The following is a 110,198-nucleotide window of genomic DNA, read 5'->3' on the forward strand; positions in this document are numbered from 1 at the left end:
ATTGCTATCACAATTATTATCCTTTTTATTTTAAATTGGGGCTACTTTTTTGTCCTCGAATACTTCTCAGGAGGGAAAACGCTTGGTAAAAGGATAATTGGCATAAGAGTAATCCAAGAAAATGGCCACAGCATAACAATTTTATCTAGTTTTATCCGTAATTTATTAAGGATTATCGATTCTTTACCCGCAAATTACCTGATTGGTATATTGATGATTTTTTTCCATGCTAAAAATAAAAGAGTTGGTGACCTTGTTGCAGGCACAATTGTTGTCCATGAAAGAAAAGCGAAGAAAAAACGGAAGGTTTCTGCATTAGAAAGGGAAATCGAAATAAGGGGACTTACTAAAAAAGACCTTGTGGTTGAAGAATGGGCGTTTCGAGCGTTAGGTCCAAAAGAATGGAACTTAGTTAAAACGTATTGTAATCGAATTTTACAACTCCCGTTAGCGGGGAGAGAGCAACTAACTAACGAAATGGCAGACATTCTGTTCCCGAAAATTGGAATTGAAAAAGATGGAAAGACAAATGAAGAAGTAGAAAACACATTATTTATTCTCTATTTGCTTTTGCAAGAAGAATGGGAGTTTGAACTATAAACGAAACTATTTATAAGGCTAAAGGGACTATTATCGAATTTTTCTGTATTTACTAATTTTATTTTGATTTTTATGAGTGAAAAAGTTAACATTTGTACCCTCATATCCGATGTAATAGGTAAAGACATAAAACTGTGGGGGTTACAAAATGAAAAAAGAGATGAAGTTTTATGAAAAGATTTCAGTGAAGTTTCAAATTTGTCTTGCTATTTTAGTAGTAGTACTTACGAGTACGATTGGACTTCTTAGCTATATTATTGTGAAAAATACTATTGGGCAAATTCAAGAATTGCAAGATTTATTGTGGAGTTTGTTAGGTATACCAGCTGTTATTACGATCGTTTGCTTGTCAGTGTTTTACTTTTTCGTCCATAGAAAGTTAAAAGTATTAAATCAGATCCTAATTGCTTCATCTGAAATTTCAGCAGGTCGTTTTTTTGTAAACCCTTTAAAAGAAGGAAAAGATGAATTCGGTTTACTTGCAATATCATTAAATAAGATAAATGATGACTTTAGAGCTTTAGTTCACGATTTAAAAGACACAAGTCATTCCATTTCCACTTCATCTTATGAGCTCTCAGCTTTAACTGAGCAAACAACAACTACTAGTGAAGAAATAGGAAATGCCCTAAATGAGATTTCAAAAGGATCAGTATCACAGGCTTCCGATATTGAATCCACAAGCCAAAAAGCAAGTGATTTACAAGCAAATATCACCAACATGACAGAAGGAAGCAATGCTATTATCCAATTAACAGAGGGTTGTGTAAATGCTGTTCAAGCAGGTAAGGATAGTATGAATGGCTTGCAAGTATCCAACAAAGAGAACGCAAACATTTTAGATCAAATTAGTTTAGGGATAACTACCCTTTATCAAAGTGTACATCAAATTTCCGGAATTGTGACAACGATTGATAATATTTCAAAACAGACAAATCTATTGGCTTTAAATGCTAGTATTGAAGCTGCAAGAGCTGGAGAACATGGAAAAGGATTTGCGGTAGTAGCAGAAGAGGTTCGAAAGCTTGCAGAAGAAACAAATAAGGCTACATCTCAAATCCAAACAATGATTCAAAATATTGAAAAGGAAACAGAATCAACCGTCCTTGTGATGTCTCAAACAACAGAGATTTCAAGTGGCTTAAATCAAAGTGTATTAGCAACAGAAAATGAATTTAATGAAATTTCTTCATCTATCTCAAAAATTATTGAAGGAATATCAAAACTAAATAAAGAAATTGAAACTGTTTCAGATCATAGTTATATCATTTTAGATTCGATCCAAAATATATCTGCAGTTGCAGAAGAAACTGCAGCATCAACTGAAGAGATAACAGCATCTGTTGATGAACAAGTGAATGCGGTAGTGACCATTAATCATTCATCAGAAAAATTAATTGCATTAAGTGAAAACTTAAATAATTCACTTAAAAAATATATGGTAGAATAAAAATCCTAATTAAGCAGTGGGTTTCTTAACTGAAATCACATTGCTTTTTTTATTGTCTAGGAAATTATAAAATGCTAGTACTGTGGCTAAGCGCTAGGCATCCAGCTCCAGCGCCTAGCCCCTCTTGGGTCTAAGCCACTCATGAATAGAAGGTAAAAAACACCTTCAATTCATGAGCTTCTTATTTGCCCGAGGCAGTTCAAGGCGCCCTGAGCTTTTGTTCTATAATCATGCTTGAATTATTGATAGTTCCGTTAGTATTCGAATCAACAAAATTAGTTCGATGTTTATTTTTTGTCAAAGAAAAATAAAAAAGGTTTAGCTACAACTATAGCAGTTAAACCTAATGGCTACTTACTTTATGCATATCGAATATGATTATTCTCAAGGAGTGATTCTTCATATTCCTTTAATAAACCATCAAATATTTGATCCCAAGTTTGTGATAATGCATATTTACGAGCAGTTTCCCCCATTTTTTGACGTAACGCATGATTTTCTAATAAATGAATAATTGCTTGGTTAAATTGCTCTACATTTTTTGGCTCACATAGATAGCCTGTTACTTCTTGGTTAATAATATTTTTAACTCCACCTGAATTTGCTCCAATGACAGGTGTACCAGTGGCTAAAGCCTCTAAAACAACATTTCCAAATGTTTCTGTAGGAGATGGGAAAATAAATAGGTCAGAGTTAGCATAAATTTCTGCAAGACTTTCGCCATTTAAGAAACCAGCAAAAGTCATATTTTTAGGAGCTTCCTTTACCATTTCTTCTTTAGAAGGCCCATCACCAACGATTATCCAATGAATTTGATTTCTTATTTTTTCTGGTAGCTGTAAAGAAATTTTCATAAGGGTTTCAATATCCTTTTCAGGAGCAAGACGCCCTACGTAAGAGAGAATGTATTTTTCTTTAATTCCATACTGCTCGCGTATTCGTTTATTTGAATAGTTCGGATGAAATAGGCTACAATCAACGCCCCTTCCCCAAATACGTATATTTGAAAATCCCTTTCGTTTTAATTGCTCCATCGTTTCATTAGAAGGAACAAATATTTTACGAAGTGGTTTGTGGAACCAATGCATATACTTCCATAAAAACTTAGAGAGAAATTGAAGATCATAATATTCTAAGTACTGATCAAAATCAGTGTGATAAGATCCTACAATTGGTATGTTCAATTTCTTGGCATAATGTAAGCCGCATAGTCCTATATTAAAAGGTGTTGCTACATGAATAAGGTCTGGCTTAAATCTTTGCAGCTCAGCCTTTACTTGAAGCATGTTTGGTAAAGCTAATCTGCATTCAGGGTATAAAAAAAATGGCAGACTTGCGAAACGATGTATATGACTGGAAAATCGATTTTCATTTGTACTAATAGGTGCAAATACTCTATATTCATACCCGTTTGCCTCAAGATGATCTGTGAATCGTTTTAATGTACGGGCAACCCCATTAACATCTGGTGCAAAAGTGTCTGTGAAAATAGCTATTCTCATCGAATCCCCCCAGTTGCAAATAAATGAAAGGTGCTAAATTTTTAAAATATACTTATCTTAGAGTAAAAATCTTCACTCAATAAGATATAGCTTAAAAATCCTGAAGAACTTCCAAGTAGGCATCCAGCTAAAACATCTGATGGGTAATGCAATCCTAAATACATTCTTGAAAATCCTACACTTATTGCTAGTGGTATTAGGATGAGTGCTAGCTGTGGCATAAATAAAATAAAAGGAATGATGACTGAAAAAATGGCTGTAGTATGACCTGATGGGAAAGAATGATCCTCTAAAGGATTAGCAGCTACCTTTGTTTCCAAAAGGGCAAGATACGGCCGCTTACGTGGATACAGCCTTTTTACAAGAGCAACTGGAAGATGACTAATGAGCAGTGAAAACGCACTTGCTATGCTAGTTGCTTGAATAAGACCTCTTGTGAAAATGACAAGAAAAAGACTTACAACAATTGTTGCAATTGCCCCTCCAAGATGTGTAATAGTACGGAAATAAAAATTAAGGATCTTTTGATCGAAGTGACGATTCACACTTCGAAACAACTTGCATTCAAAATCATACATGTTAGTTATAAGCTTTGTTTTCATTTTTTAGAACGCTCCTTTATTTACTCCTTTTATATTATTTTAAGTGAGAAATATTTAGTTAATAATAAGAAATTGTAAAAATTTCCTTCACAAAGTTTTCAATTTTTTAATGAATTCTAAACAAATTAAATAGAATAGTGTCATAGCGGTCTTTAACTAGGAAATATCGCTCGGACGGTTGGGGAAAGAGAGAATGTATGATATGATGCGAGACATATTTTACGGGAAGTTATTTTTACCTGTCTTCTTTGCTTCTCCCCGAATTTTAGGATGGGGTATTACTGCATGTTAAGAATTAGATAATTGTAAGACCGATAAGGTGAGTTTATTCGAGGAAATAGCTGTTCTAAATAAGTCCATATTTTTAATCAAATGAAGTGTAGGGCGATACCATATAAAATAAGTTCGTTTTGGAATCGACAGCATGCCGATTCCAAATCCTTTTTTTATAAATTATGATTCAATTGGCTTAATGTTCCATTTATGATCCCAGTTTTTTATCTTAGCCTAGGTTGTTTGTTGTAATGATTTATAATACTGCCCTTTTTCAACATATTCACGACGAATACGTTCCATGTCTTTTATATCGTCTGAATTTAAAGCTCTAACTACCTTTGCAGGTCTACCTAGGGCGAGTGAGTTGGGCGGGATTTTTTTTCCGGGTGGAACAAGACTACCTGCACCAATAAATGCTCCCTCACCAATTTCTGCTCGATCTAGAATAATTGATCCCATACCGATTAATGCCTTTTTACGAATAATTGAACTGTGTAGGACCACACTATGTCCAACAGTTACTTCATCCTCTAGTATTAGGGGGTTATTTGGACTTTGATGTAGGCAACAAAGATCTTGAATATTAACTTTGTTCCCGATAATTGTTGGCGCAACATCTCCGCGAATAACAGTTTGAAACCATATACTCGTCTCATCGCCAACTATCACATCTCCAGTAATGGTTACATAATCAGCAATAAAAGCTGATTCAGCTATTTTTGGTATTTTGTCTTTGTAAGGATAAATCATTTTTTTCATCCCTTTCTTCTGGAAAGAATATGCATTTTAGCATTATTATTATTATATCAAAGATTTATTAGACGTTATGATTTGAAGGGAGAGGCAGCAATCATGTGGAAATGGGAATCTGAGGTTGACCAGCCAAAGGGAGTAATTGTGATTGTTCATGGAGCTGCTGAACATCATGGTAGGTATAAATGGCTGGTAGAAATGTGGAAATTAGCTGGATACCATGTTGTCATGGGTGATTTACCGGGACAAGGAACAACAACAAGAAGAAGAGGACATATCCAGTCATTTGATGAATATATTATTGAGGTTAATTCCTGGATCAAAGAAGCTAAAAAATTTGGATTGCCTTTATTTTTACTAGGTCATAGCATGGGAGGGCTAATTGTTATTCGTGCGCTTCAGGAGAAACATCAGGAAGTAAAAGCTGTGATCCTGTCGTCTCCTTGCTTAGGTATTGTTTACAAACCAAATAAAGCGTTAGAACTTGCCTCAAGGGGTCTAAATATCATTGCTCCTTCATTTAAAGTTGAATCAAACTTAAGTGTTGCATTGGCCACGAGAAATAAAGCAGTTCAAGATACTGATGAAAATGATTCATTATATGTGACAAAGGTTTCGATTAGATGGTATCGTGAATTAATAAAGGCAATGGAAGAGGCACAAAAACAAGTGAAAAAATTTCAGGACATCCCTTTGTTGCTAATGCAAGGAGGAGAAGATAAAATCGTTGATAAGTCACTTGTTAAAGAATGGTTTAACAAAGTAGACCTAATGGAAAAATCATATAAAGAATGGAAAGGCTTTTACCACGAGATTTTTAGTGAGCCTGAACGTGATGAAGTATTTGAAACAGCGCAGCGCTTTTTTGATGCACATTGCTCTGGACCAAAGTGATATAGTTATATTAGAAGGAGGCGTAATTGAAGAGCCTCCCACTATACATATAAAATTTATGCAAGAGGTGACAACTCCTTTGACAGTTCCACAGCATCCAATAAGGTTAATGACAAAAGTATATAGAGAAGTTTTTCCAATCGTTCATTTTTATATAAAGTACTGGAGAGAGCAAGCAGAAAAAATTCCTAATAAAGAGCTGAGAAACCAAGCAGTTAGCAGCATTGATAAAAAGGAGTTTCATTGTGAAGGTGGCGGGATATTAGCAATAATTTCTGGACCACATAAACAACAATGTATCGAATTTATTGTTGCTTATCAAACAATAAGTGATTATTTGGATAATTTATGTGATCGAAGTACTTCTTTAGATCCAGTAGATTTTCGCATGTTACATCAATCAATGTTGGATGCTCTTACATGTGGGGCTCCATGTAAGGAATATTATCAATTTCGGGAAGATCACGATGATGGTGGTTATTTACATAAGCTTGTTCAAACATGTCAAAATGTGCTATCAGATTTAGAGAATTACCCAATTATTTCAAGCCATTTACTAGAGCTGTCTAGTTATTATTGTGATTTACAGGTTCATAAGCATGTGAAAAAGGAAGAACGTGTACCAAGACTCGAGGATTGGTTTGAACGACATAAGCCCAACCTACCTGACATGGAGTGGTATGAGTTTTCTGCATGTACTGGGTCAACTCTCGGGATTTTTTGTTTAGTAGCATATGCATTTCAAGAAAGTTTTGAAGAAAAACAAGCTCTTCAAATTAGGGATAGCTATTTTCCATATGTACAGGGCCTTCATATTTTACTTGATTATTTAATTGATCAAGAAGAAGACAAAATTGGTGGAGATCTGAATTTTTGTAGCTATTATGCTTCGGAGACAGTCATGATGAATAGGTTAGAGCATTTTGTTGAAAAGGCTGACCATCATTTAACAGGAATTCCACATGAAAACTTCCATAAGCTTATCAATCGAGGATTATTGGGTGTTTATTTATCTGATGATAAGGTAGCCTCACATAAAGAACTTAATAAAATAGCAAGACGGTTGATTAAATTAGGTGGAGTTACTTCCTTTTTCTTTTATTTTAATGGAAGAGCTTACCGTACGTTTCAAAAGCTTTCCTGGAAGAAAAGTTCATAAAGAGGTGAAAAACCCAATTATTAGGCACCAGAGAAATTAATCTCTGGTGCCAATTTATTTATTCAGTCAATAAGTTATATTTTTTTAAAATATTTAAAGTTATTGTTTTCGCTTCAGAACCAGTACCTTCTAGATTTGTGACAAATACATAGTCACGATCCTCAGTTTTAATAAACCCTACGAACCAGCCTAAGCCTAAGTCAGAAAGTCTTGTACCAGTCTTTCCGTATAAGGTATAAAAATCTCCTTCCTCCTGAATGATCATGCGCTTCACTGTTTTCATAACTGGTTTATCAAAAGGAAGTTCTTCCATGAATAAATTCTCCATAAAACTCATTTGTTCCATCGGCGTGATTTTCAAGGAGCTGTCTAACCAAAATTGATCAATTCCTCCCTTAATATTTTGATTGCCATATGGTATTTTTTGAAGCCACTCCTGCATTTGTTGATCGCCAATATCACGGGCCATTGCTTGGTAATACCAAATAACTGAATCCCTCATTGCAGAACCGAGGGTGTGGTCTTGATTCCAAGATTCGAACTCTCTTTCAATACCATCCCAGTGTTTAATATCATATTCATCCTTTACGGCGCCAGTTTGCAAACCAATTAATGCGTTAGCGACCTTAAATGTAGATTCAGGGGTTTGCCTCATGTTGGCTCGTTCTTTATTATATACAAAGGTTTTTCCATTCTGTACATCACGTAAAATAAAGGTACCATTGACATCCTGAAAATAATCATCGACGTCTAATTTCGTAACGTTAAATTTCTTTTCGGTTGCAATCTCTTTTGGTGAATTTGCCTCAACAGTTTGTCCAAATGTTCCGACTAACAGTAATAAAACGAATAGATTGTAGAACTTTTTCATTCTTATCACCTCTAGGGATATTTTTAACAGATTCAGTCTAGCAGGGATAGAAACCAATATAAAGTGGCTTAATACCTAAGAATCATGTTGAAATGTTCTCCCTTGTGTCAAAAGAAAAATAACTAGTTTCATGTATCTATTGCTCTAATTTCTTTTTGTTGGAATAAAAATAGCACTTTCGATTAGGAAGGTGCTTCATAAATGTTAGCATTTTTCAATTGCGACAATATACGGAGGATTATTTCGCTTGTTAATAAATTGATACTGTAAAACATGTGCAACACTTGGATCAATTGTTTTTACATAATTCATTAATTCATCCCGCTCAACTTGACCTGCTTCATGCCCGTGATATATTACAATGACAATGATGCCTTCAGGTTTCATAATCTCCAAAAGTTGATCAATTGCTGAAATAGTTGTTGTTGGTAAAGTTACGATTGTTTTATCTCCACCTGGAAGGTATCCAAGATTAAAGATTGCACCAGAGATCGATCCATGCCGCTCAACTGGTACAGTTGATTTAATATGCTGATGCCCTTGATGTACAAGGGTTACACATTTCTCTAATTGCTCTGATTTTAAGCGTTCTGTTGTATTTAATACTGCTTCCTCTTGGATATCAAAACCAAAAACATGTCCTTCATTCCCGACTAGTTTTGCTAAAAAAACAGTGTCATGCCCATTCCCAATTGTTGCATCTACGACTGTATCGCCTCTTTGTACAACTGTTTGGAGAAGCTGTTTAGCAAAGGGTAAAATTCTCTGAAGCTTCATGACAAAGTGACCTCTTCTTTATTGTGAAATTTTCCCTGAAAGCTATTACGTCTTTTTAATTCAGCATCGATTGAATTTAAAACATTCCACTTATTAACACTCCACATCGGTCCGATCATTAAATCAATTGGTCCATCACCGGTAATTCGATGGACGATCATTTCTGGTGGAATAATTTCTAATTGATCACAGACAAGATTTACGTAATCATCTTGGGACATAAAGTCTAACTTTCCTTTTTCATACTGTTTCACCATTGGTGTCCCTTTTAATAAATGTAAAAGGTGAATTTTTATACCTTGAACATTTAAATCAGCAACTGCTTTTGCTGTTTTCATCATCATTTCGTGATTTTCTAAAGGTAAACCATTAATAATATGAGAGCAAACTCTAATTCCATGCTTTCTTAATTTGTTTACTCCTTCAATATAGCAATTAAAATCATGTGCCCGATTGATGAGCATCGCAGTTCGTTCATGTACGGTTTGTAAGCCAAGCTCAACCCACAAATATGTCCGCTTATTTAATTCAGCTAAATACTCGACAACATCATCTGGAAGGCAATCAGGACGTGTGGCAATTGATAAACCCACAACACCGTCCAAACCTAGAACGGATTCATATTTCTCTCTTAATTCCTCAACTGGCGCATGAGTATTTGTATATGCTTGAAAGTAAGCCATATATTTTCCGTCTTTCCATTTTTCATGCATTTTCACTTTTATCGCATTAAATTGTGTAACAAGGTCGTCTGCTCTATCTCCAGCAAAATCTCCAGATCCTGCTGCACTACAAAACGTACAACCTCCATGTGCAACAGTGCCGTCACGATTTGGGCAATCAAATCCACCATCTAAGGCAACTTTAAATACTTTGTGCCCAAATGTATTCCTTAAATGATAATTCCATGTATGATAACGTTTATCGTCAGATGCAAACGAAAATAGATTGGTCTGATTCAAATCAGATACCTCCTATAGAAATTAATAAAATGTTAGAAAGTTTTTGGTGATTAGTGGGTCTAACACAAAACAGTAGTGCACTCCTTATACGCTAAGCCTACATCGGAGGCTCGTGCTATACATGTTTTTTTAACACATACAGAGTGTTCAAGTTCTTAAGTCGGAAAACGTTCGCTTACGCTTTTCTTTCATCAGAAAATTTTAACATGATCACCATGATAATGACAGTTCTCTTTATCACTTACCAATTATTTAAAGACAAGTTTTTGCTCATGCTTGTAAACAATAAAAACTGATGAAGCTTTAATTGACTTCATATCGTTTGGAGGAGAGATATAGATGGCAACAAGACAATCAGTTGACGAATATCTACAACGCTGTACGGAAGCAATTGAATATGCACGCGAACAATATAAAACTGGCTCACAGCAAGAGCATTATAATCAAACAGAATATACAAAAGCACTTCAAGGGCTTGAAAATGCTGTGAATGATATTAATCATTTATCACTAAGTGCAAATGATCAACAGCAGGATCAACTTTATCGAATGAGACTTCAGCTTCAACAGTTACAAAATGAGATGATTATCAGACATTAGGGGGATCAATATGAAAAAACGATCTAAACAAAACAATCCCGAGCAAAAAACGAAAAACGGTGTTAATAGCAATGACCTCGAACTGGGGCAAGACTTTGATCCCGTTATTGAAAGAAAAGCTAAAAATGCCAAAAAAGGGCAGCCAATTAAATCAAAACAAAGAGTCGAAAATGAATAACGTTGTTTAGTTAATAATATAAAAAGGACCTCAGTAGGTCCTTTTTTATCGTTTTGGAAATAATAAAATTCATGTATTGTGGATAACACTTTGACATTCAGCTCTAATGCCCAGTGAACATCACACGGCTTTTGTTTTTTTATTGACAAATAAAAGAATAAATAATATTGTATTAAGTGTATTAGTTAATATGGTACACTTAATACATATAGTATAGAGAATTCAAAGAAAGAGGGAGAAACGATGATCCAAATTGATCCGAGAAGTTCTACTCCCATTTATGAACAAATCATTCAGCAAATGAAGGAGCTTTGTTTTAAAGGGTTATTAAAGTCTGGTGACAAGCTTCCATCTGTCCGTGAATTATCAACAATGATTATTGCTAATCCAAACACGGTTAGTAAAGCTTATAAGGAACTTGAACGGCAAGGAATCATTGAAACACTTCGAGGACGAGGAACATTTGTGTCAGAAAATGCTAGAGAAACGCTAGACGAAGGGAAGATGGAAAAGATTAAAGAGCAACTTAAGCCTCTAATTATTGATGCATTTTATGCTGGAATTGACTTTAACCATATTCATGATTGGATAGATGAAATAAAGAAAGAAGTGGGAGGAGAAGCCCATGCTAGAAATAAAAAATCTGACGAAAACACTTGATGGTGTCGAGCTTCTAAAAGATATTAACCTAAAGTTAGAGCCAGGTGAAATCTTTGGATTACTAGGTCGTAATGGCTCGGGTAAAACAACCTTACTAAGGTGTATTCAGACGATTATTCAAGCTGATGAAGGCGATATTCTGTTTGAAAATGTTTCGATTGCGAAGCATCCGCTTGTAAAAAGAAAAGTTATCTATATGCCTGTGCAAACACTCTTTTATGACCGTTACACGTATAAGCAATTAGTTAGAATCCTGCGAAATATTTATCCCGATTTTGATGTAACGTATGCAAACGAGTTGGTTAACCGTTATCTATTACCCGAAACGAAGAAATACCGAGATTTATCAACAGGTTTAAAAAAACAAATGGCACTCATCCTAGCATTTGCAGTTCGCCCAGCAGTTATTATGCTCGATGAACCAACAGATGGAATTGATGCTGTAACACGTCATGACTTAATGCAATTAATGATTGATGAGGTGGCAAATCGTGATACAACGATTTTAATTACCTCTCACCGATTAGAAGATATTGAACGTATTTGTAATCGAATTGCCTTTTTGGAGGAGAAGAATTTATCAAATGTGTTAGATGTTGAAGGCCTTAAAGAAGACTATGCAAAAGTCCAATTAGCCTTTGAAGAAGATTTACATTTAAAAATTCGCGAAAAAGGAATCCCAATATTAGAGGTATCAGGTGTCTTTTACACGGTAATCGTGAAGCGAGATGATCAGAAGAGCCTGAAGTGGCTTAGAGCGCTTAAACCAAAAATCTGGAATGAACTTCCTGCAAATCTTGAGGAAGTATTTATTGCGAAGTTTGGAGGAAAGCGGAGATGGTAATTGGAGAATTAATCAGAAAAGAAATTAGACAGTATTGGGTACAGCTTTTATTATCCATTTTAGCAATAAGTTTCATGACTCCAATTAGAATATGGACTCAATACTTGGAGTTTCGGAACTTTGAAGAAGCATTTGAGTCTAACGTGTTTACAATTAATTTTGAATATAGTGATCCAACTTTTATATTTGTTGTTTTTGTTGTGACATTAGCGATTGTTCAAATCGGTGTTGAACGAAGCAACGGAACAATGGAATTTAATTTGGCCATGCCTTTTTCGAGGGCTAGTATCTATATATCTAAATGGATCGTTGGCTTTGGGAGTATTTTAATAAGCTGGTTTATTTCATTCGGTTTAACTGGATTGATCATTAAGATTACTGGGATGCCGACTGTTAATTTTGAAAACTATTTTTGGTTTTTAATTGGATCCCTGCTGTTGTTTTACACAATGACTTTTTCAGCTGGAGCAATTACAGGCTCTCCATTTGGCCAAGGACTCGTGACGATTACAGTTGGTATTTTACCACTTTTGTTTTTTGGTTTAATCGGAGTGCAACTGGAGGTTATAACAGACCCAGATTTTATATTCAGCAATGAACAATTTTTGATTGCTTACAATATAACCCCGTTTTCCTATGTGTTTTTTAAGTATGGTAGCTTTCCGATCAAAGAGATTTACCCTCCTTTTATAGAAGCTGGTTTCTTTTTTATCCTTGGGTTATACGCCTTTATCAAGCACCCCTTTGAGCGGAATGGGTCATTTTTCGTGTGGAAATGGATGGAAAGGCCAATCCAGGTCTTTGTTATTTTGTTGGGGATTCTTGGTTTTAGTTCATTTGGGTATTTATCAACTTTTGATCATAGTATGGTTGGCTACTTTGTAGGTGCAGCTGCCGGGGCTTTCATTGGATTTATCGTGAGCTATTTTGTGATTTATAAAAAGAAAAAATGAAATTGAAATAGAGTTTAGGAGGAGAAATCATGATAGAAGTAAAAAATTTAAGTCATTCTTTTAAAGTGGGGAAAAAAGGGGTTGAGAATGAAATACCAGTTTTAAAAAATATTTCCTTGAAAATTAACAAAGGGGAAATTGCTTCAATTGTCGGCCGAAGTGGTTCTGGAAAGTCTACTTTACTGAACTTAATTTCGGGATATATTTCACCAACTGCAGGTGAGATTATTATTAAAGATACAAATGTAACAGCCTACAATGAAAAAAATTGGGCTAAGTTTCGGTTAGATCATTTTGGATTTATTTTTCAGAGCTTTCAATTAATCCCAAGCCTAACGACATTTGAAAATGTAGAACTGCCCCTTACATTAAAAGGAATTGACCAAGCAGAACGAAAAAAACAAGTGATGGAGCTTTTAGAGAGTGTTGGTCTGCACAATCATGCGGAACATTATCCAAATGAGCTATCAGGTGGGCAGCAACAACGTGTAAGTATTGCCCGAGCACTAATTACAAAGCCAAGTATTATTTTAGCAGATGAACCAACAGGTAGTTTGGATTCTGAAACAGAAAAGGAAATTTTAGATTTGATTAAACAGTTAAATCGAGAACAAGGGATTACGTTTTTTATTATTACACATGATGATGAAGTAGCAAAAATCAGTAATCATCAGTTCCATTTACAAGATGGTGTGTTATCAAAAGGAGGTGCTTTCGTTGAAGTTTAAAGATCAATTGAAATTTATGAGGAAAAATATGAAGAAAAATCGTTTGCGCGTGTTTATGACGATTTTAGCTACTACGATGGCCTGTGCATTTTTAATTGTACTCGCATCTGTAGGATTCGGCATCCAAAAAAGTATTACGGAAGAAATCAAATCTCAGCAGGTTATAACAGAAGTAAGTGTACAGGGAAAAGAGACCGATGGAAACCTAGAACAAATTAACAAGGGTAACCTTGAAGAACTAGAAGAAACAGACAATGTAACAGCAGTAGTGAGAAGAAATTATATTGATATACCTGTAAAAGCAGCACTTGATGATCGTAAGGCTGATGTTCAACCAACGATCACTAATATGGATGCAGAGCTAAAAGCTAATCTTACTCTTGAAACTGGAGCGGTTCCAAAATCAGAAAATGAGGTTATTGTTGGCTATCACTTTGCACAAAGCTTATTGACTGAAGTAGAGAATGAAAAATACCAAAAAGAGTTGGAAACAGCAGATGGTCCAGTAGAAGCACCAACTGGATATGAAGGTGATCTTGTTGGAAAAGAAATTACGATGACAATTTTGAAGGATGTTGATGGCAAGGAGGAAACAAAGTCCTTTACCTTCAAAGTAGCCGGTGTTGTTGGTGAGCCTGCAAAGGATTGGGTAACAGACCAAAATATTTATATCGATGAAGCTTTAAAAGAAGAGATATTGTCATTTTCTAATATGGATGAGAAGGGTACAAGTTCTGATATACCTTATAATGAAGTATTAGTTTATGCATCAAGCCTTGAAAATGTAGCACAAGTAACAGATGATTTAAAAGATAAAGGCTATATGGTCTATTCAATAACAGAGGAATTAGACAGTGTAAACTTGTTTTTTAACGTTTTTAAAGCAGGTTTGATCTTTGTCGGTACAATCGCTATCATTATTTCATCAATAGGGATTTTTAATACTATGACCATGGCTGTAACAGAACGAACTCAAGAAATAGGAATTATGAAGGCATTAGGAGCGCAACCAGGGATTATTCGTCGGTTATTTTTAATGGAAAGTGCGTATATTGGTATTGTTGGATCTTTCATAGGTGTTGTTATTTCCTATGCAATAAGCTTTGCAGCAAACATGCTGTTACCAATCATTTTAAGTTCTGTCATGGGTGGAGAAGCAGAAATGGACTTTACTTTTTCTTATATACCGCTAAGTCTGGTTCTCATCTCAGCAGGAATTAGTATAGGAGTTGCAATGATTTCAGGCTTACGTCCAGCTGTAAAAGCAACTAATATTAATGTATTATCAGCTCTTAGAAGAGAACTATAGGGAATGAAAAAGGTTGGCTGCTATTTTGGTAGTCAACTTTTTAATGCTATGAGATCATTAAATAATAGTGAGGTGTATGATTAATGGAAATTAAGATTCGTTTATCAAAGGAACAAGATTTTAGGAAACTTATTGAGTTAGATCATCGTGTTTGGAGTACTGAGACAACACCAGCGACAATTGCTTGGGAATCGGTTCAGGAATTTGCAAAACGAAATCCTGAAGGTAGCCAAATCGTAGCGCTTGTTGAAGGTAATGTTGTGGGATATCTAGGATACCACCCTCCAACCCCTCTTAAAACAAATCAACATGTGCTAGAACTTGATATTGCTGTAGATGAAAAATTTCAAGGGATGGGAATAGGTAAACAACTTTTAGAAAAGGGAAAAATAGCAGCAAAGGAAAAAGGGATATATAAGCTATCTTTACGTGTATTAGCGACGAATGAAGGAGCAATCCAATTTTATAAAAAGTGTGGATTTATCGAGCAAGGTAGATTGATTCATGAATTTTATATAGGTGGTAAGTATGTAGACGATATACTCATGTATATGCTTTTGGATGAATAGAATTTTATCGATCAAAAAGTCGGTAAATTCCCATTATTACAACATTAGAAAACGACCACTTTCTTCATTGCAAATCAAAGAAAAAGCGGCTAAAATTCTCTGAGGAACAATAAAAATTTAATGCAGAAGCATATTCTCATAGATTGTGTTGTCTGTGATTTTTTTATTTACAATAATCTTTAAGGAGGATGAATATGCCACGTTCTCTTTGGTTGCTCGTCATCGGAATGATGATCAATGTGACAGGCTCATCATTTTTATGGCCGCTTAATACGATCTATATTCATGAACATTTAGGCAAATCATTAACTGTAGCAGGAGTAGTACTAATGCTCAATGCAGCAGCTAGTGTTATTGGTAATCTTGTTGGTGGTGTATTATTTGATAAAATCGGTGGATTCAAATCAATACTATTAGGAATTGTTATCACATTAGTGGCTGTCATTACACTGGTATTTTTTCACGGATGGCCGGTCTATATATATTTACTTATTCTAATTGGTTTAGGGTCTGGAATTGTTTTTCCTGCTACATATGCGCTTGCAGGTACTGTGTGGCCTGAAGGTGGTAGAAAGGCATTTAATGCGATTTACGTAGCACAAAATGTAGGTGTAGCAGCAGGGGCATCATTAGGAGGACTAGTTGCATCCATTTCATTTCATTATATATTTATTGCAAATGCAGCTCTATACGCTGTCTTTTTCTTAATTGCATACTTCGGATACCGAAATATTGATGCAAAACAAGCAAGCCAAACATCTATTTTAGATCAAAAACCTGCTGTGAAAAACTCTCGAAAATTTACAGCTTTAGTTATTCTATGTATAGGCTATTTATTATGCTGGGTTGGATATGTTCAATGGCCTTCAACTATTTCCTCACATACACAAAGCCTTAATATTCCTTTAAATCAGTATAGTTTATTATGGACAGTGAATGGAGCTCTAATCGTCTGCGCACAACCAATACTATCTCAATTTGTAAAGTATGTTGCTAAAACGTTAAAACAACAAATGATCATTGGCTTTTTTCTATTCATCGCTTCTTTTGTTGTTGCATCATATGCAGAGCAATTTACAGGCTTTTTAATAGCAATGGTTATTTTAACAATTGGTGAAATGCTCGTTTGGCCAGCAGTCCCAACGATCGCGGATGACTTAGCTCCAAAGGGAAGACAGGGTTTTTACCAAGGCTTTGTAAACAGTACAGCAACAGGTGGTAGAATGATCGGCCCCCTCTTAGGTGGCATGATTGCTGACTACTATAATATGAACTTACTATTCATGATTATTATTAGTCTGTTAATTTTTGGAATCTTTACAACTTTGATTTATGATAAAAGGCTTAAAGCGACTATTCAAAATGGTGTGGGGACAGTCCCCAATCAATAGTGAGGGACAGTCCCCCAAACGAGCGAAATGCGCTAATTTAATGGAGAAGTGATAGCGTGGGGACAGTCCCCACACTATAAAGAGGGACAGTCCCCAGTATTAGACTGTCCCCCTACTTTAGTGGGTAATTTTATGATACGATTAAAGAAAAAACGATTGCTAGGGGAAGGTAAAATGTTAAATCAACGTTTTCCGTATGCTAAGGAGATTTTTGAAACAGTAATTGAAAACGCTTACGTTTGGATTGTTATTGTTGATGCAAATGGAAAAATCATTTATATGAATGATAACTATTGTCGTTTTTGCGAGGTTACTAGAGAAGATGTGATTGGTAGACATGTTACTGAAGTAATTGAAAACACGAGAATGCATATTGTTGTGCAGAGTGGGGAGGAGGAAATCGCAGATCTTCAATACATTAAAGGGAATTATATGATCGCAAATCGAATTCCAATTTTTGCTGACAATAAGGTGGTTGGGGCTTTTGGGACAGTTATGTTTCGCGATACAAAGGAATGGCATGAGATGAATTCCCATGTACGCCATCATTTATCATCGATTCAATCCTTCCTTGAAAAGCAAGAAATCACAGGTGCGAAATATACATTAAATGATATTCAATCAAATTCCCGTGTCATGACGGAATTAAAGGACAGAGTCAAAACAATCGCTGCAACCGATAGTTCAGTGTTAATTAGAGGGGAAAGTGGAACAGGTAAAGAGTTGTTTGCACATAGCATTCATCTTCTCAGTCATCGGAGTGAAAAGCCATTTATTAAGGTGAACTGTGGTGCCATTCCAGAGCAGCTTCTTGAATCAGAATTGTTTGGTTATGAAGATGGTGCATTTACTGGTGCGAAAAAGGGTGGAAAGAAAGGTAAATTTCAGCAGGCAGATGGTGGAACGATTTTTCTCGATGAAATCGGTGACATGAGCCTACAAATGCAAGTAAAGCTACTTCGAGTGCTTCAGGAAAAAGAAGTAGAACCAGTAGGATCAACAAAATCTTTTTCATTAGACGTAAGAGTGATTACCGCTACAAATCGACCACTTGAAGCACTTATGGAAAATAATGAATTCCGCAATGATCTTTATTACCGAATTAGTGTCATTCCATTGTTCATTCCTCCTTTACGTGAACGGATGGAGGATCTAGAAACACTTGTTAGGTACTTTTTAAAAAAAGTTTCATCAAGAACGGGAAAAAGAATTTCAATCATTCAGGAGGGAGTAATGGAAACATTACATCACTATCATTGGCAAGGGAATATTCGTGAACTAGAAAATATTATAGAAGCTGCAATTCATCTTGCAAAGACAGATGTGATTACGTTGGATGCCATTCCGGATTATATTAAAAAGCCTGCTGTATTTCACCCTAAACAAGCTTCCCTAAAAGAAATGGTAAATGAAGCAGAAAAAAATATTCTCATAACAACGATAAACAAATATGACGGAGATAAGAGAAAAGCAGCAAAAGCATTAGGGATCAGTAAATCGAGTATGTATGAAAAGGTCCAGAAATATGAGCTTGGCTAATGATGTCCGAAAAATCGGAATGCAGTCCATAATGATGGACTGTTCTTTTTTTGTTGATCTTTACGACATTTATTCGAATGGACAAGTTAGGAGTCTCTGAAAATTCCAATAAACCGGAATAAGTAATTCAAGATTTGAACATTATAGTAACTTTCTGTAGGCTCTCCTTTGTTGGCATAAGACTTGCTTAATATAGTTGTGAAGAGAAAAGGAGGAGCATCATGAAACAGAATTTTAATTCCTTTAATAACCTCTTCAAGACATAAAAGATTAGGTAATTATTATGGTAGGTGGGGTTGGGCTTTGTGGAGATTCTGATTAATTATTAAAATCGTACCGACATTGATGTAACAAACAGAGGGTTATTTTTAAAGGAGGTACTAAAAGGTTTTACGATTGATGAGGTTTTAATCTTATTAGAAGCTAGTTTTCGAGTATATGAGAATGTAAAAGTACCAGCTTCTTCGTAAGATAATCAGTCAAACAAAGGGGGATAAAGGATGTTTAGTATGATCGGATTAGTTGGTGGATTAGCACTTTTAATTTATTTAACAATGAAAGGTATGAACTTATTAGTAGCTGGTCCGCTTTGTGCACTATTTGTTGCTGTTTTTAGTGGTTTGCCACTTTTTCCACAGCTAGTTGGAGAGGGTGAAGCAAACCTTGTAGGTAACTATATGACTGGCTTTTCAGGCTTTATTGCTTCTTGGTACTTAATGTTCTTATTAGGTGCGATTTTTGGAAAAGTTATGGAAGATAGTGGTGCTGCTGATAGTGTATCAAAATGGATTGTTGAAAAGCTTGGAATGAAAAGAGCAGTCCTTGCTATCGTAATTGCCTGTGCTGTATTAACCTATGGTGGTGTTAGTTTATTTGTCGTAGCGTTCTCTGTTTATCCAATGGCTGTTAGCTTGTTTAGGCAAGCTAATCTACCGCGACGGTTTATTCCTGCAGCATTAGCGTTTGGATCAGTAACATTTACAATGACATCTGCTGGTTCTCCAGAGATTCAAAACTGGATTCCGATTGAATATTTAAGTACGTCTCCATATGCTGGTTGGGAAGTTAGCTTAATTGTCGCTATATTTATGATGGTTTTCGGATATTGGTGGTTAAGAAGAATGATCACAAAAGCTGTTGCAAGTGGAGAAAAATTTGTTTCTCGTGACAATGATCCAGTTAATGAGGATAAGGCGCTTCCACACCCGTTAACAGGGCTAATCCCGCTTTTGGTTGTCTTAATCATTTCGTTTATATTCCATGATTCGCTACAGCAATCTGCCTTAATCATTGCTTTACTTGGAGGAGTCATTACAGCTTATTTATTAAACCGTACCTATTTTAAATCATTTTGGGATGCTGTATCTGAAGGAACGCTTGGTGCACTAATAGCACTTGGGAATACAGCAGCTGTTGTTGGGTTTGGTGGAGTTGCAAAAGCTGTTCCAGCATTTGAAATAGCTGTTAATGCGATGACAAGTATTCCAGGTAGTCCGCTTATTGGAGGAGCAATTGCTGTTAGTGTCATTGCAGGGATGACAGGGTCAGCATCAGGAGGTCAAGCAATAGCTCTCCCACTAATTGCACCACATTATATGGATATGGGTGTAAACCCTGAGGCATTGCATCGTGTTGTAGCAATTTCTTCTGGTGCATTGGATTCCTTACCTCATAATGGTTATGTCGTAACAACGATACGTGGAATCTGTGGAGAATCCCATAAGGAAGCCTATAACCCTGTTGCTGCTTTAACTGTTATCGTTCCATTAATCGGAGTGGCTATCGCAATAATACTATTCTCATTCGGACTAGGGATTTAAGAACGGAGGTTGATGAATTTGGCTCAAGTACAAGTTGTACTGATAACAGGTGCTGCAGGAGGAATTGGTTTTGAACTTGCAAAAGCCTTTGCGATGGAAGGTGCAAAAGTTGTTTTAACAGACTTACATGAAGATCAGGTGTTACAGAGTTCAAAAAGATTAAAAGATGATGGTTTTGATGCAATAGGATTAAAATGTGATGTTTCCAAGGAACAAGACATCATTGATGCGGTAAAAAAAACTGAGGCTGAATATGGAAGAATTGACACTTTAATAAATAACGCAGGTATACAATATGTGGCACATATCGAGGATTTTCCAACTGAAAAATTTGAATTACTCATGAAAGTAATGCTCGTTGCACCTTTTCTCGCAACTAAGCATGTATTTCCAATTATGAAAAAACAGCAATATGGAAGGATTCTAAACATTGCATCGATCAACGGATTAATTGGTTTTGCAGGAAAAGCAGCTTATAATAGCGCAAAACATGGGGTAATTGGATTAACAAAGGTAGCGGCATTAGAAGGAGCTGAGCACGGAATTACAGTAAATGCGCTATGCCCTGGCTATGTTGATACACCTCTCGTTCGAAATCAACTAGAAGATATCGCTAAGACAAGGAATGTCTCACTAGAAAGCGTATTAGAAAAAGTATTGTATCCACTTATTCCACAAAAAAGATTACTAGAAGTACAAGAAATCGCAGACTATGCAATCTTCTTAGCAAGCAAAAAAGCAAAAGGTGTCACAGGTCAAGCTGTTGTGTTGGATGGAGGGTATACGGTTCAGTGAAGTTTATATTGGGGACATATATTGGGGACAGTCCCCAATATTGCAAAGAATTAGGCTTGCAATCGTTTGCGAGTCTTTTTTTCATTCTTTTTGGGGACTGTCCCCAAAATAGAATAAACAACTAAAATCAAAGGTTTTTAGCGGTAAATTGTATATTAAGTAATCATATTGGGGACTGTCCCCCAAACTTGGACTCCAAAATTATAAAGGCAAACTTGCATATCCCGACAAATTTATATAAAATAAGCTTAATATGTATATATAATGAACGGAGATAAGGAGTAGTAATTTGCGAAATATCGTTCAGAGAGTTGACGGCTGGTGTGAGTCAACCGATTTTTGCTGATGAACTCGCCTTTGAGTTACAAATGTGAAAGCCTTGTTTGGGAAAGTAATATTTGTCGTCTATCCACGTTACGGATGTCAAAGTGGGCATATCGCTATGCCAAAGTTGGGTGGTACCACGGGAATTAAACCTCTCGTCCCTGTTTGGGATGTGGGGTTTTTTTCATTTTTATCTAACAGAATAACACTTTTCAAAATGGTAAGTATGAGATAAGTGGAACTTACTTTGATCCGTTCAACCGGTTAATTGTATAAACAAACATAGATCTAGCTTTTAAGGAGGAAAACATATGAGCTTCAATCATCAACAGATTGAAAAAAAATGGCAAGATTTTTGGTTACATAATAAAACATTTAAAACTACAGAGGATACGGACAAGCCAAAGTTTTATGCACTTGACATGTTCCCATATCCTTCAGGTGCAGGTTTACACGTAGGGCATCCAGAAGGATATACTGCAACAGATATTTTATCTCGAATGAAACGCATGCAAGGCTTTAATGTTCTTCATCCAATGGGATGGGATGCATTTGGATTACCAGCTGAGCAATATGCCCTTGATACTGGTAACGACCCAGCGGAATTCACGAAACAAAATATTGATAACTTCAGAAGACAAATTCAAGCACTTGGATTTTCGTATGATTGGGATCGCGAGGTAAACACTACAGATCCTGAGTACTACAAATGGACACAATGGATCTTTTTACAATTATACAAAAAAGATTTAGCATATGTAGATGAAGTGCCAGTAAACTGGTGTCCTGCATTAGGAACCGTTTTGGCAAATGAAGAAGTAATAGATGGAAAAAGTGAGCGTGGAGGACATCCTGTTGAACGTCGTCCGATGAAGCAGTGGATGCTTAAAATTACGGCATATGCTGATCGTCTTCTTGAAGACCTTGAAGATGTTGATTGGCCTGAGAGTATTAAAGATATGCAACGTAATTGGATTGGACGCTCTGAAGGGGCACATGTAACATTTGATATTGATGGTTATGATGAAAACTTCACAGTATTCACTACTCGACCAGATACATTATTTGGTGCGACTTATGCTGTATTAGCACCAGAGCATTCCTTTATTGAAAAAATCACAACGGCTGAACAAAAAGACGCAGTCGAAGCATATATCAATGAAATTAAACATAAGAGCGATCTTGAACGAACTGAACTTTCAAAAGAAAAAACAGGTGTATTCACAGGAGCTTATGCGATTAATCCTGTTAATGGTGAAAAAATACCGATTTGGATTGCTGACTATGTTCTTGTCACATATGGAACTGGTGCAATCATGGCGGTACCTGCTCATGATGAACGTGACTATGAATTTGCACAAAAATTTGAGCTTCCAATTAAAGAAGTTGTTAGCGGTGGAGATGTTAAGAAAGAAGTATACACTGGTGACGGAGAGCATGTTAACTCTGACTTCTTAAATGGACTTGGTAAGCAAGAAGCGATTGAAAAAATGATTGCTTGGCTTGAAGAAAATAAAAAAGGTGAAAAGAAGGTTACGTACCGTTTGCGTGACTGGTTATTTAGCCGTCAACGTTACTGGGGAGAGCCAATTCCAATTATCCATTGGGAAGATGGGACGATGTCTGCAGTGCCTGAAGAAGAGCTTCCACTTGTACTTCCTAAAACGACAGAAATCAAACCATCAGGAACAGGTGAATCACCACTTGCAATCATTGAAGATTTCGTTCATGTAGTGGACCCTGAAACAGGGAAAAAAGGTCGTCGTGAAACAAATACTATGCCACAATGGGCAGGAAGCTGCTGGTACTACTTACGTTACATCGATCCGAAAAACAGTGAATCACTTGCAGATGACGCAAAATTAAATCAATGGCTACCTGTTGATATTTATATCGGTGGAGCTGAGCACGCAGTCCTTCACTTACTATATGCTCGTTTCTGGCATAAGTTTTTATATGATATTGGTGTTGTGCCAACGAAGGAACCATTCCAAAAACTATTTAATCAAGGTATGATTCTTGGTGAAAATAATGAAAAAATGAGTAAATCAAAAGGAAATGTTGTAAACCCAGATGAAATTGTTGAATCACATGGTGCAGATACTCTTCGTCTATATGAAATGTTCATGGGTCCTTTAGAAGCATCAATCGCATGGTCTACAACAGGACTTGATGGAGCAAGACGCTTCTTAGATCGTATTTGGCGTCTATTCATCGAAGACAATGGTGAATTAAGTCCTAAGGTTGTTGATGAAACAAGTGATACACTTGAGCGTGTTTACCACCAAACAGTTAAAAAGGTAACCGAGGATCTTGAGGGCTTACGCTTTAACACAGCAATCTCACAACTAATGGTCTTCATCAATGAAGCCTATAAAGCGACAGTTCTTCCTAAAGAATATGTTGAAGGCTTTGTGAAATTAGTATCACCAATTGCCCCTCACTTAGCTGAGGAGCTATGGAGCAAGCTTGGTCACAGCACAACTATAACTTACGAAGAATGGCCTGCTTTTGATGAAGCAAAGCTTGTGGAAAACGAAGTTGAAATTGTCGTTCAAGTTAACGGTAAAGTTCGTGCAAAACTGCTTGTTGCAAAAGATGTTACAAAAGATCAGCTCGAACAAATAGCACTTGAAGATGATCGAGTAAAAGAGCATGTTGAAGGGAAAACGATTCGCAAGGTAATTGCTGTCCCTGGCAAGCTTGTTAATATAGTTGCAAATTAATAAATTGATGAAGGCCGACTCGTAAGTATCTTTGATACTTGCGGGTCTTTTTTTGTCTAGGAAATTATAAAATTCTAGTAATGTGGCTAAGCGCTAAGCATCCAGCTCCAGCGCCTATCCCCTCTTGGGTCTACAGCAACTCATGAATTGAAGGTAAAAAACATCTTCTATTCATGAGCGTCTTATTTTCCCGCGGCTGTTCAAGGCGCTTGCGCTTTTGTTCTGTAGTTTGGGATTTTTAGAAAAACGGTGGAAAACGTCCGATCAATGGAAGAATTAGTCCTTCCCGCAACTAATTCACAATGAAAGAAAAACAATACGTTTCTCCCAACCTCATCCTAAAACTGGAACCTTACACATTTTATTTGATATAATGCAGTTATCAAATCTGAAAGGGTGTACGAGATGTACGAAATGAAAGAAATTTCACCTGAAGAAATTCAGAAAAAACTAGAAAACGGTGAGAAGCTAGAATTAATAGATGTTCGTGAAGATGATGAAGTAGAAGCAGGAATGATCCCACAAGCGCGACATATTCGTATGAATGATATTCCTAATCAACTAGATGCAATTGATAAAGAAAAAGAGACATTCTTTATTTGTCGTTCAGGCGGTCGTAGTGGTAATGTATGTGCCTATTTACAAGAGAGAGGCTATAACGTAGTTAATATGGCTGGTGGTATGCTTGAATATAAAGGTGAGACTAAGCCTAAAAGTGAATTAGCTTAACCTACATAAAAAGAGTATGCCTGTCCAATAAGGCATACTCTTTAATTTAAACCTTCAAGTGTTATTCTTATATTTTCATCTAAACATGATACATAATGAGGGCAGAATAACAATAAAGCTGTTCTCCTTCCTCATCGATTGTAATTGACACACTATATTTAATATCTCTAACATGGTTTTCGTTATGCTTAGCTAAAAAATCATTTATTTCTTCCTCTAAATCCTTTTCGTGCTCTTCATCAAATACAGCAACTTTTAACATGCGCTCACACCCTTTAACTAAGTTAGTAAACTGTATTAAAAAGTTGCTAGAATTAGAACTAGTTTTTATAAATATCTTTCAAAAAAATAAGTGATTTAAGTAAAGTTGAGAGTTTAAAAATAAAAAAAGCACCAAGTAAAACTTAGCGCTGATGTAAGTAAGTATCTGTTTTTAGTGCACACCTATAGAATACATTGCAGCATTCTTCCCAGCAAGTCGACCGGTAACGAGAGCTGAAGTGATATTATAGCCACCTGTATACCCATGTATATCTAAAATTTCACCACAGAAATAAAGTCCATTTTTAAATTTCGAAGACATCTCACGAGGATGTATTTCCTTTACAGAAACTCCTCCGCCTGTTACAAATGCCTTCTCAATTGATAGAGTACCATGTACGTTAAATTGAAACTGCTTGCAATCTCGTACGAATGAACGTAGCTTTTCGTTTGAGAGATTATCATATGTCAGAAGCGGATCAATATCATTTTTCTCCAATAAAAATAATAAATATCTTTCAGGTAAAAGTCCCTTTAAGACATTTTTGATTGCTTTTTTGGCATCATGCTTTAAATCTTTAACGATTGATTGAAATAGCTGTTCTTCATTAGTCTCTGGGAGTGCATCAATGCTAACAGTAATTGCATTTGTTTTAAACTTTTTCATTGCCTTTACAACATATTGACTACATCTTAAAACAGCTGGTCCAGAAATACCAAAATGAGTGAAGAGCATGTCCATTTTGTGGGTGATAATTTGTTTTCCTTTCGGATTCAATACGCTTAAGGCAACATCTCGTAAAGAAAGTCCTTGAAGTGTTTTTTCCTGAATAAATGGTTCATTGGATGTAATAGGTACTTCTGTTGGAAATAGTTCTGTAATTGTATGACCCGCTTTTTCAGCCCAGGCATAGCCATCTCCGGTACTTCCTGTGTGGGGCACGCTTTTTCCGCCTACAGCGAGAACAACTGCATTAGTCGAAATCATTTCACCGTTTGCAAGCTGTACACTATGTACCTTTTTATCATCATAAAAAACATCTTTAACAGGTTCATTTGTCCGAATTTCAACGTTCAAACGGTTTAATTCACTAAGGAGGGCATCGACAACTGATTGTGCTTTATCAGTAACTGGGAACATGCGTCCGTGATCTTCTTCCTTAAGCTTAATTCCGAGGTTTTCAAAAAAAGAAATAATATCTTCATTATTAAATTCTGAGAACGCGCTATATAAAAACCTTCCATTACCTGGAATATGCTTAATAATTTCATCAATAGGCAAGCGGTTCGTTACATTACAACGTCCTCCACCTGAGATAGCAAGCTTTCTTCCTAATTTATTCCCTTTGTCTACTAGGAGAACGCGAGCTCCTTGCTGGCCAGCTGCAATAGCTGCCATTAAACCTGAGGGACCCCCACCTATTACTAACACATCATATTTCATTATGTTTTTCACAACCTTCATTTATATCTTGGTCTGCTCCTCATATTATAGCTGAAGATGATAAAAAGCAAAAAAATTATTTTGGTTCTAATATACTTTTGGGATTAGTTTTTGAATAGCTTCAGTGTCTATCCTAACATGAAAGCTACCGCATTTCTGAATACAAACATGTGGTATAAGCGTAGGATTGTGGTAAAATAGAAAAGTTGAATCTTCATAGAGAAGAATGGTGAGTCAGAAATATGTCAAATAATTTGTTAAGAGGTACGTTTGTTTTAACGTTAGGTACATATCTTTCGAGAATATTAGGTATGATATATCTCATTCCTTTTGCAGCTATGGTTGGAACTGATGGAGGAGCATTGTTCCAAACTGGTTATGCTCAATATACAATATTTTTAAGTATTGCAACCGCTGGATTTCCAGCTGCAGTTTCTAAATTTGTTTCGAAATATAATGCAATTGGCGATTATGAAACGAGTAGGCGGATGTTTAAAGCTGGATTGGCTGTTATGCTCGTGACAGGGTTACTAGCATTCTCCCTTCTCTACATGCTTGCACCAATGCTAGCCAAAAGTGCACTTGCTGGAAAGAATTATAGTAGTTTTACTGTTGAAGACGCTATATTAGTCATCAGAATGGTCAGTTTAGCGCTTATTGTTGTGCCGTTAATGAGTTTAATCCGTGGCTTTTTTCAAGGACATCAATCAATGGGGCCAACAGCTGTTTCTCAAGTCATTGAACAGCTTGTCAGAATTGTATTTTTACTAGCAGCTACTTATCTCATTATGAATGTATTTAATGGTGGATTAGTGTTAGCAGTTGGTTATGCAACATTTGCAGCATTTGTTGGGGCAATAGGCGGTTTGCTTGTTTTGTTGGTCTATTGGATTAGACGTAAGCATACGCTTCAAGCTCTGCAAGAAAATAAAGTGGAAACAAAGTCCATACCTCTAGGTTTAATGTTTAAAGAAGTTTTTCGCTATGCAGGACCGTTTGTATTTGTTGGCTTAGCGATTCCTATATATAACTATATTGATACAAACACGTTTAATGGAGCGATGATTGAAGCGGGATACGATAAAGATATTGCAATTGCTATGTATGGAATTCTGTTACTTTACGTACCAAAGCTCGTGATGATTCCAGTTTCATTAGCAACTGCTTTTGGTTTAACGCTTATTCCTTCAGTCACAGAATCCTTTACAAGTAACAATCGAGTACTGCTCCATAAGCAAATCGATCAAACATTACAAATAATTATGTTATTAACATTGCCAGCTGTTGTAGGGATGTCAGTACTAGCTGGACCAGCGTATAACATTTTTTATTTTGGTGAATATGAGGAAATCGGGAAAAACATACTAATGTGGTATGCACCGGTTGCATTATTGTTTTCCCTATTTACGGTCAATGCAGCGATACTTCAAGGGATTAATAAACAAAAGCTTGCAGTAATTAGTCTAGTCATTGGTATTATTGTAAAGCTAGTATTAAATACTCCATTGATTCAATTATATCAAGGTGTTGGATCAATACTTGCTACTGCAGCAGGTTATACAATTTCATTAATTTATGGCTTTGCAATGATTAAACGTCATTCTGGTTATTCGTTTAAATTATTAATTAAACGAACAGTTCTAATGACTATGCTTTGTACATTTATGGGATTAGCTGTTTCTGTTATTCAATCAATCTTAGGTATTTTTATTAATTATGAGGATGGAAGAATGCAGTCAGTTATTGTAGCTGCCATTGCAGTTGCGGTCGGAGGAGTCGTTTATTTATATTTAGCCTATCGATCTCGCCTCTTGGAAAAAGTTTTAGGAGATCGATTAAAGCGATTTTTACCGCGAAGCCGTGCGAATGGCTAAAAACAGGTGAAAATAAGAAAAGCTCGGTGAAATTGCCGAGTTTTTTTAATAAAAGTAAGAAAGTATTTGTTTCTGTACTTGTTTAGGGAATTATAAAATTATAGTACTGTGGATAAGCGCTTTGACATCCAGCTCCAGCGTCTAGACCCTCGGTGTCATAAGCCACTCAGGAATTGAAGACAAAGAACGTCTTCTGAGCGTCTTATACCAGTCGGGTCTGATTAAGGCGCTTGCACTTTTTTATAAAAATTAAACATGATCGTGTGGTGCTCTTATAAATGAGAATTGATAAATTATTAGCGAATGTAGGTTATGGAAGTCGTAAAGATGTAAAGAAGATGCTGAAAACAGGTGTTGTAAAAGCAGATGGGGAAGTAATCAAAGATCCAAAAGTCCATGTGAACCCAGATGAACAGCATGTAACTGTTAACGGAGAAAAAATCGAATATAAGGAATTTGTTTATTTAATTATGAACAAACCTGCAGGGTATTTATCAGCAACTGAGGATGAATTACAAGAAACAGTTATTGATTTATTAGAAATGGAGGATGCTGTTTGTCAGCCTTTTCCTGTTGGTCGACTTGATAAGGATACAGAGGGATTGTTGCTGTTAACGAATGATGGTCAGCTTTCACATCAGTTGTTATCTCCGAAAAAACACGTACCAAAAACGTATTTTGCCACGATATTAGGTAGTGTTACAGAAAAGGATGCAGAAGCGTTTAAAAAAGGTGTTGAGTTAGACGACGGATATGTGACTAAGCCTGCAAATCTTGAAATTCTTACATCAGGAAATCAATCAACAATTCATATCACCATTACTGAAGGTAAATATCATCAAGTAAAACGTATGTTTGAGTCGGTTGGGAAAAAGGTTACCTACCTGAAAAGGATATCAATGGGACCAATAAAATTAGATGAAGATGAATTAAAGGTTGGAGAATATCGTGAACTAACTGAAGATGAGATTGAATTGTTAAGACAAGCACAACCTATTGAATTATAAAATAAAAAGGCTTTAGCTACTTGATAGTCTTGAGAAATAAGGCATTTAAATAGAAATAAAAGGCAGTTTTCGCAAACTTTGTTGCTATTTACCAAGTAATGTGGTGTGGTTGATTGCAGCGAGAGATGCTCGCTTTCCTCGGGGCAGGCGGTGATCCTCCTCGGCGTAAACGCATGTGGGGTCTCACCTGTCCGCTGCTCCCGCAGGAGTTTCGCAATCCGTTCCAATCAACCTGAAATAATTTTTGTTTTAAAAGCAACAATCTCTTAGAAAAGAGCCAAATAAAAAAAAGAGGAACCTTTCATGATGAAGGTTCCTTTTATGTATATTCATATTAATTTTTGATTATTTTTTCTTAAGAAGACATCTTAACTTTTTTCTTTGTAGTTGCCCATTTACCTCTTGTTGGGCTGTGAACCAAATCGTTATATGCTAACACATTTAAATCACGTTGTATGGTTCTTGGTGTAATACCAAATTCGTCAACAAGTTGCTGTGTGGTCACAGTTCCCCTCTCATTAATAAACATGTAGACTGATTTGATTCTGGTTAGCATACGGTTTGTTGAAGGTTTCAAAAAACCACTCCTTATCGTTTGATCGCACTGGCAATGCCTACTACAACCTTTCGATGACTGCAACTTCAGATGTCACTTCATACATATATTTAATGATGTGGTAAAACGTTACAACAATATTTTACACGATTTCGACACATAACATCCAGAGAAAAGATTAAATTTACACAATATTAACATTTTAACCTAGCTTACAGTAAAAAATAATAAGCTTTTGACTTAATTTCTGTTTCTAGTTCCAGCAGACCAAGGCAATTTTACTTTTCTGTGAGTGCTTTACACAATAAAACTATATGATGTTTGTTCTGAATAGTATGACAATAATTTGAATCTTTTTCAAGCAAAACGAATCTTTTTCCTGTATTTCTCGTATTAAAGGAAAGAGAGGATTTCAAAATGGCTATATTAACCGTATCAATTGATGAAGCAGGCTATGAAGAAAAGCAACCTGTTATTCATAGAATTGAGTTTACATTACATAAAGGTGAATGGATTGGAATAATTGGTCCAAATGGGGCAGGGAAAAGCACTACAATAAAGGCTTTATTGGGCGTTTTGGAATATGTAAAAGGTGTGATTAACAAGCAAGAGCAGTGCCGTTATGCATACATTCCTGAAAAACCTATATTCTATGAACATTTAACATTATGGGAGCATTTAGACTTATTAGCGTCAATAAATAATATGGATGATGAAATTCTTATCAACAGAGCTAACACTTATCTTGAGGCTTTTAAGATGAACAAGGTAAAACATGAGATGCCAGTTACATTCTCGAAAGGGATGCAGCAGAAGGTAATGATCATTCAAGCGTTATTGTTGCAACCGGATTTTTATATTGTTGACGAGCCATTTATTGGCTTAGACCCAAGTGCGATTAAAATGTTTTTAACAGTAATGGAGCAAGAAAGGAAACGAGATGCAGGCATCTTAATGTCCACACATGTTCTAGATACAGCAGAAAAAATTTGTGATCGCTTTTTACTTATTTCAGAGGGTACAAAAGTAGCTGAGGGGACTTTGCAACAATTACAATCTACAATTAGGATAGGAAATGCCTCTCTTCTCGAATGCTTTCATGCAATGGCAGAAGGGAGATAGTAAGAATGAGTGGTCTTCAGCTGTGGTATAAAAGAGTAAAACAAGATTGGCAATACCAATCTAAAAACATTCTATCAATTTTAGATTGGACCATCATCCTTTATCTCCTCATTCCGTTCCTTGCTTTTGTGGGGATAGCCTATCATTCATGGTGGTTTACAGTACCAAATTGGTTGATAGGATTGCCACCTTCTCTTTACTTCCTAGGGTGTTATTTTATTTGCTGGCAAGGGAGACTTAGGACATTTATGGAGGAAGCAGACCAACTATATCTCCTCCAATATCCTAAAAAAACAGTGTCAATGAGATATATGGGTGCACTATATTCTTCTGTTGTCATATTAATAAAATGGGTGGCAATGTTTTTATTGTTATTTCCAATTACTAATCATTTCAGCGAGTTAGAAATAGGACAATTTACAGCAGCAATCATATATTTCTTCAGTTTAAATCTTTTGCTTTCTACATATGAGCAGAAAGTCTATCATTACCGTTTCCTTAAGAAGTTTTTTTTGCATGTTTTTGTTTTCATTTCATTTGCTTTTTTGTCATATTTATTGATAAATCAACTGATTTTCATCGTTTTAATTATGGTTTCAATTATATTTATTGGCTTAGCAATTTGGCAAATAAAACTCTATCAGTCTCAATTTAAAAGCTTTTATACAGATGTTGAGAAGGGACAAAGGAATAAAGTAAAGCTTATTTCTTTTATGTTTGCGATTAACCCCGAAATCAATCTATCAAAGGTTAAGAAACCAAAGAAGCATTCTTTGGTGTTATGGAGAAATTCAACGAGAATATTTATAAATCGTGCACCTGAAAACGGTGTAACAGAACTATTTATTAAAGCTTTCCTACGTGAAAAGGCAAATGTTTTCAACTATATACAGATACTTTCTGTAACAATTACGCTTATTTTTGTCACACCAATATGGTTAAAATGGTGTGTTTTTATAGCATTTTGGTTCTTTTTTAAAGAGTGGGTCATTTTACTATTTAAAGAGATAATAAAACAAAACCCTTATTTAGCCATTGATTACTCTCAGAAAGAATATATCTTTCAAGCACAAAAGATGTGTGAAAAACGATTTGTATATCCTGGTGTTTCTCTTGTTTTTCTTTTTGCGAGTTTATCAACTGTAATAGCGATTTTCATCTGATGTTGAATAGTTTATTTAGTTAAGCTTCTCATGTTATGCTAAGCTAATAAATATAGTTTTCAGCCACATACGTGTAATCGGAGGTAATTGAGTTTGATTATTTTAAAAAGTAAACGTGAAATAGAGTTAATGCATAAAGCTGGTCAATTATTGGCTAATTGTCATAAAGAGATCGCAAAAAGAATCAAACCAGGTGTTACGACATTAGAAATAGATACGTTTGTTGATGCATATTTAAAAAGGCATAGTGCAACACCAGAGCAAAAGGGGTATAAGGGCTATAAATATGCCACTTGTGCGTCTATAAACGATGAAATCTGCCATGGATTTCCAAGAAATAATCCGTTGAAAAATGGAGATATCGTGACGATTGATATGGTTGTGAATTTAAACGGTGCACTTGCTGATTCAGCATGGTCATACGCTGTTGGGGATGTGTCACCTGAAGCAGCCCGTTTATTGCAGGTTACTGAAGAATCCTTAAACAAAGCTATTGAACAATCAGTCGTTGGTAATCGACTTGGGGATATTGGTAATGCAATTCAGAGCTATGTTGAAGGTGAAGGATTTTCAGTTGTACGAGAGTTTACGGGTCATGGTATTGGCAAAACAATACATGAAGCACCAACTGTTTTACACTACGGTGAACCAAATAAAGGTCAACGTTTAAAGGAAGGTATGGTCTTTACGATTGAACCGATGGTTAATTTAGGCGCATGGGAATCTAAAATGGATGATAATGGTTGGACTGCTAGAACAATAGATGGAAAGCTTTCAGCACAATATGAGCATACGATTGCGATTACAAAAGAAGGACCAATCATCTTAACAAAACAATGATACTTAATAAGAATAAATGAAGTGAAGCACAAGCCATCTAATTACTATAATTAGAGGCCATGTGCTATTTGTACGAATTTCTTGAATGAAATAATTATCGTAATTTGGTTCAATTTTGTGCTATTAAAATTCAAAAATAATAAAAAAAGTGGGAAATTGTGTTAAGTTCTGGCTTGTCCAAATATTATCACAGGTGTATCATAAGAAATAAATTCATTACCATCGGAGGCGCTTATGGATCTAGATATATCAAAGCATTCCTTGCCAGTTTTCGAAGCTCTTGCAAGCAATGTAAGAATTAACATCATTCAACTTTTAGCAGAGCGTCCAAGGAATATGAAAGAATTGGCGGAGGCATTAGGTCTAAGTAGTGCAATAATGAGCATGCATATTAAAAAATTAGAAAAAGCAGGAATCATTCGTACTGATCGAGTGCCTGGTAAAGGCGGAGTGCAAAAGTTATGTGTCCTGTATGTAGAAAATATGGAAATTACCTTCCCTAAAAAGCAAGAAGAACATAAGGAGTTTCATCAAACTGAAATTTCAGTAGGACATTATACTGATTTACATGTTGAACCAACTTGCGGATTAGCAACAACGGAAAAGATCATTGGAGAGTTCGATGACCTTCGTTATTTCTTTGATGCTGATCGTGTAAATGCTAAAATACTATGGTTTTATAAAGGGTATATTGAATATAAAATTCCCAATTATTTGCTAGCAAGTCAACACCCAAATGAGCTCGAAATTTCCCTTGAACTTTCATCTGAAGCACCATTTACGAATAGTAATTGGCCCTCTGATATTGATTTTTATCTAAATAATATTCATTTAGGTACATGGACAAGTCCAGGGGATTTTGGTGACAATCGTGGTAAGTATACTCCTTCCTGGTGGCCAAGTGTTGTGAATCAATATGGGCTATTAAAGAAACTTAGAATTGCTAATGATGGTACATATATGGATGGGAATAGATTATCTGATATTAAATTAGAAGATGTTGGAATTAGGGAGAAACAATGGACATTCCGTATTGCCGTCCAAGAAGATAGTGAGCATGTAGGTGGTGTTACATTATTCGGAAGAGGGTTTGGCAATTACAATCAAGATATTCTTTTTCACCTTTATTATGAAAAGGAAAATCAAAAAAAAGAAAAGTTAGTAGAGAATGTTACTTAATCAAATAAGGAAGCTGACTATCTTAAGTCAGCTTCCTATAGTTGGGATTTTTTAACTTACTTTTGTTGTCCAGCACCAGTTCCAACGAGCTAAATGGGCACTTGTGCTTTACTTAATGTCCACCAATAAATGCTAGTTGAATGAAAAATAGTACGGCAAAAATGTAAACAAAAGGATGAACCTCTTTCCACTTACCTTTCGCGATCTTCATTAAAGGATAAGAAATAAATCCAAGTGCGATACCAGTAGCGATGCTAGATGTTAAGGGCATACTAATCACGACTAGAAAAGCAGGAAATGCTTCATCAAGTTCTTTCCAGTTAATATCCGAAATTGCACCCATCATCAAGCTTCCAACAATAATTAGTGCTGGTGCTGTAATTGCTGAAATACCAGAAACTGCACCAATCAATGGGCTGAAGAGAAGCGTGAATCCGAATAAAATCGATACTGTTAATGTTGTTAATCCAGTTCTTCCTCCTGCTGCTACTCCTGCTGAAGACTCTATATAAGCACTTGTTGGACTTGTTCCAAACATTGCCCCAACTGTTGTTGCAGCTGAATCAGCCAATAAAGCAGTACGAGCTTTTGGTAGCTCATTCCCTCTCATTAAACCAGCTTGTTGGGCAACACCAATCATTGTTCCAGTTGTATCAAAAATTGTTACCAATAAGAAGGAAAAGACAACTGTATATAAACCGTGTGTGATCACATCACCAATTGCTGAGAATGGATTTGTAATAAGGATTCCTTCAGGTAGACTAGGTAAAGAAACGAATCCTTCTTTAAACTCAAGCTGTCCTGTGAAAAAGGCTATTAATGCAGTAATAACCATACCGATAAATAATGCACCATGAACATTCAAGCTCATTAAGACTAATGTAACCGCTAGACCTACTAATGCTAAAACAACAGATGGGGAATGTAGATCACCTAATGCAACTAAGTTGTTTGGATCGGCAGTTATAATTCCAGTTAAGCGAAGTCCAATAAAGGCAATGAAAAGCCCGATACCAGCTGTAATTCCGCTCTTTAAATTACTTGGAATAGCTTCAATTAATTTTTTTGCGGAATGGTGTTAGAGATAAAAGGACAAAAATAATACCCGCAACAAATACAGCAGAAAAAGCTGTAATGTATGTAATATTTTCATTTGCTCCAACAACTGAATAAGCAAAATAGGCATTTAAGCCCATACCTGGGGCAATAGCGATTGGATAGTTTGCAGACAGTGCCATCCAAAGTGTACCGATGATTGTTGCAATGATTGTTGCTGTGAACACCTGATCAAATGGTACTCCTGCATCTGCTAATATAATCGGATTTACGACAACAATATAAACCATTGTTAAGAAGGTCGTAAGCCCTGCAATTATTTCAGTTCTTACATTTGTATTGTGTTCTGCTAATTTAAACATAGTTACCCCCGTTATTTTTACGAACATTTTTCAAAACATTTATAATAATATTCGTTTTTTATTTATTTTGCAATAGTTTTCTCTTATTTTATTACCTTTTCCTGTATAGGGGATTTTCTTTAGTAATTTAAACATATTATGTTCATTAATAAGTAAATTATAAAATGAGTCAAGTTTTCTTCTTTCTGCTTACTTTTATCCTGAGATAGTATTTGGTATGTTATAGAAGGAATTAATGATAAATGATAGTAGGAGGTTTACATAATGAATTGGAAAGAAGAAGTTGAAAAAAGAAAAGAAGAGATCATAAAAGATACACAGGCTTTTCTGCAAATAAAAAGTGTACTAGATGAGGATACCAAATCTGAGATTGCTCCATTTGGTGAAGGGATTAATGATGCATTTCTCCATTTATTGCAGTTAGGTGATGCTTCGGGTTTTGTAAGTAAGAACCTTGACGGCTATGCAGGGCATATCGAGTTAAAGGGTAGTAGTGAAGATGTTATTGGTGTGCTTTGTCATGTTGATGTTGTTCCAGAAGGTGACGGTTGGACGAGTGATCCCTATGGTGCAGAGATTAGAGATGGTAAGATTTTTGCACGAGGGGCATTGGATGATAAAGGCCCGACGATCGCGGCATTTTATGCGATGAAAATTGTCAAAGAACTAGGGCTATCTTTAACAAAGAATGTACGAATGATTATCGGAACAGATGAAGAAAGTGAATGGCGCTGTGTTGATCATTATTTTAAGCATGAAAAAATGCCACTAATGGGTTTTGCTCCTGATGCCGATTTTCCGATCATCTATGCTGAAAAGGGAATAATTGATGCTACGTTAATGCAAACATCTACTTTTGAAAATGAGCAAGGTAATGCAATGCTTCAATCCTTCCATTCTGGTAGAAGGTTTAATATGGTTCCTGATTTTGCTGAAGCATCTTTCACGATTAAAAGTGATCATAAAGCAACAGTAAGCCAATTATTCACAGATTACATAACTCAAGCAAATGTAAAAGGGACTAGTAAAGTCGAAGCGGATCTCATCACATTAACGATAGAGGGTATTTCAGCACATGCAATGGAACCAAATAATGGGGTAAATGCTGGGATATTAATGGCTGCATTTTTGAATAAGCTTGAATTAGATAAAAAGGGTAGCCAGTATATCAAAACAATCGTAGATGTTTTTGAAGGGGATACTCGTGGGGAAAAACTTCAGATTTCATATTCTGATGAGATCAGTGGTGAATTGACTGTAAATCTTGGCGTTATGTCTTATACAAATGAGGGTAATGGGAAGCTAGGAGTGAATGTTCGTTATCCAGTTATGGGTGATGCAGATCATATAAAGAAAGGTTTCTCAGCTCTAGCTGGTTTTGATTTACATGCATTTGATGACTCTAAACCACACCATGTTGATGAGAAGCATCCACTTATTCATACCTTACAGAAGGTGTATGAAGAACAAACAGGTGAGAAGGCAGAGTTAATTGCAATTGGTGGAGGCACTTATGCGAGATCGTTAAGTGCAGGTGTTGCATTTGGTCCGCTGTTTCCTGGGAGACCTGATATTGCTCATCAAAAGGATGAATATATTATTATAGAAGACCTTTTGAAAGCAACGGCCATTTATGCACAAGCCATATATGAATTAGCGAAATAATGACTGATGAAAGATGGCAGGATGAAAGTAGATTGAAACAGGATGACTTTATTTCTTGAAAATGGGGTCATCTCTTTTTTAAAGGAAAAAACAGATGATATTAACTCTAAAGTGAAAAAAGAGTCTGTACTTTGCTAAGGAAAGAAGGAACAATATGGAATACACAGCCATACATCAGGAGGAACAACGAGCAACCAATCTTAATTTTTCAAAGTTTTATTTCTTTGTCTTTTTTGGAATTGGCTCACTTTTTCCGCTTTTATCTCTCTATCTAAAAGACGTTGTTGGCCTATCGGGTAGCCAAATAGGAATCATTATGTCGATTAGCCCAGTTGTGATGATTGTCGTACAACCGATATGGGGAGTCCTTAGTGATATAACTCAAAAGCCAAGCTTCTTATTATCCGCAGCGATCCTTTTAACCGCGATCTTTGGAATCATTTATTCTTTTATAAATAGCTATTACTGGATTGTAGTTATGGCAATTCTGCTTGCTATCGTGCAAAGTGCGGTTATTCCGTTATCAGATAGTATCGCGGTAAATTATGTTCAAAAAACAAAAGGTCAATACGGTTCGCTTCGCCTGTGGGGGGCTGTTGGCTTTGCAGTTGCTGTCCAAATTGTTGGTTGGCTTTCAGACCAGATAAGTTTATCGGTTATTTTCTATGTTTTTTCCATTGCCTTACTTGTTTCATGTTTATTTGCTTGGCAGCTACCAAAAGAAAATCAATCTATGAAAATAAGTTTAAGAAAAGGGCTTAAAGAACTTATTAATGTACCAAGATACTTCGTCTTTTTATTTATTTCTTTTTTAGTTTTAGGACCACTGTTAGCAAATAATATTTATTTTGGGATATTAATAGCTGAGGTAGGCGGTGGGCTTACGGGAATTGGCCTTGCGTTTTTGCTAGCTGCTGGTAGTGAAGCCCCTTTTATGAAAGTCGCAAGCATTTGGATAAACAAACTTGGAATGATTAATATCTTAATCTTGGCAACGGTAGTAGCAGCTATTCGCTGGTTTTTATACTTTATTGAACCACCTATATCAATAATTTATCTTTCTACGATTGCTCAAGGGCTTTCATTTGGTTTGTTCATGCCAGCGGCTATACAATATGTCAGAGATTTAGCACCTATAAAAGTTGGGGCAACTGCTATTTCGTTGTATTCAGCTATCGGTAATGGGTTAGGTAACTGGTTCTGTACGTTTGTCGGAGGGTTAATTTTAGAAGGATTTTCAGTTTTGTACGTATATTTATTTTTCGGAGCAATGACTTTATTAGGCTTGTTCGTATTAATTTGGTTTAAGTTTACTAATAAAGAAGCAGCCATGTAAAAAGGGAGAGGAACCACTTCCTCTCCACTTAAAAGTTAGGCACTGATAAACTTAGTTGTTGATCTTTACTGTAGGCGTTCGCTTTCGTTCTAACAAAATTCCAAAATCAACAGTGAGCTTTAACAGAGCCAAAAATTAAAAAGCAAAGACATCACTTGATAGATAACGTTCACCAGTATCACTGATTATACAAACAACTACATCTTCAGGTGTTAAACGTTTTGCTACTTCAATTGCTGCATAACATGCTGCACCAGATGATGGGCCAACTAGTATTCCTTCCTCACGAGCAAGTCTTCTTGTAATATCATATGCTTGATCATCATCAATTTTTAGAATTTCATCATATACCTTTTGATTTAAAATCGAAGGAATAAAGCCAGGACTTGTACCAACTAGTTTGTGCATGCCTGGTTTTCCACCTGAAAGAACCGGAGATCCTAGCGGTTCAACAACGTGAACACTTAAATCCTTGTAATGTGCTTTTAATGCTTCTCCTGTTCCTGTAATCGTCCCACCAGTGCCTGCAGTAGCAACAAAAGCAGATAGCGGCTTTCCGAGTTCATCCATCGCCTCAATTATTTCTTTTGCAGTAGTATGACGATGAGCATTAGGATTTGCTTCGTTATCAAACTGCATTGGCATAAAGGCGTTTGCTATTTCTTTTGTTAGCTGCTCTGCTTTTCTAATTGAGCCTGGCATCTTTTCATCACCAGGTGTTAGTACAACCTCTGCTCCATATGCTTTAAGTAAGTTAATACGTTCTTGTGTCATTGTATCAGGCATAACAAGAATTGCTTTATAGCCACGTGCAGCTGCATTCATTGCAATCCCAATTCCAGTATTTCCACTAGTAGGTTCGATAATGGTTGAATTAGGCTTTAATAAACCTTGCTTTTCAGCTTCGATAATCATATTGTAAGCAGCTCGATCCTTTACACTTCCACTTGGATTAAAGAATTCAAGCTTTAAGTAAACAGCTGCGCCACCCTCAGGGTTTATTCGATTTAATTTTACTAAAGGAGTATTTCCGATAAGGTCTGCAATGTTGTTAACGACTTTCATTATGTCACTTCCTTTTGATGTCCTTAAAAAATTTTACCATATAAAAATTAATATTCCTATTACAATGCTAGGATATAACAAAGATTGAATTTAACACAATACCTACCATTGAATAATGTTATTCCTTAACGGAGTTTCTCCATCACCTATGTTGTTTTTATTAAAAGGCTCTTTTCTAAGAGATTGTTGCTTTTAAAACAAAAATTATTTCAGGTTGATTGCAGCGAGACTCCTGCGGGAGCATCTCTCGCTGCAATTAACCACACCGCTTTACTTGGTTGGTAAATAGCAACAAAGTTTGCGAAAACAGCCATAATAAACAATTCTTTTATCTGTTACCTACTATAATTACTTGTAAGACCGTAGTAGGGGTTTTACTGTGAGTTAATGTGGGATAGAATAAATAAATAATGAATAGAATGGTCTGTACATTAAGAAATCTGGGGGCAATTTTATGAAACATCATACACATTTTTTTATTGCAGTTCCAATAGAGATCGGTCTTAGAAAAGCTATACAAAACTGGCTAGCTAGTAATAAGGAAAACCTTCCTTTTCAATCTTGGGTTCATCAAGAAGATTATCATATTACTTTAGCTTTTTTAGGTCACGTTGATACAGATGATCAGTTAAAACGGTTATCCGAACTTGTGAGAGACAAAGTAGCTAATCTATCACCATTTACCCTTTCTGTAAAAGGGCTTGATGTTTTCGGTAAAAAAGATGCACCAAGAATATTTTGGGCTGGAATAGAAGACTCTACATCTCTTCATTATTTGCAGAAACAAGTTTTTCATGCCTGTAAAGAAATTGGTTTTAATCTTGATTCAAAGCCGTTCCGTCCTCATATCACACTTGCAAGACGCTGGAAATCAGACAAACCTTTTGTTAAACCTGAAGTGTTTCGTGAAGCAATTCATAATGAGCACCAAACCTTTTTAGCAAAGAAGATTCATTTGTATCAGACCCATCTTGATCGAGTTCCAAAGTATGAAGCAATTGATGTTTTTCATTTACACGGTGATGAATGATGAAATATGTATTAACCATACTGCAAATAGTTTGTTTATTGACGATATATCTTATAGGAGTGCTTATTCAAAAGGTTAGTAACTTATCAGTTCCTGGAAGTATTATTGGTATGATCTTATTGTTTGGAGCACTTCATTTTCGATTTATAAAGAGAGAGTGGCTATCACTGGGAAGCTCCTTCCTTTTAAAATATTTACCAATGTTATTTATACCTGCTACAGTAGGAGTCATTGACTATCTTGATTTATTTATGGGAAGTGGACTAATTACGATTGGGATCGTATTAGTTAGCACAATCATTGTGATGGTAACCTCTGCTCGAATAAGTGATGTTTTGTTAACAAGAGGTGAGGATGCTAGTAAGGATAAGGGGATTCACTTATGAGTCTGTTTTTTTCAACCTTATTTATCGGCATAACAATTGTTATTTATTTACTTATGGCGCAATTTTATAATCGTTTCACCCATCCCTTACTCGTACCGATCTTCACATCTAGCCTACTAGTTGTTGGATTATTACTAGTGACAAATACTTCATATATCACCTATATGAGTGGCGCAAAATGGATAGATGAGTTATTAGGGCCAGCTGTAGTTGCATTAGCTATTCCACTATATGATCATCGAGATATAGTAAAAAGGAATGCACCAACTATTTTCTTTAGTGTTATTGTAGGGGCGATTGTTGGGATGGTAAGTGGAATCATCTTAGGAATGATGAGTCAGATTAATAAAGAGCTTATTTTTTCAATAGCTCCAAAATCAGTTACCACACCAATTGCAATGGAAATAAGTGAGATTGTTGGTGGAGCACCTGCACTTGCAGCAGTTTACGTAATGGTTGCTGGGATTTCTGGTGCAATGTTCGGACCGTATTTGATGAGGGTATGTAACATTAAGCACTCCATCTCAAGAGGAATTGGCTTTGGTACAGCATCGCACGGAATTGGAACTGCGAGGGCGCTAGAAATTGGAGATGTTGAAGGTGCACTTAGTTCAATTTCTATGACATTAAGCGCTGTATTTACTAGCTTCCTATGTCCAATTATTTTGTCAATTTTCCTATGAAACGAATGTTGCAAAGCGCGACCATCACATGGTTAGAGTTTATTTATTAGCCTAGCATTGAGTGGAGCTAGTAAACTGAATTGTCTATTATACAAACAAACATAATCGGTTTTTTATGAATTCGTAAAATAAAAATGTGGGTGCAAATTTCATCCTGCAACCATAACAAACAATGAGGAGTCGATAAACGGTTGGCACAATTAATTAAACTTTATGATTATATTTCACGCTATGAGCTCAATGCTTACCGTTATTCAAGTCAATTTATCCGATTAAAAAAACAACAATGGGATAAGGTATCACGGGCATGGGAAAGTGATACGTTCTATTCGGTAATGAAAGTGAGTGAATCTCCTGCCCTGCAGCATGAAGATGAAACAGAAAAGCGGTCCATTTTTAAAAAAATTAAAAATAGATTTTCCAAGGAAGAACTTGAATCACCGGTTATAAAACCTCTAATAAATGACGCAATACTTGCTGATGAAGATTTGCAATTTCAATTTACAACGATACCTAAAACAATTGACGATCTTAAGCACTTATTTTTAGATTATATTTTTCGTTTTCAAGTTCGCTGGGCAAGCTCAACTCTTCGTGAAATATCATCGGTTGAAAAATCAGTATATAGAGACCGGGTATTAAAGTATTTTGTTCAACGAATTCCTGATCAATACTTATTACTTTATAGACCAGTTTTTCAGTTGAAAAATGCTCCAGTTGAACTTGATTTAATCATGATAGGGACAACAGAAGTCTATTGTATAACACTTGTTGAACAGTTAGATGAAACAGTTTTTACAGGTTCGAAGGAAAAATTCTGGGTTGCAAGAAAAGGTAATCACGAAAAAAAAATGCTGAGTCCATTATTAAGTCTCAATCGTACAGGTACGGTTGTCGAAAAACTAATATCAGCACAGCAAGTTGACATTCCAGTTAAGAAACTAATGATAAGCCGTAACGGTTATATAGATTACCCTTTTGCTCCTTATGATATAACAATTTTAGATAAACGAACATATGACGAGTGGTTTCAGCGATTAAGGAAATCATCTGCGCCTTTAAAGCATACCCAGTTAAAAGCAGCGCAAGTATTGCTATCTCATTGCCTGACAAATTCCTATTACCGAAAAGAATGGGATGAAGAATCCTCAAATGATTAATTGCAATATAGGGACAAGACCTTTGGAGTCAGTCCCTTTTTAGGATGGGAATATAGTGAATTTAGCTCTTGCAGTTTTTAGTGAACACAATAAATACACGTACATAAACTAGTATAGATAATGGAGCATTAAATGTATGAATGGATTATTTTTTATCATAAACCCTTCAGCAGGTCATGGTAAAGCAATGAAAGTATGGAAAAAAGTAAAAAGAGAGCTTGAGAGAAAGAAAGTTTTATATCGTTCGTTCTATACGGAATATCCTGGTCATGCAGAAATTCTTGCGAGACAAGTGGCAACGATACAGAATTATCATTTAAAAACCATAGTTGGTGTAGGTGGAGATGGAACAATACATGAAATTGTGAATGGACTAAGTTCTTTTCAGCAAATACAAATAGGTTTTTTAAGTGCTGGAAGTGGGAATGACTTTGCAAGAGGGTTTAAATTACCAACACATCCAGTTAAGGCAATAAGACTAATCATACAAAGGATTAATAAACCGATAACTCAATATGACCTTGGGGAGTATCGACTAGGTGGAAAGAAGAGTGGGCAATATTTTATTAATCATTTAGGAATCGGATTACAAGCTGATGTTCAAAAGGAAGTAGAAAATATTCCGATTAAAAAGCTATTGGCCATGCTTAAAATGGAGTATGTGACGTTTATCATTGCCTTTTTTAAGGTATTATTAGAATATCAACCTTCTTCATTAGAAGTTTGCGTTAATGGAGAGTCCACTACGTATAATAATGTATGGTTCATTACGATATCGAATGGACCTAACTATCAAGGGAAATTTAAAGTTACTTCTAATGCGAACGCTTCGAATGGGGATCTAAATGTTACAATTGTTCACAGTATCAATCGATTTCAGCTTTTTATGGTGATTTTTTTAAATATGGATGGAAAATATTTGAAAGAAGTAATAAATACAATTGCTTGTGAATCCATATCAATTACTTCTAATAAACCTTCACTAATCCATGCAGATGGAGAAATTGTCGGAGAGACTCCAGTTTCAATTAGTATAAGAAAATCTCGTGTTGCCCTTATTAAATAAAATCATTTCAAATGAAATAAAAAGACTTCCAAATGGGGGTGGCTAGATTGCTAAAAATAAATCGAAAATATGAAGCTTTTTTAGATCAGATTAATGAAATCGCTATTCTAGTTCCAAAAGATTTGGATAAAGAGGATAAAGCGTTTTATATAAAAAGTGATCACGGAAACGAACTGCTTACTATAAAACAAAAAGTGAACATTGAGTCACATGTGAAATATGTTTGTCAGTTCACAAGTGCCCTACAATTCGATCAAACCTATATGATTATTGATGAACGTGGAATTGAAACAGATTTGCAAATAGGCTCAGTCATTCGCTCAGATGAATTTGATCGTCGATTTGCTTATGAGGGAAATGATCTTGGTGCCATTTATCATAAGGATAAAACGGTTTGTAAAGTGTGGGCACCCACAGCTACTATGGTGAAAGTAAGACTATACCATCAAAATAAAACTGAACTCGGCACGTATAATATGGTTAGATGTGAGAAAGGAACTTGGTCAATTGTTTTGGAAGGTGACTTTGAGGGATACTTCTACACCTATCTTGCATGTGTAAATTTAGTGTGGCGTGAAGCAGTAGACCCATATGCAACAGCAGTTTCAATAAATGGTGAATATGGTGTAATTGTTGATAAAGAAAAAATGTCTGTACCTACTGTTGAGCTCCCTTTATTTAAACATAAAACAGATGCAATTATTTATGAAGCGCACATCCGTGATTTTTCTATACATGAGGATAGCGGTATGATTCATAAAGGTCAATACAATGCTTGGTTAGAGAAGGATACGAAAAATAAGCAAGGTGATTCAACAGGTATCTCCTATATGTCAGAGCTTGGTGTAACACATGTTGAACTTTTACCTGTAAATGATTTTGAAGAGGTGGATGAATACAATCCACTTGCTTCCTATAATTGGGGCTATAATCCTCTTCACTTTTTTGCTCCTGAAGGAAGCTATTCAATGGAACCCACAAATCCTTATAAACGAATATTTGAATTAAAGCATGTTGTACAATCACTTCACCAACAAGGCTTAAGGGTTATACTAGATGTTGTTTATAATCATGTATATTCAAAAGAGGATTCATCCTTTGAAAAGCTAGTACCAGGTTATTATTTTAGATATGATGGAAATGGGATTCCATCAAATGGAACTGGTGTTGGAAATGATCTTGCCTCAGAACGTTACATGGTGAGTAAATTTATTATTGATTGTGCGTGCTACTGGATGAATGAATTTGATATTGATGGCTTCCGCTTTGACTTAATGGGGATTCTAGATGTAGATACCATGCACGAATTACAAAGCAAAATTTATGGTTTGAAGCCAGATGCGATTTTGTTAGGTGAGGGGTGGAATTTAGATACACCTTTACCATTTGAAAAGAAAGCGATCATTCCAAATGCTAATAAAATTCCAACAATTAGCTTCTTTAATGATCATTTTCGCGATGTTATTAAAGGAAGTACTTTTAGCGTACATGATCGTGGATTTGTGTATGCTAATTTAGAAAAAAATGAACAGATGAAACAGCTTATTAGTGGTTCACCAAATATGTTTAGAGAACCACATCAATCCATTAATTATGTTGAATCACACGATAATCATACAATGTTGGATCGTTTTCTTTCCTTTTCTCCAACTGAGATGGAGGAGAGCAGACTGGCTAGACATCGTTTAGCAACAAGCATTGTGATTCTATCGCAAGGTGTTCCGTTCCTTCATGCTGGTCAAGAGTTTTTCCGTACCAAAAATAGTGTTGAAAATAGCTATAACTCTCCCGATGAAATAAACTGGATAAACTGGAGTAATCGATCGAACTACAAAGAAAATGTTGAATATGTAAAAGGGTTAATAAAATTAAGAAAGCTTCATGCAGCATTTCGTTTCCCATCTTCACTTCAGATAAACAAACATCTTGTTTTTAAAGAGGAACTCCCACAGCTGCTTACCTATCAATTACAAGAAGTGGGGCATTTAGGCCCTTGGGGAACAATTATTGTTGTTCATAATAACCATCTCTATCAAACATTTACGCTTTCTTTAACAAAGGGAGATTGGCAAATTGTCGTGGATCCTGAAAAAATCTCTTTGGATGAGCCAATAAGAATAAAAAATGAGGCGAAAATCAGTGAAATAGGAACGTATGTTTTCTGTAAAAACTAGGTTTTTCAGTTTTCCTTGACTAGTCTTATCATAAGGAGATAAAATTTAATAGGATGGCTATTGTGCAATTATTCTATAATCACCAATAGCTATCCTTTTTATTTCAAAATGAAGATTATTGAAGACGAAGTAAATAATACATCTAGATTTGGTCTTTAGCTCAAGCGAACTATTCTTAGAATATGATTTCTAGTAGGAAGAGTACGAAATAACATCGAGCTTGCGCTTTTCTAAATACTTTTATGAAATGTTGGGTTGAAATTGAAGGTGAACTGGTTGGAACAAGTATTAGGTAGTGAGTGGAAAATTACTCCCGCTGGAGGAGCAACAGGTGATGCTTATTTTGCAAAACGTGATGGACAGGAGCTTTTTTTAAAGCGCAATAGTTCACCATTTTTAGCTGTGCTTTCTGCAGAAGGAATCGTTCCAAAGCTAGTTTGGACAAAGAGAATGGAGAATGGTGATGTAATCACTGCTCAACATCGGTTGATAGGTCGTGAGTTAAAACCAATCGACATGAATGGTTCAAATGTTGCTGAGCTCTTGCAAAAAATTCATCACTCTAAAGAACTATTAGATATGTTAAAACGATTAGGAAAGCAACCGCTCACTCCTAACTCCATAATTGAAGATATACAGCAAGCAGTTGCTTTTGAAAAATTAGAGCAACCAGAAATAATTCAGGCAATTGAATTGCTAGTTCGTCAACTTCCAGATGTTCAATGTGACGAACAAGTTGTTTGTCATTGTGATGTCAATCATAATAATTGGCTTTTATCAGAAACCGATCAGTTATATTTAATTGACTGGGATGGGGCAATGATTGCAGATCCTGCTATTGATATTGGAATTCTTTTATATTGGTACATAGATGAAGCAGACTGGAAAGAGTGGCTTGCATCATATGGCTTGGAGCTTAATGAGCGTTTGAAAACAAGAATCTACTGGTATGTGCTACTACAGGCGTTAACTTCGTTTTTATGGTACCATGCAAAAGATAATGAAAAAGAAAAGCAGAACTGGATAGATCACATTAGAATGATACGAATCAAAATGAACGGAAATTAAGAAAAGGTGTCAATATCTTGAATCCATTGTGATAATTGATCCTGATGCGACTCAATATGTTGATCGAGAGAAGTTGAATTCTTTCCAGATTGGCTGTAGAAATAAATGTCCTCGAGTACACCTTTTGCATTTTGGCCTGTGCTTGAGTTAGCCATTAATGATTTAATTACTCTTTCAAGCTGTTCACACTCTGCTACTGTTCCACAGCATTCACTTTGATGTTCTGATAAGATATCTTTTAGTAAACTTACCTGATCGTGATATTGGATTGGCAAATTAAACACATCCTTTCATTGAGTGAAACTTCCTTTAGTGGTTTTTTACATCCCCCACTGTTGGTTAACAAGATAGGTAGTTATCCCTCACCTATTTCTTTGCTTCTCTTGAATCTCGCGCTATGAGGTTTTACTTCCCGTAAAGATTGGGATAAATCATATAAATATAACTTGTCATTAATAAAGCGGAATTATACGAAAGTAAATACATAGAGTAGTCAATAAACATAAAAAGACTGACAAGAGTAAAAGTCAGTCTTTTTGTGAGGATGAAAGTTAGAAATTTTTGACTATCTAACCATCTAGCTTTTTCTAATAAGTATTGCATGCATGCTTATTTCATGTTATCTTTTAGAGCGAAATTAATTCAATTGAGGTGTCTTCATGCGTGTACGTCATAAACCTTGGGCAAGTGATTTTATTGCCGAGCATTCACAATATGCAATCGCAAATCCTGAACAATATAAAGGAAAATGGAACGAAGTATTTGGAAATAATAATCCAATTCATATAGAAGTGGGTACAGGTAAGGGGCAATTTCTAACAGGAATGTCTGTGCAAAATCCTGATATTAATTATATTGGTATCGAGCTTTTTGATAGTGTTATTGTTACAGCTCTTCAAAAGGTTGTGGATTTAGAACTACCTAATATGAAGTTACTAAACGTTAATGCAAAAGATTTGGCAGAGTACTTTGATGAAAATGAAATCGATCGAGTGTATTTAAACTTTTCAGATCCTTGGCCGAAACCGCGTCATAGTAAAAGACGCCTTACGTTTAAAAGCTTTTTAGCCCTATATGAGAAAATCCTTGTAAAGGGTGGAGAAATCCATTTTAAAACAGATAATCAAGGTCTATTTGAATTTTCATTAATAAGCTTTTCAGAATATGGCTTACAGCTCAAATTTTTAAGTCTTGACCTTCATAATAGTGATTTCGAAGGAAATATTATGACAGAATACGAAGAAAAATTTTCTGAAAAAGGTCAGCGTATATATCGCGTTGAAGCTAAATATATGAATGAAATAAAATAAATGTAAAAAGGAAATGATGCAAATGTCATTTCCTTTTTTTTTTGAATCCTTCTCTATTGTCATAACAGATTACTCGTATGTTAAGATAATATTAGGGGAGGGAAAGAAATGGAAACACTTCAAATAGGTCAAACTAAGATAACTTGGTTAAATGGTGGGGTCACATATCTTGACGGAGGAGCAATGTTTGGCGTTGTTCCAAGACCGCTTTGGTCGAAAAAATATCCTGTTAACGAATTAAATCAAATTGAGTTACGAACAGATCCATTGCTTATTCAAAAAAAATGGCGAGAACATTCTCTTAGAAACAGGTATAGGATCTGGTAAGCTAAATGAAAAACAACTAAGAAATTATGGTGTCAAAGAAGAATCAGCAGTTGAGCAATCATTGCGAGAGCTCGGGCTTACACCTGAAGATATTCATATTGTTTTAATGACACATATGCATTTTGATCATGCTTGTGGGTTAACAAAATGGAAAAATAACCAGTTAACCACTGTTTTTCCTAACGCGAAAATTATTACTACTCTAATTGAGTGGGAAGAAATGCAACAACCTAATATTCGCTCGCGAAATACATATTGGAAAGAAAATTGGGAAGCAATTAAGGAACAAGTCTCAACATTCGAAACATCAATTACAATTACTGATGGTCTAGAAATGTACCATACAGGAGGCCATAGTAAAGGGCACAGTGTAGTGATTTTACAAGATGGTGGAGAAACGGTTGTTCATATGGCAGATTTAATGCCTACACATGCACATAAGAATCCATTATGGGTATTAGCTTATGATGATTATCCAATGACCTCGATTGAGAATAAGCAGAAATGGCTAAAGTTTGGCGAGTCACATAACGCATGGTTTACTTTCTATCATGATGCATACTACCGAGGAATAAAATGGAATGATCAAGGTGATATTGTAGAAAAGATTGAACGAAAAAGAAATTAATTATTGGTATATATAGTAGGGAGGGGCACAAGGTAGATGGGGGCCCCTAATACTTTATGCAATTTGTTCTACATGGACAATCGTACCTGTTTTAGCATCTACAAACGCTTCATATTGCTCGAGATGATCATTGACAGTACGAGAAACACCAGTTTTGAAAACTTCATAAGTTACATGGCCATTTGAAAAGGTTTCAGGGACGGAATAAATCCACGAACCATCGATAGGACCTTTTTCCTTAAAAGCTTTTTTTACAAGTTCTAATGCTTTATCGGACGATATTGACTTTAATATTATTTGGTCTTTTAGAAGGTATGTCGTTGCAATTCCAATTCCTAAGCCAAGTAAAAAATATTTACCTTTCATATTCGTCACCCCTAATTCGTGTATTTCATTACGCTTGAACCTTTTTAGTATATATAATTACGATTTTAGATTATGGCACTGTTAAACTTGGTTGTTAATTTGCGCTGCAGGCGTTCGTTTTCCGCGGGCGGTCCGGGAGCCTCCTCGGTGCTTTGCACCTGCGAGGTCTCTCTTGGACTCGCACTCCCGCAGGAGTCTCACGTATACGTTCCAATCAACAATGTGCTAAAATCTACAGTTAGCTTTAACAGAGCCTAGTTTATAAAAATCATTATAGCATGTTAATTAGCATTATTAAGTGAAGTTATTTCAATACATATTACGTAACAATAAGAAAAAGACGCAATCTGCGCTGAAATGAGGGTATAGAATGAAAAAAGAAACCTTACAATTATTTAAGACATTAACAGAACTTCCAGGTGCATCTGGAAATGAGCATCAAGTAAGAGCATTTATGAAAAATGAGCTTGAGCCATTGTCTGATGAAATAGTTCAAGATAAATTAGGTAGTATTTTCGGTGTTAGACATGGAAAGCCAGATGAACCAACAATTATGGTTGCAGGGCATATGGATGAAGTTGGTTTTATGGTTACTGCGATTACGGATAATGGGATGCTCCGTTTTCAGCCGCTTGGTGGCTGGTGGAGTCAAGTGCTGCTTGCACAAAGAGTAGAAATTATTACAGACAATGGGCCAATCATTGGTGTAATTGGTTCAATTCCACCACATTTATTAAATGAATCACAACGATCAAAGCCAATGGAAATAAGTAATATGTTAATTGATATCGGTGCAGACAGCAAGGATGATGCAAAACAAATTGGGATCAAGCCTGGTCAACAAATTGTTCCGATCTGTCCGTTCACACCAATGGCGAATCCGAAGAAAATTCTTGCAAAGGCATGGGATAACCGCTACGGATGTGGACTTGCAATTGAATTACTAAAGGAACTAAAAGATGAAACACTTCCACACACACTTTATTCTGGAGCGACTGTTCAAGAGGAAGTAGGCCTACGTGGAGCCCAGACAGCAGCTACAATGATTAATCCTGATCTTTTCTTTGCATTAGATGCTGGTCCTGCAAATGATATGAGTGGAGATAAGAAAGTGTTCGGACAACTTGGTAAGGGAGCTGTTTTAAGAATTTATGACCGTTCCATGGTTACACATCGTGGTATGAGAGAGTTTATTCTTGATATGGCAGAAACACATGATATCCCATATCAATATTTCGTATCTCAAGGTGGCACAGATGCAGGGCGTGTCCATGTTTCAAATCAAGGTGTACCATCAGCTGTAATTGGAGTATGCTCACGCTATATTCATACATCTGGATCGATCATGCATGTAGATGATTATGCAGCTGCAAAGGAACTTCTTGTGCGTCTCGTTAAGTCCTGTGATGCTACAACAGTTCAAACCATTAAAAGTAATTCGTAAATAGAGTAAGGAGAATGAACGTGATTATCGCAATTGGAACGAAGAATCCAACAAAAGTTAATGCAGTTAAAGCTGCTTTTTCCTCACTTTTACCAGGAGAATTTATCTCAATAAATGTACCTTCTAATGTTTCAGCACAGCCTTTGACAGACAATGAGACAATGACTGGGGCAATAAATCGTGCAAAGAATGCACTTAAAGAAGCGGATGGTCAAATTGGTGTTGGATTAGAGGGCGGCGTTGTAAAATCAGAGCTTGGCTATTTTTTATGTAACTGGGGAGCGATTGTTGACGAGCATATGCAACCAATCGTAGCTGGTGGATCGAGGATTGTTATTCCTGAAGAAGTAGGAGCACAGGTTTTTAGTGGATTGGAATTAGGAGATGTTATGGATCACTATGTCGAAAAACATAATGTTCGCCAAAATGAAGGGGCAATTGGAATTTTTACAAATGGTTGTGTCAATAGAACGGAAATGTTTACACAGCTAGCAAAACTTTTAGTTGGTCAATACTTATATAAAACCTCTAAGGCTTACTAAAGCCAACAAAAATAAAAAGCGACCCTTTAGTCGCTTTTTATCGTCTAGGAAATTATAAAATTCTTGTACTGTGGATAAGCGCTTGGCATCCAGCTCCAGCGCCTAGCCCCTCGAGGTCATAAGCCACTTAAGAATTGAAGGTAAAGAACACCTTCTATTCTTAAGCGTCTTATTTGCCCGAGGCTGATCAAGGCGCTTGCGCTTTTGTTCTTTTTCCACTAAATTTGAAAGGACATCAATAGCTTGTTGGATATTTTAAAACCGTAACATTAGCTTTATTTGACAGTTCTATCCCGCCAATTAGTATGTATTTCTCCAGCTAAGTAAATAATGAATTCCATAATATCCCTTAATATCAGTATTCTTCAATTTCAACATATTTTTCACTCGGTAAAATGTGTAAAAAAACTACTTTTACTTGTCAATTGAAAAAAATTAGGGGTATTATTAAATGAGTTCTATTTACCTAGTATATTTGGGGGATTGATATGAAGCAATTAACTCTAGTGTTAAGTCTTTTACTAACTATTTTATTAATGGGCTGTACAATTTCAGATGAAGAATTAACGAAAACCACAATAGATAATACCAAGCAGGCATTCGAAGACACTCCAAAGGATTCAAATGAACAAACAAAGCTCTTTTCATATTATTTACCTGAAGAATTTACTATAAAAGAAACGAAGATGTATAATGTATTGCTCGAAAAAGGAAGTAAGAGCTATTTATTATTTGTAAATGAAAACGAGGAAGCTAATAGTAAAGTTTCATATGACACATTAGTAGAAAAATATGAGAAACCTTTTATTTCTGAAACGTTTGAAGATAAAGAGAGATTCGGCTATCTATTTGTCAATACTCTTGAAAAAAACACCTATGAAGTTACAGTTGGAATCGGTGGAACAAAGTTAACGACTGAAGCAAAAATAAATGATGTTTCAGATGCTGCGAAAAATATGATGGATATTGTAAAATCAGTTCATAAAAAATGACTGTTCAAGAGGCAAAAATAGGGTCAGACCCTTTTTAGGCCTCTTTTTTTCTATAGGCTCTGTTAAATCTTATTGTTGTTTTTATATTAGGGAAAGGAAAGCTTGCTCCCTTTCCGTGGACTAAATGCCTAGACTCCTCGGTTGTTCCTCACTGCGGGGTTTAGTAGCAAGTACTCCCTCAGGAGTGTCGCAGATTTCCCTCATTTATCAACAATTTGTTTAACAAAGTCTTTCTAAAAGTAGTATTATTATAGTCATTGTAAGGTGGCTAAGTGGAAACGTAAGAGGGAATCATATAAACTATAGATGGACTAAACAGAGTTTAATTAAGATGGAGGAAATTGAAATGAAAAAACTAACTTCAGTGGAAGAATATAAACAACTAATTCAAAGTGACAATGTTATTTTTATGTTCTCAGCAGATTGGTGTCCAGATTGTCGCGTAATCGAACCTATCTTACCTGATATCGAAAAAGAAAATAGCTCATATACATTTTATTATGTCGATCGTGATGAATACATAGATTTATGTGTAGAATTAAATGTATTCGGAATCCCAAGCTTTGTTGCATTCCACCAAGGGAAAGAAGTTGGACGATTTGTAAGTAAGGATCGTAAAACACAAGAACAAATTCAAGATTTTATTAACAGCCTTACATAGTACATATAACGAATTCGCATCACTTTAAGGAACACAAAAACGATTGTGAGTGATAGCTTGTTATTGTGCAAAATTATGGACTAAATTTGGTTGGAAATCGATTTTGGACATGAAAACGAGTTAAAGAGGGTTCCATCCTCTTTCCTTCATAGAATTTAGTCGAGAGGAGGAACTATGAATGAAAATGACTTCGAGAAAATTAGTAGAAATCCTAAAAGAAAAGCTTACAAAACCACAATGGCAATTTGAATTTGATCGAAAGAAGGATTCTCTAAGAATTGAAGATTCCACAACAAACAAAGGTGTAACACTATCTCTTCCGGGAATAATTGCAAAATGGGAAACATCAAAAGAAAAAGCAATTGATGAAGTTGTCTATTATGTTAAAGAAGCTTTAATCGTTATGAACGAAAAACAAGAGCTTACAGGAAAGGAAAAATCTATATTTCCAGTGATTCGCTCTACTTCTTTCCCTACCGAGAGCAATGATGGAATTCCGCTTTGCTTCAGTGAGCATACAGCAGAAACAAGAATCTATTATGCACTAGATCTTGGAAATACGTATCGTTTGATTGATGAAAAAATGATGGAAAAAGAAAATTGGACAAGCGACCAATTAAAAGAAGTATCATCATTTAATATAAGATCCTTGAAGACAAGTGTAAAAGAAGACAATGTTGCAGGTAACATTTTTTATTTCTTAAACGCAAACGATGGCTATGACGCAAGCAGAATATTGAATGAAAGTCTACTGCAATCATTTGAGGAAAAGGTTGAAGGTAAAATGGCTGTTGCTGTTCCACATCAAGACGTGTTAATAATTGTCGATGTTCGCAATAATACAGGTTATGATATTCTGGCTCAATTAACAATGAGCTTTTTTGCAAGTGGTACAGTCCCTATTACAGCATTATCGTTTTTATATGAAAATAAAAAGCTTGAGCCCGTTTTTATTTTAGGGAAAAATAAACCACAAAAATAAATACTAGATTAAATTTCCTAAAAAGGTTTGCACACCCATAAATGGAATCTTCAAACCGAACAATCTAGAAGAAAAATAAAAGAAATGAAAGAGGCGGCCGATATAGCTTCCATCGTGATGGAGGTTATTTTAATTATTGGTTATCCTCTTTTTTTCTTTAATTTAGGCTGTTTTCGCAAACTTTGTTGATATTTACTAAGTAATGCGGTCTGGTTGATTGCAGCGAAAGATGCTCGCTTTCCGCGGGGCGGGCGGTGAGCCTCCTCGGCGTAAACGCCTGCATGAGTCTCACCTGTCCCGCTACTCCCGCAGGTGTCTCGCAATCCGTTCCAATCAACTTGAATTAGTTTTTTGTTTTAAAAGCAACAATCTCTTAGAAAAGAGCCTTAATTTATCTTTTGAAGTAAGGGGAATTTTTCAGTATCAATAAGTCTAGTAGATTTTACCCTTACCGATATAACGGAATTTTTACCTAAAACCTTCTTCCTACAGTTGGACCTTAAAAAGCATTTGTTTATCACAATGATTGAAGTTTATCTACAAATCTAGACATTTATTGATACAATAGAGTATAAGATATTTTGAAATGTTGAAAGAGTGATAAAGATGAATTGGTTAACAAAGTTAGTCTCCTATTTCTCTGGAGAAGATGAAAAAGAATATGAAAAAAAAGCAGAATTACAAGATGATCTCAATGCTCATTCCGTTTTCAACACTCCTTCGAGCGTTGAAGGTAAAAATCGAACAAACATTACTGCTGAAGCTAAGGTCGCCTATCAATATCCAAAAGGTAACTTTAGGTTTCCGATGATTCCAGATGAAAAGTTAGCAAGTCGCGATGAACGTTCCAAGCGTCCAACACGTACATACGATTATCAAAAACATAGCGGAGAAGTTCCATTTACTCCTAAAAGTCCAGCTACTAAACCAAAAATAAATCCGAAGAAGGCTGATGAGAAACCTAAACGACCTTTTAGTCCGACCGCTATACCATCACCTATTTATGGGTTTCAAACAAAAGAAGAGAGGATAATGACTCGTCCGCAGTTACAAGTGGAGAACCGTGGGATAAATGGTTCGTTACTTTCAAAAACTGAAGAGAAACAGTCTTCAAGAACAGTCATTAAAAACTTTCAACAAGAAAAGCAAGAAAAAATCGAACAAAATGATACAGAAATAAATTTTGTTCGTAAGCAAAACTCAATGGTTGAAAAAGAAGATAAGCACACTGAAATGAGTTTTTCTCATGAAGAGATTGAAGAAACTCAATTAAATAGCAATGCAAACGTTGAGGAGAACCTTGAAGTGAATGATCTGAGGATTGACGATGATTTGAGTCAATTTAACACATTCTACGAAGAAGAAACACTAGGAATTGAGGAGCAAAAGCAAGAAATTCAAATAAGTGAACTTGAACTAGAAGTATCGCTAGAAGAGGATGAAATGTCTCTAATCAACTTGGAAGATGAATCAACTATTTGGGTAACTCGAGAACCTTTAACAGCTATCGAAGAGGAAGAAACTCAATTAGATTCAGTACAGGTTAATAGTCCTGAAATAAATCAACTTCTCCACCGAGCTGAATTAGACGAAGAAGAATTTCAACAGGAATTACACAACACAGTCATTGAAAGTGAGCTTGAAAATACATTCGTTCATATGAAGGATCCAATACAGCAAGAGGTTCTTCCAGAGGATACTAGGAACAATGTTAATCTGTCACATGAAGAGGAACGTCTGGAAGAAAATGAACAGCAGATAGTCAATCATCATCAAGAAAATTATTTAAAAGAAGAAGATGAGTATCAGCCTATTGTGCCTCATCAAGAAAATCTTACAAAAGACGAGAAGCAGAAAATCGAAACTAAAACTAGAAACAATACCCTTCCTTTCAATGTTATGATGCTAGGTCGAGATAAACAACGGATGAGAGCGAAAGAGGACAGTTATCAGTTTCCATCACTTGCATTTTTAAATGTTCCAGATAAGGAAGTTTTAGAAGATCATTCATGGTTGAATGATCAGAAAGAGCTTTTAGATGTCACCTTAAAAAACTTTAATGTTCGGGCTAGTGTTGTAAATGTTACTCAAGGCCCTTCTGTCACAAGATTTGAGGTTCATCCTGAACCAGGTGTGAAGGTAAATAAAATTACAAACTTAAGTGATGATATTAAATTGAGCTTATCTGCCAAGGACATTAGGATTGAGGCACCGATACCTGGGAAAAATACGATTGGAATTGAAGTTCCTAATAAGGTAAGTAAGATGGTTTATTTACGTGAAATAATCCGAAGTCCAGAATTTAGAACGAATCCATCGCCGATGACTGCAGTGTTAGGTTTGGATATCTCTGGTCAGCCTGCTGTTACAGATTTAAAGAAAATGCCTCACGGACTTATTGCAGGCGCAACTGGTTCTGGTAAAAGTGTCTGTATTAATACAATTCTTGTCAGCCTGTTATACAAAGCGTCACCACATGAAGTGAAATTAATGCTCATTGATCCGAAAATGGTTGAATTGGCACCTTATAATGAAATTCCACACTTAGTAAGTCCTGTTATTACCGATGTAAAGGCAGCAACTGCAGCTTTAAAATGGGCTGTGGAGGAAATGGAACGTCGATATGAGCTATTTGCTCATTCTGGTACAAGAGAGATTACGAGATATAATCAACTTGTAAAAGAGCATAAACAAGGTGAACATCTACCATACCTAGTTATCGTCATCGATGAGTTAGCAGACTTAATGATGGTTGCACCAAATGATGTCGAAGAAGCCATTTGTCGGATCGCGCAAAAGGCTCGTGCATGTGGAATTCATTTGATCGTAGCTACTCAGCGTCCTTCTGTAGATGTTATTACAGGCTTAATTAAAGCGAATATCCCAACGAGAATTGCTTTTTCTGTTTCTTCCCAAGTGGATTCAAGAACAATTATTGATGTAAATGGTGCAGAAAAACTTCTTGGTAAAGGTGATATGTTGTTTTTAGAAAACGGCTCATCGAAAGCTGTAAGGCTGCAAGGTACATTTGTATCAGATGAAGAAATTGAACGAGTAGTTAAACATGTAAGGCATCAATCAAAGCCAGACTATTTATTTCATCAAGATGAGTTGGTGAAAAAAGCAATCATACAATCTGAAGAAGATGAGTTATTTCCTGAAGCATGTGAATTTGTTGTGAATCAAGGGGGAGCATCAACATCACTTCTTCAAAGACGTTTTAGAATCGGCTATAATCGAGCAGCAAGACTGATCGATATGATGGAGGAGCAAGGAATAATTTCAGAAAATCGTGGAAGTAAGCCACGAGATATTCTCATTTCTGAAGAGGAATTAGATTCGATTCAAAGTGAGTAGTGCATAGTAAAGGAAAATGGTATGATACGTTAAATAGAAAGGGATAAGGGAGTTTAGGTCGATGAAGGAATTTGTATTAAAGCAACAAGGGGAATTCAGCTTTTCTACTGTTATTAGGTTAAAAAAACGTGGAATTATTAAAGTGTCTCATTCAATTCCACGTTTAGAAAAAGTTGAGTAATTATGGATAATATTGTTCATTTTCAAACCCTCCGCAAGGAAAAAGAAGACCAACTTTCTACCTACGTTGTTCAACATACTGCAATGATCAAGAGCTATGTAGACCGTCAAGTAAACATTAGAGAAAAAGTGAAGGCTAAGTATATTTTTAGTGAAAAAGTAGGTTGTGAGAGATCATCCGTTTTTACTAAAATAGAAGAGCAGCTTTTTCTTGATTGGTTTACTTTTGATTATTTGACGATAAAAGGAACAACCATTTACCAATCATTTGTGGATCACTCGAGTAATAAGAGACATTCATTAGATGCTGTGGTACATGCACTTTTTATGGCTAGTGTACTTGAGCCATTTAAAGTAATAAAATCAAATGATGGTCATATACATGCAGAGAAATTACTTACAGGTGAACGATGTACAATTAAGACATTTTCAAAAAACAAAATGGTTAATGGAGAAGACATTATCTTTTTACGTTCAGTTCCGGTATTTGATAAGCTTTTGTGTATTAGCGAAATTTTTGTTCAATGTGATCAAAAAACAATTAGTAACTTAGTAAGTCATTTTGAAAAAAGTAAAGATAGTTGGCGTACATTTTTAAAGAAATTTTCCATAAAATATAGTTGGAACAGAGATGCATCAGTTGAAAAGTGACATTCTAAGTCCAATGTAAGGTTTCCACTATTTTCATGGTCATTATTTCATGCAAGTGATATAATATACAACCGTAAGCTTATTACATATGTTAAAGAAAAATTAGGAAGTATAAGTTTAGAACTGATTTTCGCATTTACCCTTTAGAGTAGTAAACTCCAAAATTCTCGTTGATACATTTTTTTGTAAACACAACCATAGGTTGTTGGAGCTACCTTATAGCGGATATCATGTTTGCCTGGTTTAACTAGGCAACTGTGCTTTTCTTTCACTTAATTAAAATTAAATCTTATGGATGATAGTATAAGAAAAACGAAAGCTTTGCCACTTTAAGCCAAGTTTTTCGAATTGGATTCATATAGATGGGTTGCAAATCTAGATGAGCGTCATATACTGTCAATCAGATAGACGTTTGTTGGAGGTTCTAATTATGACTGTTTATCATTTTGTTGGAATTAAAGGGACTGGAATGAGTGCCCTTGCACAGATTTTACATGATATGAATTACGAAGTTCAGGGCTCTGATATTGAAAAGAAAGTTTTTACGCAAAAAGCCCTTGAAGCACGTAACATTAAAGTATTACCCTTTGCAAAAGAAAATATTAAAGAAGGTTTAACAATTATCGCAGGAAATGCGTTTCCGGATACACATCCAGAGATTGAAGAAGCCTTTAATCTTGGCTTACCAGTTATTCGCTATCATCGTTTTCTTGGTGAATTCATGCAAATGTATACAAGTGTAGCAATAACCGGTGTTCATGGTAAAACATCCACAACCGGATTATTATCACATGTAATCCAAGGGGCTGAACCAACATCTTATCTAATTGGTGATGGAACAGGTAATGGTATTCCAAATAGCAAGTATTTCGTTTTTGAAGCCTGTGAATACCGTAGACATTTCTTATCATACAAACCAGATTATGCGATCATGACAAACATAGATTTTGATCACCCTGATTATTTTACTAACATAGAGGATGTGTTTAGTGCATTTCAGGAAATGTCAGTTCTGGTAAAAAAGGGAATTATTGCTTGTGGTGATGATGAGCAGCTACAACAAATTCAAGCAAAGGTTCCTGTAGTTTACTATGGCTTTGGTGAAGAGAATGATTTCCAAGCAAGAAATGTTGTAAAATCAACAGACGGCACTGCATTTGATGTTTTTGTTCGAAACACCTTTTATGCGTCTTTTAAAATCACAACTTATGGCGATCACAGTGTTTTAAATGCACTTTCGGTTATCGCATTATGTCATTATGAAGAAATTGACGTTGAGATTATTCAACAAAGGCTGTTAACATTTGAAGGAGTGAAACGACGCTTTAATGAAAAAAGAGTCGGAGATCAAATTTTAATTGATGATTACGCACATCATCCTACTGAAATCAATGCAACCATTGATGCAGCTAGACAAAAATATCCTGATAGAGACATTGTCGCAGTGTTCCAACCACATACATTTACAAGAACTCAATCCTTTTTAGAAGAGTTTGCAGAGAGTTTACAAAAGGCAGATTATATTTACTTATGTGATATTTTTGGATCTGCAAGGGAGAATGTTGGTAAGTTGTCAATTGACAATTTACTTGAAAAAATTGAAAATTCCCATTTAATAAATGAAGAGGATACCTCTGTCCTAAAAACCCACAAACGTGCTGTTTTAGTTTTCATGGGTGCAGGAGATATTCAAAAATATCAAGAAGCATATGAAAAGGTTTTAGCTTAACACTTTCTAAAGATTAAAAAAAGCTGACGATAAATAAGAAAATTACGTTAAGTAATGATTCTTATCTAAGTCAGCTTTTTTCACGTTCTTAATTCATAGCCTTTGCCTCTTATTGTTTCAATTGTTATAGTAGGGGGTATTTTCTTTCGCAATCTATAAATGAGTGCATTCACTTCTTCTGAACTAACCATAGAATCAATGCTATTTGATGTAAATCTTTCAGACCATACATAATGTGTTAGTTCATCCTTAGAAACAAATTGTTTTTTTTGAAGAAGTATTTCTATGAATTTATATTCTTTTTCTGTCAAAGCATAACAGTTGTTTTTCAAGATTAAATTTTGTTTTAATGGGTCAAGTCGAGGGGGATTGGGCTTTTTCTCTTGTTCTTCTAGATTAATGGGTGTTAACTCACAAGTCTCATCAAAGTCCCTAAGTGAAAAAGACATGATAACTAGATCTTTTGCAAATGATATTTTGTCATTTGTAGCTAGTTTTTCAGGTATATTCGGTTCAAGTATTTTTCCATTAACCGATGTACCATGTTTACTTTGTAAATCTTTAATGTAAAAACTATTTGCTTCAAAAGAAATGCTAAAATGTTTTCTTGAAACGAATACGTTATTAAACGTTATGTCTGGCTTCCAATGCTTAGATTCTCTACCAAAAACCATATTTGCTTTATCTAATGAGATAATATCCCCCGATTCATAATGTGGTGCCTTTTCAATTACAAGAAACGAAGAAGTATCCATTCTATTAACTCCTAACTATCTATCATTGTCAGAATCTTATCATCAAAATATTATCCCATAACCATTGAGTGTGAGCAAACAAATAATTAGTATTAGTTACTGTGAGCTAGAGTGGAGGTTATAAAGATGAAAAGGAAGAGGAAGTTTTTAAAAATACTTATATTGTTTATTACCCTCCTATTATTTATGGTGATAAACAATTCCAATCTATTTTTAAAGCAAACAACTAAAGATCCCCTGTTACTTGCTCATAGAGGAATGGCTCAAACCTTTAATATAAAAGATGTAAAGTATGACACCTGTACTGCTGAGATGATCTATAAGCCTGAACATTCTTATTTAGAGAATACAATTCCTTCAATGGAAGCTGCGTTTAATGAAGGTGCAGATATGGTTGAGTTTGATATCATGCCAACAAAGGACGGGCAGTTTGCAGTGTTTCATGATGAGACGTTAGATTGCCGAACAAATGTAAAAGGAACAACAGAGGATTATACAATGGATGAGCTTAAAAAAGTTGACACCGGATTTGGTTATACATACGATAATGGAAAAACATTTCCTTTCCGTGGTAAAGGTATTGGTCTTATGCCATCACTTGATGAGGTATTAAGCAATTTTCCAGATAAGTCCTTATTAATCCATATTAAGAGTAACGATGCTGCAGAAGGGGTACAACTGGCGAAAGTACTTACTAAGCTTCCAAAGGATCGTCTAAGCCTTTTAACTGTATATGGTGGTGATGAACCAATTGAAGCATTAAAAGAAAAGCTACCTAAGATTAAAGTTATGTCAAAAAATACAATGAAAAGCTGCCTTATTCCATATATTTTAGTTGGTTGGACGGGTTATGTACCTGAAACATGTGAAAATACTGAGTTACATCTTCCTGAAAAAATTGCACCATACTTATGGGGATGGTCTGGAAAATTCACTAGTCGAATGGAAGATTTAAATACAAGAGTCATTGTAGTAGTTGGTGATGGAGGTTTCTCAGAAGGGTTTGATTCAGAAGAAGATTTAAAACGTTTACCAAATCATTACTCAGGAGGGGTTTGGACAAATCGAATCGATATTATTGCTCCTGTGTTTAATAAATAAGGTTAATTTCGCAATTAGTGTCTTTTAGTAAGGCTGTTTTCGCAAACTTTGTTGCTATATACCAGGTAGTGCGGTGTGGTTGATTGCAGCGAGAGAGATGCTCGCTTTCCGCGGGGCGGGCGGTGAGCCTCCTCGGCGTAAACGCCTGCATGAGTCTCCCCTGTCCCGCTACTCTCGCAGAAGTCTCGTAATCCGTTCCAATCAACCTTAAGCAGTTTTCGTTTTAAAAGCAACGATCTCTTAGAAAAGAGACCTTATAAATAAAGGTTAGTGACCAAGATAGGATTAGAAGCATATGGCATTTACCAATAATAAAATAGTCTTAGATGAAGGGTGTTTGTATGATAGAGAAAGAGGTAGTTTTAAAAGTAAGTAATCTAAGTAAAAGGATAGGAAAATCATCAATAATAAAAGACGTAAGTTTTGAACTTAACAAGGGTGAAATTCTTGGTCTCCTTGGTCCAAATGGTTCAGGCAAAACAACGATTTTAAAAATGTTAGTTGGACTCATAAAACCGACAATTGGGAGCATTGTTATCGAAAAAGTTAATATAAGAAAAGATTTTGAAAGGGCAATCACCCATGTAGGTGCGATCATTGAAAATCCTGTAATGTATGATTTTTTATCAGGATATGATAATCTCGTTCATTTTTTCCGTATGACAAATAAGTTTTCTAATGAAAGAATTGACGAGGTTATTGAATTATTAAGGATGGATGATTACATTGATGATAAAGTATATACCTATTCATTAGGAATGAGGCAAAGACTCGGATTAGCACAGGCGATTCTGCATCAACCATCTATCCTTCTTTTAGATGAACCTACGAACGGGTTAGATCCAGAAGGTATTAAAAGCCTTAGAGAAACATTGAGAAAACTTGCAAACGAAAATGGTGTTTCGATTATTATCTCTAGTCATATTTTAGGTGAAATTGAATTGATTTGTGATAGTGTGTTGGTCATGGATGATGGTATATGTATTGAACGAGGCTTATTAAGTGAATTACAAAATGGAACAAGCATGAAACATTCGTATTCCTTTAAGGTATTGAATGCAGAAAACATAGAACCGATTTTACAAACTAAGTATGAAAATGACAGAATTCATTACCAAACTAATGGTTTTTCAATAGAATTAGAGGTAGAAGAAGTAGCAGAGTTAAACAAACTACTAGTTGCTGCTGGAATCAATGTAATAGGCATTGAAAGAATTGGTAGTCCATTAGAAGAGCTGTTTTTACAAAAATTGCGAGGTGAAGAAATATAATGTCTTATCTTCACTTAATCAAGAATGAACACATGAAACTATTTAAACGGCCAAGAATATGGATTTTAATTGGCTTAATGGTATTTATGAATATTATCGTAAGTATATTTTTTAAGTTTTTATTTAAAGGGACTGAATTTACCTTTTGGGACTATATTCAAGTGAGCTCATACTTATTAATTGTAATTCAATTAATGTGTATTATTATTGCTGGTGACATAGTTTCAAGTGAATTTGAAAAAGGTACAATAAAGTTTTTGTTTACTCGACCTGTAAAAAGGGTGAAAATATTACTTTCTAAGTATATAACGGTTTTGTACATAATAATTTTATTAGTATCACTTCAATTATTTATGTCAAGTATTCTCGGTATTGTTTTTTATTCTGGAACGTTATTAACTCTTGATCAAAAGGTGCTAATTGGATTAGCAAGTTATCTTTTCAACTTAATTGAAATAGTGGTAATGAGTACAATAGCTTTTAGCTTTTCAACAATTACGAGAAGTAGTGTATTTTCAATTGCAGTCCCTGTTTTTTTATTGTTTACATCAAGTGCAATTATCACGCTATTAGACCATTATCATTATCAAGCAGGTAAGTACTTGCTATTTGCTAACACAAATATAATGCCATACTTTTTCGGTCAACCATTATTTGAAGGAATGACATTGACTTTTTCGCTTATTAATATCATTTTACATTTGGTCGTATTTTTCTTTTTTTCTATCCTTTCGTTTACGAAGAGAGATGTCCATGTTTAATTAAGAATGATCTCACATGATAAAGTTATCAACGTAATGAATCTCTTATAAAAAATGGGCTGACGTATTGTCAGCCCAATTCTTATTTTAAATTTTCACTATTTAATGCTTCTAACTCAGGTAAAACAAAGCGACCATCTTTACGAATGAGCACATCATCGAAATAAATCTCACCACCACCATATTCAGGGCGTTGAATCATAACCATATCCCAATGGATGTTGGATTTGTTTCCATTGTAGGCGTCATCATAGGCCTGACCTGGTGTAAAGTGAAAGCTACCATCGATTTTTTCATCGAAGAGGATGTCTTGCATTGGGTGTAAGATATAAGGATTCACCCCAATTGCAAATTCACCAACAAACCGTGCACCTTCATCAGTATCAAATATTTTGTTAATTCTTTCAGTATCATTTGCAGTGGCCTCGATAATTTTTCCAGATTTAAATGTTAATTGGACATTTTCAAATGTAAAACCGTTATATGGCGAAGATGTATTATATGTAATTTGACCATTTACAGAATCACGAACAGGTGCTGTATAAACCTCACCATCAGGAATATTCATTTGACCAGAGCATTTGATGGCTGGAATGTCTTTGATCGAGAAGGTTAAATCTGTTCCCTCGCCTGTTAAACGAACCTTATCAGTTTTATTCATTAACTCAACTAATGGATCCATTGCTTTGTCCATCTTGCTATAATCCAGATTACATACATCAAAATAGAAATCCTCAAACTGTTCCGTACTCATTTTCGCGAGCTGAGCCATTGATGAAGTCGGATATCGTAACACAACCCATCTTGTTTTAGGTACACGAATTTCACGATGAACTTTTTGACCAACAGTTTGACCTTGAAGCTTCATTTTTTCATCAGGTACATCTGCAAGCTCATTAATATTATTACCAGATCGTAATCCTATGTAGGCATCCATTTTTTTCATCACTTCTGCTTCAAAATCAGCGATCATATGATATTGTTCTTCACTGCCACCCATCATTAAAGCACGATCGACTTGATGATCCTTTAGTGAAACAAAGGGATAACCTCCTGCTTCATAAGCTTCTTTTACAAGAGCAATGACAAGCTCTTTTTGTAGGCCGAAATTTTCTATTAATACCTTTTCACCTTTTTGTAACCGTATCGAGTAGTTTATAAGGTTTTTCGCTAAAGTTTGAATTCTTGGATCCTTCAAAATAAATCCTCCCTATTAAATGATGTTGTCATATCATACCTTATTGTACCCGAACATAAAAAAGAATCGTCATAATATGTATTCATCAAAAATAAACAAAATTTGATATCAGCAAAAACTGACAAAGGGATTGTCTAATTGAATAGAGAATTTAGTAATTATGTAAATTTTATGTTTATAATAGATTATGATGGGTAATTGAACAGTAAAGACATAGGAGGTGTAAGACATGATTATTATTTTATATTTAAGTGTCGCGCTTATAGCGATAGCATTTACCATTTTAGTTGTGTACGTGTCGAAAACTCTAAAGGCTTTGCAAGGAACATTAACAAATGTTGCAAGCACCTTGTCTGGTCTAGAGAAGCAAATGGAAGGAATTACGACAGAAACAACATTTTTACTACATAAAACGAATGCACTTGCAGAAGATATTCAACATAAGTCAGAAAAGCTAAATACTGTTGTGGAGTCAGTAAAGGATGTTGGCACAACAATTCAACAGTTAAATCAATCTGTAAAAAAAATTACAACTTCTGTTTCAACGAACCTTGAACAAAATCAAGATAAAGTGAACCAAGTTGTTCAATGGAGTAATGCTGCCATGGAAATATGGGCAAAATGGAAGCAGAAGAGTGAAAAAAAGACAACCATTTAATAAAGTATTTAGATTTACACTTTTGAGGAGGTAGAAATCATCATGGGTAAAAATAATAATAAGGATTTTATTGTTGGTTCAATTATTGGAGGGCTAGTAGGTGCGGCTGCAGCTTTATTTTTAGCACCTAAATCAGGAAAAGAAATTCGTGAAAATCTTGGACAACAAGCGAATGTAATGAAGGATCGAACAGGAAAGTTTACGAATGGTGCTCTAGAAAAGGGTTCAGGCATAGCAAGTGTAGCGAAAGAGAAAACAGTATCACTTTCGCAGGTTCTTACTGAGCAATCGTCACAAATCATGAATAAGGTTCGTGATATAAAAAGTACTACTAATGGACAAGGTGATTTCGTTGAAAAGGAAGTAGCAGATGCATTGGAACAAATTTCTGATGAAGCATCGACTTCTAATAATGATGAAAAAACTGAAGATCAGGCTATTTCAGAATCAATTACAGAAGCAGTTGAAGCATTAGAGGAAGATAACAAAAAGGAACAACCAAAAGCTGATTTAAAAGATGAAGTAAAATCAAATTAATTAATAGCAGGACAGTTTAGTGGCTGTGGGAAAGGTGAAAAAAGTGAGCAAACAATTAATTGATACTGTAGAACAATTTGAGGAATTATTTAATAAGCATGAAGAATTTCTATTTGTAAAAAATAGCCTGACATGTCCCATTAGTCAAGCAGCATTTGAAGAATATCAGGAGTTTGTAGAAAAGCATCAAGACTATCCAAGTTACCATTTACATGTTCAGGATTCAAGATCATTATCAAATTATATTGCTGAAACATTTGCAATTAAACATGAATCACCACAAGCGCTTTTGTTTAAAGGAAAAGATGTCGTATGGAATGCATCACATTGGAAAATCACATATGATGCATTAAAAAAAGAAGTATTAGGTTAAAGAAAAGGTGATTGACCTCTGATAATCGTGAGGTTAATCACCTTTTTAAAATTGGGAGGACAACTTATGATCTAACCGAATATTTTTTTAGTGTAGCCGTCTTTACATCGTTATGTATGTTTTAATACTTAGGCTTTTTTAAACTTGGTTGGTGATTTTTGCTGCATGCGTTCGATTTCCGCTCCAATCAACAAAGTGCCAAAATCAACAGTGAGCTTAATAGGGACAAAATATTAAAAAATCGATTATATTATGCTTTATCGCTTAAAAGCGTTTAAATGTTAAAGTTTTTGATGACAATCCCTATTTTATCGTTTATAATTACAACTAATTAGAGAAAATGTTCCACACATTTTTTGATTGATAAGAAAACATTAAGTTTTATTAATGTAGACTTCAGATTTTCTAAGTTAGTCATTATATTTATTAATACTAACTTCAGCTTCATTCAATCTATTGTGGTTTCAGTGATTTTTGACTATTTTTTTTAAGAAGGGATGAGAGAGATGAGTAATGCCGAATTAGAAGCATTAAGAGAGAGAGCAGATGAGATTAACTTACAAATTTTGAAGCTGATTAATGAGCGAGGAAGAGTTGTACAGGAAATTGGAAAAGCGAAGGAAGCACAAGGTGTAAATCGTTATGATCCTGTACGTGAGCGCAAAATGTTAAACAGCATTAAAGAATATAATGATGGTCCTTTTTTAGATTCAACTTTGCAGCATATTTTCAAAGAAATCTTTAAAGCAGGTCTTGAATTGCAAGAAGACGACCACAGCAAGGCATTACTTGTATCTCGTAAGAAAAAGCCAGAAGATACAATTGTTGAAGTTAATGGCGTAAGAATCGGTGATGGAAGCCAATCGTTTATCATTGGACCATGTGCGGTTGAAAGCTATGAGCAAACTGCTGCTGTTGCTGAGCAGGCTGTGAAACAGGGAGTTAAAATTCTTCGTGGTGGAGCTTTTAAACCTCGTACAAGTCCATATGATTTCCAAGGTCTTGGTCTTGAAGGTCTGAAAATTTTGAGAAAAGTTGGAGATGAATATGGTTTAGCTATCATTAGTGAAATCGTAAATCCAGCTGATATCGAAACAGCATTAGACTATGTTGACATCATTCAAATTGGTGCACGTAACATGCAAAACTTTGAATTATTAAAGGCTGCAGGAGCAGTTCGTAAGCCAGTTCTTTTAAAACGTGGCTTAGCAGCAACAATTGATGAGTTTATAAATGCTGCAGAATACATTATTTCACAAGGTAATGACCAAATTATTCTTTGTGAGCGCGGTATTCGTACGTATGAGCGTGCGACTAGAAATACATTAGATATTTCTGCTGTTCCAATTTTAAAACAAGAAACACACTTACCTGTATTTGTTGATGTAACACATTCAACAGGTAGAAGAGACTTATTAGTTCCAACAGCTAAAGCAGCTTTAGCAATTGGTGCTGATGGTGTAATGGCTGAGGTACATCCAGATCCAGCTGTTGCTTTATCTGATTCAGCTCAACAAATGGACTTCGATCAATTTGATCAGTTTATCAAAGAATTAAAACCTTTAGTTAAAGTGAACGCTTAATAGCAATTATTATTAAATAAGTAGAGGTTGGCTCACCATTATCTCCTAATGAATGTTTAGAAGTTTTTTCTTAAAACGTCTAAATAAGATGTCGGAGAATCTTGGTAAATGAGTCAGCCTTTTTATTTGTTTCTTTTTTTATTAATAAATGTTATATTTTAAGGTAAAAATGATAGTATAGCTTTTTTAAGTTATGGTTTTATTCATAAATGTTCCTTATAAAAAGGTTATTTTCGCTTATTTCCTTAGTCGAAATTTCTTGAATAATTGCCGAATGCAGTACGGTAGAAATACAAAAGTTGACTTTTATAGGTATAATGATTCAAATTATTAGAAAAGTTAGTTATAAAAAGAACATGTGAAAAAACGAACAATATGTGACAAACGTCTAAAAAACCTTTGAAATAGATTGCAGTCGATTTCAGAGTATCGTATGATTGTTAACATAGAACGTGCTTAAATATGGCTATTTGACAAGAAAAAACAATTTTCTACATACGGACATAGCGAAATTTAAAGTAGGAATTTTAAATATACGTTTTTGATAGTATTTGAAGGAGTGTTCAAGATGACAAGTGTAACAATATATGATGTTGCTCGTGAGGCAAATGTATCAATGGCAACCGTATCTCGAGTAGTAAATGGTAATCCGAATGTAAAACCTACAACAAGAAAAAAAGTTTTAGATGCAATTGAACGATTAGGTTATCGCCCTAATGCAGTAGCAAGAGGACTTGCTAGTAAAAAAACAACAACAGTTGGTGTAATTATCCCTGATATTTCAAGTATCTTTTATTCTGAGCTTGCACGTGGAATCGAAGATATCGCTACAATGTATAAATACAACATCATTTTAAGTAACTCTGATCAAAATAAGGACAAAGAATTGCATCTCCTAAATACAATGTTAGGAAAGCAAGTGGACGGAATTGTTTTCATGAGTGGAAATGTAACAGAAGAGCTTGTAGAGCAATTTAAGCGTTCCCCAGTTCCAATTGTATTAGCAGCATCTGTTGATTTATCAGAATCAACACCTTCTGTAAATATCAATTATGAACAAGCTACTTACGATGTTATCTCAATGCTGATTGAAAAAGGTCACAAAAGAATCGCATATATTGAGGGGCCAACTGAAGAGCCAATAAATCGCTTGAAAAAATCTGTAGGTTATAGACGTGCAATAGAGGATGCTGGTATTCCTTTTGAAGAAGAGCTAGTTATAGAGGGCGATTATACGTACGATTCAGGAGTAGAAGCTTTTGAGAAAATCGATGAACTCTCTGAAAAACCAACAGCGATTTTTGTAGGAACGGACGAAATGGCATTAGGTGTTATCCATGGTGCACAAGACCGTAATTATTCAATACCAACTGACTTTGAAATCGTTGGATTTGATAATACAAGACTTGCGACAATGGTACGTCCGCAGCTAACAACAGTTGTACAACCAACATATGATATTGGTGCTGTTGCAATGCGCTTATTAACAAAATTGATGAATAAAGAAGAAGTTGATAATCAAATTGTTGAACTCCCACATCGAATAGAGTTCAGACAATCCACAAAGCAATAATTTACAATTGTAAAAACAAGCTAACCAGTTAGGTTTAGCTTGTTTTTTCTCGTCTAAATATAAAAATACTGTAATGTGGAAAAGCATTTTTACACCCAGCTCCAGCGCCTAGACCCTCTAGGGTCTAGCTAATTTAGAATTGAAGGCAAAGAACGCCTTCTATTCTAAATTAGCTTATTTGCCCGAGGCTGATCAAGGCGCTTGCGCTTTTGTTCTTTTATTAACTATTCTTCTAACGATAAATGTTATTATTTAGTTAAGAGTTGAATATGAGATAGAAAAGGTGATACGTAATGCCTGATTGGTCTTACCATCCAATATTTAAGGGGACTTTGCTAAAACTGCCAGGACATTTCAGTCGGGAACTGATCCATAAAAGTATGAGTAGTATTGCTTCGATTCCTGGAGGAAGAAAGTTCATACACTTTTTAGGACATATGGAAACCTCTCCTGAAATTAGAGTCAATACAAGTGAATTGACATTTTCTTCTCCAATAGGGTTAAGTGGGAAAGTTGATCCGTATTTAACAGGGACGAAAGCGTTTGCGAATTTAGGATTTAGTTTCATAGAGATTGGACCAGTAACCATGGAGCATAATCAGTCAATGAGGAATCCATTGTATGATAGTGAAAAGGACCAGGTTATTTTTCCATCAGAAGAAGTAACAGTAGGATTGGCGCAAACACTCAGAAAGGTAAAAAAATACTCACATTTACCATTACATAAAATAATTCGAATAAAGGGAACCGAGAATGAACTTGTTGAATTGGCAACATCTTTAAAACCTTTTGGAGATATTTTTGTTCTAGAATATCAGACAAGCATAAGCTCTGAGCTTGTATCATTAATAAAAAAACAATTATATGATAAACCTGTTTTCTTTGCTATAACAACTAACCAAATATCTAATTCATTTTCTGCATTTGTTGAAATGTTTAATAAAAATGAATTCGATGGGCTACTATTAGATGGAGATAGAGCTAAAGAATCTTTTGAAGATCTTTCATCCGCGCTAAAAAAGGTAAGGACGGAAATCAGTGAAAGGATACCGATTATTACATCTGGCGGTATTAGAGAACCGAAGGATGCACTATCACTTTTAGAAAATGGTGCAACTCTACTTTTATTATCCTCAGGTTATGTTACTTCAGGACCAGGCTTACCAAAACGAATTAATGAATTATTGTATTTTCAAGAAAGAGATAGTGAGGTAACCATTTCATCAGGATGGATTTTTTATTGGTTATTTGGGTTATGTATATTAATAGGAGGGATATTAGCTTTGCTTTTTAGTATGACAAGAGTTATTTTGCCATATGATGAAGCGTTTCTAAGTCTCACAAGAGCAGAATTGCTAGATTTTAATAAGAATGTTTTATTCTTTATGGCCCATGACCGAATGACTCTTTCAGGTACAATGATATCCGGTGGAATTTTATATATGCAATTAGCTAAACACGGTATAAAATACGGGGTTCATTGGTGCAGAAAGGCTGTAAATATTGCTGGGATTTTGGGTTTTTTAGGCATATTAATGTTTATTGGTTATGGTTATTTTGATTGGCTTCACGGACTTTTTTGGCTTGTACTACTACAGCTTTTCATAGCTGGCTATTTAAAGACGAAGAATGTAGTTGATACGCCAATGTCTTACAATGATTCAAATCACATAGCATGGAAGCTTAGTTTATATGGGCAATTAGCATTTATTATTTTAGGGTTTTCATTTGTAATTGGAGGTATTATTATATCCTATATAGGAACTACGACTGTATTTGTAAAAACAGATATAGGGTATTTGTGTATGCCGCCTGAAATGATCGAACAATTCAATAATAAATTAATATCTGTTATTGCCCATGATCGTGCTGGATTTGGAAGTGCCCTTTTAAGTGTAGGGCTTCTCGTTTTAATGATATCATTGTGGGGATTTCGTGAAGGCGAAAAATGGGTGTGGTGGAGTATGCTTGTTGGAGGTTTACCAGCATTTTTAGCTGGAATTATCACACATTTTGTTATTGGATATACAACCTTTATTCATTTATTGCCTGCATATATAACATGTGTATTATATGTAATGGGGTTACTCCTTTCGTTTCCATTTTTAATGAGAAGAAATTGTTAACAGATCTCTTAAAATAGCAATCTATTTTATAAATAGGTTGCTATTTTAAGATTATTAGCACATTTGTTTTTCTAATGATTTTGTCGAATTAGATGAAGTGCTTTTGAGACAGTTAAAGCATTTTTTTCTTCTATTTCTGGCTTTCTAGGGATTGGTTTATATAAGTCATTAGAGTCATACCAAAGTTCAGGAAGCTTAACAGGTGCTTGCTTTTCCCACTTTTCAATCCACGACTTTGGAAGCGTGCTCGGCACTTTTATGTTATTCATTTCAAGCCAAATTAAGCTCCATGCTCTTGGAACAACTCTCCAAATATCGTAGCCACCGCCACCAACAGCAATCCAACGTCCATTACAATATTTATGAGCAATTTCATGAGCTAGTCTTGGAATTTCATGATAAATAGCCATTGAAGCGGATAAATGTGTTAATGGATCATAATAATGAGCATCTGTACCATTTTGTGTTAAGATCACATCAGGCTTGAAAAATGCTGCAACCTCCTCAATGGATGTTCGGTAAGCATGTAGCCATGAATCGTCTTCTGTAAAAGCATCTAATGGGATATTAAAGGAAAAGCCATATCCCTTACCAGATCCGCGTTCCGTTACATTTCCAGTGCCAGGAAATAAATATCGTCCTGTTTCATGGATGGAAAGTGTGCATACATTTGGATCATCATAAAATGTCCATTGAACTCCATCACCATGATGGGCATCTGTATCAATATATAGTACTCTTGCTCCATATTTTTCTTGCAAGTATTTAATTGCAACAGAGCTATCATTGTAAATGCAAAAACCTGATGCTTTTCCGCGAAAGCCGTGATGTAAGCCACCTCCAAAGTTAGCTGCATGCATTGCTTTTCCTTCCATCACATAATCGACAGCTGTTAATGTACCTCCAACTAAGAGAGCACTTGCCTCATGCATGTCTGAAAAGATTGGTGTATCCTCTGTCCCAATACCATAGTTGAGTACTTCTTCACTATCAAATTGTCCATGTCCGGCTAATTTAACGGCATTAATATATTTTTTATCATGGACTAGGGCTAATTCATCCTCTGTAGCTAATCTAGGTGTAACTATATTCCCGTCATTAATCGCTTTCATTTCTTTCAATAAATCGTAAGTAAGTTCAACTCGTAACTGATTAAAGGGATGATCATTATGAAATTTATAAGACTGAAATAATGGTGAATAAATAAAAACAGTGTCCTTTATCGTCATCTGTCATTCCCCGATACATTTGGCCATAAAACATCATATCCCTCTGCTTGTAAGTCATTCACGATCATAGTTATGTTCATTGTTTGTATGCGAAATACGAGAATTTTGTACTGATCGTCACAATCAGGATAGACAAGTACACTTGATATATTCACCCTTCTTTTATGTAAGATAGACGAAACCTCCGCAAGCTTACCCGCTATATTAGGGACTTTAATTTCGATATGTGAGCCGGGCTGATCAGCACCTGTAAGCTTTACAAATGTATTTAGCATATCTGTTTTAGTAAGGATGCCTACTAATTTACTATCTTGTAATATCGGTAAACATCCGATATTGTTTTCAATTAAAACAGCTGCTAATTCTTCTACAAAATCAAGCGGATGACCTGTAATTAGGTTAGTAGACATAATGCTATTAATTGGCTTATTTAAAAAGTCCTCTTTTAGTTCGAGCTGAAAAATGGATGGACTTGCATCTTTCACATCTCGTTCTGTCACGATTCCTACCAAATTGTGATCCTCATTTACGATTGGTATATGGCGGATTTTATGCTGTTTCATTGTCTTTAACGCTAGACTTATCGTATCATCAGAACCTAGAGTTATCACGTTTTTGTGCATTATTTGCTTAACGATCATCAATTTGATCCTCCTTATCATAAAATAATTGAACTTAATTTATTATCCAACAGATCTTTAATACATAAATCGATTTTGAAAGCGTAGACGATCAAATTGTTGAATGGATTCTGGCTCAATTCTTTTTCCGATCCTTGCCATCAGACAGTTAGCCGGATGTGAACTAATCTCAGGCTCGTCAGTAGCGTACCACTCTAAGCCACCAGCGTTCATCATTTTTTCCATTACTTTTCGATACTCCCACACGTTTAACCCAGATCCTTTTAGATCCCAATGCCAATAATATTCAGTAGTAATAATAATATAGTCTTCCATTGCATCATCCATCATCGAAACTCGTAATAAATTTTTCCCTACTGAATAACCACGGAATTCAGGTGCTACTTCAATGGCACCTAATTCTATTAACTCTTTCATATTACCTTCAGACCATCTCTCTAATGGATCTGGATAAAGATAAGTAACATATCCAACGATCATATCATGCACTCTTGCAATAATGATTCTTCCTTCTGGTAACCCTGCTATTTCAACTAAAGCCTTTTGTTGTTGTTTAGGCTGTCTAAATGCGACTAAACCATCATGGAAATCATAGCTTGCTAGTTTATCTTGAGGAATAGGACCCTCAATTAAAATGCATTCATTTGGTGTTTTAATTTCTTTTGCATTATATGTCTTAGGGTGTTTCATTAGGTCACCGCCTTAATAAAGTGTGTAAAGGGAGTAGGGCACTTTTAAAAAGTAACTGTTTAACCTTCACAGTCTACTTGGTTTAGGTGGAAAAAAATGCTCGCCTCGATATGCTTAAGTTAATCTTATATAAACCTACGTTGAAATTAAACTTTACCTTCTCAACTAAGGTTGTCTTTTTATCTATTATACAAGATTATTTACAAATTGAAGCGTTTACATTATGATTAAATTATATTAATTTCAAAAATTGTGAAAAATGTAGTATTGTAATATAATAGATTTGTAAAATCTTACATAAGGGGGAGTTTAGGATGAAATTGGAAGCGTTGCCATCGACGAAGGGGAATTTTAATTTACAGGATTATGATACTGCTTATCATTCATTTGATTGGTCAGAGGTTGAGAAGAATTTTACATGGTCAGAAACTGGTCGTGTTAATGCAGCCTATGAGGCAATTGATAAGCATGCAGAAACATTTCGTAAAAATAAAATTGCCTTACATTATCGCGACCCTGAACGTGAAGAAAAATATACGTTTAAAGAAATGAAGGAGCTCTCAAATAAAGCTGCAAATGTGTTAAAACGTACAGCTGATGTTGAAAAAGGAGACCGTCTTTTCGTTTTTATGCCGAGAACCCCTGAATTATATTTTGTGATTTTAGGAGCAGTGAAACTAGGAGCTATTGTGGGTCCATTGTTTGAAGCCTTTATGGAAGGTGCTGTAAAGGATCGCTTAGAGGATAGCGATGCAAAGGTCATCGTTACAACTCCCGAGTTGCTTGAAAGAATTCCAGTAAGTGATTTACCATCATTAAAACATGTTGTCGTAGTAGGAAATTCTGTTGATTCCAAGCAGCACATCGACTTTTTATCAGAAATGCAAACAGCAAGCAAGGATATTGACATTGAATGGGTTGAAAAGACAGATGGATTACTTCTGCACTATACATCTGGATCAACTGGAAAACCAAAAGGTGTCCTTCATGTTCATCAGGCGATGGTGCAGCACTATCAAACTGCACAATGGGTTTTAGATTTAAAAGAAGATGATGTATATTGGTGTACAGCTGACCCAGGTTGGGTAACTGGAACAGTATATGGTATTTTTGGACCGTGGTTGTCAGGTGCAACAAATGTAATTGTTGGTGGTCGCTTTAGTCCAGATACTTGGTATCAAACAATTGAGGACTACGGTGTGACGGTTTGGTATAGTGCACCAACAGCATTTAGAATGCTGATGGGTGCTGGTGATGAGCTAGTAAAGGAATTTGATACAAGCTCACTAAGACATGTTCTAAGTGTTGGAGAACCGTTAAACCCTGAAGTCGTCCGTTGGGGTGTAAAAGTATTTAATAAACGGATACATGATACATGGTGGATGACAGAGACGGGTGCACAGCTTATTTGTAACTATCCATGTATGGAAATCAAGCCTGGATCAATGGGAAAACCAATTCCTGGTGTTGAAGCTGCGATCGTCGACGATCAAGGAAATGAACTACCGCCTTATCGAATGGGGAATTTGGCGATTAAAAAAGGTTGGCCATCTATGATGCATACCATTTGGAACAATCAAGAAAAATATGAATCTTATTTTATGCCAGGTGATTGGTATGTATCAGGTGATTCAGCCTATATGGATGAAGAAGGGTATTTTTGGTTCCAAGGCAGGATTGATGATGTCATCATGACTTCTGGTGAACGTGTTGGTCCTTTTGAAGTCGAAAGTAAGCTTATCGAGCATCCAGCGATTGCAGAAGCAGGTGTTATCGGGAAGCCTGACCCAGTAAGAGGGGAAATTATTAAAGCGTTTGTAGCGCTTCGTGAGGGATATGAAGCTTCTGATGAGTTAAAAGAGGAAATTCGTATTTTTGTTAAGAAAGGTTTAGCTGCACATGCTGCACCACGTGAAATTGAATTCCGTGATAAGCTCCCGAAAACACGAAGTGGTAAAATCATGCGCCGTGTATTAAAGGCTTGGGAACTTGATTTACCAACAGGTGATCTTTCAACGATGGAAGATTAATTGTTGTAAATATAGCAAGAGTAAATAGTTAACATATAAAAAGTCAGAGACTAGCATTGGATTTTTCCAATAAACAATCTCTGACTTTTTGTTTTATTAACTACATTGGTTTTTAAAATAGGGAATCAGTAATGATCTGATTCCCAAAGTATTTTCATATAATCAATTGACACTTTCTATTGGTTTAGCGGCTGTATCGGCTGCTGGTGGTTTGTTTGGTTTATCGTTTTTTGGTGGTTTAGCTTGTGAATTATCTTTACTACTTTTATCGTTCTCAGTTGCTACAGGCATTGGCTTTTTATCTGCATATTCTCCGACTTTAATTATATTAGATGGAGATGATTCTCGATTCGCAACATCAACTGCGACAATATAATACGCAGCAGGTGATGAACCAACAGTGACAGATAATGAGCTTGATGCATGAATACTTGCGACTTTTTTATAACTAGTAGAATAGTTAGGTGCTGCATATACTCGATATCCAACGACATCATTATCTGGATTGGCACCCCAACTTAATTTTGAACCACCAATTGAAACACCGCTAACTTGACTTGGGTTTGATCCATTATCTCCAATTGATTTGCCTTCTGTCACAACAAGATTTCCCCATCTAGCGGTATTTGGTAATAAACGTTTTAAATCTTGAACACTATTTATTCCATGTTTCGTAAGAATGTCCTTTTTTAACATAACACCTTGTTGAACAAATTCAGCAGGTGCTGATGATGGGACTTGATAGGCTTGATCTTTTACAACCACGTATTTTCCTTTAGTTAAGCTATCATCTACTTTTGTCGGAACATATTTTACATTAAATAGATCTGTTGCAACTAAACCTGCACTACTACATAAATCTGAAGCGAGTTCACCGGTTAATGCACAATATGAACGGCTTACAATACCATCCGGCATTTGAAAACGAGTTTTTGGTGCTAATAACTCAGGATTTACATCATGAGCTACATTCATTAATTTAGCCCATAAAAGAATATTACGCTTACTATAAGACATGCCTTTATAGTTTTGCTCAATTGGTTTTGGGGTATCATAACCAATCCATGTTCCAAATGTCACATTTGGGTTAGAAGCGACAAACCATGCGTCTTTATAGTCTTGCCCAGTTCCGGTTTTACCAGCCCAATCTGCACTAAATGACAGATAACCATTTAATGATGCAGCTGTTCCACTACTAATAACGTCACGCATCATATCAATTGTTAAATAAGCAGTTTGAGCAGAGAATACATCCGTTTCTGCTTTTTCATGCTGGAAGACGATTTCACCGTTGCTAGTTTCAATTTTTTCTATCATGTAAGCATCAATAAATTTACCATTATTCGCAAAAGTTGCATATGCATTTACGTTTTCCTCAACTGTTACGCCTTTTTCCATGGCACCTAAGCTTAATGCCTCATTATGATAATCTGCTTTCTGGAGACTTGTAAACCCCATTTTTTCTAAATAAGATACCGGATTTTGGTTTAATATACTCATGTATGTCTTTATGGCAGGAATATTATAGGAATGCTTTAAAGCTGTTCTAGCACTCGTTAATCCATGATAGCCCCCACCATAGTTTTTAGGCTTCCATTCTCCTAATGAAAAAGGGACGTCTGCGATGACAGAACCCGGTTGTGATTTTCCTAATTCCATTGCTGGAGCGTAGACAAGCAATGGTTTCATTGTAGAACCATTTGGACGCTCAGCTTGTGTTGCATGGTTTAGGTTTTCACGATCAAAGTCTCGTCCACCAACAAAACTAATCATTTTTCCTGTACTATTTTCGATTAAGACCCCACCGACTTCAACTGGCTCTTGAACAGTTTTTATTTCTCCTGTATCGGGGTCTTTTATCTCTTCAGGTTTATCACTACCATAATATTCATACTGGGCAACGACATCTTGCATTTTGTCGTAGATTTCTTTATTAATAGTGGTATGAATACGATAGCCATTATGCCTAATCTCATAATCTGCTAAAGAATAGTACTGGTTATAAAGATCATTATCTTTGTTCAATTCTTCTTCCGTATACCCATCTTTTTTCGCAAGCTGAACCATAATTATTCTATTTACACGATCCTCAACTTCATAAGTTAAATAAGGATACTCGTCAATAGGAGTTGGCTTTTTCGCAGTTAAGTTTGCTCGGATATCATAGGCTAGTGCATCTTGGTATTCTGCTTTTGTAATATATCCTCCAGAATACATTCGACTTAATACAGTTTTCATGCGGTTAATCCCAGGATCAAGATTATCTTTGATAGCACCGCCATCATTAGAAAATGGTGTATAGCCAAAAGGACTTTGCGGCAAACCAGCAATAAAGGCAGCTTGGGCGATGTTTAAGTTTTTAGCTTCAACACCAAAAATACCCTTTGCTGCCGCTTGGATACCGGCGATATTTTTTCCATTTGAATTACGTCCAAAATCCGTTACATTTAGATAGGCTTCGATAATTTCTTCTTTTTCAAAGAATTTCTCTAATCGTAGTGCTAAAAGAATTTCTTTTGCCTTCCTATCAAATGAAACTTCATTTGTTAATATTTGATTTTTAATTAATTGTTGTGTAAGAGTACTACCACCAGTTTGAACTGCAGCATTTGTGAACTCCTGAAACAAAGCACGCATGATTGCCTTTGGTACAACACCTTCATGCTCATAAAATAGCTCATCCTCAGTTGCGATGACAGCATTAATTACATGCTCTGAGATATCCTCTAATTGTACTTCTTCACGATCAATATCAGCGCTTAATTTTCCTAAATATACATTATTTGCGAAGTATACCTCTGATGATTCTTCATAATTGTAAATATCATTTTTCATAACTTCATATGAACGAATGGGTTCGTCCTTTACTAAGGAAGCGAAATATCCAGCACCGACACCACCAGCAAAGCACATGCCAATGAGGCCAATGACTAGAAATAATAAAAGAAGATTTCCAATAACGTTATATGATATCCGAAAGCCTTTAACTACATTTTTGTTAAAAGGCGTGAAGCGCCTAAGTTTTTCATCCTTTTTTTTCATTATGCAATCCCCCCGAATCTACTTATTATACCATAGGGAAACGCATATTTTGTAGGGTTTTGTCATAAAGGGAATGGGATCAGAGGTAGTCTATACAGTCAAATCTTATATTAAAAGTGTGATTATTCATTAAATAATTGACATTCTTCTGAGTTTATGGTTAAAATTCATGTATCATAACAATATATGAAATCGCTGAGATTGGGTTCAGTAGTGGAGATCTCCCTTTTATAGAGAGCTGATGGATGGTGGAAATCAGCATATAGATACTCCGTGAATTACGTCCATGAGCTTCTTTTTTGAAAAGGTTAACTGAGTAGAAAAAGACGGTTTAACCGTTAAATTACCAAGTGAGGATTATTTGTGTTTTAATCCTAAGTAGGGTGGTACCGCGAATATTTCGCCCCTTCAGTGATGAAGGGGCTTTTTGGTGTTCATTTACCTGACTAAAAAACGACAAAGGAGAACGATTATGAGTGAATTATTAAATGATTTACAATTTAGAGGCTTAGTAAACCAAGTTACAGATGAGGATGGACTAGCGAAAGTACTTGAGGAAGATAAAATTAAACTTTATTCTGGATTTGATCCTACTGCAGATAGTCTTCATATTGGTCATTTGCTTCCAGTATTAACGCTCAAACGATTCCAACTAAACGGACATCATCCAATAGCTCTTGTTGGAGGTGCTACTGGATTGATTGGTGATCCAAGTGGTAAGAAGGCAGAGCGTACCTTGAATACTGCGGATATTGTACAGGATTGGTCTGATAGAATTAAAGGACAATTATCTAGGTTCCTTGACTTTGAAGCGGATGTGAATCCTGCAGTTATTGTGAATAACTATGATTGGATTGGTAGTCTAGATGTTATTTCTTTCCTGCGTGATGTTGGGAAAAACTTTGGTATTAATTACATGCTTGCTAAGGATTCAGTCAAGACACGAATCGAATCTGGTATTTCATTTACTGAATTTAGTTACATGATCTTACAATCCTTTGATTTCTTAAAATTATACGAACAAAATGAATGTAAGCTACAAATTGGTGGTAGTGATCAGTGGGGAAATATTACAGCAGGGCTAGAACTAATCCGTAAATCTGAAGAAAATTCTAAGGCGTATGGATTGACGATTCCTCTTGTTACAAAAGCAGATGGTACGAAGTTTGGAAAAACAGAAGGTGGAGCGATTTGGTTAGATCGTGAAAAAACATCTCCATATGAGTTTTACCAATTTTGGATCAACACAGATGATCGTGATGTAGTAAAATATCTGAAATACTTTACATTCTTATCTCAGACAGAAATCGAGCAATTTGAAGAAGAGATTAAAAATGCTCCTGAAAAACGATTAGCTCAAAAAGCGTTAGCTGAAGAAGTAACAAAACTTGTTCATGGTGAAGAAGCTTTACAACAAGCAATTAAGATTTCTGCTGCATTATTTAGTGGGGATATTAAACAGTTAACAGGTAATGAAATTTTAGAAGGATTCAAAGATGTACCATCTACTAAAATTGAAGAGGCTGAAATTGGCTTAGTTGACTTGCTTATTCAAGCTAAAATTGCACCTTCGAAACGACAAGCACGAGAAGATATTACTAATGGTGCAATCTATATAAACGGAGATCGTATTCAAGAGTTATCAAAAGTTATTTCAGATGAAGATAAAATTGATGGACAGTTTACTGTAATTCGTAGAGGGAAAAAGAAATATTTCTTAATTCGTTACGCATAATATTTGTTTTTTTTAAAGTTGTTCACTCAAAAGAGTGAACAACTTTTTTGAATATAGGAATAAAAAAAATCCCGGTCCATTGACCAGGATTTTTTTTATTAACGAGAGTAGAACTCAACAACGTTAATAACCCTAGTATTTTCAATAGTTTAATGGGTGTTTTTGAAAACCTCCCCCAAAACCTCCCCCATTTAGATGTTTAAGGCTTTTTCAAAAGCATTAACCGATTCTTCTTCAAGGTCCTTGAAACTATGACCATAAATGTCTAAAATCATTTGTGGGGTGTTACCTAAGCGGTCAGCGATTACTTTGACAGGGATTCGTTGACCAATTAATATAGTTGCATGGCTATGACGTAATCCGTGAGGCGTAATTCGTTTTATTCCGGTTTTCTTAACGATCCGGTCGAAACTGTACTTAGTTGTATTATCCGTTACAGGTTTACCAGTTTGATAAGAGAGAAATACATAATCATCTTCAGAAAGATATCTTCCAAAAGAGATAAGTAATTCCCTGCACCATTTCTTGTATTTCTTTAGCTGCTTAATTAGTGCATCATCTATTAAGATTGTTCTATAGCTATTATCTGTCTTAGGTTCTCTAGTACCTTTATTATCTCTTGTTCTCTCAACAGTAAGAGTCTTTTCTTCAAAATTAATGTTATTCCACTGTAAACCTAGAGCTTCTCCTTTTCTTAGGCCTGTATAAGCAAGGAGTAATATCAATGTGTAGTTTGTTATATTATCTAACTCCTCAGCGGCTTTTAGGAAAAGTTTTAACTCCTGGGCTGTTAAAAAATTATCCGCTTCCTCACTACTCTTAATAGTAATTTTACTAAATCGATTCCTTGGAATAATTTCATCATCAACAGCTGAATTCACTGCAACCTTAAAAAGCCGATGAAATAATTCAACGGTACTGGGTTTGTATTTTTCTAAAAGAACATTGATGAATACTCTTTTGTAAGTGGTCTTATCAAGATCAGCTAGTTTATATTTACCTAGTAAAGGCTTCATTTGATGTTTAATTGCATTCTCACGTTGTTGTTGAGAAGTTACCTTCCATTCATTTCTGTGAGTTTCAAACCAAATGTCTAACCATTCACCGACAGTAAGATTAGAACTTTCAACTCTTTTTACATCACCATTTAAGATGTTAGTTTTAACTTCCAGCAAGGCTCTATAAGCCTCATTTTCTGTTTTAAAACCTTGTTTGGATTTTTCTTTTCTATTACCTAAAGAATCGTAGTATCTATGTCGAAAGCACCAAAGTTTTTCGCCTTTTGCATTCTTATACCAAAATAATTCGGGATCTTTTTTAGATTTGTTTAGTTTCATATTACTACCCTTTCTTTTGCGTGGACAGACGCTCAATAGGGGAGCTGCTATTAAATCATCACCTCCTTAAAATTTATTTTTCATCACGTAAATCTTTAATGATTGATTTATAACCGTTAGAACATTCACCGATTATCTTGCTACCCTCTATATAAATTCTTTCGTAAACTGGAATCTTCACATATTCTTGGGAGTTATTCTTCTTATTACGGTACAAGTCTAAATTAACTATCATAATAAAACCTCTTTTCGAATGTACGTTCTATTTGATTTTAAAATTTTTTAATTAAATGTTGAAGGATGAATTTTTCTGGTATTCCAAACTCTTCAACGGCATCATTTAAGGATAACTGTCCGTTAAAAAAGTCCTTAGCAAATAACATTCTTACAGCAAAAAAATTCGCTTCAACTTCAATTTTTTCAGTAGAAAAAAGGGTGTTTTTCTTTAAAAAAGGAGTTTTAGCATCTGGATGAAATATTGCATGTCCAAGCTCATGGTAGCATGTGAAAATCTTTTTTCCTTCACTTAGGTTTTCGTTAATATGTATCATCTTTATTTGAAAAGACTTGCTGTAATAGCCATAAATGCTTCCTAAATTTTCAAAATCCAATTCTATCCCAAGATTCTTAGCAATTTTAAATGGACAATTAGTATCGTATTTATTAATTAGCTGATCTGCTTTTTTACGAATCAACTCCATATTCCGCACCTACTTACGATATTTTTTTGGAGTATATTTTTGTTTAGCTAATTTTTTTGCTATTCGCAAAGAGTTTTCTAGGCTAGACAGTAAAAGCTCACGATCTTCCTCGTCTAAATCCTCTAAGCCTTGTCCATCAAACGCAGCAAAACTAGAATTACTATTTAAACCATCAATCATTTTTTGGAGCTCTTTTTGAATATTTCGTTCATCCTTAGAAGTTAGGTCCGGTAATTTATGGTTCCAATCATCCTCTTTATCTTCTAATTTTATTTCTTCTTGTTTTTCAAGTGATTCTACCTTAACTCCAAGTACTTTACATATCTTTATAACATTATCTATTGAGGCATTAGTAAGGTTTCTTTCTATCATAGATCTAATAGTTGTGTATGGTACTCCAGAAGATTTAGATAAACTCATAATAGTAAATCCCTTATCTTCAATTAATTTCGTTAGGTATTCCCCTCTATTCATTCCTACACACCTTTCTTTCCTTTTAACACTTACGTTTTTTCGTAACTTTAATTATAAAATACCATGAATATAGGGAGTTTGTAAATAAAAAAAGTTACGACATGTAGTAATATTTTTATTTTAAAGTGTTGACCTTTTACTTTACGTCGTATATATTCGTAATAAGCGTTACGATTTGTCGTAATAGGAGGTGATTCAATGTATCCTAACCTAGATGCTGAAATGGCAAGGCGAGGTTTAAAAAGGAAAGACCTTGCATGTATGTTCAGAGATCGTGCAGCTACTGTTTCAGATAAGCTCAATGGTAAATCACCTTTCTTGCTAGATGAGGTTTTCAGAATAAAAGAAAACTTTTTTCCTGAGTGTGATATTGAGTATCTATTTGATACAAAAAAAGACACTTTGTAACGAGAGTGAACTCATTTGCAAATGATCCTAAATAAGAACGGGAGGTGATACCTGTTGGCAACAGCTGAAATTAATATAAATGTTAATCAAGCTGAAATTAAAAAATATCTCGATGAAAAATTGGATGGAACAATTCAAGAATCTTTTTTTACTTGGGATATTGAAGTGATGGCAAAACGCACTTGCATGAGCAAATCATTCTTGGAAAACGAATTTCTCCGTGATCCAAGAATGAAACTGCTTGAAAGAAGGAAGGAAAAGGGGAAACGTTATTGGTTTTATGAGGAATCAAAACGTGTCATGAAAGAAATCATGGACGAATGGTAAAAAAGTGGACAGACGCTTTAAATATTATAAATTACCTTCCTAAAAAATTAATCAATTAAAGGAAGTGTCTGAATGGATGAATTACAAAGGATTTTTGATTTTCAAGGTCAACAGGTAAGGATGGTAATTCACGATGAAGAACCTTGGTTTATTGCAAGTGATGTTTGCAAGATATTAGATATCAAAAATGTTACTCAAGCTTTACAAAGATTAGAAGAAAATGAACGGTCTATGTTCAACATAGGTCGTCAAGGTAACGCAAATATAGTTAGTGAATCTGGATTATATGAACTAATTTTCGCTAGTCGAAAGCCGGAAGCAAAAATGTTTAAAAAGTGGGTTAAGCAAGAAGTTCTTCCATCTATTCGCAAACATGGAGCTTATGCTACGACACAAACCATTGATCAAATATTAAATGATCCTGATTTTGGAATTAAATTACTAACTACTTTGAAACAAGAGCGGGATGAAAAAGCAGCTTTAATGATTGAGAGCAAGGCAAAAGACGACGTTATTAAAGATCTAAAACCTAAAGCTGATTACACCGAAATGATTCTCAAAAACAAAGGATTAGTAACAGTAAATCAAATCGCTAAAGATTACGGAATGACTGCACGAGAAATGAACAAGGTTTTACATAACTTGAAAGTGCAGTATAAGCAGGGGAATCAGTGGCTTTTATACAGGAAATACGACGATGAGGGTTATGTTCATTCTGAAACTATACCAATAACCAGAAGTGATGGTCGTGCAGATATAACTATGACAACCAAATGGACTCAAAAAGGAAGGCTGTTTATTTACGAATTGCTAAAAGCGAAGGGGATCATACCCGTAATCGAACAGGATTACACTAATAAGATGGTTTCTGCTAAATGAAGGGAGAAAACTAATGGGTTATTTAATCTTTGGTTTTATCTTTTGCAGTATCGTATACATCGGTTTGTTAATGGCATATGTAACAGGTTATATGGAATAACGAAAAAATCGTAGCAAGTGATGCAACACTGCTACGATCAAACGCACATTATTTTTTTACAATACCACGGATTTTCCATTTACTCAATAAAGTATATGAAAAAAGTGGACAAGTATTCCAATTTTCTAAAATAAAGAGGTGGGAAAGTTGAATGAAATCAAAGTTGATATTCCTCATTGTTATCTTTGGATGACTGATGGTTACCATGATCGAGATAAGTTATTTAAGGAATATGTTCAGGGATACATTCAATGTTATTACCCCCACCTTGAATATAAAAAGATCAGCGGCATGAAAGCAATATGCGAGAGGAGACAAAATAATGGCTAAGTACAGACAAGTACACGTCGAATTTTGGCAAGATGGGTTCGTTCTTGATCTAACACCTGAGGAAAAATACTTCTACATCTATCTAATGACAAATAGCAAGACCTCTCAGTGTGGCATTTACGAACTACCTAAAAGGATTATTGAAACTGAAACGGGATATAACCGTGAAACAGTTGAAAAATTGTTAGCTAGATTTGAAGAATACGGCAAAATCAAATACAACGAAGGCACCAAAGAGATATTTATGACGAACTGGGCTAAGTACAATTGGATAAATTCTACAAAGGTAATAAAGTGTATTGAAAAAGAGCTTGATAACGTTAAGTACCAAGGATTTGTTAAGGAATTTATATACCTTATAAATGAACTTGGATACCGTATAGATACCCTATCCATAGACTTAGGGGAAGAAAGAGAAAAAGAAGTAGAAGAAGAAGAAGAAAAAGAAGTAGAAGGAGAAGAGGTAAAACAATCCGCTCCTAATGCTGCTGATTTTTACCAAGAAAATTTTGGAGTCTTAAATCCATTCATTGGCGAAAGTATTGAGTATTGGGAAAAAGACCTAGACTCCGAAATGATAATTGAAGCTATGAAAAGAGCATTGAAACAACAGAAAAAATGGAGTTATGCAGAAGGTATCCTTAAGGACTGGGTTAATAAAAATGTTCGTACTATGAAGGATGTCATTGCATTAGATAAAGAGTTTGAATCTAGAGGAAATAACTTAAAACGATTTGGTGGTAAAGCGATAAGAACGGAAGAGAAACCTGATTGGCTTGATAAAGAAGAAGATCCTAAACCGCAACGTGAATACACACCAGAAGAGATTGCAGCCTTTGAAGAAGAAAAACGTAAGATGCAAGAGCGGATTAAAAACAGGAATAAAAGTGAGCTGGCATTAAGGGGTTCGGCATCCACTGAGAAAGGGGAGTAAAAATGACGATTAGTAAAGAACGAGTAATGAAACTCAATAGAATACATGATTTATATAAAAACAATTGTGATGGTTGTTCTATGAATACCAGAACGAGTATTAAAGAATGCAAAGACTGTCCAATTGGTAAAAACATCAGAAGCATAGGTTCTAACTTATCTACACCAAGAAGAGATAAAAAGATATCAGCGATAATCGCTAAAGGTCAAGATATGACGAAAAGCGATATAGTTTTCCTTTTGGAAAATGAGTATACAAGAAAAGAAATTAAAAAATTTATCGGTATATCAAATGTTGAATTCAATGAATTGATGTTTCGTTGGGAGCTTACCAAAAAGCAATATGACATCAACAAACAACTGGAGAAATTAATATGAGTTATGCAAACAGAGGTAAGGCTCTTCAAATTCTAGTCGAACATACCAACAATGTGTACAAGCATAAGGGTTGGGCGGTTGTAGATGAGATACCTATTCCAATTACGATTACAGAAGACAACGGCAGATACATAAAGGGCTACAAGAAAAACAAAAGTACTGTCGATTATGTAGGTATTGCACACGGCCGAGGAATTGCATTTGATGCAAAGAGCACGCAGATAAATACTAGTTTCCCACTTGCTAATGTTCATGAACACCAGGTGGAATACTTGAAGAAATTTAAAGATCAGGGTGGTATTGCTTTCTTTTTAATCGAGTTTGAGAAATTAAAAGAATTCTATTTTGTACCAATAACGTTCTTTCAGCATTACTGGGAAGCGGCTAAGGAAGGTGGTCGTAAATCAATTCCCTATAAAGATATTCAGTTTAACTGTAACAGGATTAAAACTGAAAGGGGTGTTGCTCTCGATTACCTAACACATTGCAATTAAACATTAAGGAGGAATTACTTTGGAAGATAAAATTATTGATCTTAATAGCTTTGCAGATGGTGCGGTATCAGAAAGATTCAACTTGGAATTGCAAAAAGTACTTGAAAACTTTGCTGATTTAAATACAGATCCAAAAGCAAAAAGACAAATTAATTTAGTAGTCACTCTTGTTGGCGATGAAGCACGGGATCTCATTTTGGCTGATGTTCAAGCTAAAACCAAGCTTGCTCCAGCTAAGAAGTTAGAAGCTAAGATCATTATGGATTATGACGAAAAGGGTAAGGTTACCGGTTCTGAATTAAAGTCGGGAATCAAGGGTCAAACATTCATCGATGTGGAAACTGGTGAAATACAAGAGGATAACGGTTCAAAAGTATACAGTTTTAGAAAACAAGAGGAGGCAAACTAATGCTTAATAAAGAAACCCTTGAATACATTGTAGGTCTTGGAACTATTGATATTTACGAAGAAAATGGTCAGCAATATTCAACTAGCCCGCTTTACTTGTTGGAAGAGCCTAGAGCAGCTCACATAAACATCCATAGCTTATCTGGTCTTGTAGAATACTTAAAATCTAATTTTGATGGTGAATGTAATTTAATGGTCCATGTCGAGTCACCAACAGAAGTAACAGTCTTTTCGAATTTGAACAATGATAGAAAAAGAGAGTACTTGATTAAAGCTACAGCAATGTTACCAAGTTTCCGTTATGAGAATTGGTACGATCCTGAAACATTTAACATTAAATTGCAATCGGGATTTGTTAAAAATGATGACCGAGATGTTGTCCTTAAAGTGGTGGGGAATATCAAAGAAGAAGATGTTAAGACATATGGAGATAATGGAGTAAGTCAATCAGTTACTGCAAAAGTAGGAGTAGCTACTGTTGGACAAGTTGAAGTACCTAACCCTGTATCGTTAGCTCCATATAGAACATTTGTAGAGGTCGAGCAACCAACTAGTAATTTTGTATTTAGAATGAAAAATGGTCCAGCTAGTGCTTTATTCGAAGCGGATGGTGGAGCATGGAAGTTGGAAGCAATGAAAAACATTAAATCATACTTACAAGATGAGCTAGTACAAGAATTAGAAGTCGGAAAAATTACAATCATAGCATAATGGAAATCATCATTGCCGATGATCGTCCCGCTTGGATGAAGAAAGAAGATGAGGTAATGGCGTGTATGTCACGCTGTTCCTCTTTTAAGAAATGTTCTTCTAGGATCGGAATGGAATGTAAAAGGCTTGGAGGTTCAGAGATTCCAAAGATTAATAATGTTAGGAAGGGGAGAGTTAAGTAATGGATGCGAGAATTGAAGGTGTTAAAAAGTCACTTGATTTTTTGGTAAATCTAAAAGGTGGTTCACCAGAACTAGAAAAAATCTTCAGGATTGATAGATCCATTTATATTAAAGATGTTTCAACGCTTTTTCAAATTATTAACGAACTTCAAGAGGAAATTGAACGGATGAAAACCCCTCCAATCTGGACAACTGACGATAGCATATGAAAAAGCGTAATCCAGCAATCGTGAAAGCAGAAAAAGAATTTTATAACAAAGGTTTTGAAAATGGATTCGAGCAAGGTGTAGAAGTTAGCAGAGTTGCAGCTGAAATAATCTTTTCAAAGAAAATCAATGAATTGAAAAATATAAAAGGTATTGGTCCTAAAACATTTGAGTTATTTGCAATACATTTCTCAGATTACTTAAAGGAGGTTTCAGATGATGAATATAGCCAAATTGTTCGAAATGCAGAAGGTGCTTAGAGATCGTATTGGATATAACGGTGAAGATCGATTTAATAAATTAATCCTTGCTTTAATTGCGGAAGCAGGAGAATGTGCAAATGAACAACGTACTTGGAAGTTTTGGAGTAAAAATCAGGAACCTAGAACCAAAGCTCTAAAATATCCAGCAATGATGGAAGAAGATAAAGAGTATTATAATCCTCTACTTGAAGAATATGTGGACAAATTACACTTTATTTTAGAAATCGGTCTTGAATTGGATTATATAGAAATTGATCTTTTTTCAATCAAAGAAAAGAATGTAACCAATCAATTTATCGAAGTATCCGGCAGAGCGTATAATCTTTATTTTCAAAAGAGAGTATCTGGTGAAGTACCTAAAGGAATGTATGAGGTTTTGGTAGCTACTTTTATTGGTCTTGGTGAAATGCTTGGATTCACTATGGAACAAATTGAACAAGCATATATGGAGAAAAACAAAATAAATCATAAACGTCAGGAGAGTGGATATTGATGTATATCGTTAACGTTAGAAAAGTAATGTTTGGTGCTTTTGATTTAAAAAGATTCGAGACTTTGGATGAAGCTCAAGAATATATTAAGGGACTTTATGCAGCTGGTCATAGAGAAGTTCATCTATCTCAAGAGATACCAATGAAGGTTACAGTAAGCGTTGAATTCTAAAGAGAGGCGGTAATTGCATGAAGTTTGTAAGTTGTAGTGTTTGTTTTGCTCCAGTTCAAATTAAGGAAACTGTTGTTGTTGAACAGAAGCGGGTTTGTATGAAGTGCCGAAAGAAAGCTAAAGGATAATTACTGAAATTTAACGGAATAGGAGATTGCATATTAATGACCCATATAATTCAAGTTATTGCTGCAGTCACATTGATCATTCTAACTTTCGAGGATGTTTGGCGAAATCGATTCAAGAAGAGGTAGTAAGTACGTTCTTCGATGAAAAAATAGCGAAATTAAGAGGAGATATATAAAGTGAAAAAATTAATTTTAGCAAGTTTAGCAACTATAACAATATTAACTACTCTTACAGCATGCACAGAGGCAGATACAGTATCTCAAAACTTATCAAAGTCTGCTGATTCTTTTGAAGTACAAAGAAAGATTGTTTTCTTCAATGGAATAACAGATAGAGATCTACTTGTTGTTGAAGGTCTTTGTTCTATAGGGAACGGAGATACAGATTTGAGAATGACAGTCACTTGTAAAGTCGGAAAGGATGAATATAAAAAGCATTATTTAGGACTTAGCGACAATGTGAGTTTCTTCGCTGAACAACTTGATGCTAAAAAAGAAGACCCTTTTCATTACAAGGTTATTATTCGTCCAGAGGCTATCGTTCCCGACATAGAACTTCAAACAAGCAAATAAGGTTTTGAAGAAAATTGCGACATAAACAAAGGAGGAAAATTTAATGAAATTCTGGGTAATAGCTTATAAATATCAAGAGGATATATTTTGGGACTTTTCATCAAGTGGGGATACTCACGACTTACAAGAAACCTGTTTTTTACCTACTCAATCAATTGCAGAGGGGTTTATTGAAGACCAATTAAATGATGATTATGTACCAGTAGAAATTGAACTAGAAACATTAAATAAAAATGGTGCTTGGTCATATAGTCGTGGTGAAGTTGAATCTTGGGACGAAGAATTTTAATACGCTATCCACGTAAATTGCGTAATTAGGAAAGGGTGATTAATAAAATGACAGCTACGTTAGAAACAATTCAGCACGGAATATTAATAATTCTGTTCTTTCAAGTAATTAACTTGCTATTCTTCTTCGCTTTATTAGGGGGTCTTAGGAAATGAAATCAACTAAGTATCAATTATTGAAAGGCGATTTCGATCATGTTTGTGAACAATTAAAGATTCACAAAAAGATTATTGAAGAACTAAGAGAAGAAAATGAACGGTTTAAACGTATGTACGAGAATACTGGCGCTATCTTTAATCGACAACTTATGAAGGATAAGATTGAGCGTTATGAAAAAGGCATCAATGAAGTAAGAAAATATATTGATGACCATTCTGGAACATGTGATGAACCAAGAAGAATGACAATGGATGAAAACTTTGAAATTTTTATGAAGTTAAGTCGTTTACTTAATCCGTAGTTTACACGTAAATATCGAAGGAGGAAATGTAGATGAATAAAGAAGGTTATTTTGTAACTTGCAGTAAATGTGAAGGAAATAACATTAAATATGATTATGAGAATACTATCTTCAATACAAAAACAGGTGAAACAGTAACTCCTGTTAGATGCCTTGAATGTAACTACGAAACAGTATAATCAAAATAACTTAATGAAAACGTCCAACGATATTTCGATATAAAAAAGACCTTATTCAGGTCTAGAGGATTCACCAAAAAAAATTCTAATTTCGTCAGGGGATATTCCTATCTCTAAAGCGTACAAAAATAAATCTACCCATTCAGGATCAAGTTTCTTGTCGGATAAAGATTCACTCAAATAAACACCCTCCTAAAGTATTATATTTTATAGGTCTAATTATGGAGGATTTTGTAAGAAAGCAAAAGATTGATAGGGAATAATTAACAAACTTTTTACATTAGGAGGTAGCGGCCGCATTGAATATAAAAATAGGAGATTCATATTTAATTACTTCTGACAGCATGAATGTAACTCTTAATCAAAGGTATGAAAAGAAAAAGGATGGAGCGGGAACCGGTGAATTTGATTACAAGCCTATTGGTTACTTCAGTTCATTAGTTCATGCTTGTAATTCTCTACTGGATAGAGAGATACGAATCAGTGATGCGGAGAACCTTTCTGAACTAGTGAAAACCATTCACGATACAAAAGTACTCATCAAGGAGTGTATCGAAGCAAAGGAGGCTATATAGTGCCTAGACGATTTGTGTTCGAAGATGCTGATTACAATATTATTAGAAATAACAAAATTGATACCTTTGTTTGTCCAGACTGTGGATTCGAATTTAATGCTGATCATGTCTGTGATGATGAATTAGGCGGTTACGAGTGTCCTTCATGCGAAGTAAATGAGTTAACAGAGAAATTAAAAGAACAGCAGCAGGATATTGACCGCTTGAAGTATTGGGAAACGGATGGTAAGCGCGAAATAACTTGGTATCAGAATAAAGCGAGATCATTAGAACAACAAAATGAAGATTTAATGGAATATAAGAAAGCTTACGATTCATTAAGAAGCACAGGATTTAAACTACCATATGTTGTCCAATCAACTAAGAATATCTGATTTAGCATAAAGGATACATACACCTTGTTATCCACAGCCATATGTTAATAACCTTAATAACTGTTTATATAAGCATATATTCATATAAGGGAGCGGAGGCAATTGACCAATAATTACTTATTCTTTTGTCAATCATGTGGAGTCCCTCAAGAAATAACAAACCATATTATAAAGAAATATTTCATTAAGTATGGAGTTCAAGGGTTTTGCTGTTCTAATTGTGCAGATTATAACAAATTAACTGATCAGGAGAAGAAGGCATTGTTAAGTCAGGGGTAGGGAGTTGTAGGGATGGCTAATAAAAAGAAAGCCAAGAAGAGACTTGGTAAAGTGATTCGTAAAAATTCAAAGGAAATAGATAAATATAGAGTAGAAAAGAATTGGAGAAACATATTTGTACAAGTTGGCATATTAAAAGAAAGGGAGTAGCTATTTATGATTGGTAAAGTGAAGGTTTGGTATATGACCGAAGAAGAAAGACTTGCTTATATCGAAAAACATCCAATTAAAGAAACAGCTAGACCTAAAGGATCAACATATGTTAATGCTGCATTTGAAATGACAAATATGCCTCGTAAAAAGAAAAACAAATAAAAATAGCCAGGATCACTCCCAGCTAAAAAACAAAATGTGACTTTATTATAACATGGGCGGTGATCTGATTGGATACTAATTTTAACTTTAAAGAAATATCAGATATGTTGCTTGATTATAAGATTGCCCTTGAAGATGCTAAACAACGCTATGAAGTAGCCTCAGATCATAAGCAAGATAATGATACACGTTCTGATAAAGAAATTATTAAAGATATGATTACTGATTTAGAATATTCAATTGAATGGATGGAAACAGGGAGAAGACCTGGTAACAAAAGAGGAATTGAGCGGAGAGCTGCATACCAAAGAGAAAGAGCGTTTGATCCGCTACTCATGCAGAAATATTTTAGAAGTGCTGATGATATAAATTATGAATGGGATAACTCTAATAAAGAAGATCTAATTAGTGAATGGGACCAGGAGCGGATAGAGGATGCTTTATCCGTTCTAACTAAAAAAGAAAAAGAAATTTACTTAATGTCTCGTGGTTACTGTATTCGATATAAAGATATTGCTAGATACTTAGATATTACTGTAAGCACGGTTAAGACCAACATAAAAAGAGCTGAAAAGAAAATAGGTCAAAGGATTAACGAAAGCCTCTTCTGTATGTGTAGTTGAGGCTTTTTATCTTATAGAGAAGCGGATTTATAGATATGTAGTTTTTTGTCATCCAATTGCCACCTATATATAAGGAGTAATTTTATTAAGAAGGTGATGGGATGAAGATAGCTGATCATTTAAACAAAGATACCAAAGATAAACTTAACCATATCGTTAAGCCCAACAAAAAGGTTAAGAAGCGTAAACGTGATCCAAAGAAACCAAAGGAAGAAAAGGTTAATTGGCATGATATTATGGGCACCAATAATCGCGGACTTAGAAGAGGTAAAGGTGGAGCTTGGAGGAATTAGATATGATCAAATTTATTCTTGAAATAGTTACTACTATTTTCATCGCAACAGTCATCACTACATTTATTGCAGTGTTATCTGTATTTGTTAATGAGGAGTATTATGAGACAGCAATTGATTGCCTAATCATCCTTATCTCTATGTACATGACTCGAAAGATCTTTATGTATGTTAACAATAGGAGTAAGTAGAATGTCTGAGTACAAAACAATAGAACAGAAGAGAAAGTTCTATGACAGTGGCGATTGGAAAAGGATTCGTGAAGAAGTAAAACGGCGTGACAACCACGAATGCCAGGAATGTAAACGGCAAGGTCGAGTAACAATTGATACAAACGAATACAGTGAGAGTGCAAAGCGTAAGAAGATCCAGTTAGTTGTCCATCATATCAAAGAGCTTGAACATCATCCTGATCTTGCTTTAGATATAGACAATCTTGAAACAGTTTGTGTTGATTGCCATAACAAAGAACATGGTCGATCATTCGAGAGAAAACAAAACAAATGGGAACATGATGAGAGATGGTAAAGGAAGGATGATAGTGAATGACTTGCATTGTAGGGTTAATAAATAACGGGAAGGTCTATATAGGTGCTGATAGCGCAGGGGTAGGAGGATATAGTCTAACTTTAAGAGCTGATGAAAAGGTATTTGTAAAAGGTGAATTTATCATGGGTTTCACCTCATCTTTTAGAATGGGCCAATTACTTAGGTTCAAGTTAGACATTCCATATCATAAGCCAGATGTCGATACTTATGAATACATGGTAACAGAATTCATCGAAGCTGTTCGACATTGCTTAAGGAATGGAGGTTTTTCACGTAACGATAACGGAGAAGAATCAGGTGGTAAGTTCTTAGTGGGATATAAAGACCAATTGTTTACCATAGATTCTGATTATCAGGTAGGTAGACCGATGATGGGTTACGATGCTGCAGGATGTGGGGAAGACATCGCGAAAGGTAGTTTGTTCTCAACAGAAAGTATCGATGATCCAGTTAAAAGAGTTCGAGAAGCATTAAAAGCTTCTGAACAATTTAGTGCTGGTGTAAGAAGTCCATTCTTAATTCTTAATAATTAGTACCCCCCGGTCAAAAGTTTTGGCCTTTTTTTCGTTTTGGGGCACCGGTAAGGGGGAGTGTACTGTCCGGTTTTTTGTGCATTTTACGTATGACCCCCCTCCCCAATTGAAACGACTGATTGAAAAGAGGTGATAATTTGGCGGATGTTAATGATCGTGAGGTTCTTGTTTCAAAAGAGAAAAATCGATTAAAAAGGTTGTTTAAAAATATACCACCTAACAAACTTAAAGTTGTTGAAGGTTTAATAGTTCAAGCGGCGAGATTACGAATCTTATTAAATGAGATGTGGATTGATATATCTGAGAACGGTGATTATGAGATGTTTTCTCAATCTGATAAAGCTGAACCTTATGAGAGGGAACGTCCAGTAGCCAGATTATACAACACCCGTGATCAATCATATCAGAGAATTATAAAACAGCTCACTGACTTATTGCCAGATGAGTACGACAAAAAAGAAGTTGAAAAATATACGTCCAGTGATCTTATATGATTAAACAAAAATATGTAGATGAATATATTGAACTCTATCGATCAGGAAAGATAAAGTTCAATGAAGAAAGAGAATTGTTAATTGATTACTTAAAAAAATATGTATTAAATAGAGATGATTTATATTTTGATGATGGAATGATTGAGAACTGTATTAAGTTTGGAGAGAAGTGGTATTTCCCTTTACAGCCTTTCCAAAAGTTCTTGATTGCTTTCATCTTTTTATTTTACAAAAAAAATAAACGTGTCTTTTATCGTAAATTCCTTTGGATGCTAGGACGAGGTGGAGGCAAAAACGGTTTAATATCTGTAATTATTCACTTTTTAATTAGTGAGCTACATGGGATTGAAGATTACAATATATCTGTTGTTGCAAATAGTGAAGATCAGGCTAAGACCTCACCAGATGAAGTTCATAAAACGGTTAAACGACATGAGGTTTTGCTAAAAGCATTTAAAACGACATTAACACAAACGCTGTCAAAAGTGACGGGTAGTATCCTTAAATTTAGAACCTCCAATGGAGAAACAAAAGATGGTCTTCGTGATGGAGCGGTAGTGTTTGATGAAATTCATCAATATGAGTCTAATAAAGATGTTCGTGTTCATATAAGTGGTCTTGGTAAAAAACCAAATCCTCGTGAGTTTTATATTGGTACAGATGGTTATGTACGTGATGGTTTTCTAGACAAGCTCAAAGACAAGGCAATGAAAGTTTTAAAAGGTGAAGCTCGGGTAAATGCTGTTTTCCCTTTTATATGTAAGCTTAATAATGAAAGTGAAGTTGAAAATCCAGATAATTGGGAGCTTGCAAATCCTATGTTATCGAAACCTTTGAGTGAATATGCTCAAGGTTTGTTTGATACAATTTTAGAAGAGTTTGAGGACCTTGAAGACGATCCAAGTAACCGTGAAGAATTCATGACGAAACGTATGAATTTACCAGTTACTGACTTAGAACGATCTGTTGCTAAATGGGAAGAAATCGAAGCTACAAACCAACCAATGCCGGAGTTATTGCACAAAGAATGTATTGGTTGTTTAGACTTTGCTAGTATTCGTGACTTTGCAGCGTGTGGCCTTGTTTTTAAACATGAAGGTAAATATCCTTTTATCACACATTCATACGCTCGAAAGGAATTTGTAGATAAGTATTACAGCTATTCGAAAAAACAAGATGCTGAAATGGCTGGAAAACGAAAATTCGCACCAATTCGAGAATGGGAAGATTGGAAAGAAGGAAGTCTTCTCACCGTTGTAGATGAAGAGACAATCAATCCTCAAACTATTGTAGATTGGTTCATTGAAATGAGAAAATACTACGAAATAAAAAAAGTTATCGGTGATAATTTCCGAATGGAAGTATTAAAGCCACTATTCGAAAAGGCAGGATTTGAAGTGGAAGTAATTCGAAATCCGAAAGCTATACACAGTTTGCTCGCACCTCGTGTTGAAATAGGATTTGCTAATCAATTGTTTATTTTTGGGAATAACCCGTTAATGCGCTGGTACACAAATAATGTACTTGTGAAAATAAAAAAAGATGGTAACAAAGAATACGAAAAGAAAGAACCTATCCGTCGTAAAACTGATGGCTTTCAGGCATTTGTTTGCGGATTGTATAGGATAGATGAAGTAAGTGATTATGCTATAGAAGATTCTTTAGATGCATTAGATGAACTTGTCTTCTAAAGGGGGTGAAGATAAAAATGGGATGGTTAAGTGATGTATTAAAACGTAACAGTGAACTTGAATGGATGTTTGATTTAGATCTCACCTATGAAACAACTCATCGTGCTTATTTAAAAAAAATGGCTTTGGAAACGTGTATTAACTTTATTGGTCGTACGATTAGCCAATCAGACTTTCGCTTCATAGAAAATGGAAAACGCCAGTTAAACGATTGGCATTATTTATTTAATGTTAGACCAAATACAGATCAGAGCGCGGCTGATTTTTGGCAGGACTTTATAAATAAATTGATTCATGAAAATGAGGTTCTAGCCATTCTCACAGATTCGAATGATCTGTTAATTGCAGATAGTTTTACACGAGATGAATTTGCGGTCTATCCCGATGTTTTTCGTAATGTCACAGTAAAGGATTATACATTCCAGCGATCATATCGAATGGACGAAGTCATCTATATAACTCACAACAATGAAAAACTAACGAAATTCATGGATGGTTTGTTCAATGATTATGCGGATTTATTTAGCAGGATGATGGAAGTTAGTTTACGAAATTATCAAATACGCGGAACTGTTGGTATGGATTCTACTCAAGACTTAACTAATGAAAACAAAACAAAACTTCAAGCTTTTATTGATAAGTTATTTGAATCTTTTAGAAGTAAATCCGTTGCGTTGGTTCCAAAGCTTAAAGGTTTTGAATATAACGAAGTGGCTAGTGGTGAAAATAACGGTCAATCCATTGAAGAATTGACCAAACTCAAGCGGTCTTTGATTGATGATGTAGCTAATATTTTAGGAATACCAAATGCTTTAATTCATGGAGAACTAGCAGAATATGAAACCAGCATTAAGGCATATGTAAAGTTTTGTATTAGTCCTTTGTTAAAGAAAATTCAAGATGAACTTAATGCAAAACTTTTGACGAAGAAAGAGTATTTAAGTGGTTCGAAAATAGAAGCGAAGTTTGTTGCTTATAGTAGCATTTTCGACATAGCAGAATCATTTGATAAATTAGTTGCTTCTGGAGGCTTCTCTAGAAATGAATTAAGAAAAGAGGCGGGACATGAAGAGGCAGACGATCCAGAATTGGACAAGTTTGTTATTACGAAAAACTATCAGTCTGCAGGTGCAGTTGAAGGAGGTGAGAATAAGTGAAGCATAAAATCAAAGGTGATATTACAAGTTGGAATTCTAGTATTTGGGATTTTAACTATAAAATGAGAAGCATCAAAGAAGATGAAGATATTGAGTTGGAAATTAACTCTTATGGTGGTGACGTATTTGCCGGCATTGACATTATGAATTCATTACGAGGGCACAAGGGAAATGTCACGATCACCATAACTGGTATTGCTGCAAGTGCTGCATCGGTTATCTGTATGGGTGCTGACAAAATCAGAATGTACTCTAATACTCAGCTAATGGTCCACAATGCATGGACAGTTGTGGCAGGAAATGCTAAGAAGTTACGTAAAGCAGCTGAAGATTTAGAAAGTATTGGGGAATCAGTTTTAGCTTCATACACACATCGAATCGATGAAGATACTGCAAAGAATTTACTTGATAAAGAAACATATCTCTCTGCATCAAAAGCAGTTGAATTAGGTTTAGTTGATGAAATTGTGGATGCAGATCCAGAAACAGTTGAGTCAGAAGTATTTAAAGACGAGGCAGATAAGTTCAATAATAAAATTGTTGCTTTTAAACAGAAATCATCCACAACTATTGGCGAAAAAGATTTCAACGAAATGAAACAACAATTTGATGAAATGAAAAATGAATTAGAAAAATTGAAGAAAAATCAAAAAGATGAACCGGAATCTACACCAGTTGTAGCAAAATCACGGTTCATTTTTTAATTTAAAAAAATCGGAGGTAACACTTATGGTTATGAAATTAAACAATCACACAGAGAATTATGAAAATGCAAAATTAAATTATGCGGCAGTAGTTAAAAATGAAGAATCAACACCAGAACAAATTGAAACAGCCTGGACAGAGATGCAAGATGCATTAGTTAATTCGTTAACAACCCAAATTTCAAATCACGTAGCTGCAAACACAGTTGATCAAGTTGTTTTATCTAATCGTGGTGTAGACGTAATGACAACAGAGGAAAACAAATTCTTCAATGCTGTTGTGCAATCAGACGGCTTTACTAATGATTTAATTTTACCTGAAACGGTAACAGAAAAAATTTATGAGGATTTAAAATCTGAACATCCCTTATTATCTGTTATCAACTTCCAAAATCTTGGTACAATCACACTTACTACAATCACATCTGAATATGAAGGCGCTGCTGTATGGGGACCAATCTTTGGTGACATCAAAGGTCAATTAGATGCAGTGTTCAAACAAGAAAATCTTGCGCAATCTAAATTAACAGCGTTCGTTGTATTACCAAAAGACCTTTCGAAATTTGGCCCAACATGGATAAAAGCGTACGTTCAAGAGCAAATCAAAGAGACATATGCAGTAGCTTTAGAATCTGCTGTAATTAACGGTGCGGGTCCTACAAAATATGAACCAATCGGTTTAATTCGCGATTTGGCAGCTGCTGTTGACCCAACAAATGGTCATGCTAAAAAAGCTGTAACAAATACATTAACGTTAGCTGACGATGACACAATCATCGAAGAATTCGCTGGCATCGGTGAATTATTATCGGTGAAACAGAACGGTAAACCATTAAATGTAGATGGCAAAGTAGCATTAATCATCAATCCAACGGACTCATGGAAATTACGTAAAAAATTCACGACACGCAATGCACAAGGTGCTTACATTACGAATGTTCCGTTTGATTTCAAAATCATCACTTCTTTATTTGCTACAGCAGGTGAAGTTATTGCTTTCGTTACAGACCGTTACGACGCATACCGTGGTGGTGGTGTTGAGGTGAAAGAGTATGACCAAACATTAGCTATTGAAGATTGTAATTTACACGTTGCAAAAACATTTGCCTTTGGTAAGCCACGCGATAACAAAGTAGCAGCAATTTATACATTGCAATTAGGAACAACTACAACTACCACAACAGTTTAATGGGAGTGATGTAAATGAGCATCACTGAGGGGATTTTGACAGAATTTAAAGAAAGGATGCACTTGGGTGATTTTGAAAACCAAAACCTAAGGCGCATCCTTTCTGCGTCTGTTATGGCTTTAAGAAGGTCTTGTGGAGATTATGACATATACACTCATGAAGAATTTAAAGAGCTTGTTTTTGAGCGTTCTCGTTATGCTTATAACGATGCTCTTGAATACTTCGAAACTAACTTTATAAGTCAGATTAATGGATTAGCAATTGATAAAGCTCTAGAGGAAATTGTAATCGATGATGAAACCACTACAACGACCACTACAACAACAGTAATATAGGGGTGGTAATATAATGCAACCATATAAATATAAACCGCCTAGAATTAATGCTGGGGAATTAAGGACACGTGTAACCTTCTTTGAATATGGACCGAATGAAGGACCATTTCCAGGTGAAAAAGAAATAAAAATTCTGTTTGAAACTTGGGCAAAAATTGATGAAGTGTGGATGAAAGATATAGAAATTGCTAAATCGAACGGTACTTTATCAGATTTAACGATTACTATTCGAGATCCTAAAGGTTCCTTTTTTCCGACGAATGCACATTATATTCAGATTCATACACAAGAATATGAACACCTTAGATATAACGTTAAACATGCTCTTCCTGATATACAAAATAGAGATTTCATTAAAGTAGTTTCAGGTGTTGTTTCATGAGTGTGAAAATAACAGGTTTAAATCAGTTACTCGGTGACTTAGAAAAACGTTTTGGAAAAGTGAAAATGCAACAGGTTAGTGATGCAGCTTTAATGGCGGGCGCTAAGGTATTTGTGAAAGAGTTGGAAAGTCAATTTGAAACTTTTAGAGATACGGGTGCTTCCATTGAAGAAATCACTATATCTGGTTTGGAATGGATTGGCGGCAAAAGAACAGTAAGAATCCATTGGAGAGGACCTGAAGAACGCTATCGTGTTATTCATTTAAATGAGTTCGGCACGATTCAGAATCCAAATCCAAAAGGTAAAGGTGCTATTGCTCGCGCTATGAGAAATAGTGAAAAAGCCTATATTAGAGCAGTAGAAGAAGCGGTAAGGAGGGGAATCTGATGATTTGGAAAATAAATGATGCTCTTAAAGTAGACCCAATCATTATTGAAAAGGTTGGTAATCGTATTAAATTTTACGAATATCCATCCACAGGGGATTTATCAGGTCCTTATATCATCATTGATCCGTTAGATACTCCTATACCATCAGACTATGCAGATAACAAATGGCTTACGGAAGACTACCTTTATCAAATTGAAGTATGGTCAAAAACATTATCTGATACTCAAGCTATCGCAAAACAGATTAGAAAGATCATGTGGGATACACTAGGTTTTGCTAATTATGGCGGCGGTGTTGATGAATGGGATAAAGATTTAAATATTTTTCGCGATGCTAGAAGGTATCGCGGTAAAGCTTATGTGGATGCCGAATAGGTGTCCTTTTTTATTTACTTAATCACAAGGAGGATGAAATAAATGGTTAAAAAATATAAAGCTTCCACAGGTGTAGATGAGTTTTACTATGGTGCATTAGACGAAACGGAAGTTGCTATTATTACTGGTTCACCTGAGAGAATTGAATTCTTACAAACTCTTAATATTGAAATGCCACAGGAACCAGTTAGAGCGTATGGAGATAACAAAACAGCTGAAATTGCAGTTTCAAACGGTAATGTTACAGTTACAGCTGCTTTTCATAGATTGCCTGAGGAAGATAAGGCGGTATTGTTTGGATTAGAAAAGACTGAAACTGGACTATATTCTTACGGGTCTACAGACACCCCGCCATATGTCGCTTGCATTTTTGCTAAAACATACCAAGATGGTTCAAAAGAGTGGGTTGGGTTACCTAAAGGACTCTTTATGCGACCTACAATTAATTCTCAAACAAAAGCGGATGGGGTGGAGTTCTCAACGGAAGAAACATCAGCTGAATTTATGGATCGTGAAGTCTCAGGGTTTACTGAGGAAAAATCCGTTGTTTTTGGACGAGATGAAAAAGGTTCTACAGCTCAACGTGATGCGTTATTTCAAGCTATCTTCGGAAAAGCATATCCAAGTACTGCTACAACAACCACAACAACAACGGTTTAATAACGAATGAAATATATACTTTGTCAGCCAGCCATCAAGCGTTTTGAATGGGAATTAGAAGTATGTATCACTCGATTAAAAAAACTAGGTATTAAAGATATTGTCCTGCTGTTTTCTCAGTGGGACAATTCTATACCTGATTATTTTCGGGAAAAATATCAAGTTGAAGTACATGTGTATGATGACCGTCCGAGAGATAAAAATTACATCCCGTCTGTAAAACCTTATTTATGGATGAAATATTTAGAGGAAGATAGATCGAGAGAAACTGATACTTATTTTTACCTTGATAGTGATGTGCTGTTAAGGGAAATACCAAAGGTAACACCTACAAAACAAATGTGGTATGCATCGGACTGTAAAGAATATATTGGCATTGATTATATCGACAGTAAAGGGTCAGACTTATTAGATCAAATGTGTGAAGTAATTGGAATTGATTCTTCAATCATTAGAGAAAATACTCCGATTGGTGGAGCGCAATGGGTTATTAATAACCCAACACATGAATACTGGAAGAAGGTTTATGAGGATTCGGTAAAACTTTATAAATTTCTTTCATCTATAGAATATAAATATGTTCGTAAAAATGGTTTAGGTTATACACCTATTCAAAAATGGACAGCTGAAATGTGGGCGCAATTATGGAATGTTTATCATTTTGGAAAAACAGTTAAATGCGTTGATGAATTAGATTTTTGCTGGCCAACAAATGATTTGAATAGATATTACGAAACAAAGATATATCATAATGCAGGAGTAGTTGATGATCATCAAAACTTATTTTTCAAAGGTAAATATGTAAACGAAACACCATTCAATGATGATTTTAGCATAATAGACAGAAGTAAAGCCTCAATTGAATATGTAAAAGCAATAAAAGAGGTTGCTGTTAAAAAAATAAAAGAAGCGGGTGGACAGGCAATGAAATATACTGTAATAGAAGGATTTGCAGATTTACAAGATAAAAATAAGCCATATTATGTTGGTGATAATTATCCGAAACCAGCAAATAAAAAGGTGTCTGCAGAACGATTAGAAGAATTAAGTACAACTAAAAATGATGCTGGAAGACCATTTATTAAAGAAGTAGAAGAGTAAGAGAGTAGTATGAGCTGCTCTCTTTTTGTTTTTTATAAAACTTTAGAAAAGAGGATTGTAAAATGGCAACTTTAAAACGTAATATGATCGAATTAGTAAAAGAGGTCAAAGAAGGTGAAATCGTTACAGAAAAATATTTAACTCCTGTTTTTATTCCCCTATCTGTCGTATATCAAGCAATCGATTTAACAAACGAATTGAAAAATGTGAGTAACAAAAATGAAAGGGATTTGATTGATAAATTAATCGACTTTTTGGCTAACGATATTTATAAAGGTCAATTTACTAAAGATGATCTAATCAACGGATTACACGCTCCAGATGCAATTGACACATTAAGTGAACAATTATTCTTTATTGCTCGAGGTTATCAAACAGACGAAGCAAAAAAGTACCTGGAGAAGAAGAATTGAGTGATGCTGACTTTACACCTGAAAAACAAAAAGAATATCTAGATAAACTTATTTTGTCCTTTGTTGAAAATGGAAAAAACATTAATGAAGTATTAGCAATGCCTTACCACTTTGTTGTAGAAATTCTCCATGAAAAAAATAAACCAAGAAAAGAAAAATCTCTTATTGCTGCATTTGGTGGGTAAGGGATTTTTAGTCCCTTAAAGAAGGGAGGATAAATATGACTGAAAAAATTGAAGGTCTCTCCATAGGGTTAGATCTGGACACACTCAAGCTAAATAGTGGGCTAACAGATCTACGTTCAAAAATGCGATTAGCGAATAGTGAAATGAAGGCTAACTTATCTGCTTTTGATCGTGGAGACAAGTCGATTAGTAAATATCAAACTACCCTAGATGGATTAAACAAGAAAATAGAAGTACAAAGGGCAATTACAGAAAAAGCACAAAAAACCTTTCAGAAAGCTGTTAAAGAATATGGCGAAGGCTCAAAAGAAGCAGAGAAAGCTGCTAACGCTTATAACAACCAATCTGCATCATTGCAAAGTTTGCAGAGATATATTAATCGAACTACAGATGAGCTTGAAGATTTACGAAAAGAACAGAAACGTAGTGAATCAGGTTGGACAACGTTCAAAAATGCAGCTGAAGATGCTGGATCCACGTTAACTGGAATAGGTGAAAGGATGCAAGGTGTTGGTCAAACACTGACTGCATCACTTACAGCTCCACTTGCTGGGTTCAGTGTAATGGCAGGGAAAATGGCGCTTGATTTCGACGCTTCACAAAGCAAAATGCAAGCTTCTTTAGGATTAACTGCAAAGGAAGCTGGAAAGTTAAGTGAAACAGCAAAAATTCTGTGGGAAGAAGGATTCGGCGAAAACGTTGATGAAATCTCTCAGACAATGACTAAAGTCGAACAAAACATGGGTGCTTTAAGCTGGGCTACACAAGAAGAATTAAAAGAGATCGGAAAGAGCGCATCCATTTTATTTGAGACCTTTGAAGCTGATGTAAATGATTCAACCAAGTCAGCTAATATGTTAATGATGCAGTTTGGACTAAGTAGTAAAGAAGCTTTTGATATGCTCACATGGGGATTTCAAAATGGACTTGACTACAGTGGTGAGTTTCTAGATACGGTAAATGAGTATAGTCCACAGTTTGCTGCCATGGGTATGAGTGCAGAAGAGATGTTTTCTATCTTTGAGCAAGGTGCGGTTAATGGTGCTTTCTCAATGGATAAAGTTGGGGATAGTGTCAAAGAATTTAATATCCGTATTAAAGACGGCTCTAAAACCACATCTGATGCGATGGGGCAATTAAGTAAAGAAACCCAAAAAATATGGAAAAGTTTCTTAGAAGGCAAAAAAACTGGTGCAGAAGTCATGGATGCTATTGTCGATGAATTAGCTGGCATGGATGACCAAGTGAAAGCCAATCAGATTGGAGTAGGCGTTTTCGGAACGACATTCGAAGATCTTGAAGCAGACGCTATTTACGCACTTGGTAATATGACTGGCGAACTAGTTGGTGTGGAAGATGCAACCTCCAAAGCTGGCGATGCGCTTCAAGATAATTTTGGAACAAGGGCTACCAAGTTGTGGCGTGATTTTCTGATGGATCTCGAACCGGTAGGAGATGTTTTACTTGATTTTGCAGAGGATGTTCTACCTAAAGTCGCTGATACAGTAGGTGATGTTACAGAAACTTTTGCTAATTTATCTCCAGAAGGTCAAAGAACGACACTTATTATTGGTGGTGTAGCGGCTGCAATCGGGCCATTATTAATGGGTCTAGGTGCTACAGTAGCAACACTTGGTCCATTAATTGGTAGTATCGATGGACTTTCCGGAGCCTTAACCTTACTTACCGGACCTGTCGGCTTAACAGTAGGAGCCTTAGCAGGACTTGGATTAGGTTTTATTACACTTGATAAAGAAATGGACAAACCAATTATTAAAAGTGACATATTTGAAGGGAAAATCTCAGAAAATACCCAAAAAATTATTGGATCTTATACAAAATTAAAAGATGAAGCCAGTCTTGCTTTAAGCCAAATGACATGGTCTCAAGAAGAAATTACTCAAAAGCATGTAGATAATATGGTAGCAAAATATCGAGAGATGACAGATCGAATTCTTCTACAAATGGATGACCGTAATACAAAAGAAAAAGAAAAAATGATGAAACACTTCGCGGAAAGTGACGCTTTAAGTACGGAAGAAGAAGCGAAGATTCTTGCTGGTATGGATGCGAATTACAACAAAAAGAAAGAAAAAGTATTAAATCAAAATGAGGAACAGTCTAAAATACTGCAAGATAGTTATGATAAGCACGGTGTCATTACACAAGAAGCCTCTAACAAACTGAATGCAATTGAACAACAAAAATACGAAACCATGATTAGTGCATCTGTTAAAAATAAGAGTGAACAAGAAACAATTTTAAGAAATTTAAAAAATCAATCCGAAATACTTACAACTGAAAAGGCAGCGAAGGTTGTTGCAAATTCAAAAAAGGAAACGAATGAAACTGTCAAGGAAGCTAATAAGCAATACCAAGGTATTGTTAATTGGGCAAAATATCAGCGTGATGTAACAGGTAATATCAAAGCTGAAGAAGCAAGGAAAATCATTAAAGAGGCAGAAAATCAAAAAAATGAAACTGTTGCTAAAGCCGAGGATACACATATACAAGTTGTTAAAGAAGCGCAAAAACAGGCAGGAGAACACGCTAGTCAAGTTAATTGGGAAACAGGTCAAGTTCTTTCCGGTTGGGATACCATGTATAACGGTGTTTTAGGTGCGATCAACTGGATTCGTGGTTTATTTAATAAAGAGCCTTTAAAGAAAAAAGGATCTGTACAAGAAAATAGTAGACAAAGAATGAAGAGACAAAATGCTAAGTTCTCTTATGCTAAAGGTACAACTTCAAGTGGTCATCCCGGTGGTCCAGCAATAGTCGGTGAAGAAGGAGAAGAACTTGCTTATATTCCCGGTAAAGGTGTAACTCTACTTGGAACAAGTGGCGCTGAATATCATAGTAACCTTCCACGGGGCACATCTGTTTTACCTAATAAACATACTGAAAATCTTTTAAAAAGTTACGGATTCCCGGGTTATGAAGATGGAATTGGTAGCTTTTTTGATGTTTTTCTAAAAGGATCAAGTAATGTTTGGGACTTAATGAAAGATAAATTTAGTCTGAGTGATAGTGTGTTACCATCTTGGTTAAACAAACATACAGGTAGCCCATTGAGTAATATCGGTAATATGGCGAAAGGGTGGATAAAAGGACTGTGGGATAACTGGTTTGGTGATGCCAGTAATATATCTGGATCAACTGGGTCAGGTGTTCAGAGATGGGCGGGACTTGCTAGACAAGCTTTAATGATTGAGGGGCAATATTCTAAAGCTAACTTAGATAGATTACTATACCAAATGCAAACTGAGTCTGGAGGTAATCCGAGAGCTATCAACTTGTGGGATATAAACGCTAAACGTGGAACACCATCTATGGGTTTATTGCAAACAATTATGCCAACCTATCAAGCTTATAAACATCCACAATTTGATAAAGGTCCTTACGACCCGATGAGTAACATTCTTGCATCTATTCGTTATGCTATGGCTCGTTATGGAAGTCTAGCTAGAGCATATCGAGGTGTGGGCTATGAAACCGGTGCTTATGTAGAAGATGATGGTTTATACCGTTTGGCTGAAGGCGGTTGGCCTGAGTGGGTTATTCCGGAAGATCCAGCACGTAGAACAGATGCAATGAAGTTATTAGCTTTAGCTGGAAAGCGAATTACGGGAAATAAGCGTCCTAATCAATTGCATAATGTAGGTGGTAATAGTGAATCAAATGACAGCCTGTTGCAAGCAGTATTAGAGCAAAACAGAATCCTAATGGCATTATTACAAAGTAGTCAAAATATCGAAAGAAAACCAATAATATCTGAAGGTGATATCGGACGAGCAGCTGAACGTTATGATTCTGGACAATCTAGTAAACATGCAATATTTAATGGGAGGGTGGCTTTCTAATGTTTCAAATATACAATGAGTCTTTTAACCCTATAGCCCTTCCATTAGATGATCTAGGGTATGGCTTGAAGGGTTTAGATGTAGAAGTGTCTTCCACTGCTCAAGATGTAACAGAGCATACTATACAAGGTGTACCTGGCACCATTGTAACAGGTTTTCGTGATAGTAGCCGAGACGCTACCTTAAATGCAAGATTAAAAGCAAAAGACGCAATTGACTACCGTTTGAAACGGGATCGAGTCTTTGCGTTTTTTAAACGTTTAGGGACATTTTATATAACTGAAAAACAACAAGGAAACAAATTAATAAAGGTTAGAGTTGTGGACAGTTATAAATTCGAACGTCCTGTTAATCTTCAAACATTTGCAACTGTGGAGATCCCCTTGAAGATTGTTGGACAACCATATTGGATTAGTCGTTTTACAAGTATGGATCTAGATAATAACGAAGGTGTTCCGTTTAATGATCATTGGTCTTTTGGTATGGGTCTAGAAGCGGATCTTGATAAATTGACTTATGTTTACGGAAACCAATCATCCTTTAATATCTTTAATGCTGGCACGGTTCCTATTAAAACGATTCAAGAAAAAGACAACTGTATTATAACTATTGAAGTTAATCAATCTGTTACTCATTTTAAATTATATGATGCTACGGGTCGTTATTTTGAATACAACCCTACTCATGAAGCAAGTTGGTCTTTGGTGTCTGGAAATAAGATTATATTAAATGGACACTACATGACTATGAATAACACCCCAATTATGGAACGGACTAATCGTTATTTTTTAAACTTATTACCAGGGAACAACGCATTTACAGTGGACGGATTATCAAATTACACCATTAGCTTTGATTTTCGCTTTAAGTATGATTAAGGAAGTGAGGAAATGACTCGTTATAACATCGATAATCCATTGAGTGATGACGGAAGAAATAAATTAAATAGTATGTTTGAAGAATTATACAATAAATACATTTCTTCAGGCGCGGATTCTAGTGAAGCAAAAATAAAAGCAGTTCAAGCATTAGCAAATTCTGAACAAACACAGAAAGAGTTAACACAAGCCATTCTTGCTGGAGACTCAAGTCCTTTAGGTGGTCAACTTTCTGTTGGATCTGATGGTACAATTCATGATGGTCCACAGGAAAGATTGATTGCAGAAAACCAAAAGCTTACTTCGGAATTGGCCAAAAAAGCGCTAAAAACAGATGTAGATACATTAACAACAAATAAGGCTGATAAAACATATGTAGATACCCAATTTGCTAATATTGTAGATGGTTCCCCAAAGGGGACTTATGCAACGTTAA

Annotated in this window: 117 protein-coding genes, 2 pseudogenes and 2 other annotated features (1 of these 121 only partly in view); of the genes and pseudogenes, 96 read left to right on the forward strand and 23 right to left on the reverse strand. The window is 35.3% G+C overall.

Annotated elements, in window-relative coordinates:
* A protein-coding gene (locus I7822_RS16000) for an RDD family protein (protein ID WP_207979973.1) crosses the window boundary here: on the forward strand, positions 1–600 show its 3' portion. It extends 204 nt beyond the left edge of the window; only the last 600 of its 804 coding nucleotides appear in the window; its start codon lies beyond the left edge, outside the window; its stop codon occupies positions 598–600.
* Between the two features lie 148 nt (positions 601–748).
* Positions 749–2,050 carry a methyl-accepting chemotaxis protein gene (locus I7822_RS16005; protein WP_207979975.1) on the forward strand — a complete coding sequence of 434 codons (1,302 nt, stop codon included), beginning with the start codon at positions 749–751 and terminating at the stop codon, positions 2,048–2,050.
* Positions 2,051–2,409: 359 nt separating this feature from the next.
* Here the strand turns inward: I7822_RS16005 and I7822_RS16010 are convergent, their stop codons facing one another.
* From I7822_RS16010 to I7822_RS16020, 3 genes are all read right to left on the reverse strand, one after another.
* The gene (locus tag I7822_RS16010; protein ID WP_207979977.1) at positions 2,410–3,552 is read right to left on the reverse strand and encodes a glycosyltransferase family 4 protein; all 1,143 of its coding nucleotides are present in this window, start codon (positions 3,550–3,552) and stop codon (positions 2,410–2,412) included.
* Between the two features lie 41 nt (positions 3,553–3,593).
* Positions 3,594–4,154: a phosphatase PAP2 family protein gene (locus I7822_RS16015; protein ID WP_207979979.1), complete on the reverse strand. Its 561-nt coding sequence runs from the start codon at positions 4,152–4,154 to the stop codon at positions 3,594–3,596.
* 507 nt (positions 4,155–4,661) lie between these two features.
* Entirely contained in the window at positions 4,662–5,180 is a 519-nt protein-coding gene (locus tag I7822_RS16020) for a gamma carbonic anhydrase (protein WP_207979981.1), read from the reverse strand.
* 102 nt (positions 5,181–5,282) lie between these two features.
* On the opposite strand from I7822_RS16020, the gene I7822_RS16025 reads away from it, so the two are divergent.
* Positions 5,283–6,077, forward strand: a complete 795-nt coding sequence (locus I7822_RS16025; RefSeq protein ID WP_207979983.1) for an alpha/beta hydrolase — start codon at positions 5,283–5,285, stop codon at positions 6,075–6,077.
* Positions 6,078–6,156: 79 nt separating this feature from the next.
* Positions 6,157–7,236, forward strand: coding sequence for a tetraprenyl-beta-curcumene synthase (gene tbcS / locus I7822_RS16030; RefSeq protein ID WP_207979985.1), 1,080 nt, complete (start codon positions 6,157–6,159; stop codon positions 7,234–7,236).
* A 58-nt stretch (positions 7,237–7,294) separates the two neighbouring features.
* Here tbcS and blaOXA read toward each other — a convergent pair whose 3' ends face one another.
* The 3 genes from blaOXA to mnmL all read right to left on the reverse strand — a co-directional run bounded on the left by blaOXA (position 7,295) and on the right by mnmL (position 9,846).
* Positions 7,295–8,107: a class D beta-lactamase gene (gene blaOXA, locus I7822_RS16035; RefSeq protein ID WP_207979987.1), complete on the reverse strand. Its 813-nt coding sequence runs from the start codon at positions 8,105–8,107 to the stop codon at positions 7,295–7,297.
* Positions 8,108–8,311: 204 nt separating this feature from the next.
* Entirely contained in the window at positions 8,312–8,884 is a 573-nt protein-coding gene (mnmM, locus tag I7822_RS16040) for a tRNA 5-(aminomethyl)-2-thiouridylate-methyltransferase MnmM (protein ID WP_207979989.1), read from the reverse strand.
* Positions 8,881–9,846 carry a tRNA modification radical SAM protein MnmL/YtqA gene (mnmL, locus tag I7822_RS16045; RefSeq protein ID WP_207979991.1) on the reverse strand — a complete coding sequence of 322 codons (966 nt, stop codon included), beginning with the start codon at positions 9,844–9,846 and terminating at the stop codon, positions 8,881–8,883. The genes mnmM and mnmL overlap by 4 nt, the downstream gene beginning before the upstream one ends.
* A gap of 339 nt (positions 9,847–10,185) precedes the next feature.
* On the opposite strand from mnmL, the gene I7822_RS16050 reads away from it, so the two are divergent.
* The 14 genes from I7822_RS16050 to I7822_RS16115 all read left to right on the forward strand — a co-directional run bounded on the left by I7822_RS16050 (position 10,186) and on the right by I7822_RS16115 (position 25,011).
* Positions 10,186–10,446 carry a YtzC family protein gene (locus tag I7822_RS16050; protein ID WP_207979993.1) on the forward strand — a complete coding sequence of 87 codons (261 nt, stop codon included), beginning with the start codon at positions 10,186–10,188 and terminating at the stop codon, positions 10,444–10,446.
* 10 nt (positions 10,447–10,456) lie between these two features.
* Positions 10,457–10,624 (forward strand): glycogen biosynthesis protein GlgD, encoded by a 168-nt coding sequence (locus tag I7822_RS16055; protein WP_207979995.1) that lies wholly within the window; start codon positions 10,457–10,459, stop codon positions 10,622–10,624.
* A gap of 243 nt (positions 10,625–10,867) precedes the next feature.
* A complete protein-coding gene (locus I7822_RS16060; RefSeq protein WP_207979997.1) occupies positions 10,868–11,284 on the forward strand; it encodes a GntR family transcriptional regulator in 417 nt (138 codons plus the stop codon).
* Positions 11,250–12,128, forward strand: coding sequence for an ABC transporter ATP-binding protein (locus I7822_RS16065; protein ID WP_207980014.1), 879 nt, complete (start codon positions 11,250–11,252; stop codon positions 12,126–12,128). The genes I7822_RS16060 and I7822_RS16065 overlap by 35 nt, the downstream gene beginning before the upstream one ends.
* Positions 12,122–13,081, forward strand: coding sequence for an ABC transporter permease subunit (locus tag I7822_RS16070; protein ID WP_207980016.1), 960 nt, complete (start codon positions 12,122–12,124; stop codon positions 13,079–13,081). Before I7822_RS16065 ends, I7822_RS16070 begins: the two co-directional genes overlap by 7 nt.
* 29 nt (positions 13,082–13,110) lie before the next feature.
* Positions 13,111–13,809, forward strand: a complete 699-nt coding sequence (locus tag I7822_RS16075) for an ABC transporter ATP-binding protein (protein ID WP_207980018.1) — start codon at positions 13,111–13,113, stop codon at positions 13,807–13,809.
* Positions 13,799–15,118, forward strand: a complete 1,320-nt coding sequence (locus tag I7822_RS16080; protein WP_207980020.1) for an ABC transporter permease — start codon at positions 13,799–13,801, stop codon at positions 15,116–15,118. Before I7822_RS16075 ends, I7822_RS16080 begins: the two co-directional genes overlap by 11 nt.
* An 83-nt stretch (positions 15,119–15,201) precedes the next feature.
* Complete coding sequence (locus I7822_RS16085; protein WP_243459499.1) at positions 15,202–15,687, forward strand: GNAT family N-acetyltransferase; 486 nt, start codon at positions 15,202–15,204, stop codon at positions 15,685–15,687.
* Between the two features lie 194 nt (positions 15,688–15,881).
* Positions 15,882–17,078: an MDR family MFS transporter gene (locus tag I7822_RS16090; RefSeq protein ID WP_207980022.1), complete on the forward strand. Its 1,197-nt coding sequence runs from the start codon at positions 15,882–15,884 to the stop codon at positions 17,076–17,078.
* 174 nt (positions 17,079–17,252) lie between these two features.
* Positions 17,253–18,617 (forward strand): sigma-54 interaction domain-containing protein, encoded by a 1,365-nt coding sequence (locus I7822_RS16095; protein ID WP_207980024.1) that lies wholly within the window; start codon positions 17,253–17,255, stop codon positions 18,615–18,617.
* A 500-nt stretch (positions 18,618–19,117) separates the two neighbouring features.
* The gene (locus tag I7822_RS16100; protein ID WP_207980026.1) at positions 19,118–20,437 is read left to right on the forward strand and encodes a GntP family permease; all 1,320 of its coding nucleotides are present in this window, start codon (positions 19,118–19,120) and stop codon (positions 20,435–20,437) included.
* Between the two features lie 18 nt (positions 20,438–20,455).
* A complete protein-coding gene (locus I7822_RS16105) occupies positions 20,456–21,232 on the forward strand; it encodes a 3-hydroxybutyrate dehydrogenase (RefSeq protein ID WP_207980028.1) in 777 nt (258 codons plus the stop codon).
* Positions 21,233–21,494: 262 nt separating this feature from the next.
* Positions 21,495–21,722 (forward strand) — a binding site (T-box leader).
* A 145-nt stretch (positions 21,723–21,867) separates the two neighbouring features.
* The gene (gene leuS, locus I7822_RS16110) at positions 21,868–24,282 is read left to right on the forward strand and encodes a leucine--tRNA ligase (RefSeq protein ID WP_207980035.1); all 2,415 of its coding nucleotides are present in this window, start codon (positions 21,868–21,870) and stop codon (positions 24,280–24,282) included.
* A 405-nt stretch (positions 24,283–24,687) separates the two neighbouring features.
* Complete coding sequence (locus I7822_RS16115; protein WP_207980037.1) at positions 24,688–25,011, forward strand: rhodanese-like domain-containing protein; 324 nt, start codon at positions 24,688–24,690, stop codon at positions 25,009–25,011.
* Between the two features lie 79 nt (positions 25,012–25,090).
* Here the strand turns inward: I7822_RS16115 and I7822_RS16120 are convergent, their stop codons facing one another.
* Both I7822_RS16120 and I7822_RS16125 read right to left on the reverse strand, forming a co-directional pair.
* Entirely contained in the window at positions 25,091–25,273 is a 183-nt protein-coding gene (locus I7822_RS16120; protein ID WP_207980039.1) for a sporulation protein Cse60, read from the reverse strand.
* A gap of 171 nt (positions 25,274–25,444) precedes the next feature.
* Positions 25,445–26,716, reverse strand: a complete 1,272-nt coding sequence (locus tag I7822_RS16125; RefSeq protein ID WP_207980223.1) for a BaiN/RdsA family NAD(P)/FAD-dependent oxidoreductase — start codon at positions 26,714–26,716, stop codon at positions 25,445–25,447.
* Between the two features lie 242 nt (positions 26,717–26,958).
* Between I7822_RS16125 and I7822_RS16130 the strand changes: the two genes are divergently transcribed.
* Together I7822_RS16130 and I7822_RS16135 are read left to right on the forward strand one after the other, a co-directional pair.
* The gene (locus tag I7822_RS16130) at positions 26,959–28,590 is read left to right on the forward strand and encodes a putative polysaccharide biosynthesis protein (RefSeq protein WP_207980041.1); all 1,632 of its coding nucleotides are present in this window, start codon (positions 26,959–26,961) and stop codon (positions 28,588–28,590) included.
* Between the two features lie 278 nt (positions 28,591–28,868).
* A complete protein-coding gene (locus tag I7822_RS16135) occupies positions 28,869–29,597 on the forward strand; it encodes a pseudouridine synthase (RefSeq protein ID WP_207980043.1) in 729 nt (242 codons plus the stop codon).
* A gap of 355 nt (positions 29,598–29,952) precedes the next feature.
* Here I7822_RS16135 and I7822_RS16140 read toward each other — a convergent pair whose 3' ends face one another.
* Positions 29,953–30,174 (reverse strand): DeoR family transcriptional regulator, encoded by a 222-nt coding sequence (locus I7822_RS16140; RefSeq protein WP_046590011.1) that lies wholly within the window; start codon positions 30,172–30,174, stop codon positions 29,953–29,955.
* A 396-nt stretch (positions 30,175–30,570) separates the two neighbouring features.
* Here I7822_RS16140 and I7822_RS16145 point away from each other — a divergent pair, with 396 nt between their 5' ends.
* The 4 genes from I7822_RS16145 (at position 30,571) to I7822_RS16160 (ending at position 34,457) form a co-directional block, all read left to right on the forward strand.
* Positions 30,571–31,275, forward strand: a complete 705-nt coding sequence (locus I7822_RS16145) for an ABC transporter ATP-binding protein (RefSeq protein WP_207980045.1) — start codon at positions 30,571–30,573, stop codon at positions 31,273–31,275.
* A gap of 5 nt (positions 31,276–31,280) precedes the next feature.
* Positions 31,281–32,438: an ABC transporter permease gene (locus I7822_RS16150; RefSeq protein WP_207980046.1), complete on the forward strand. Its 1,158-nt coding sequence runs from the start codon at positions 31,281–31,283 to the stop codon at positions 32,436–32,438.
* 93 nt (positions 32,439–32,531) lie between these two features.
* A complete protein-coding gene (map, locus tag I7822_RS16155) occupies positions 32,532–33,278 on the forward strand; it encodes a type I methionyl aminopeptidase (RefSeq protein ID WP_207980048.1) in 747 nt (248 codons plus the stop codon).
* A gap of 234 nt (positions 33,279–33,512) precedes the next feature.
* The gene (locus tag I7822_RS16160; RefSeq protein ID WP_207980051.1) at positions 33,513–34,457 is read left to right on the forward strand and encodes an ArsR/SmtB family transcription factor; all 945 of its coding nucleotides are present in this window, start codon (positions 33,513–33,515) and stop codon (positions 34,455–34,457) included.
* A gap of 112 nt (positions 34,458–34,569) precedes the next feature.
* Here I7822_RS16160 and I7822_RS16165 read toward each other — a convergent pair.
* Positions 34,570–35,875 (reverse strand): annotated as a pseudogene (locus tag I7822_RS16165) (NCS2 family permease).
* Positions 35,876–36,139: 264 nt separating this feature from the next.
* On the opposite strand from I7822_RS16165, the gene pepV reads away from it, so the two are divergent.
* Both pepV and I7822_RS16175 read left to right on the forward strand, forming a co-directional pair.
* Positions 36,140–37,540: a dipeptidase PepV gene (gene pepV / locus I7822_RS16170; protein ID WP_207980058.1), complete on the forward strand. Its 1,401-nt coding sequence runs from the start codon at positions 36,140–36,142 to the stop codon at positions 37,538–37,540.
* Between the two features lie 154 nt (positions 37,541–37,694).
* The gene (locus I7822_RS16175) at positions 37,695–38,876 is read left to right on the forward strand and encodes an MFS transporter (RefSeq protein ID WP_207980060.1); all 1,182 of its coding nucleotides are present in this window, start codon (positions 37,695–37,697) and stop codon (positions 38,874–38,876) included.
* Between the two features lie 135 nt (positions 38,877–39,011).
* Here I7822_RS16175 and cysK read toward each other — a convergent pair whose 3' ends face one another.
* Positions 39,012–39,941 (reverse strand): cysteine synthase A, encoded by a 930-nt coding sequence (gene cysK, locus I7822_RS16180; RefSeq protein ID WP_207980062.1) that lies wholly within the window; start codon positions 39,939–39,941, stop codon positions 39,012–39,014.
* A gap of 454 nt (positions 39,942–40,395) precedes the next feature.
* Between cysK and thpR the strand changes: the two genes are divergently transcribed.
* From thpR to I7822_RS16215, 7 genes are all read left to right on the forward strand, one after another.
* A complete protein-coding gene (gene thpR / locus I7822_RS16185; protein ID WP_207980064.1) occupies positions 40,396–40,971 on the forward strand; it encodes an RNA 2',3'-cyclic phosphodiesterase in 576 nt (191 codons plus the stop codon).
* Positions 40,968–41,357: a CidA/LrgA family protein gene (locus tag I7822_RS16190; RefSeq protein WP_243459500.1), complete on the forward strand. Its 390-nt coding sequence runs from the start codon at positions 40,968–40,970 to the stop codon at positions 41,355–41,357. The genes thpR and I7822_RS16190 overlap by 4 nt, the downstream gene beginning before the upstream one ends.
* Positions 41,354–42,040: an LrgB family protein gene (locus I7822_RS16195; protein WP_207980066.1), complete on the forward strand. Its 687-nt coding sequence runs from the start codon at positions 41,354–41,356 to the stop codon at positions 42,038–42,040. The genes I7822_RS16190 and I7822_RS16195 overlap by 4 nt, the downstream gene beginning before the upstream one ends.
* 191 nt (positions 42,041–42,231) lie before the next feature.
* Entirely contained in the window at positions 42,232–43,200 is a 969-nt protein-coding gene (locus I7822_RS16200) for an NERD domain-containing protein (RefSeq protein WP_207980068.1), read from the forward strand.
* Positions 43,201–43,336: 136 nt separating this feature from the next.
* Complete coding sequence (locus I7822_RS16205) at positions 43,337–44,266, forward strand: diacylglycerol/lipid kinase family protein (protein WP_207980070.1); 930 nt, start codon at positions 43,337–43,339, stop codon at positions 44,264–44,266.
* Between the two features lie 38 nt (positions 44,267–44,304).
* Positions 44,305–46,440, forward strand: a complete 2,136-nt coding sequence (gene pulA / locus I7822_RS16210) for a type I pullulanase (protein ID WP_443673941.1) — start codon at positions 44,305–44,307, stop codon at positions 46,438–46,440.
* Between the two features lie 267 nt (positions 46,441–46,707).
* Entirely contained in the window at positions 46,708–47,508 is an 801-nt protein-coding gene (locus I7822_RS16215; RefSeq protein ID WP_207980074.1) for a phosphotransferase family protein, read from the forward strand.
* Here the strand turns inward: I7822_RS16215 and I7822_RS16220 are convergent.
* Complete coding sequence (locus tag I7822_RS16220; RefSeq protein WP_207980076.1) at positions 47,505–47,783, reverse strand: YtzH-like family protein; 279 nt, start codon at positions 47,781–47,783, stop codon at positions 47,505–47,507. The two genes, I7822_RS16215 and I7822_RS16220, sit on opposite strands and share 4 nt — an antisense overlap.
* A 384-nt stretch (positions 47,784–48,167) precedes the next feature.
* Here I7822_RS16220 and trmB point away from each other — a divergent pair, with 384 nt between their 5' ends.
* On the forward strand, positions 48,168–48,818 hold the full coding sequence (trmB, locus tag I7822_RS16225; RefSeq protein WP_207980078.1) for a tRNA (guanosine(46)-N7)-methyltransferase TrmB: 651 nt from the start codon (positions 48,168–48,170) through the stop codon (positions 48,816–48,818).
* A gap of 108 nt (positions 48,819–48,926) precedes the next feature.
* Positions 48,927–49,773, forward strand: a pseudogene (locus I7822_RS16230) (YtnP family quorum-quenching lactonase).
* 54 nt (positions 49,774–49,827) lie between these two features.
* Here I7822_RS16230 and I7822_RS16235 read toward each other — a convergent pair.
* Positions 49,828–50,139: a PepSY domain-containing protein gene (locus I7822_RS16235; RefSeq protein WP_207980080.1), complete on the reverse strand. Its 312-nt coding sequence runs from the start codon at positions 50,137–50,139 to the stop codon at positions 49,828–49,830.
* Positions 50,140–50,509: 370 nt separating this feature from the next.
* Here I7822_RS16235 and I7822_RS16240 point away from each other — a divergent pair, with 370 nt between their 5' ends.
* The 8 genes from I7822_RS16240 to murC all read left to right on the forward strand — a co-directional run bounded on the left by I7822_RS16240 (position 50,510) and on the right by murC (position 60,677).
* Positions 50,510–51,583, forward strand: a complete 1,074-nt coding sequence (locus tag I7822_RS16240) for a M42 family metallopeptidase (protein WP_207980082.1) — start codon at positions 50,510–50,512, stop codon at positions 51,581–51,583.
* Between the two features lie 20 nt (positions 51,584–51,603).
* On the forward strand, positions 51,604–52,125 hold the full coding sequence (locus I7822_RS16245; RefSeq protein WP_372442167.1) for a DUF84 family protein: 522 nt from the start codon (positions 51,604–51,606) through the stop codon (positions 52,123–52,125).
* Positions 52,126–52,613: 488 nt separating this feature from the next.
* Positions 52,614–53,117 carry a hypothetical protein gene (locus I7822_RS16250; RefSeq protein ID WP_207980086.1) on the forward strand — a complete coding sequence of 168 codons (504 nt, stop codon included), beginning with the start codon at positions 52,614–52,616 and terminating at the stop codon, positions 53,115–53,117.
* 346 nt (positions 53,118–53,463) lie between these two features.
* Positions 53,464–53,778 carry a thioredoxin family protein gene (locus I7822_RS16255; protein WP_207980088.1) on the forward strand — a complete coding sequence of 105 codons (315 nt, stop codon included), beginning with the start codon at positions 53,464–53,466 and terminating at the stop codon, positions 53,776–53,778.
* A 178-nt stretch (positions 53,779–53,956) separates the two neighbouring features.
* Positions 53,957–54,760, forward strand: coding sequence for a DUF1444 domain-containing protein (locus I7822_RS16260; protein ID WP_207980090.1), 804 nt, complete (start codon positions 53,957–53,959; stop codon positions 54,758–54,760).
* A 606-nt stretch (positions 54,761–55,366) separates the two neighbouring features.
* Positions 55,367–58,117, forward strand: a complete 2,751-nt coding sequence (locus I7822_RS16265; RefSeq protein ID WP_207980092.1) for a DNA translocase FtsK — start codon at positions 55,367–55,369, stop codon at positions 58,115–58,117.
* A gap of 183 nt (positions 58,118–58,300) precedes the next feature.
* Positions 58,301–58,948, forward strand: a complete 648-nt coding sequence (locus I7822_RS16270) for a hypothetical protein (RefSeq protein ID WP_207980094.1) — start codon at positions 58,301–58,303, stop codon at positions 58,946–58,948.
* Positions 58,949–59,378: 430 nt separating this feature from the next.
* The gene (gene murC / locus I7822_RS16275; RefSeq protein WP_207980096.1) at positions 59,379–60,677 is read left to right on the forward strand and encodes a UDP-N-acetylmuramate--L-alanine ligase; all 1,299 of its coding nucleotides are present in this window, start codon (positions 59,379–59,381) and stop codon (positions 60,675–60,677) included.
* A gap of 80 nt (positions 60,678–60,757) precedes the next feature.
* On the opposite strand, the gene I7822_RS16280 is transcribed toward murC, so the two are convergent.
* Entirely contained in the window at positions 60,758–61,432 is a 675-nt protein-coding gene (locus tag I7822_RS16280; protein WP_207980098.1) for an FHA domain-containing protein, read from the reverse strand.
* A gap of 126 nt (positions 61,433–61,558) precedes the next feature.
* Between I7822_RS16280 and I7822_RS16285 the strand changes: the two genes are divergently transcribed.
* The 3 genes from I7822_RS16285 to I7822_RS16295 all read left to right on the forward strand — a co-directional run bounded on the left by I7822_RS16285 (position 61,559) and on the right by I7822_RS16295 (position 64,565).
* Positions 61,559–62,533, forward strand: a complete 975-nt coding sequence (locus I7822_RS16285) for a glycerophosphodiester phosphodiesterase family protein (protein ID WP_207980099.1) — start codon at positions 61,559–61,561, stop codon at positions 62,531–62,533.
* A gap of 341 nt (positions 62,534–62,874) precedes the next feature.
* Positions 62,875–63,804 (forward strand): ABC transporter ATP-binding protein, encoded by a 930-nt coding sequence (locus I7822_RS16290; protein WP_207980101.1) that lies wholly within the window; start codon positions 62,875–62,877, stop codon positions 63,802–63,804.
* Positions 63,804–64,565, forward strand: a complete 762-nt coding sequence (locus I7822_RS16295) for an ABC transporter permease (protein ID WP_207980103.1) — start codon at positions 63,804–63,806, stop codon at positions 64,563–64,565. Before I7822_RS16290 ends, I7822_RS16295 begins: the two co-directional genes overlap by 1 nt.
* A gap of 82 nt (positions 64,566–64,647) precedes the next feature.
* Here I7822_RS16295 and I7822_RS16300 read toward each other — a convergent pair whose 3' ends face one another.
* Complete coding sequence (locus tag I7822_RS16300) at positions 64,648–65,763, reverse strand: aminopeptidase (RefSeq protein ID WP_207980106.1); 1,116 nt, start codon at positions 65,761–65,763, stop codon at positions 64,648–64,650.
* Positions 65,764–65,992: 229 nt separating this feature from the next.
* Between I7822_RS16300 and I7822_RS16305 the strand changes: the two genes are divergently transcribed.
* The 6 genes from I7822_RS16305 to I7822_RS16330 all read left to right on the forward strand — a co-directional run bounded on the left by I7822_RS16305 (position 65,993) and on the right by I7822_RS16330 (position 72,613).
* Positions 65,993–66,421 carry a DUF948 domain-containing protein gene (locus I7822_RS16305; RefSeq protein WP_207980108.1) on the forward strand — a complete coding sequence of 143 codons (429 nt, stop codon included), beginning with the start codon at positions 65,993–65,995 and terminating at the stop codon, positions 66,419–66,421.
* A gap of 42 nt (positions 66,422–66,463) precedes the next feature.
* Positions 66,464–66,958, forward strand: a complete 495-nt coding sequence (locus I7822_RS16310) for a YtxH domain-containing protein (protein ID WP_207980110.1) — start codon at positions 66,464–66,466, stop codon at positions 66,956–66,958.
* 43 nt (positions 66,959–67,001) lie between these two features.
* On the forward strand, positions 67,002–67,331 hold the full coding sequence (gene ytxJ / locus I7822_RS16315; protein ID WP_207980112.1) for a bacillithiol system redox-active protein YtxJ: 330 nt from the start codon (positions 67,002–67,004) through the stop codon (positions 67,329–67,331).
* A 506-nt stretch (positions 67,332–67,837) separates the two neighbouring features.
* On the forward strand, positions 67,838–68,914 hold the full coding sequence (locus tag I7822_RS16320) for a bifunctional 3-deoxy-7-phosphoheptulonate synthase/chorismate mutase (RefSeq protein WP_207980114.1): 1,077 nt from the start codon (positions 67,838–67,840) through the stop codon (positions 68,912–68,914).
* 568 nt (positions 68,915–69,482) lie between these two features.
* On the forward strand, positions 69,483–70,487 hold the full coding sequence (gene ccpA, locus I7822_RS16325; RefSeq protein WP_207980115.1) for a catabolite control protein A: 1,005 nt from the start codon (positions 69,483–69,485) through the stop codon (positions 70,485–70,487).
* A 293-nt stretch (positions 70,488–70,780) separates the two neighbouring features.
* Positions 70,781–72,613: a beta/alpha barrel domain-containing protein gene (locus tag I7822_RS16330; protein ID WP_207980123.1), complete on the forward strand. Its 1,833-nt coding sequence runs from the start codon at positions 70,781–70,783 to the stop codon at positions 72,611–72,613.
* Between the two features lie 71 nt (positions 72,614–72,684).
* On the opposite strand, the gene I7822_RS16335 is transcribed toward I7822_RS16330, so the two are convergent.
* From I7822_RS16335 to I7822_RS16345, 3 genes are read right to left on the reverse strand one after another with little or no spacing between them, the layout of a single operon-like run.
* A complete protein-coding gene (locus I7822_RS16335) occupies positions 72,685–73,836 on the reverse strand; it encodes an acetoin utilization protein AcuC (RefSeq protein ID WP_307847786.1) in 1,152 nt (383 codons plus the stop codon).
* 2 nt (positions 73,837–73,838) lie between these two features.
* Positions 73,839–74,483, reverse strand: coding sequence for an acetoin utilization AcuB family protein (locus I7822_RS16340; RefSeq protein ID WP_207980134.1), 645 nt, complete (start codon positions 74,481–74,483; stop codon positions 73,839–73,841).
* 57 nt (positions 74,484–74,540) lie between these two features.
* Positions 74,541–75,173 carry a GNAT family N-acetyltransferase gene (locus tag I7822_RS16345; protein ID WP_207980136.1) on the reverse strand — a complete coding sequence of 211 codons (633 nt, stop codon included), beginning with the start codon at positions 75,171–75,173 and terminating at the stop codon, positions 74,541–74,543.
* Positions 75,174–75,487: 314 nt separating this feature from the next.
* On the opposite strand from I7822_RS16345, the gene acsA reads away from it, so the two are divergent.
* Positions 75,488–77,203: an acetate--CoA ligase gene (gene acsA, locus I7822_RS16350; RefSeq protein ID WP_207980138.1), complete on the forward strand. Its 1,716-nt coding sequence runs from the start codon at positions 75,488–75,490 to the stop codon at positions 77,201–77,203.
* A 162-nt stretch (positions 77,204–77,365) separates the two neighbouring features.
* On the opposite strand, the gene I7822_RS16355 is transcribed toward acsA, so the two are convergent.
* Positions 77,366–80,245 (reverse strand): transglycosylase domain-containing protein, encoded by a 2,880-nt coding sequence (locus tag I7822_RS16355; RefSeq protein ID WP_207980140.1) that lies wholly within the window; start codon positions 80,243–80,245, stop codon positions 77,366–77,368.
* Between the two features lie 188 nt (positions 80,246–80,433).
* Positions 80,434–80,656 (forward strand) — a binding site (T-box leader).
* 61 nt (positions 80,657–80,717) lie between these two features.
* Between I7822_RS16355 and tyrS the strand changes: the two genes are divergently transcribed.
* Positions 80,718–81,980: a tyrosine--tRNA ligase gene (gene tyrS, locus I7822_RS16360; RefSeq protein ID WP_207980142.1), complete on the forward strand. Its 1,263-nt coding sequence runs from the start codon at positions 80,718–80,720 to the stop codon at positions 81,978–81,980.
* A gap of 191 nt (positions 81,981–82,171) precedes the next feature.
* On the opposite strand, the gene I7822_RS16365 is transcribed toward tyrS, so the two are convergent.
* The 3 genes from I7822_RS16365 to I7822_RS16375 form a co-directional block, all read right to left on the reverse strand.
* Positions 82,172–83,317 (reverse strand): site-specific integrase, encoded by a 1,146-nt coding sequence (locus tag I7822_RS16365; RefSeq protein ID WP_207980144.1) that lies wholly within the window; start codon positions 83,315–83,317, stop codon positions 82,172–82,174.
* A 272-nt stretch (positions 83,318–83,589) separates the two neighbouring features.
* The gene (locus tag I7822_RS16370) at positions 83,590–84,018 is read right to left on the reverse strand and encodes an ImmA/IrrE family metallo-endopeptidase (RefSeq protein WP_207980156.1); all 429 of its coding nucleotides are present in this window, start codon (positions 84,016–84,018) and stop codon (positions 83,590–83,592) included.
* 9 nt (positions 84,019–84,027) lie between these two features.
* Entirely contained in the window at positions 84,028–84,492 is a 465-nt protein-coding gene (locus I7822_RS16375; protein WP_207980158.1) for a helix-turn-helix domain-containing protein, read from the reverse strand.
* A gap of 198 nt (positions 84,493–84,690) precedes the next feature.
* On the opposite strand from I7822_RS16375, the gene I7822_RS16380 reads away from it, so the two are divergent.
* From I7822_RS16380 to I7822_RS16460, 17 genes are all read left to right on the forward strand, one after another.
* Positions 84,691–84,900: an XRE family transcriptional regulator gene (locus I7822_RS16380; RefSeq protein WP_207980160.1), complete on the forward strand. Its 210-nt coding sequence runs from the start codon at positions 84,691–84,693 to the stop codon at positions 84,898–84,900.
* A gap of 54 nt (positions 84,901–84,954) precedes the next feature.
* Positions 84,955–85,227, forward strand: coding sequence for a hypothetical protein (locus I7822_RS16385; protein ID WP_207980162.1), 273 nt, complete (start codon positions 84,955–84,957; stop codon positions 85,225–85,227).
* Positions 85,228–85,299: 72 nt separating this feature from the next.
* Positions 85,300–86,106: a phage antirepressor gene (locus tag I7822_RS16390; RefSeq protein WP_207980164.1), complete on the forward strand. Its 807-nt coding sequence runs from the start codon at positions 85,300–85,302 to the stop codon at positions 86,104–86,106.
* Between the two features lie 247 nt (positions 86,107–86,353).
* Positions 86,354–86,536, forward strand: a complete 183-nt coding sequence (locus I7822_RS16395; protein ID WP_207980228.1) for a hypothetical protein — start codon at positions 86,354–86,356, stop codon at positions 86,534–86,536.
* On the forward strand, positions 86,529–87,470 hold the full coding sequence (locus I7822_RS16400) for a DnaD domain-containing protein (protein WP_207980166.1): 942 nt from the start codon (positions 86,529–86,531) through the stop codon (positions 87,468–87,470). The genes I7822_RS16395 and I7822_RS16400 overlap by 8 nt, the downstream gene beginning before the upstream one ends.
* A gap of 2 nt (positions 87,471–87,472) precedes the next feature.
* Entirely contained in the window at positions 87,473–87,847 is a 375-nt protein-coding gene (locus I7822_RS16405) for a zinc-finger domain-containing protein (RefSeq protein WP_207980168.1), read from the forward strand.
* Positions 87,844–88,341, forward strand: a complete 498-nt coding sequence (locus I7822_RS16410; RefSeq protein WP_207980170.1) for a Holliday junction resolvase RecU — start codon at positions 87,844–87,846, stop codon at positions 88,339–88,341. The genes I7822_RS16405 and I7822_RS16410 overlap by 4 nt, the downstream gene beginning before the upstream one ends.
* 19 nt (positions 88,342–88,360) lie before the next feature.
* On the forward strand, positions 88,361–88,750 hold the full coding sequence (locus I7822_RS16415; protein WP_243459503.1) for a replication terminator protein: 390 nt from the start codon (positions 88,361–88,363) through the stop codon (positions 88,748–88,750).
* Positions 88,750–89,460, forward strand: coding sequence for a hypothetical protein (locus I7822_RS16420; RefSeq protein ID WP_207980172.1), 711 nt, complete (start codon positions 88,750–88,752; stop codon positions 89,458–89,460). Before I7822_RS16415 ends, I7822_RS16420 begins: the two co-directional genes overlap by 1 nt.
* 181 nt (positions 89,461–89,641) lie before the next feature.
* On the forward strand, positions 89,642–89,851 hold the full coding sequence (locus tag I7822_RS16425) for a hypothetical protein (protein ID WP_207980173.1): 210 nt from the start codon (positions 89,642–89,644) through the stop codon (positions 89,849–89,851).
* A complete protein-coding gene (locus tag I7822_RS16430) occupies positions 89,848–90,108 on the forward strand; it encodes a hypothetical protein (RefSeq protein WP_207980175.1) in 261 nt (86 codons plus the stop codon). The genes I7822_RS16425 and I7822_RS16430 overlap by 4 nt, the downstream gene beginning before the upstream one ends.
* Positions 90,065–90,604: a dUTP diphosphatase gene (locus tag I7822_RS16435; protein WP_243459504.1), complete on the forward strand. Its 540-nt coding sequence runs from the start codon at positions 90,065–90,067 to the stop codon at positions 90,602–90,604. The genes I7822_RS16430 and I7822_RS16435 overlap by 44 nt, the downstream gene beginning before the upstream one ends.
* Positions 90,601–90,774 (forward strand): hypothetical protein, encoded by a 174-nt coding sequence (locus tag I7822_RS16440; RefSeq protein WP_207980177.1) that lies wholly within the window; start codon positions 90,601–90,603, stop codon positions 90,772–90,774. Before I7822_RS16435 ends, I7822_RS16440 begins: the two co-directional genes overlap by 4 nt.
* A 305-nt stretch (positions 90,775–91,079) precedes the next feature.
* Complete coding sequence (locus tag I7822_RS16445) at positions 91,080–91,475, forward strand: beta-sandwich lipoprotein (protein ID WP_207980179.1); 396 nt, start codon at positions 91,080–91,082, stop codon at positions 91,473–91,475.
* A gap of 43 nt (positions 91,476–91,518) precedes the next feature.
* Positions 91,519–91,764: a hypothetical protein gene (locus I7822_RS16450; protein ID WP_207980181.1), complete on the forward strand. Its 246-nt coding sequence runs from the start codon at positions 91,519–91,521 to the stop codon at positions 91,762–91,764.
* A 151-nt stretch (positions 91,765–91,915) separates the two neighbouring features.
* The gene (locus tag I7822_RS16455) at positions 91,916–92,224 is read left to right on the forward strand and encodes a hypothetical protein (protein WP_207980183.1); all 309 of its coding nucleotides are present in this window, start codon (positions 91,916–91,918) and stop codon (positions 92,222–92,224) included.
* A gap of 32 nt (positions 92,225–92,256) precedes the next feature.
* Positions 92,257–92,403 (forward strand): hypothetical protein, encoded by a 147-nt coding sequence (locus tag I7822_RS16460; RefSeq protein ID WP_207980185.1) that lies wholly within the window; start codon positions 92,257–92,259, stop codon positions 92,401–92,403.
* Positions 92,404–92,454: 51 nt separating this feature from the next.
* Here the strand turns inward: I7822_RS16460 and I7822_RS16465 are convergent, their stop codons facing one another.
* Positions 92,455–92,583, reverse strand: coding sequence for an anti-repressor SinI family protein (locus I7822_RS16465; RefSeq protein WP_207980187.1), 129 nt, complete (start codon positions 92,581–92,583; stop codon positions 92,455–92,457).
* Between the two features lie 119 nt (positions 92,584–92,702).
* Here I7822_RS16465 and I7822_RS16470 point away from each other — a divergent pair, with 119 nt between their 5' ends.
* The 25 genes from I7822_RS16470 to I7822_RS16590 all read left to right on the forward strand — a co-directional run.
* Positions 92,703–92,978: a hypothetical protein gene (locus I7822_RS16470; RefSeq protein ID WP_207980189.1), complete on the forward strand. Its 276-nt coding sequence runs from the start codon at positions 92,703–92,705 to the stop codon at positions 92,976–92,978.
* Entirely contained in the window at positions 92,978–93,352 is a 375-nt protein-coding gene (locus I7822_RS16475) for a hypothetical protein (protein ID WP_207980191.1), read from the forward strand. The genes I7822_RS16470 and I7822_RS16475 overlap by 1 nt, the downstream gene beginning before the upstream one ends.
* Positions 93,353–93,643: 291 nt before the next feature.
* The gene (locus I7822_RS16480; RefSeq protein ID WP_207980193.1) at positions 93,644–93,781 is read left to right on the forward strand and encodes a DUF3983 domain-containing protein; all 138 of its coding nucleotides are present in this window, start codon (positions 93,644–93,646) and stop codon (positions 93,779–93,781) included.
* 6 nt (positions 93,782–93,787) lie between these two features.
* Positions 93,788–93,946, forward strand: coding sequence for a hypothetical protein (locus tag I7822_RS16485; RefSeq protein ID WP_207980195.1), 159 nt, complete (start codon positions 93,788–93,790; stop codon positions 93,944–93,946).
* A 95-nt stretch (positions 93,947–94,041) separates the two neighbouring features.
* Complete coding sequence (locus I7822_RS16490; RefSeq protein WP_307847787.1) at positions 94,042–94,569, forward strand: sigma factor-like helix-turn-helix DNA-binding protein; 528 nt, start codon at positions 94,042–94,044, stop codon at positions 94,567–94,569.
* A gap of 101 nt (positions 94,570–94,670) precedes the next feature.
* Positions 94,671–94,862 carry a hypothetical protein gene (locus I7822_RS16495; RefSeq protein ID WP_207980197.1) on the forward strand — a complete coding sequence of 64 codons (192 nt, stop codon included), beginning with the start codon at positions 94,671–94,673 and terminating at the stop codon, positions 94,860–94,862.
* Between the two features lie 2 nt (positions 94,863–94,864).
* Positions 94,865–95,053: a hypothetical protein gene (locus tag I7822_RS16500; protein WP_207980199.1), complete on the forward strand. Its 189-nt coding sequence runs from the start codon at positions 94,865–94,867 to the stop codon at positions 95,051–95,053.
* Position 95,054: 1 nt separating this feature from the next.
* Complete coding sequence (locus I7822_RS16505) at positions 95,055–95,390, forward strand: HNH endonuclease (protein ID WP_207980201.1); 336 nt, start codon at positions 95,055–95,057, stop codon at positions 95,388–95,390.
* 17 nt (positions 95,391–95,407) lie between these two features.
* Positions 95,408–95,944 (forward strand): hypothetical protein, encoded by a 537-nt coding sequence (locus I7822_RS16510; protein ID WP_207980202.1) that lies wholly within the window; start codon positions 95,408–95,410, stop codon positions 95,942–95,944.
* Between the two features lie 137 nt (positions 95,945–96,081).
* Positions 96,082–96,438: a hypothetical protein gene (locus I7822_RS16515; RefSeq protein WP_207980203.1), complete on the forward strand. Its 357-nt coding sequence runs from the start codon at positions 96,082–96,084 to the stop codon at positions 96,436–96,438.
* Positions 96,435–98,129, forward strand: a complete 1,695-nt coding sequence (locus I7822_RS16520; RefSeq protein ID WP_207980204.1) for a terminase large subunit domain-containing protein — start codon at positions 96,435–96,437, stop codon at positions 98,127–98,129. Before I7822_RS16515 ends, I7822_RS16520 begins: the two co-directional genes overlap by 4 nt.
* 17 nt (positions 98,130–98,146) lie before the next feature.
* Positions 98,147–99,286 carry a phage portal protein gene (locus I7822_RS16525; RefSeq protein ID WP_207980205.1) on the forward strand — a complete coding sequence of 380 codons (1,140 nt, stop codon included), beginning with the start codon at positions 98,147–98,149 and terminating at the stop codon, positions 99,284–99,286.
* A complete protein-coding gene (locus I7822_RS16530; protein ID WP_207980206.1) occupies positions 99,283–99,990 on the forward strand; it encodes a head maturation protease, ClpP-related in 708 nt (235 codons plus the stop codon). Before I7822_RS16525 ends, I7822_RS16530 begins: the two co-directional genes overlap by 4 nt.
* Positions 99,991–100,015: 25 nt before the next feature.
* Positions 100,016–101,179, forward strand: a complete 1,164-nt coding sequence (locus I7822_RS16535; RefSeq protein WP_207980207.1) for a phage major capsid protein — start codon at positions 100,016–100,018, stop codon at positions 101,177–101,179.
* 14 nt (positions 101,180–101,193) lie between these two features.
* Entirely contained in the window at positions 101,194–101,514 is a 321-nt protein-coding gene (locus tag I7822_RS16540) for a hypothetical protein (protein ID WP_207980208.1), read from the forward strand.
* Between the two features lie 13 nt (positions 101,515–101,527).
* A complete protein-coding gene (locus I7822_RS16545) occupies positions 101,528–101,896 on the forward strand; it encodes a head-tail adaptor protein (RefSeq protein ID WP_207980209.1) in 369 nt (122 codons plus the stop codon).
* Entirely contained in the window at positions 101,893–102,285 is a 393-nt protein-coding gene (locus I7822_RS16550) for an HK97-gp10 family putative phage morphogenesis protein (RefSeq protein WP_207980210.1), read from the forward strand. The genes I7822_RS16545 and I7822_RS16550 overlap by 4 nt, the downstream gene beginning before the upstream one ends.
* The gene (locus I7822_RS16555) at positions 102,285–102,662 is read left to right on the forward strand and encodes a gp17 family tail completion protein (protein ID WP_207980211.1); all 378 of its coding nucleotides are present in this window, start codon (positions 102,285–102,287) and stop codon (positions 102,660–102,662) included. The genes I7822_RS16550 and I7822_RS16555 overlap by 1 nt, the downstream gene beginning before the upstream one ends.
* Positions 102,663–102,704: 42 nt before the next feature.
* The gene (locus I7822_RS16560; protein ID WP_207980212.1) at positions 102,705–103,322 is read left to right on the forward strand and encodes a major tail protein; all 618 of its coding nucleotides are present in this window, start codon (positions 102,705–102,707) and stop codon (positions 103,320–103,322) included.
* 6 nt (positions 103,323–103,328) lie between these two features.
* On the forward strand, positions 103,329–104,423 hold the full coding sequence (locus I7822_RS16565; protein WP_207980229.1) for a hypothetical protein: 1,095 nt from the start codon (positions 103,329–103,331) through the stop codon (positions 104,421–104,423).
* Between the two features lie 62 nt (positions 104,424–104,485).
* Positions 104,486–104,836, forward strand: a complete 351-nt coding sequence (gene gpG / locus I7822_RS16570; protein ID WP_207980213.1) for a phage tail assembly chaperone G — start codon at positions 104,486–104,488, stop codon at positions 104,834–104,836.
* A complete protein-coding gene (gpGT, locus tag I7822_RS16575) occupies positions 104,833–105,021 on the forward strand; it encodes a phage tail assembly chaperone GT (protein WP_207980214.1) in 189 nt (62 codons plus the stop codon). Before gpG ends, gpGT begins: the two co-directional genes overlap by 4 nt.
* 35 nt (positions 105,022–105,056) lie before the next feature.
* Positions 105,057–108,884, forward strand: coding sequence for a phage tail tape measure protein (locus I7822_RS16580; protein ID WP_207980215.1), 3,828 nt, complete (start codon positions 105,057–105,059; stop codon positions 108,882–108,884).
* On the forward strand, positions 108,884–109,762 hold the full coding sequence (locus tag I7822_RS16585) for a phage tail domain-containing protein (protein WP_207980216.1): 879 nt from the start codon (positions 108,884–108,886) through the stop codon (positions 109,760–109,762). Before I7822_RS16580 ends, I7822_RS16585 begins: the two co-directional genes overlap by 1 nt.
* Positions 109,763–109,774: 12 nt before the next feature.
* On the forward strand, positions 109,775–110,198 hold a 424-nt coding region (locus tag I7822_RS16590; protein WP_207980217.1), incomplete at its 3' end, for a ferritin family protein.

The organism is Metabacillus bambusae (assembly GCF_017497975.1).
GTDB lineage: Bacteria > Bacillota > Bacilli > Bacillales > Bacillaceae > Metabacillus > Metabacillus bambusae.

Bases quoted from the DNA above. Each gene is read 5' to 3' on its own strand.
- I7822_RS16320 (WP_207980114.1), top strand. From the start codon at position 67,838: ATGAGTAATGCCGAATTAGAAGCATTAAGAGAGAGAGCAGATGAGATT.
- I7822_RS16295 (WP_207980103.1), top strand. From the start codon at position 63,804: ATGTCTTATCTTCACTTAATCAAGAATGAACACATGAAACTATTTAAA.
- I7822_RS16260 (WP_207980090.1), top strand. From the start codon at position 53,957: ATGAAAATGACTTCGAGAAAATTAGTAGAAATCCTAAAAGAAAAGCTT.
- I7822_RS16175 (WP_207980060.1), top strand. From the start codon at position 37,695: ATGGAATACACAGCCATACATCAGGAGGAACAACGAGCAACCAATCTT.
- I7822_RS16500 (WP_207980199.1), top strand. From the start codon at position 94,865: ATGATCAAATTTATTCTTGAAATAGTTACTACTATTTTCATCGCAACA.
- I7822_RS16540 (WP_207980208.1), top strand. From the start codon at position 101,194: ATGAGCATCACTGAGGGGATTTTGACAGAATTTAAAGAAAGGATGCAC.
- I7822_RS16160 (WP_207980051.1), top strand. From the start codon at position 33,513: ATGGATCTAGATATATCAAAGCATTCCTTGCCAGTTTTCGAAGCTCTT.
- I7822_RS16520 (WP_207980204.1), top strand. From the start codon at position 96,435: ATGATTAAACAAAAATATGTAGATGAATATATTGAACTCTATCGATCA.
- I7822_RS16560 (WP_207980212.1), top strand. From the start codon at position 102,705: ATGGTTAAAAAATATAAAGCTTCCACAGGTGTAGATGAGTTTTACTAT.
- tyrS (WP_207980142.1), top strand. From the start codon at position 80,718: ATGAGTGAATTATTAAATGATTTACAATTTAGAGGCTTAGTAAACCAA.
- I7822_RS16025 (WP_207979983.1), top strand. From the start codon at position 5,283: ATGTGGAAATGGGAATCTGAGGTTGACCAGCCAAAGGGAGTAATTGTG.
- I7822_RS16075 (WP_207980018.1), top strand. From the start codon at position 13,111: ATGATAGAAGTAAAAAATTTAAGTCATTCTTTTAAAGTGGGGAAAAAA.
- I7822_RS16115 (WP_207980037.1), top strand. From the start codon at position 24,688: ATGTACGAAATGAAAGAAATTTCACCTGAAGAAATTCAGAAAAAACTA.
- I7822_RS16505 (WP_207980201.1), top strand. From the start codon at position 95,055: ATGTCTGAGTACAAAACAATAGAACAGAAGAGAAAGTTCTATGACAGT.
- I7822_RS16375 (WP_207980158.1), bottom strand. From the start codon at position 84,492: ATGAATAGAGGGGAATACCTAACGAAATTAATTGAAGATAAGGGATTT.
- I7822_RS16495 (WP_207980197.1), top strand. From the start codon at position 94,671: ATGAAGATAGCTGATCATTTAAACAAAGATACCAAAGATAAACTTAAC.
- pepV (WP_207980058.1), top strand. From the start codon at position 36,140: ATGAATTGGAAAGAAGAAGTTGAAAAAAGAAAAGAAGAGATCATAAAA.
- I7822_RS16010 (WP_207979977.1), bottom strand. From the start codon at position 3,552: ATGAGAATAGCTATTTTCACAGACACTTTTGCACCAGATGTTAATGGG.
- I7822_RS16585 (WP_207980216.1), top strand. From the start codon at position 108,884: ATGTTTCAAATATACAATGAGTCTTTTAACCCTATAGCCCTTCCATTA.
- gpG (WP_207980213.1), top strand. From the start codon at position 104,486: ATGGCAACTTTAAAACGTAATATGATCGAATTAGTAAAAGAGGTCAAA.
- I7822_RS16460 (WP_207980185.1), top strand. From the start codon at position 92,257: ATGAATAAAGAAGGTTATTTTGTAACTTGCAGTAAATGTGAAGGAAAT.
- I7822_RS16265 (WP_207980092.1), top strand. From the start codon at position 55,367: ATGAATTGGTTAACAAAGTTAGTCTCCTATTTCTCTGGAGAAGATGAA.
- I7822_RS16050 (WP_207979993.1), top strand. From the start codon at position 10,186: ATGGCAACAAGACAATCAGTTGACGAATATCTACAACGCTGTACGGAA.
- I7822_RS16455 (WP_207980183.1), top strand. From the start codon at position 91,916: ATGAAATCAACTAAGTATCAATTATTGAAAGGCGATTTCGATCATGTT.
- I7822_RS16195 (WP_207980066.1), top strand. From the start codon at position 41,354: ATGAGTCTGTTTTTTTCAACCTTATTTATCGGCATAACAATTGTTATT.
- mnmM (WP_207979989.1), bottom strand. From the start codon at position 8,884: ATGAAGCTTCAGAGAATTTTACCCTTTGCTAAACAGCTTCTCCAAACA.
- I7822_RS16480 (WP_207980193.1), top strand. From the start codon at position 93,644: ATGGCTAATAAAAAGAAAGCCAAGAAGAGACTTGGTAAAGTGATTCGT.
- I7822_RS16410 (WP_207980170.1), top strand. From the start codon at position 87,844: ATGAGTTATGCAAACAGAGGTAAGGCTCTTCAAATTCTAGTCGAACAT.
- I7822_RS16090 (WP_207980022.1), top strand. From the start codon at position 15,882: ATGCCACGTTCTCTTTGGTTGCTCGTCATCGGAATGATGATCAATGTG.
- I7822_RS16430 (WP_207980175.1), top strand. From the start codon at position 89,848: ATGAAAAAGCGTAATCCAGCAATCGTGAAAGCAGAAAAAGAATTTTAT.
- I7822_RS16065 (WP_207980014.1), top strand. From the start codon at position 11,250: ATGCTAGAAATAAAAAATCTGACGAAAACACTTGATGGTGTCGAGCTT.
- I7822_RS16150 (WP_207980046.1), top strand. From the start codon at position 31,281: ATGAGTGGTCTTCAGCTGTGGTATAAAAGAGTAAAACAAGATTGGCAA.
- I7822_RS16485 (WP_207980195.1), top strand. From the start codon at position 93,788: ATGATTGGTAAAGTGAAGGTTTGGTATATGACCGAAGAAGAAAGACTT.
- cysK (WP_207980062.1), bottom strand. From the start codon at position 39,941: ATGAAAGTCGTTAACAACATTGCAGACCTTATCGGAAATACTCCTTTA.
- acsA (WP_207980138.1), top strand. From the start codon at position 75,488: ATGAAATTGGAAGCGTTGCCATCGACGAAGGGGAATTTTAATTTACAG.
- I7822_RS16055 (WP_207979995.1), top strand. From the start codon at position 10,457: ATGAAAAAACGATCTAAACAAAACAATCCCGAGCAAAAAACGAAAAAC.
- I7822_RS16510 (WP_207980202.1), top strand. From the start codon at position 95,408: ATGACTTGCATTGTAGGGTTAATAAATAACGGGAAGGTCTATATAGGT.
- I7822_RS16085 (WP_243459499.1), top strand. From the start codon at position 15,202: ATGGAAATTAAGATTCGTTTATCAAAGGAACAAGATTTTAGGAAACTT.
- I7822_RS16305 (WP_207980108.1), top strand. From the start codon at position 65,993: ATGATTATTATTTTATATTTAAGTGTCGCGCTTATAGCGATAGCATTT.
- thpR (WP_207980064.1), top strand. From the start codon at position 40,396: ATGAAACATCATACACATTTTTTTATTGCAGTTCCAATAGAGATCGGT.
- I7822_RS16435 (WP_243459504.1), top strand. From the start codon at position 90,065: ATGATGAATATAGCCAAATTGTTCGAAATGCAGAAGGTGCTTAGAGAT.
- I7822_RS16330 (WP_207980123.1), top strand. From the start codon at position 70,781: ATGCCTGATTGGTCTTACCATCCAATATTTAAGGGGACTTTGCTAAAA.
- I7822_RS16550 (WP_207980210.1), top strand. From the start codon at position 101,893: ATGAGTGTGAAAATAACAGGTTTAAATCAGTTACTCGGTGACTTAGAA.
- I7822_RS16145 (WP_207980045.1), top strand. From the start codon at position 30,571: ATGGCTATATTAACCGTATCAATTGATGAAGCAGGCTATGAAGAAAAG.
- I7822_RS16095 (WP_207980024.1), top strand. From the start codon at position 17,253: ATGTTAAATCAACGTTTTCCGTATGCTAAGGAGATTTTTGAAACAGTA.
- I7822_RS16125 (WP_207980223.1), bottom strand. From the start codon at position 26,716: ATGAAATATGATGTGTTAGTAATAGGTGGGGGTCCCTCAGGTTTAATG.
- I7822_RS16235 (WP_207980080.1), bottom strand. From the start codon at position 50,139: ATGAAAGGTAAATATTTTTTACTTGGCTTAGGAATTGGAATTGCAACG.
- I7822_RS16280 (WP_207980098.1), bottom strand. From the start codon at position 61,432: ATGGATACTTCTTCGTTTCTTGTAATTGAAAAGGCACCACATTATGAA.
- murC (WP_207980096.1), top strand. From the start codon at position 59,379: ATGACTGTTTATCATTTTGTTGGAATTAAAGGGACTGGAATGAGTGCC.
- I7822_RS16190 (WP_243459500.1), top strand. From the start codon at position 40,968: ATGATGAAATATGTATTAACCATACTGCAAATAGTTTGTTTATTGACG.
- I7822_RS16060 (WP_207979997.1), top strand. From the start codon at position 10,868: ATGATCCAAATTGATCCGAGAAGTTCTACTCCCATTTATGAACAAATC.
- I7822_RS16390 (WP_207980164.1), top strand. From the start codon at position 85,300: ATGGATGAATTACAAAGGATTTTTGATTTTCAAGGTCAACAGGTAAGG.
- I7822_RS16070 (WP_207980016.1), top strand. From the start codon at position 12,122: ATGGTAATTGGAGAATTAATCAGAAAAGAAATTAGACAGTATTGGGTA.
- I7822_RS16565 (WP_207980229.1), top strand. From the start codon at position 103,329: ATGAAATATATACTTTGTCAGCCAGCCATCAAGCGTTTTGAATGGGAA.
- I7822_RS16370 (WP_207980156.1), bottom strand. From the start codon at position 84,018: ATGGAGTTGATTCGTAAAAAAGCAGATCAGCTAATTAATAAATACGAT.
- trmB (WP_207980078.1), top strand. From the start codon at position 48,168: ATGCGTGTACGTCATAAACCTTGGGCAAGTGATTTTATTGCCGAGCAT.
- I7822_RS16270 (WP_207980094.1), top strand. From the start codon at position 58,301: ATGGATAATATTGTTCATTTTCAAACCCTCCGCAAGGAAAAAGAAGAC.
- I7822_RS16365 (WP_207980144.1), bottom strand. From the start codon at position 83,317: ATGAAACTAAACAAATCTAAAAAAGATCCCGAATTATTTTGGTATAAG.
- I7822_RS16250 (WP_207980086.1), top strand. From the start codon at position 52,614: ATGAAGCAATTAACTCTAGTGTTAAGTCTTTTACTAACTATTTTATTA.
- I7822_RS16130 (WP_207980041.1), top strand. From the start codon at position 26,959: ATGTCAAATAATTTGTTAAGAGGTACGTTTGTTTTAACGTTAGGTACA.
- I7822_RS16525 (WP_207980205.1), top strand. From the start codon at position 98,147: ATGGGATGGTTAAGTGATGTATTAAAACGTAACAGTGAACTTGAATGG.
- I7822_RS16535 (WP_207980207.1), top strand. From the start codon at position 100,016: ATGGTTATGAAATTAAACAATCACACAGAGAATTATGAAAATGCAAAA.
- I7822_RS16340 (WP_207980134.1), bottom strand. From the start codon at position 74,483: ATGATCGTTAAGCAAATAATGCACAAAAACGTGATAACTCTAGGTTCT.
- I7822_RS16005 (WP_207979975.1), top strand. From the start codon at position 749: ATGAAAAAAGAGATGAAGTTTTATGAAAAGATTTCAGTGAAGTTTCAA.
- I7822_RS16240 (WP_207980082.1), top strand. From the start codon at position 50,510: ATGAAAAAAGAAACCTTACAATTATTTAAGACATTAACAGAACTTCCA.
- I7822_RS16290 (WP_207980101.1), top strand. From the start codon at position 62,875: ATGATAGAGAAAGAGGTAGTTTTAAAAGTAAGTAATCTAAGTAAAAGG.
- I7822_RS16020 (WP_207979981.1), bottom strand. From the start codon at position 5,180: ATGATTTATCCTTACAAAGACAAAATACCAAAAATAGCTGAATCAGCT.
- ccpA (WP_207980115.1), top strand. From the start codon at position 69,483: ATGACAAGTGTAACAATATATGATGTTGCTCGTGAGGCAAATGTATCA.
- I7822_RS16380 (WP_207980160.1), top strand. From the start codon at position 84,691: ATGTATCCTAACCTAGATGCTGAAATGGCAAGGCGAGGTTTAAAAAGG.
- I7822_RS16400 (WP_207980166.1), top strand. From the start codon at position 86,529: ATGGCTAAGTACAGACAAGTACACGTCGAATTTTGGCAAGATGGGTTC.
- I7822_RS16285 (WP_207980099.1), top strand. From the start codon at position 61,559: ATGAAAAGGAAGAGGAAGTTTTTAAAAATACTTATATTGTTTATTACC.
- I7822_RS16205 (WP_207980070.1), top strand. From the start codon at position 43,337: ATGAATGGATTATTTTTTATCATAAACCCTTCAGCAGGTCATGGTAAA.
- I7822_RS16580 (WP_207980215.1), top strand. From the start codon at position 105,057: ATGACTGAAAAAATTGAAGGTCTCTCCATAGGGTTAGATCTGGACACA.
- I7822_RS16310 (WP_207980110.1), top strand. From the start codon at position 66,464: ATGGGTAAAAATAATAATAAGGATTTTATTGTTGGTTCAATTATTGGA.
- I7822_RS16015 (WP_207979979.1), bottom strand. From the start codon at position 4,154: ATGAAAACAAAGCTTATAACTAACATGTATGATTTTGAATGCAAGTTG.
- I7822_RS16425 (WP_207980173.1), top strand. From the start codon at position 89,642: ATGGATGCGAGAATTGAAGGTGTTAAAAAGTCACTTGATTTTTTGGTA.
- blaOXA (WP_207979987.1), bottom strand. From the start codon at position 8,107: ATGAAAAAGTTCTACAATCTATTCGTTTTATTACTGTTAGTCGGAACA.
- I7822_RS16420 (WP_207980172.1), top strand. From the start codon at position 88,750: ATGCTTAATAAAGAAACCCTTGAATACATTGTAGGTCTTGGAACTATT.
- leuS (WP_207980035.1), top strand. From the start codon at position 21,868: ATGAGCTTCAATCATCAACAGATTGAAAAAAAATGGCAAGATTTTTGG.
- I7822_RS16135 (WP_207980043.1), top strand. From the start codon at position 28,869: ATGAGAATTGATAAATTATTAGCGAATGTAGGTTATGGAAGTCGTAAA.
- I7822_RS16120 (WP_207980039.1), bottom strand. From the start codon at position 25,273: ATGTTAAAAGTTGCTGTATTTGATGAAGAGCACGAAAAGGATTTAGAG.
- I7822_RS16355 (WP_207980140.1), bottom strand. From the start codon at position 80,245: ATGAAAAAAAAGGATGAAAAACTTAGGCGCTTCACGCCTTTTAACAAA.
- I7822_RS16255 (WP_207980088.1), top strand. From the start codon at position 53,464: ATGAAAAAACTAACTTCAGTGGAAGAATATAAACAACTAATTCAAAGT.
- I7822_RS16100 (WP_207980026.1), top strand. From the start codon at position 19,118: ATGTTTAGTATGATCGGATTAGTTGGTGGATTAGCACTTTTAATTTAT.
- I7822_RS16345 (WP_207980136.1), bottom strand. From the start codon at position 75,173: ATGAAACACCCTAAGACATATAATGCAAAAGAAATTAAAACACCAAAT.
- I7822_RS16405 (WP_207980168.1), top strand. From the start codon at position 87,473: ATGACGATTAGTAAAGAACGAGTAATGAAACTCAATAGAATACATGAT.
- I7822_RS16555 (WP_207980211.1), top strand. From the start codon at position 102,285: ATGATTTGGAAAATAAATGATGCTCTTAAAGTAGACCCAATCATTATT.
- I7822_RS16545 (WP_207980209.1), top strand. From the start codon at position 101,528: ATGCAACCATATAAATATAAACCGCCTAGAATTAATGCTGGGGAATTA.
- I7822_RS16450 (WP_207980181.1), top strand. From the start codon at position 91,519: ATGAAATTCTGGGTAATAGCTTATAAATATCAAGAGGATATATTTTGG.